We start from the raw sequence: 112,953 nt of genomic DNA on the forward strand, positions 1-112,953 counted from the left end.
AAAGAAGGAACGTTTACAAACACAGAACGCCGGATTCAGCGTTTGTATCAGGTATTTGAACCGCTGGGTGAATCAAAGCCGGATTGGCAGATTATTATGGAGGTTGCCAATAAGCTTGGCGCCGACTGGCACTATAAGCATCCTGCAGACATTATGGAGGAAGCAGCCAAGCTGTCGCCGATTTATGCCGGTGTCACCTATGAACGTCTTGAGGGCTATAATTCCCTGCAATGGCCTGTAAACGCTGATGGAAAGGATTCGCCTTTACTCTTTACAGAGCGCTTCCCTTTCCCGGACGGCAAGGCCATTCTCTACCCTGTCCAGTGGACAGAGCCTAAGGAATTCGGTGAGGAATATGATATCCATGTCAACAATGGGCGGCTCTTGGAGCACTTCCACGAAGGGAACCTGACTTACAAATCAAAAGGGATTTCGGAGAAAACACCGGAAGTGTTCTTAGAAATTTCTCCTGAGCTTGCGGCAGAACGAGGGATTCAGGACGGAACCCTCGTCAGACTCACATCGCCTTTCGGAAATGTCAAAGTGAAGTGCCTGATTACTGATCGAGTCAAAGGGAAGGAAGTATATCTGCCAATGAACGATTCAGGGGAAGCGGCGATCAACCTGTTAACAGGCAGCCATGCCGATAAGGATACCGATACGCCTGCTTACAAAGAAACATCGGCCAAGATGGAAATTTTGAAGCACGACGGAATCAGCCCGCTGCCTAAGATCAACCACCGCAACGGCAATCCGCAGCCGCAAATCGGTGTGCAGGTTCATAAGAAATGGGCGCGGAAGGATTATATTTTCCCTGGTGACGCTGTGAAAAGGGGGATGGGCCATAATGGCTAAAGCGATTAAACGAATCCAAAAAATCGAGGTAACAGAAGAGGATCAGCGAAAGCGTGATTTGCGGGAAATTGAAGATGCTCTAATTGACCACAAAGAAGCGATTCTCGAAACATTGCATATGCTGGGCCATATGAACGAGCGCGGTGTCCTGCCGTTGCTCCGCGGCCTTTTTGGTCAAGGGGATAAAGTTCTTGATATCCTGGTGAAAAAGGCAGATACAGAGGAAACAGCCAATACGCTGAAAAATCTGCTTCTTCTGTTTGGAACACTCGGCATGCTGGACGTGAAGCAGCTGGAGCCTCTCATTTTGAAAGTGAATGCGGGTGTGGCAAGCGCTGTAGAGCAGAAAAACAGTGAAGAAAAGACAGGTTATTTTGATATTATCCGCTCGCTAAAAGACCCGGAAATCAACAAATCAATTACACTGCTCTTTTCCTTTTTAAAAGGAATGGGACAAGATACAAAGGAGCTGGAACGCACGACGCAGCCTCCGGAACACCAAAAACATCATCAGGAACCCCGAGAGAAAAGGGGAATGAATAAGCGAGATTGACCTCCCACCCGAGCGGCTTCAGCCAGCTCGGGTTTTTTGATGAAAAGGTCTAATGGACTAGTAAAAAATATTCAAATACTAGGAAGAAGTAAGATTGTGATGAATGAGATAGAAATAATCGTTACTTTCTTACCTGTTAAGAAAAGGAAAAATCTGATTATAATAGAAATCGATTACTTTAGATGGGGGAACAATCATGAAAAAAGTCTTATTACTATTATTTGTCTTGACGATCGGGTTAGCGCTTTCTGCGTGCAGCCAATCGAGCGATGCGTCAGAGAAGGAAAAACCGAAAGAGAAAAAATCGCAAGAAGAGCTTGAAAAGGAACTTGATAAGGAATTGAAAAAAGGCGGTGAGCCGAAGACCAAAAAAGATGATCAAATACATAAAATAGGAGAAACATTTAAAGCAGGACATACGAATTTTACAGTGAATAAAGTTGATAGAGTGCAAAAAGGTGAATATATGAATGTTGGCGGAGCTGTAAATGAGGAGACAAAAACAATAAAAGATGATGAGGAACGGCTTATTATAGAAGTTACGATGGAAAATATAGGGGAAGATTCAATAAGCTACAATTTTATCGGGTTTGATTTAAGAGATAAGAATGATCAATCAGTGCGGCCTGTTTTTTCTATAGAAGAGAAGGGCAGAATCCTTACGGGAGGAACACTAGTATCGGGGAAAAAGGTTACAGGTGTACTCAGTTATGTCATCCCTAAAGGAGAACAGAAACATTACACACTGGTATATAATCCGTTTTTAGCTGATACAAATAGCAGTAATACAGAAGAGAGAGTAAAGGACGATATTGATTACTTGGTGAAGTTAGATTAGAAGCTAATTTACAGTTGCACGTTTTTCATCTGTGGAAAACGTGCATTTTTTATAGCAAAACTTGACTTGAAAGGATGAGTGATAAAAGTGCAAACCAAATGGCTGGAACGGGTACAGCGGATTCGGGCGATCGCACAGGCGGGGCTTGCTTTTTCCAAGGATGTGTACGACAGGGAGAGGTACGAAGAGCTAATGAAGCTCAGCGCGTTAATGATGGCGGATTACTCGGAGAAGGAGATTGAAGTTATCACTGATTTATGGCAAGGCGAGAAAGGCTATCCGACACCGAAAGCGGATGTGCGCGGCGCAGTATTCCGAGAGAATCAGATTTTGCTTGTCCGGGAGAAGCATGATGAGCTGTGGTCGCTGCCGGGTGGATTTTGCGAGATTGGTTTATCGCCAGCTGAAAACGTCGTCAAGGAAATCAAAGAAGAGTCGGGGTACGATACAGAGCCGTCTCGATTGCTGGCCGTGCTAGACAGCCATAAACACTCTCATCCCCCTCAGCCTTATCACTATTATAAAATCTTCATCGCATGCAGCATGACGGGCGGGCAGGGGGAAACAGGGATTGAGACGAATCATGCCGCTTTTTTTCCGGAAGACAGACTCCCGCCGCTTTCTCCAAAACGAAACACCCCCTCACAGCTTAGCATGCTGTTTGACTTTTTGCGCCATCCGGACAAGAAAACGATATTTGACTAAAAAAGAAAGAGCCAATGGGCTCTTTCTTTTTTATAATGTAATGTGTTTTTCGTTGGCGAGTTTCAGAAGGGTCAAAATAGAATCGGCTTGTTTATGGCCGAGTTTTTGCTTTAATTTGTTTTCTTCAACTAATCGGCTGCCATAAATTTTGACAGAGGCTTTGTCGACGACAGTATGCCAGTTTTCCTGTTTTTTTCCTTCAACAAGCGGTTTTTCATGTCTCTCAGAAAAAGAGAACACAAACAGTACGAATGCAAGTGAAAGTAGGATGCCGACAACTTGTTTTTTGTAATCAGTCTGTGCTGCCACGTTGTTCTCTCCTTCACCTTTTACCTTCTATTTAATCATAGAATCAGCTTATTTTACATAATGGGAAAGTCATTTTTGGAGTTAGTGCATTTGGTTGAAAACAGAGGCGTTTTTTGAGCGGAGCGGTGCAATTGAATCCATATTGGCTTTGCGTGCTTATGCCTAAGGTCACGTTGTGAGCCAAAACAGTTGTGCAGAATAGAAAAAAATTGAAAGATTATGGTAAGATGAACGAAATTCGAGGGGGAATATATGATGCCTGCATCAAACATCGTGATCGCCTGCCTGCTGTTATCAATTTAATTATTTGTGCTAGTCCCTCTCTTTTTCGAAAACGGGAGGTGAAGTGGAACATTAATTGCTGATTCTTTCAAGGGGAGTGACCATACATGAATGTGTTAAACCGCCGGCAAGCCTTGCAGCGAGCGCTGCTCAATGGGAAAAACAAACAGGATGCGTATCATCCGTTTCCATGGTACGAATCGATGAGAAAGGATGCGCCTGTTTCCTTTGATGAAGAAAACCAAGTGTGGAGCGTTTTTCTTTATGATGATGTCAAAAAAGTTGTTGGGGATAAAGAGCTGTTTTCCAGTTACATGCCGCAGCAGACAAGCTCTATTGGAAATTCCATCATTAACATGGACCCGCCGAAGCATACAAAAATCCGTTCAGTCGTGAATAAAGCCTTTACTCCGCGCGTGATGAAGCAATGGGAACCGAGAATTCAAGAAATCACAGATGAACTGATTCAAAAATTTCAGGGGCGCTGTGAGTTTGACCTTGTTCACGATTTTTCATACCCGCTTCCGGTTATTGTGATATCTGAGCTGCTGGGAGTGCCTTCAGCGCATATGGATCAGTTTAAAGCATGGTCTGATCTTCTGGTCAGTACACCGAAGGATAAAAGTGAAGAAGCTGAAAAAGCCTTTTTGGAAGAACGAGATAAGTGTGAGGAAGAACTGGCTGCGTTTTTTGCCGGCATCATAGAAGAAAAGCGAAACAAACCGGCACAGGATATTATTTCCATTTTAGTGGAAGCGGAAGAAACAGGCGAGAAGCTGTCCGGTGAAGAGCTGATTCCGTTTTGCACGCTGTTGCTGGTGGCCGGAAACGAAACCACTACAAACCTGATTTCAAATGCGATGTACAGCATATTAGAAACGCCAGGCGTTTACGAGGAACTGCGCAGCCATCCTGAACTGATGCCTCAGGCAGTCGAGGAAGCCTTACGTTTCAGAGCGCCCGCCCCGGTTTTGAGGCGCATTGCCAAGCGGGATACGGAGATCGGTGGGCATCTGATTAAAGAAGGTGATATGGTTTTGGCGTTTGTGGCATCGGCAAATCGTGATGAAGCGAAGTTTGACAGGCCGCACATGTTTGATATCCGCCGCCATTCCAACCCGCATATTGCGTTTGGCCATGGCATCCATTTTTGCCTTGGGGCTCCGCTTGCCCGTCTTGAAGCAAATATCGCGTTAACGTCTTTGATTTCTGCTTTTCCTCATATGGAGTGCGTCAGTATCACTCCGATTGAAAACAGTGTGATATACGGATTAAAGAGCTTCCGTGTGAAAATGTAATAGATAAGGAGACTGGAGATTCATGAAAAAGTACCATATTTCGATGATCAATATCCCGGCATACGGACATGTCAATCCTACGCTTGCTTTAGTAGAGAAGCTTTGTGAGAAAGGGCACCGTGTCACGTACGCGACGACTGAGGAGTTTGCGCCCGCTGTTCAGCAAGCCGGTGGAGAAGCATTGATCTATCATACATCCTTGAATATTGATCCTAAGCAAATCAGGGAGATGATGGAAAAGAATGACGCGCCCCTCAGTCTTTTGAAAGAATCACTCAGCATTCTGCCGCAGCTTGAGGAGTTATATAAGGATGATCAGCCTGATCTGATCATCTATGACTTTGTTGCGCTGGCTGGTAAATTGTTTGCTGAAAAGCTTAATGTTCCGGTCATTAAGCTCTGTTCGTCATATGCCCAAAATGAATCCTTTCAGTTAGGAAATGAAGACATGCTGAAAAAAATAAGAGAAGCAGAGGCTGAATTTAAAGCCTACTTGGAGCAAGAGAAGTTGCCGGCTGTTTCATTTGAACAGTTAGCTGTGCCGGAAGCATTAAATATTGTCTTTATGCCGAAGTCTTTTCAGATTCAGCATGAGACGTTCGATGACCGTTTCTGTTTTGTCGGCCCCTCTCTCGGAGAACGGAAGGAAAAAGAAAGCCTGTTGATTGACAAGGATGATCGCCCGCTTATGCTGATTTCTTTGGGTACGGCGTTTAACGCATGGCCGGAATTTTACAAGATGTGCATCAAGGCATTTCGGGATTCTTCATGGCAAGTAATCATGTCGGTTGGGAAAACGATTGATCCAGAAAGCTTGGAGGATATTCCTGCTAACTTTACCATTCGCCAAAGTGTGCCGCAGCTTGAGGTGTTAGAGAAAGCTGATTTGTTCATCTCTCATGGCGGGATGAACAGTACGATGGAAGCGATGAACGCAGGTGTGCCGCTTGTCGTCATTCCGCAAATGTATGAGCAGGAGCTCACTGCAAATCGGGTTGATGAATTAGGCCTTGGCGTTTATTTGCCGAAAGAGGAAGTGACTGTTTCCAGCCTGCAGGAAGCGGTTCAGGCTGGAAACAGTGATCAAGAGCTGCTCAGCCGCGTCAAGAATATGCAAAAGGATGTAAAAGAAGCTGGCGGAGCGGAGCGTGCGGCAGCTGAGATTGAAGCGTTTATGAAAAAATCCGCTGTCCCGCAGTAAAAACATAAAAACCGAAATCAATTTGATTTCGGTTTTCTGTTTAAATATTTTTTTTCATCCCGCATCTCCGGCATTCTCTAAGAAATTTTCCGCCTTTTACAGAGCTTTTGAACAGTGTGTAATCACAGTTGTCGCAGCGCCCGCTGCGGGCATCCGGATATTCATTGAATTCGTAAACAATCGATGTATCGTAGCCTTTTGTTTCATATTCTTCTTTTTTGGTTTCCATGTCGATCCTCCGTTACAAGACGTGTCTGCTGTTTATCTTACAGCAAGCTTCCGGCGTATTCAATGGATTTTAGGAGTTTGGGTTTATCTTGATTTCTCCCTTGGTTTGCGCCAAAATAGCTTTAATAAGCTTGTATACATAAAAAGCCTATGCAAAGAGGAGAGGAAACGGGTATGGGAAAAGGGTTACTTGGAAAACGTGTGGCAATCGGTGGCTCACGAAAAACGGAAGAAATCAGTACAATCATTGAAAAACAGGGCGGAATACCTGTCATCCGGCCTCTCCAAGGTACAGTTTACTTAGCAGAGAAGCAGGTGGAGCCGGATTTGCGGACGTTTGTGGAGGGAAAAAAAGCTGACTGGGTCATTTTCACGACAGGCATCGGGTTGGAGACTCTTGTCGATATGGCAGAGAAAATTGGACTGAAAGATGAGTTTCTGCAGGCCATTCGCCAAGCGAAAGCGGCATGCCGGGGATACAAAACGCTGTCTGCGCTGAAAAAGCTTGGAATCACACCGGAAGCTTCGGATGAAGACGGGACAACAAGAGGCTTAATCCGTTCTTTGGAGCCTCACGACTTTTCAGGAAAAACAGTCATGGTGCAGCTTCATGGCGAAAAAGCGCCGGCTCTCATGGCATTTCTTGAAGAAAAAGGCGCGTCTGTCCTGCCGATTCTGCCTTATCAGCACATCCCGCCGGAGGAGGAAACGGTGGAGCGGTTATGCCGAGAGCTGATGAACGATGAGGTCGATGCCGTTTGTTTTACAACGGCCATTCAGGTTCGTTCCCTGTTTGATTTTGCCAAGGGGCGAGGTTATATCAATGAAGTGAAGAAGGTATTCGAAGAACGCGCCATCGCAGCTGCTGTCGGAAAAGTGACTGCTGAAGCACTGCGGGAAGAGGGCATTACGAGACTGCTTGCGCCAGAGATTGAGCGGATGGGTGCGATGATTGTTGAGCTGGCCAAGTATTATGAAGAAAAGGAATAACAAGTACAAAAAGCCGCTTTTCCCTTGGAAAGCGGCTTTTGTCTGTCATTCATTCTGCTTCAGCTGCTGATGAACGGTGAATAATGATGGGTATGTCAGCACGCTTAAGATTACACAAGTCAGCGCGGCTGAGGCCATCGTTGTAAACACGATTAAGAGTTGAAAACGTACTGCCTGAATCGGGTCCGCGCCGGCTAGAATCTGGCCTGTCATCATGCCGGGAAGCTGAACAAGACCCAGTGTTTTCTGGCTTTCGAGCGTCGGGATCATACTCATTTTCATCGCTGAAGTAAGAATGCGCTGTATGGATTGCTTCGGTGTGCCGCCAAGTGACAATATTAATTGAATTTCTTCTTTGCGAACGCCGACTTCTGAGTTAAGCCGGTTTAGAAACAAACTTGAGAGCACCATCGAATTTCCGATGACCATCCCGCTGATCGGAATGACATATCGTGCCGTAAGCGGAATGATATGAAGAGACAGAAGAATTCCCTGCGTCACCATTTCTACGATTGCTAACGCGGCAAACACCCTCCAAAATGAACCGATTGCATTTTTCTTTCGCTTGATGACATTTTGCGCCGCCACCGCGAGCATTAACAGCACCATCAGCAGGATAAAAACAGGGTGGTCTCCGCGAAAAATCAGCGACAAAACATAACCGATGATAAGCAGCTGCACCGCGGCCCGGATGGTGGCGATGATCATGTCTTTTTCTACACCGGCTTTAAAGGATTTTGATAAAAACAAGGCGATCAAAACAAAGATCATCGTTAAAGAGAGAGAAAGGTAATCCATTACCGAGTGCCTCCCTTCAAAAATTCTTTCGCTGCTTCATGCTGCGGAGCGGAGAAAAATGTTTCGGTTTCAGCGATTTCAAGCAGCCGGCCATCTGCCATAAACCAAATGGTATCGGCTACTCGTTTTGCCTGCTCCATATTATGAGTAACCCACATGACTGTCCATTTTTTCTCTTGATGCTGACGTTTGATCAGTTCTTCAATCTCAAGGGCAGAAACCGGGTCCAAGGCCGACGTGATTTCGTCCAACAATAGAATGGAGGAAGGATTTGAGAGCGTTCTGGCCAGTGACAGTCTTTGCCGCTGCCCGCCCGATAAGTCTCTGGCGCTTCTATCTAACAGCTCTGGCGGCAGCCCTGCAAGAGAAGCCAGCTTTTCAGGAGAGTACAGCTGGGATTGATGCAGCCTTTGTACAAGACTTAAATTGTCACGCACTGTCCCGTCGAGCACGGGAGCCGATTGAAACGCGAGGGCTGCCGTTCGCCTCAGCTCATTGACATTCCATTCTCTGACTTCCTTTCCATATATGTTGACTTCGCCGCTGTCAGGCGTTCTCATTAAATTACACATAGAAAGGAGGGTGCTTTTGCCTGAGCCGGAAGGACCTAAAACGGCTACGATTGCACCCTGTTGAATGTCTCCGGTGACATCCTGCAGCACATCATAGGTTTGTCCATCTTGTTTATAGCTTTTTCTGACTGATCTGAAGGAGATGGCTGGTATGTTTTGTGTTTGATCGTTTGCTTCCATTACAATAATCACCTTTCAATATAAGTAGGCTGACATTATATTTAACTATAACGTGAAACAGATTCCTTTTGGTAGCACAAATAAAGGAGAACAGGCTTTCACCCATTCTCCTGCAGATGCTACGCAGTCAGATTTGACTGTGCTTTCTTTTTCGGTTTTCTCGGCTGTGAAGTGAAGGTATGTAACATCATCCCCGCTATTATAATGAATAAACCGGCAAATGATAAAAGAGATGGGAAAACGCCTGACAGCAGAACAATTTCACCAAGCAGCGCGAAAATCACTTCACCGGATTGAGTGGCTTCAACAGCTGCGAGTTTTTGCGGATTGTCTCTTACCATATCAGTGGCCCAGAAAAATAAAACCGTCGCAATGATGCCTGAGCTGACGGCAACGATAAAGGATTGAACGGTTTGACTTGCTGTTGGAAGGCCATCTGACCACCAGCCGTAAGCTGCTAATATAAGCCAGAATGGAAGGCTTGCCAATGTCATTCCAAGCACGCGCTGAAATGTATCAAGCCGGCCTCCGTATTCTTCGAGCATTCTTCGGTTTCCTAACGGATAGGCAAAAGCCGCAATGACAACCGGCAGCACACTGAAAAGCAGCATCCTCCCAGAAAGCGATTCTGCATGCTGAAGCTGAATCAGAGCCGCTCCAATCAGGATGATCACAGAAGTGCCAAGTGAAACCAGGGGAATCTTTTGGCGAACGAGCTGCGGAGCGCCCGGCATATCTTGTTTGACATAAAACAAAGGAGATAAGAGTACCCCGGCTACAATTGTAATTTGCCAGGTTCCGGCTATGAGCCACCCCGGACCGTATGCAGCCGCAAATGTAATCGGCGCGTAAAAAAGCACGAAACCGACGAAGCTCCATTTGATCCAATAAAACGGCTTTTTCCTCATCTCTAGTAAGAGAGGCGTGAATGTCCCTCTCATGATGACAATCAAACATAAAAATGGCACCATAAAAATAAAGCGCAGCGAAGAGCTCCAAAGCCAGCTGCCTCCTGATAACTCCATCGCTCTGTTTAATATAAAGGTAACGGCGAAAAAGAGTGAAGCCAATATTCCGATAACGATAGCTTTCATGATATCCCTCATTCTGGCATTATTTTTTTATACTATACTATTCGGTATCATGCAGATCAATGGAATCATGAGAAAAACATCATGTTTGGCGAACCGCTATGTGTGGAAGACAAAAAAGGGAGGTGAAATTGATGGAAAAAGAGACACAGACATACTTCTTTCCGGATGACGGCAGGATTCCAAATCACCCTGATTTTCCGCTCGTGGTGTATCAAAACGCGCTTAAGGACACCGGACTGGCAGAGCGGATCGTCATCCGGCATGGCTGGTCAAACAGCTGGTCAGGGAGTGTTTTTCCATACCATCATTATCACAGCAATACGCATGAAGTCCTGATTGCCCTTAGGGGAGAGGCTGTGATTCAGTTTGGGGGTGAAAAAGGGGCTGCCATCCCTTTCAAATCAGGCGACGCAGTCGTGATTCCAGCCGGAGTCGGACATAAAAAGCTCAGCTCAAGCCCCGATTTTACTGTCCTTGGCGCCTATCCCGGTGGCGTTCAGTATGATATGAAGACGGGGAAGCCCAATGAGCGAGAGGAAGCGGTCAAACAGATTAAGCAGGCGGCGTTGCCGGCGAATGATCCGATCACAGGAAAAAGAGAGCCTCTATTGGAAATATGGGTAAAGTGAAGGGGAGAAATTGCTGGATTGTCAATAACTAGTGCCGCAGAAACGTTATGACATGAGCTCCATATAAATTAATTTCATAATCGAAGCAATTCACGTTCAAATTTTGTTCAAAAAGTGTTATCATATAGAAGGTAATCGAATTGGAGTTTTTTGTGTTTGCTATTTTCAGAGAGAGTAAAGGATTTTGACTTATTCAATTGTTTATTTTTAGATAAAAATAATACTGAATATGGCAAGATGAAAAACTGGGTAGTAAACATTTATTTTTGTAAATGATTGTGCACGAATTCACAATCCTTATTCTTATGCCTTAAAAGCGTGAGACAGGGAGAGGCACTACCCTTTCCAAAAAAATCAGCAAACTGCTTATAGTAAAGGAGAATTGGATATGCCAGAAACAATCGATCAAACAAATGCGTCTGTCAGCCAAAGCCAGCAAGATCTTATTGATCAGCTATTAAAGCCAGAAGTTCAAGAATCATTGACTGTTTTAGTTGACCAGCTTCCGAAGCTGACTGAGTTAGTGAATATTTTAACGAAGTCTTATGATTTCGCTCAGTCTGTAGCGACTGACGAAGTGTTAAAGAGCGACACAGTCGGTGCGATCACTGAAATTCTCGAGCCTGTAAAAGAAACAGCGAAAGAAGTAGCTGCGACTGCGATTGAAGCAAAAGACCGCGCGGAAGCAAGCAACGAAACAATTGGACTTTTCGGCCTTCTTCGCATGCTGAAAGATCCTCAAGCTCAAAAGCTGTTCCGTTTTGCTAACAGCTACCTTGAAGTCATGAACGAACGCGAAAACCAAAAATAATCTCAGATTCAAATTGATATAAAGGACGGAGGATATACGATGTCAAAACATATTGTCATTTTAGGCGCTGGTTATGGCGGAGTTCTTTCTGCTCTAACAGTTCGCAAACATTACACAAAAGAACAAGCACGCGTGACAGTGGTAAACAAATACCCAACTCACCAAATCATTACGGAATTACACCGCCTTGCTGCAGGCAACGTGTCTGAAAAAGCGGTTGCAATGCCATTAGAAAAACTTTTCAAAGGCAAAGACATTGATCTTAAAATTGCGGAAGTAAGCTCTTTCTCTGTTGATAAAAAAGAAGTTGCGCTTGCTGACGGTTCTACATTAACTTACGATGCGCTTGTTGTAGGTCTTGGTTCTGTAACGGCTTACTTCGGCATCCCAGGTCTTGAAGAAAACAGCATGGTATTGAAATCTGCTGCTGATGCGAACAAAGTCTTCCAGCATGTTGAAGACCGTGTGCGCGAGTACTCTAAAACGAAAAACGAAGCAGATGCAACAATCCTTATCGGCGGAGGCGGCTTAACAGGTGTTGAGCTTGTTGGTGAGCTTGCTGACATCATGCCGAACCTTGCGAAAAAATACGGCGTAGACCATAAAGAAATCAAATTGAAACTTGTTGAAGCAGGTCCGAAGATCCTTCCTGTTCTTCCAGATGATCTTATCGAGCGTGCGACTGCAAGCCTTGAAAAACGCGGCGTTGAGTTCTTAACAGGTCTTCCTGTTACAAATGTAGAAGGAAACGTAATTGATCTGAAAGACGGATCTAAAGTTGTTGCCAACACATTTGTTTGGACTGGCGGCGTACAAGGTAACCCATTAGTCGGTGAATCAGGCCTAGAAGTGAACCGCGGACGCGCGACTGTAAATGACTTCCTGCAATCTACATCTCATGAAGATGTATTCGTTGCTGGAGACAGCGCAGTTTACTTCGGTCCAGACGGCCGTCCATACCCGCCAACTGCACAAATCGCATGGCAAATGGGTGAGCTGATCGGTTACAACCTATTCGCTTACTTGGAAGGCAAAACGCTTGAAACATTCAAGCCAGTAAACTCCGGTACACTTGCAAGCCTTGGACGCAAAGACGCGGTTGCCATCATTGGTGCAAATTCTACACCGCTTAAAGGTCTTCCTGCTTCCTTGATGAAAGAAGCAAGTAACGTACGCTACTTAACACACATTAAAGGACTTTTCAGCCTGGCTTACTAATCCTTTCTATGAATCTGACATTGCCAAAAGCATTCCTTTCCGAGTGCTTTCTGGCAATGTCTTTTTTTTTGTTTATATGCTAACGTTAACATTTCATTTTCAAAAAAGAGATTGATCTCAGAGGAATATAAAGGTAAAATAGATACAAATCAAAATGTTAACGTTAACATTTTGAAATAGAATGAAAGACGGTGAGGACATGGACCCCTTCATGGGCGAAAACTTTTTATTGAAAAATGAAACCGCTGTCAGCCTCTATCACAATTATGCGAAAGACATGCCAATTATTGATTACCACTGCCACTTAAGTCCGAAAGAAATCTATGAAAATAAGACATTTCAAAACATCACGGAAGCCTGGCTGTATGGTGACCATTATAAATGGCGCATTATGAGAGCCAATGGAATTGAGGAGACATACATTACCGGAGATGCGCCTGATGAGGAGAAATTTATCGCTTGGGCGAAAACCGTGCCGATGGCGATCGGCAACCCGCTCTACAACTGGACTCACTTAGAATTGCAGCGTTTTTTTGGCATTTACGAGATTTTAAACGAGAAGTCCGGACCGGCTATATGGAAACGGACAAATGAACTGCTCAAAGGGGAAGGCTTCGGGGCAAGGGATTTAATCGTGAAATCAAATGTAAAGGTTGTGTGCACCACGGATGACCCTGTCGACTCTCTTGAATACCACCTATTATTAAAAGAAGACAAAGACTTTCCTGTCAGCGTGCTGCCTGGATTTCGGCCGGATAAAGGACTTGAGATCAATCGTGAAGGCTTTCCTGAGTGGGTGCAGGCGCTTGAAGATGCCGCCGCCATATCCATTGCAACCTATGATGGGTTTTTAAAGGCTTTGGAAAAACGAGTGCGATTCTTCCACTCAGCCGGCGGCAGAGTTTCTGATCACGCGATAGATTCAATGGTATTTGCCGAAACAACAAAAGAAGAAGCTGGACGGATTTTTTCTGACAGATTACAAGGAACAGAGGTTTCTTATGAAGATGAGAAGAAATTTAAGACATATACGCTTCAGTTTCTTTGCGGTTTGTATGCGGAGCTCGATTGGGCGATGCAGTTTCATATCAACGCTTTAAGAAACACGAATACAAAAATGATGAAAAGGCTCGGACCTGATACAGGGTATGATTCAATGAACGATGAAGAAATTGCTAAGCCTTTATACAAGCTGCTGAACTCAGTTGAGATGAAGAACCAGCTGCCGAAAACGATTTTATATTCACTGAATCCAAATGATAACTATGTCATCGCCAGCATGATCAACAGTTTTCAGGACGGTATTACCCCGGGAAAAATACAATTCGGCACAGCCTGGTGGTTTAACGATACTAAAGACGGAATGCTCGACCAAATGAAAGCGTTATCAAATGTTGGCCTTTTCAGCCGTTTTATCGGCATGCTCACCGATTCCAGAAGCTTTCTTTCGTATACGCGCCACGAATATTTCAGGCGGATCGTCTGCAATTTGATTGGAGAATGGGTGGAAAACGGCGAAGTGCCGCGCGATATGGAGCTTCTGGGAAGCATCGTTCAGGGGATTTGCTATGACAATGCGAAACACTACTTTCAATTTCAAGAAGAGAAAGCAAACGTGTAACAAAGTGTCCGCTCAGTATCGCTGAGCGGATCACTATCCGAAAATTCTTAAGACACAGAGGTGGAACATGCGAACTGAACTGGCAAATAAGGTTGTGTCGGTCGAAACGGAAAAAAGGCTTTCATTGAAAGAGAAAATGTCCTATGGCTTTGGTGATTTTGGCAACGGTTTTATGTTTGATCTCGGCCAGATTTATTTATTGAAGTATTTCACTGATGTAGCGGGAATCCCCGCTGCGATGGCCGGCGGCATTTTTTTAGTCAGTAAGCTGTTTGCAGCGATAACAGATCCAATTGTCGGCTCATCAATCGATTATCGCAAAAACATCGGCAAACGGGGGAAATTCAGGCCTTATCTATTAATCGGCAGCATCGTGCTTGCGGTGCTTACTGTTCTTATTTTTCTGTCTCCCAATGTATCAACGACCGGAAAACTGATATATGCATATGCATCCTATATGATTTGGGGCATCGGCTATTCGTTTGTGAATATTCCGTACGGCTCATTAGGGGCAGCGATGACTCAAAATTCTGAGGACCGGACCTCCATTTCGACGTTCCGCCAAATCGGATCACTTGGCGCCTTGTTTATCACAAGTGTTGCCGTGATGCCGCTGCTCATCAAGTTTGATAATCCGAAGGTCGGCTACCCGGTGGTCATGGGCTTGTTCGCCGCACTCGGTGTGCTTTGGTTTTATATTTGCTACCGCAACTGCAAAGAGCGCATTATCATATCGGAAGCACCCAAAGAAAAATTAACACTCTCATCTGTCGTCAAAACATTTATTACAAATAAACCGCTGTTAACCCTTGTCCTGATGACGATTTTTTCAATTTCCGCATACAACATTAAATCCGCCATGCTCGTCTATTTCGCACAATATAACTTGGGCAATGTTGAATTAATGGCTTATATGAACTTCATCATTATTGGTTCTTCCTTTTTGGGCGTCGTATTCCTACCAAAGCTCGTCAAGATGTTTGGAAAGAAACGAACGGCAATGATCGGCTTCGGCATCAGTGTGGCCGCGGATCTGATCAACTTTATGCTTCCATCTAACGTTTATGTGTTTACAATTCTCGCCAGTATCGCCTTTATCGGAATCAGTATCCCAAATGGCATCACGTGGGCTCTTGTCTCCGATATTATCGACTATGGCGAATGGAAATCCGGTGAACGGAAGGAAGCAACGACATATTCACTTTTCAATTTCTCAAGAAAGCTTGCTCAATCTTTGTCTGGCTTTCTCTCGGGGATCGGTTTGGGGATTATCGGCTATGTGCCGAATGCAGTCCAGACAGCACAGGCGCTGATTGGCATCAAAGCGCTGCTTCTTCTGTATCCGGCAATTGCTTTGGCATTAGCGATGATCATTATCGGCTTTCTTTATAAACTCACAGACAAGCAGCATGCTCAGATCGTTCAGGATCTTCATCAAAAGAGCTGACAATATAATATAGAGAATATTTAAAATAATTTGTAAATAAAATGTGTTTGTAGGGGTTTCGCTAGGAGAGTGCCCAAAAAACTGAAAAGGAAGGAGGCACTTACTTGAAAACGATAACAATTGCAGCTGAAGAAGCAAAGGGACTCGTTCGGCAAAAGCTGGCCGGTGCCGGTTTGAATGAACGAGATGCTGAAAAAGTAGCAGATGTTCTCGTGCACGCTGATTTGCGCAATGTACATTCGCATGGCGTGCTGCGCACAGAACACTATGTGAACAGGCTTTTAGCGGGAGGGATCAATCCTGGGGCACAGCCTGTTTTTAAAGAAACGGGGCCTGTGACCGGGGTGCTTGACGGAGACGATGGTTTCGGTCATGTGAATTGCGACATGGCGATGGACCATGCAATTGACATGGCGAAGAAAAAAGGAGTCGGCATGGTCACGGCCGTAAACAGCAGCCATTGCGGAGCGCTAAGCTATTTTGTGCAAAAAGCGGCTGACGAAAAGCTGCTCGGAATGGCAATGACGCATACAGACAGTATCGTTGTCCCGTTTGGGGGGAGGACTCCTTTTTTAGGGACAAATCCGATTGCTTACGGTGTTCCGGCTAAGCATAAAAAACCGTTTATCTTAGATATGGCGACATCCAAAGTGGCTTTTGGGAAGATTCTGCAGGCCCGTGAAGAGGGCAAAGAAATTCCTGAAGGATGGGGAGTCGATGAAAACGGAGAAGCAGTAACTGATCCTGACAAGGTCGTCTCACTTTCAACATTCGGCGGCCCGAAAGGCTATGGACTATCGATTGTAGTGGATGTGTTTTCCGGATTGCTGGCGGGCGCGGCTTTTGGCCCTCATATTGCCAAAATGTACAGCGGCCTTGATCAAAAAAGAAAGCTGGGGCATTACGTTTGCGCGATCAATCCAGCCTTTTTTACTGACTGGGATACGTTTTTAGAGCAGATGGATGCCATGATCGATGAACTGCAGCAATCACCGCCGGCTGTTGGATTCGAAAGAGTGTATGTGCCCGGCGAGATCGAGCAGCTGCATGAAGAAAGAAATAAGAAAAACGGAATTTCTATCGTCCGGAGCGTGTATGAATTCTTAAAAAGCAGGTGAGTAAAATGAAAGCGGTTCAAGTGCGAAAAGCGTATGATCTGGTGACAGCGGAGGTGAAGAAGCCAGTTCTTTCAAAGGATGATGAAGTGCTCGTGAAAGTCAAGCGAGTCGGCATTTGCGGTTCAGACATGCACATTTATCATGGAACGAATCCGCTTGCTACCCTCCCGAGAGTCATCGGACACGAGGTAACGGGACAAGTGGAGGAAGTTGGTGCGAAAGTACAGAGCCTAAAACCCGGTGATCATGTGGTAATTGAGCCGATTTCTTATTGCGGATCGTGCTATGCCTGCCGCAAAGGGCGGCCGAATGTTTGCGCCAAGCTTTCTGTATTTGGCGTACATGAGGACGGAGGCATGCGGGAATATATTGTGCTTCCGGAAAGGCAGCTTCACGCGGTCTCAAAGGACTTGCCTTGGGAGGAAGCAGTCATGGCCGAGCCTTATACGATAGGCGCCCAGGCAGTGTGGAGAGGCCAGGTGGAAAAAGGTGATACCGTCCTGATCCAGGGAGCGGGGCCCATCGGGATCTGTGTGTTGAAAATGGCAAAGCTGGCGGGCGCTGCTGTCATGATGACTGACTTGAACAACGAGCGGCTGGCATTTGCGAAAGAGAACGGCGCCGATGCTGTTGTAAATGTCCAAGCAGAACATGTTGCCGAGCGGGTCCATGAATGGACTGGGAATGAAGGAGCAAACGTGGTCATTGATGCTGTTTGCCTGCCGGAGACATTTGCACTTTCAATTGAGGCCGTGTCACCGGCGGGACATGTGGTTGTGCTTGGATTCGATGAAAGAGCGGCTCAGGTTTCTCAGCTGCCGATTACAAAAAAAGAAGTCACGATAACCGGATCGCGATTGCAGACCAATCAGTTTCCAAAAGTGGTAGAGCTTTTGAATAGAGGCCGGTTAGTGCATAACGGACTGGTGACCCATACATTTTCAGTTGATGACGTTCATCATGCATTTCAGTTTATTAAGGAGCATCCAGATCAGGTGCGGAAAGCCGTCATCACGTTTGATTAAATGACTGAATCCGGAGGTGCGAGCATGAATATGACATTCCGATGGTATGGACGAGGCAACGATACAGTCACACTTGAACACGTGAAGCAAATTCCCGGTGTCAAAGGCATCGTTTGGGCTCTCCATCAAAAGCCCGTCGGCGACGTGTGGGAAAAAGAAGAAATCAGAGCCGAGACTGAATATATTCAATCCTATGGTTTTCATGCTGAAGTTGTAGAAAGCGTGAATGTTCACGAAGCGATTAAACTTGGGAACGAAGAACGCGGCCGGTATATTGAAAACTACAAGCAAACGATCCGCAACCTTGCCGGATTTGGCGTGAAAGTGATCTGCTATAATTTTATGCCGGTTTTTGATTGGACACGCACGGACATGTCCGGCCGCTAGAAGATGGATCGACCGCTCTGTTTTTTGAAAAGGCCAAGGTGGAAAGCCTTGATCCTCAAGAGCTGATTCGGACGGTGGAGGAAGCATCCGACATGACACTGCCGGGGTGGGAGCCCGAAAAATTGGCTCGGATCAAAGAGCTTTTTGCTGCCTACAGAACGGTCGATGAAGAAAAGCTATGGGACAATTTATCATTCTTTTTGCAGGAAATTCTTCCTGTTGCTGAGGCCTATGGTGTTCAAATGGCCATTCATCCGGATGACCCGCCGTGGCCGATTTTCGGACTGCCGCGCATTATCACAGGAGAGGCAAGCTATAAGAAACTGCGGGCGATATCAGATTCACCGTCTAATTGTATCACCCTTTGTACAGGTTCAATGGGAGCCAATCCCGCTAACGACATGGTGGAGATCGCTAAAACGTATGCCGGCATCGCTCCATTTTCACATATTCGCAATGTGAAAATTTATGAGAATGGCGATTTTATTGAAACATCTCATTTAACAAAGGATGGTTCGATCAACATTCAAGGCGTGATGGAAGAACTGCATAAGCAGGATTACGAAGGATATGTCAGACCGGATCATGGGCGCCATCTTTGGGGCGAGCAATGCCGCCCGGGATATGGCTTATACGATCGGGCACTTGGCATCATGTATTTGAACGGGCTGTGGGACGCTTATGAAGCAATGGCAAAAAAAGAGGTGGGCATATGATCCCGCTGCATGAGAACCTGGCTGGTAAAACGGCTGTCATCACTGGCGGCAGCGGCGTGCTTTGCTCTGCGATGGCCCGGGAGCTAGCCCGTCATGGCATGAAGGTGGCGATTTTGAATCGGACGGCTGAAAAAGGCCAAGCGGTCGTGAAGGAGATAACGGCGGCTGGCGGCACAGCGTGCGCTGTTGCTGCGGATGTGCTGGACAGGATGTCACTGGAGCGGGCAAAGGAAGACATCCTTGGCCAATTTGGCGCTGTTGATCTGTTAATTAACGGGGCTGGCGGCAATCATCCTGACGCGATAACCGATGTGGAGACATATGAAGAAGCGGGAGAAGGCCAATCCTTTTTTGATATGGATGAGAGGGGCTTTCTAACTGTATTCTCCACCAATTTCACCGGTGCGTTTCTGGCCTCGCAAGTGTTTGGAAAAGAGCTGCTGAAAGCCGATTCACCGGCGATTATCAATCTTTCTTCGATGAGTGCTTATTCACCTATGACGAAGGTTCCGGCATACAGTGCCGCCAAAGCATCCATCAATAATTTTACGATGTGGATGGCTGTTCATTTTGCCGAAACCGGGCTGCGGGTCAATGCGATTGCCCCAGGCTTCTTTCTGACAAAACAAAATCATGATCTGCTGATCAACCAAGACGGAACGTTCACCAGCCGATCTCACAAAATTATTGCGGGAACACCGATGAAGCGCTTCGGAAAACCCGAGGATTTGCTAGGTACGCTTCTTTGGCTGGCGGATGAATCCTATTCGGGTTTTGTCACTGGGATCACCGTTCCTGTCGATGGAGGATTTATGGCTTATTCAGGTGTGTAACGAAAGCGATGCAACAGAAACTGAACCAACATAGGGGTGAGGTTGAGATGTTTTCAAAAGATAAGCTTCCCGTTATCCTTTTTTTGTTCCTGGCAGGGGTGATTAATTACCTGGATCGCTCGGCGCTTTCCATTGCAGCTCCTTTTATTCAGGATGATCTCACATTGTCTGCCACGCAAATGGGCTTGATTTTCAGCAGTTTTTCGATAGGTTATGCCATTTTTAATTTTCTTGGGGGCGTGGCATCCGACCGCTATGGGGCAAAGCTGACCTTGTTTGTCGCGATGGTTGTTTGGTCGCTGTTTAGCGGAGCAGTCGCCCTCGCTTTTGGCTTTGTCAGCCTGCTGATTATACGCATTCTCTTCGGAATGGGAGAAGGCCCGCTTTCGGCGACCATCAACAAGATGGTGAACAACTGGTTCCCGCCGACCCAGCGGGCGTCCGTTATCGGTGTAACCAACAGCGGCACGCCCCTCGGGGGAGCCATTTCCGGCCCGATAGTCGGCATGATCGCAGTGGCGTTCAGCTGGAAGGTATCCTTCGTTCTCATTATGATTATTGGATTGATATGGGCAGTGCTCTGGTTCAAGTTTGTCAAAGAAAAGCCGCAAGAGACGATCAAGGAAGCACCGGCAATAAAAGCAGAAACGTCTCCCGGAGAAAAAATTCCGCTCACCTTTTACCTGAAGCAAAAAACGGTCCTGTTCACGGCGTTCGCTTTTTTCGCTTACAACTACATCCTCTTCTTCTTTTTGACATGGTTTCCGAGCTATCTTGTCGACGAGCGGGGATTAAGTGTTGAATCGATGAGTGTCATCACGGTCATACCGTGGATTTTAGGATTTATCGGGCTGGCTGCGGGGGGATTTGTTTCTGACTATGTGTACAAAAAAACGGCACGAAAAGGTGTGCTGTTCTCGCGCAAGGTTGTGCTTGTCACGTGTTTGTTTTCATCAGCTGTCCTGATTGGTTTTGCCGGGCTGGTGGCAACGACTGCGGGCGCTGTCACACTGGTCGCTTTGTCAGTATTTTTTCTATATTTAACAGGTGCTATCTATTGGGCAGTCATTCAAGATGTGGTTGATCAAAACAATGTCGGTTCTGTTGGCGGCTTCATGCATTTCCTCGCCAACACGGCAGGAATTATCGGCCCGGCTTTAACCGGATTTATTGTTGACCAAACAGGCACGTTTTCTGGAGCATTTTTGCTTGCCGGAGGGCTGGCTGTCTTCGCTTCACTTGCTGTGATTCGTTTTGTCCGTCCAATCATTGGCAAGCCAGCGGGAACAGAAGCTGAGAATCCTGTGTCTTATTAATCTGGAAATATAGTGGGAGAGGCGGTATGTTTGATGATACAATATACAGTAAATAATCGCAGCCGGTATGATAAGGAAGGGAATTAGATGGTAACCATAAAAGATATCGCAAAACTCGCAAACGTATCCCACACTACTGTTTCCAGAGCACTCAACAACAGCCCTTACATCAAAGAACATACGAAGAAAAAAATATTAGAGCTAGCAGAGCAGCTCAACTATACACCAAATGTAAATGCGAAAAGTCTGGCGATGCAAAAGTCGCATACGATCGGGCTGTTCTTTACAAGCATTACAAACGGAACCTCGCACAGCTTCTTTGCAGACACAATTAAAGGCGTCAATCAAGCCATAAGTGAGGATTACAATCTGTATGTGCGCGGCATTGATGATCTGAAAAACTATGACTCCGTTACACCGATGAGATATGACGGCATCATTTTAATGAGCCAAAGTGACATTGATAATTCTTTTATTTACCATATTCGCGAAAAAAACATTCCGCTTGTCGTGCTGAATCGTGATATTGATGATCGCACCATCACGAATATTTTGTCCAATGACAAGGAAGGCTCTCAAGAAGCTGTAGAATACTTCATTCAGTCCGGACATCAAGACATCGCCATCATCGAGGGGATCGAAGGCTTTAAATCCTCCCAGCAGCGAAAGGAAGGCTACCTATCTGCACTGATTCAACATCATATTCCGATCAAGCATGAATACAGTGTCAAAGGACAGTACGATATGGAAAGCGGCTTTCAAGCGATGGAGCGGCTGCTGGCACTGCCGAATCCTCCAACCGCTGTTTTTTGTTCGAATGATGACATGGCAATCGGAGCGATGAATGCGATATTCGCAAAGGGCCTGCGCGTTCCTGATGATATTTCGGTGATCGGGTTTGATGATATTGGGTTTTCACAGTACATCACGCCAAGACTTACAACAGTAAAGCGCCCAGTGGAGAAAATCAGCGTGCTTGGCGCGCAAAAACTCTTGTCTCTGATCAGCAAGCCCGAAACAAAAGCAGAAAAAATCTTGGAAAACACAGAATTTATGGTGCGTGATTCAGTCAGACGATTGACGACGTGATGTCCCGTTTTTCAGCGGGCATTCTTTATACAGAAAAATGTTAACGTGTGCATAAAAAGAGGGAGGCAATAAGGGTGCAGAAGCTGAATAAAAATGTGTACGATCACTATACTCAGTATCCAGAAAAAATTCTCCAATTCGGAGAAGGAAACTTTCTTCGGGGATTTATCGATTGGCAGATTGATCAATTGAATCAACACACTGATTTTAATGGGAGTGTGGTGGTTGTTCAGCCAAGGGGCTCAGAAAAAATCAAACGATTAAATGAGCAAGATGGATTATATACGCTTTTTTTACAAGGAATGAAAGATGGAGAAGCGGTAAACGAGCATATGATTATCAACTCAATCAGCCGGGGAATTGACCTGTTTTCTGATTATGAAGCATACAAAGAATTGGCATCAAGCGAAAGGCTTCGGTTTATCATCTCCAACACCACTGAGGCTGGGATCGTATGTGATGAAAAAGATCGTTTAGAGGATAGGCCGCAAAAAACATTCCCTGGGAAATTAACTGCATTTCTCTACTTCCGCTATCAGGCTTTTAAAGGAGATCAGACAAAAGGGTGTGTCCTAATCCCATGTGAGCTGATCGAGAAGAACGGTGAAAAGCTGAAGGAAACGGTTCTTCATTATGCACATCTGTGGAAGCTGGGGGAAGGATTTACACAGTGGCTTCATGAGGCCAATACATTTTGTAATAGTTTAGTAGACCGGATTGTTCCGGGTTTTCCCGTCGACAGCATTGATGAGATCACGGCGGATCTTGGCTATCAGGATGATTTGATAGTTGTGGGAGAGCAATATTATTTATGGGTTATCGAGGGGCCTGATTGGATTGGAAGAGAACTTCCCTTTGCGGCTGCAGGGCTCCATACAAAGATCGTCAGCGACCTCACCCCATACCGGACTAAAAAAGTAAGGATTTTAAATGGCGCTCATACAGCAATGACGCCAGTGGCTTTATTATACGGCTTAAAAACTGTTAGGGATGCTGTCGAGCATCCGGAAGTTGGGCGATTTATAAGAGAGCTGATTGACGACGAAATTCTTCCTGTTTTAAAAATGGAAGGTCTTTCTCAGTATGCTGACGATGTGCTGAACCGTTTTAAAAACCCGTATATTAAGCATTACCTGGAAAGCATTGCATTGAACTCCGTTTCCAAATTCAAAACGAGAAACCTGCCGACTCTTAAGGAATATGCTGAACAAAAGGGACAGCTTCCTGAACGCTTGGTGTTTTCTTTCAGCGCTCTTCTGTATTTTTATCATGATAACGAGACATTGCAGGATGATCCGGCAGTTCTTCAATTTTTCAAAGAGGTTTGGTGTCAGGAGGATGGCGACATGCTTCGGATTGCATCAAGAGTGTTAGGCGAACAGCGGCTGTGGGGGGCAGATCTCAATGAGATACCGAAGCTGACTGATAGAGTCGCTGTTTACTTGAATCTTATTCATGAGCTGGGCATGCAGCGGGCTCTTGAACAATACTGCATACAAGGGGGAGAGGTACGTTGAAGTCGTTTATAAAGATTCATAAGCAAGATAATGTCCTTCTTGCTCTGCGGGATATCCAAAAGGGAGAGAGGCTGCATGCGGACGGTGTGTCGGTTGAAGTAAAGGATGATATAAAAAGAGGCCACAAGATTGCATTGCAGCCTATTAAAGAAAATGACAGCATCATCAAGTACGGGTTTCCAATCGGTCATGCATCACAAGATATCTCGATCGGAGAGCATATTCATGTCCATAATACGAAAACAAACCTGTCTGATATCCAATCATACAGCTATACACCGAGATTTGATGAAAATCCGTATTCTAATGAGAACCGGACGTTTAAAGGTTTTAGAAGAGAAAACGGAGATGCGGGTGTACGGAATGAATTGTGGATTGTCCCAACTGTCGGCTGTGTCAATGGAATAGCAGAAAAAATACTGCAGCGTTTTGTCAGAGAAACAGGGGATATCGCTCCATTTGATAACGTACTGGTGTTAAAGCATCAATACGGATGCTCGCAGCTTGGCGACGATCATGAAAATACGAAGCAAATCCTGCTGAATGCCATTCGCCATCCAAATGCCGGCGGCGTCTTGGTGTTAGGGCTTGGCTGTGAAAACAATGAGCTGGCAAGAATGAAGGAAGCACTGCAAGATGTGAACTTGAAGCGGGTGAAGTTTCTGGAATCCCAGTCGGTGACCGACGAAATGGAGGCAGGTGTTGCTTTGCTGAAGGAAATTCATGAAGCGGCCAAAGGAGATAAGAGAGAAGACATTCCGCTGTCTGAACTGAAGATCGGGCTGAAATGCGGAGGTTCGGACGGTTTTTCCGGCATAACCGCAAACCCGCTGCTTGGACGTTTTTCAGATTATCTCATTGCACAGGGAGGGAGTACTGTGCTGACGGAAGTACCGGAAATGTTCGGCGCAGAAACCATCCTGATGCAGCGGGCTGCCAATGAAGAAGTGTTTCATAAGATAGTCGATTTAATCAATGATTTCAAACAATACTTTATTAAACATGATCAGCCGGTGTACGAAAATCCCTCACCGGGCAACAAAGCGGGCGGCATTTCTACACTTGAGGATAAATCGCTGGGCTGTACGCAAAAAGCGGGGATTTCTCCTGTCACGGATGTCTTGAAATACGGGGAAGTGCACAAGACAAAAGGGCTGACGCTTTTGAGCGCGCCGGGCAATGATTTGATCGCCTCCTCCGCATTGGCGGCTGCCGGCTGCCAAATTGTCCTCTTTACAACGGGAAGAGGCACACCGTTTGGCACCTTTGTCCCGACGGTGAAAGTAGCGACAAACACCGAGCTGTATGAGGCGAAGCCGCATTGGATTGATTTTAACGCAGGCCTTTTAGCAGAGGATGATGTTTATGAGGAATATGTGCTGCGTGAGTTTATCCACTATATGATTGAGGTGGCAAGCGGCCAGCTTGTGAACCATGAAAAAAATGATTTCAGAGAACTTGCCATTTTTAAATCGGGTGTGACGCTATAATAAGAAAAGGCTATCCTTCAAGCGGATAGCCTTCTTCATTAAATCAATTTTAAACCGCTGACTAAAATAATGGACGCCATAATAAATTGCAGCGGACGCGGGGAGAATCGAGGCGAAAGATGGCTCCCGATCAGTACGCCGGGAATTGAACCGAGGAGCAGATTAGCTGCCAGCATGTAATCCACGCTTCCGAAGCTTGCGTTCAAAATGCCTGCTGCCGTAACAAGAAGAAAAGCATGCGCGATATCGGTTCCGACAATCTGTGACGCTTTCATGTTAAATAAGTAAATCATGGCAATTGCAAATAATGAGCCAGAACCGATTGATGTTAATCCGACGATAAACCCAAACACAACACCAATAAGAATTGTCAGCGCCCTCTTATTTTCAAGCGGCATCAGCTGCCAGCGGTTGGGACGAAGTTTTCTATCCAAAAACAAACGAACGATGATTGAAATGGCAACCAGCGTTAACACATATCCTAGAGCGTGCTTAATAATTTCTTCCTGATGCTGGTGAAAGGCGGGGAACAAATGCAATATGCCAATGGCTAGCGAAGCACTCGGAATACTGCCGATGGCTAAGTATTTTACCAATTTAAAGTTAATCGTTTTCTGCCGCCAATGGGAGGCAACGCCAAACAGCTTTGTGATCGAGTTATATACAAGATCTGTACCGACCGCGATGGAAGGATTAATTCCAAGCACAATTAAAAGGGGAGTTAATAAGGCCGCTCCACCCACTCCCGTCAATCCGACTAAGGCTCCGACAAACAAACCCATCAATATGATGCTTACACTCATGATAAAGGCCTCCTGAAAACCCGACTATTTTTATCAGATTATATATGATTAGGACGCGTTAATCAATTAAATTTTTTGAATTTTTGCACGTTAGCTGCTTGAAATTTTGGTATGCTCAATATCTCTATTCATTTGCCCTATAATGAGTGTCTGGACGAAATCGAGAAGTACTAAAGGCACAAAAAAAAGATACCTCTTAACAGGTATCTTTTTTCTTGTTTACGCTACATGCGCTGCTGATAGAAAGGAAGCTCAGTGTGGCCCATTTCCCGCACATACACGAACAGGTTGCCTTTATGGTGAATTTCATGCTCCATTGCAAGCTGAAGCAGCGCGCGGCCTGTGACTTTTCTGCCGAAAGCGGATGTCAGATCAATTTCTCTGTCCAGCTGCTCTTCAGTCAGCTGTTCAAGGATAGCGACCGTTTTTTCTGTATATGTTTTTGCCAGAACATTGAGATCTGTTTCTGTTTCCTCCTGCTTGTTTTGAAATGGTGAGGCATTGCCTTCCTTAATGACATTTGCGAACAAGTGGAAAGACGTAAGAATGTGTTTGACCAGTTCTTCTGCTGACATTGATGTTTCTGCCGGTTTGTAGCTGTAGTGGTCTTTGCTGATTTTTTCGGCAAGCTCATTGGTCACGTTTCGATGGGATAAAAAATGGCTGACAATTTGATTGGATTGGCTCATTATGATCTCCTCCATATGTAAAAATAAATGGTGCAATGAAATCCTATATCAACGGTTATGAATTCACAAGTAATATGCTGTGGGATGAAACAAAATGCTATGTCAATCGTATATATAACGTTCACAAAACATGAAATGGAGTATAAACATGACTAACATACCTTTCATTTATCAGTACGAAGAAAAAGAGAATGAAAGAGCTGCGGCGGGCTACGGCACTTTCGGTTACCTTATCACACGGATTGAAGAAACGCTTTATGATCAATACGGTGTATTCTATGAGCTCTATGCCAGTGATGATCCAAATACGGAATACTGGGAGCTTCTTGTAGAAGATGTCCGCAGCGGTTCATTGGAACCTGAGCATGTGGCATATATATTTGAAAAGCTTGAAAAGAAAACCTTTGCTTACGATGAAGATGAGAAAGAACCGGATTATACCGTCCATAAGTCTATAAGAAACAGTGTATACGCGTATCCCAAAAAGGGAGTTGCTTTTGCCAGAATTCCATATTTTCAAGATGGGAGCATTATGAGTTTTGATTGTCTGTTTGCGGTTAACGATGAAAAGATGCGTGCATTTCTGGAGGGAGTCAGACCGCGTCTTTGGGAAAAAAGCAAGCGGAAAGTGACCGTGTTTACGGATGGAGATGGAGGGACTTCAAGAGAGCAGGAAGCCATTGTCAGAGAGGTTCAGCGGAGTCAAGTCATCATGAATCCGCTATTGAAAAAAGAGATATACAGATCAATTGATCAGTTTTTTCATAGTGATAAATCGTTTTATCAAACATATGACATCCCTTACAAGCGCGGCATTCTGTTATATGGACCTCCTGGAAACGGAAAGACGACGTTAGTGAAGTCGATCGCAGGCAGTATCGATGCACCTGTTGCTTATTGGCAAATTACTGAATTTACGTCGAGCGAGACAATAGAAGAAGTCTTTCAGGCAGCGAGACGCCTCGCTCCTGCAGTTCTGGTCATCGAGGATATAGATTCGATGCCGGAAGATGTGCGGTCCTTTTTTCTCAATACGCTGGACGGCGCGACATCAAAAGAGGGGCTATTTCTCATCGGTACGACAAACTATCCCGAAGAGATCGATCCAGGTTTGATGAATCGTGCAGGACGATTTGACCGTGCCTATGAAATCGGGCTTCCGGATGAAGAGCTGCGGCTGGAATATATGAAAATGAGAGGCTTTGGCATCTTTTTGAGTGAAGGAGAAATAAAAAACGCCGCAAAACTTACAGAAGGCTTTTCCTTTGCACAGCTGGGAGAATTATATGTATCTTCAGCCCTTCAATGGCACCAAGAAGGGAATCACCATATTGAAACCATGGTGAAAGACATGACAGGAGAGCAAAGAAAAAGCCAGCGGGGAAGCTGGATGGAAAGAAACAAAGTCGGTTTTCACTAAAAGAAAGCACGGGTGTTTGAAAAACCCGTGCTTTTTTGTTGCGGTTAGCCGAAATTCGACAATTGCGGTTATTTTGCGTTCTTCTTTTTCTTGTAAATATGATAAAATATGACATATCTCGGGTAATTCAAAAGGGGGGATTAATTGAGGATGAAGCAGACGATTCCGTCCTCTTATGTCGGGCTTAAAATTAATGAATGGTATACTCATATCCGGCAGTTCCACGTCGCTGAAGCCGAACGGGTCAAGCTCGAAGTAGAAAGAGAAATTGAGGATATGGAAGAAGACCAAGATTTGCTGCTGTATTATTCTTTAATGGAGTTCAGGCACCGTGTCATGCTGGATTACATTAAGCCTTTTGGAGAGGACACGTCGCAGCTAGAGTTTTCAGAATTGTTAGAAGACATCGAAGGGAATCAGTACAAGCTGACAGGGCTTCTCGAATATTACTTTAACTTTTTTCGAGGAATGTATGAATTTAAGCAGAAGATGTTTGTCAGTGCCATGATGTATTATAAACGGGCAGAAAAGAATCTTGCCCTCGTCTCGGATGATATTGAGAAAGCAGAGTTTGCTTTTAAAATGGCTGAGATTTTTTACAATTTAAAACAAACCTATGTTTCGATGAGCTACGCCGTTCAGGCATTAGAAACATACCAAATGTATGAAACGTACACCGTCCGCAGAATCCAATGTGAATTCGTTATTGCAGGTAATTATGATGATATGCAGTATCCAGAAAGAGCATTGCCCCACTTAGAACTGGCTTTAGATCTTGCAAAGAAAGAAGGCAATCCCCGCTTGATCAGTTCTGCCCTATATAATCTCGGAAACTGCTATGAGAAAATGGGTGAACTGCAAAAGGCAGCCGAATACTTTGAGAAATCTGTTTCTATTTGCAAGTCGGAAAAGTTCGATAATCTTCCGCATTCTATCTACTCTTTAACACAAGTTCTGTATAAACAAAAAAATGACGCCGAAGCGCAAAAAAAGTATCGTGAAGGATTGGAAATCGCCCGTCAATACAGTGATGAATTATTTGTGGAGCTTTTTCAATTTTTACATGCGTTATACGGAAAAAACATTGACACAGAATCGGTCTCACACACCTTTCAATTTCTTGAAGAACATATGCTGTATCCTTATATTGAAGAGCTGGCGCATGATGCTGCCCAATTCTATATAGAAAACGGACAGCCCGAAAAAGCACTTTCATTTTATGAGAAAATGGTGCACGCACAAAAACAAATCCAGAGAGGAGATTGTTTATATGAAATCTAAATGGATGTCAGGTTTGTTGCTCGTTGCGGTCGGGTTCAGCTTTACTCAGGTGATGGTTCATGCAGGTGAAACAGCAAACACAGAAGGGAAAACATTTCATATTGCGGCACGCAATCAAACATGATGCATAAAAAAAGACCCTTAGGGGTCTTTTTTATTTCTTCAGCTTCCATTCTTTTATCGTCAGCTCAGAAGATCCACTTGCCACCAGCGGATCCGCATGGCCGATTTCCGCTGCCTCTTCCAGTGAATCTGCTTCGATGACATACGCTCCGCCTGTGGCGTCGCTGAATGGCCCAAACATTTTTAAACGTTTTTCTGCCTGTAAACGATCCAGAAATTCATAGTGCCCAGCCACATGCTCCTGATTAAATTTCTCCGTTCTCATTGTCAGCATTAAATATGTATACATATTCAGACCCTCCGTGAACTTCAGTTTAACACATTTATCCATATTACGGTGATAGATGATATGAGCTTTTCGTCCTACGAATGCCACCTATTTATGAAAAAAGAAAAGGAGAGATGATAGGTGAGCATTCCAGTAAAGAAAAATTTGGTTTCTGAGGCGAAATACGCGTTGAAGTGTCCTAATGCAATGTCCGCTGAATACATTACCATTCACAACACAGCAAACGATGCATCAGCGGCCAATGAAATCAGCTATATGATCGGGAACACAAGCTCGACAAGCTTTCATTTTGCGGTCGATGATCAAGAGGTGATTCAAGGTCTGCCGCTTAACCGAAACGCCTGGCACACAGGTGACGGCACAAACGGTCCGGGAAACCGCAAATCAATCGGTGTTGAGATTTGCTACAGCAAATCGGGAGGCCCGAAGTATGAGGCAGCTGAAGCCTTGGCGATTTCATTTGTAGCACAGCTTTTGAAGGAGCGCGGCTGGGGCATCGATCGGGTGAGAAAGCACCAGGACTGGAACGGAAAGTATTGCCCGCACCGCATTTTATCAGAGGGGCGCTGGGATCAAGTGAAGGCGGCAATTGAAAAGGAATTAAACGGGGGCGTATCAGCTAAAAAAGCTGCAGTCTCTTCTTCAGCGTCTGAATATCATGTGAAAAAAGGCGACACATTGTCAGGGATTGCCGCATCACACGGAGTCAGTGTGAAAACGCTGCAAAGCATCAATCATATCACTGACCCGAATTACATTAAAGTCGGACAAGTGATCAAACTGCCTCAGACGGCATCTGCTTCTAAAAGCCATGCCGCATCCTCATATCCGCTCCCATCCGGCGTGATCAAAGTGACAAGCCCGCTGACGAAAGGGACAAAAGTAAAGCAGGTGCAGACCGCTTTAGCCGCTCTTTATTTTTATCCTGATAAAGGAGCGAAAAATCACGGCGTTGACGGCGTTTATGGCCCGAAAACAGCAAATGCAGTGAAACGTTTTCAGTCTGTCAGCGGTTTAACGGCTGATGGGATTTACGGTCCGAAAACGAAAGCGAAGCTGGAGGAAAAGCTGTAAATGAAAAGACGGAAGCTGTGAAGCTTCCGTCTTTTTGCCTTACATACAAACTGCGGCAAGCACCTTTTGAATATCATAAATGCTCTCATCTTTTTTAAACTGCTTTGAGACGGCAGGGAGCTCTGCGCCGGAAATCCAAATTTTCAGCTCTGAATCGAGGTCAAAGCGGCCGGCCGTTTCCACGCTGAATCTGGAAATGCTTTTGTACGGAATCGATTGAAACTCCGTTTTCTTGCCTGTGATCCCCTGCTTGTCCACAAGAATAAGCCGCTTGTCAGTGAAGACAATCAAATCGCGAACCAGCTTAAACGCGGCTTCAACCTTCTCACCCTCAAGTAAAATATGAGCAAGCTCTTCTTTTACAGCAGCCGTTGACAGTGTTGACGCATTGCCGAGTAATCCATCAATAAACCCCATCATATACCTCCTCTGCGTATTCTATCAAATCATACTATAAAAAAGGTTTTCATTCATAGATGAGTAGAGTAAACTGGTGCTGACTGGTAAAGGGGGGCGTTCAAGATGGAAGATATGTATGACAGCTTTGCGGCCCTTTCTGCTTCTGAGTCGGAGTACCGGATTATTTATGAGGAGAAAAACGGAAGTGAGCTTATCGTCCTCGGTCCTCACGGCGGCAGAATTGAGCCTGGCGTCAGTGAACTGGTGCGGGCATTTTCGGATCGATGTTCCATCTATTTGTTTGAGGGTCTAAAGCAGCGAAACAACCGTTCCTTGCATCTCACTAGCATTCGTTTTGATGAGCCGCTGGCTTTAGAAAAAGTGAATGACCACCATTACGCATTAGCGTTTCACGGGTATTATGATCCGAAAATCCCGCATACATTGGTCGGCGGGGCGGATCGTAAAAAAGCCAAGCTCATTTGTGAGCGTCTGAATGAAGCGGGTTTTAGCGCCGAGCTCACTAATGAGAAAGACCGCCTGGCAGGTGTACACCCAAACAATATTGTCAATCGGACGAAAAGAGAAATGGGACTGCAATTGGAGGTAAGCACGGCACAGCGAAATGCGCTATTCCGCAATTTTGGGTGCCGTGATAAAAGCTACATACAAAACGATTTGTTTGATCGATATGTGGAAGCCGTCAAGCTTGGCTTTTATACATAAAACTAGACGGGACCTGCACGGTTGGCCTATTCCTTCATACGCTGGGGTTGTGCGAAAGTGTGGGGAGGAATGATTCATGTTTTATCATATAAAAGAGCTTCAATATCAAGCAAAGCCAGCTCATCCCGATCCGGTTTATGCGAAAAAACTTCAAGAGGTGCTCGGCGGCCAATTCGGTGAAATTAGCGTCATGATGCAGTATTTGTTTCAAGGGTTTAACTGCAGGGCGGATGCTAAGTATAAAGATTTGTTATATGATGTGGGGACCGAAGAGATTGGGCACGTAGAAATGCTGGCAACGATGATTTCCAGGCTTCTGGACAATGCACCCGCGGATGTACAGGAGGATGCTTATAAAAGCAATCCCGCTATTGCAGCAGTCATGTCAGGGATGAACCCTCAGCACGCGATTGTGTCCGGATTGGGGGCGATGGCATCAGATAGTGAGGGCTATCCGTGGAATGCAAAATACATTATCTCAAGCGGAAACCTGCTGGCCGATTTTCGCGCTAACTTAAATGCGGAGGCCCAAGGACGCCTTCAGGTGACACGGCTTTATGCCATGACCGATGATCCAGGGGTAAGAGATATGCTGTCATTTTTGATTGCAAGGGATACCTATCATCAAAATATGTGGTACGCGGCCATTAAAGAGCTGGAGGAGAGAGAACGGGATATTGTCGTCCCGACGACGTTTCCGCGTGAGCTCGAAAAGCAGGAAGTCTCCTATGACCTGTTTAACTTTTCCAGGGGGGATGAAAGCTCACAAGGAAGATGGGCACATGGGGAAGCCTTTGACGGCCGGGGTGAATTCAGGTATATCCCGGCTCCGATTGCGTTCGCATCTGCGCCTCATCTTAAACCGGCGCCCATGTGGCTGCATAATACAGTTCCCCCAATGTCGAAATGTTAGGTTCTCTTCTGGGCTGAGGAATATATCCTCAGCCCGTATTTGATCAGATGTTTTTGCCAATATGATATAACGCTTTTTCCTCAGCGACCTGCAAGTGCTGATGATCGCCTTCCTCGTACGCATGTGGCCGCTTGTGAGATAATAAATAAGCGAGCCGCTTCTGAAATTGAATACCTGCTTTACGCCGTTCAAACATGTCAAGCCTTTTATCAGCAAATTCCTTTGTTACCCGGAATACCGCCGCAATTGTGGCGAGTGCCTGGCTTCTCCATTGCGGCAGTTCCATCTGCAACAGCATAAAGGTTGGCACACAGAAGTGGTACATAAATTGATTTGCCTGAAATTCCTGAAGCTCTCTGAAGAGCTTGTTCATCTGAAAATGATTGCCTGCATGCTTTAACACGTGGCACAGCTCATGGCCAAAATCCTCCCATTGCTCTTCCCGTGACTTTTTTTGGTTTAATACGATACTGTACATGCCGTCGTATTTCACCATCATGCTCCCCATATCCTCAAAGTGCACCCAAATATCCAGATCCTTTGCGATTTTCAGCATGTCAATGTGATGAGGGGATGTGATGCCCAGCCGGCCGTATAAATTTTTAACGTATTCCTCCAGATGTGATAAGTAATCGCCCAATTGAATACTCCCTTTCGAACATTTGTTCTGTTTTTAGCGAGAAAGAAAAGCCCGTATAGGACTGGGAAGTAGTGTAGAAATCTTTCCCTTTTCTTTAAAAAATAAACACTTTTTTCTTTATATCGGTCTACTTTTTATATGTTTTAGAGAACAGAGAACGATTTATTTATTTTTCGGTTTGCGGTTTTTCTCTTTTTCTTTTAAATAGTTGATAAATTCGATGGCCTGCTGTTTGCTTTCTGGGGAAAAATCCTGCATATCGCGGTATGCAAGCTGCAGGTCCGGATCTGAGAACATATCGTCATCGGATTTTTTGTCTTTCCCCGTTAATAAGTAATCAGTCGTTACTTGAAAGTAATCAGCCAGCTTTTGGAGTGTGTCGTAATCAGGTTCGCTTCGCCCATTTTCATAGTGGGAATATCGTGCCCGTGACACACCGATGTGTGATGCGATTTCTTCCTGTGTCCTTTTCCCTCTGAGACTCTTCAATCTGCCGCCTATCATACTATGACCTCTCTTTTTTAAACTCCCTAAGTTACTTATGATTATAGATACAATATGTATCAAAATAAAGTTATGATAAAAAAAGTATCAAAAATAACTTGATGATACAGAACGTATCGTTTATACTTGGTAACAGCTGATACAAAATGTATCAAAAAAAGATCAGGAGAGTGATCACATGTATCCGATCCAAATCGTTTTTAGTGAAAATCCCATAGATCAGCGCCATCTCGGACAATCCGGCGGCACCATTTCGTTTACCGCATGCGGCCTTCCGGTGTTTCACTTTGAAACGCAGGAACAGTTTCAAGCATACATGATGTTAAAAGGAGAAGCGGCGTCCAATGAAAAACGATAAAAGCTATCCTTTTCCGACGTATTCAGGGTTATTGAATTCAGAACATTATGACAAAATTGGCCCGGCGCTATGGCTGTTTCTCTGGTTTATCAGCTCAACAACAAAAGAAATCGAAAAAGACGGCGTAAGCTGGGGCATCGTACTCGGCCATAAGCCGTTAAAAGCGAGAGAAATGGCGGCAGTCTTCGGCGTAAGTGAAAAAACCGTCAGAAGATGGCTGGAGCTTCTCGAAAACCATGATTACATAAAGGCCGTCCGTGCGCCATACGGACTGATGATTTCGGTCAAGCATTCCAAAAAATTCAGCTTCAGATCGGACAATACTGTACACGGGAGTCTAAAAGAACGGCCATTTTCGCCGCAGACACCGGACACAAACGACCGTACAGATATAGATAAAACAAACAAATATACTGCTGCTGATGATGCAGTGGATCACATTGCGAAGCGGTTTACACAATTACGGTCGGCTCAAGAAGGACGCACCGTGTATCCTTCCTCAAGAGATTATCAAGCCATCGCCCGCATTGTTGCCATCGGCGTTCCTGTCACGCAAACAATCAAATGGCTTGAAGAATGCTTTCAGGCTTTTGAAAACCGGCGGACCGCCGCTTCAGAAACAATCAAGGCCTTTCGCTACTGCTCGAAATTCATTGAAGACCGATTTTTCGCGCAGCAAGCCAAAAAGAATGCCGCAATTCAGCATGAGAGGATGAAAAAACATGACAAAACGAACAATCGAACAGATTTTGGACGAGCTGAGAAGAGGGAGACGTCCATTACTGGCGGACAAACCGGCCGAATCAGACGCAAGCAGGTATGATTGCCTGCGCTGCAAGGATCAGGGAGGTTATCTCGTCAGGCAGAATGGCCTGGAAGTCTGGACGATGTGCAGCTGCATGGCAGAACGAAAAGTGAAGCGGCTGCTGGGTGCAAGTGAGATTACCCACGCTTTCAGACAGCTCGGCTTCAAGGAATTCCGCACGGAGGGAAAGCCGCAGGCTATAAAAGACGCATTTGAGTGTACAAAAGAGTATGTTGCCGATTATGAACAAATCAAGGATTGCCGAAAAAACAGCATTGCCCTTTTAGGACAGCCTGGATCAGGGAAAACACACCTTTTGACTGCCGCTGCCAACGAATTAATGAGAACATGCTATGTGCCTGTCATTTATTTTCCGTTCGTGGAAGGCTTTACTGATCTGAAAAATGATTTTGCCCTATTAGAAGCGAAGCTGAACCGGATGAAGCAGGCGGATGTGCTGTTCATTGATGATCTGTTTAAACCGGTTAACGGCAAACCCCGCGCTACAGATTGGCAATTAGAGCAAATGTATTCGGTACTCAATTATCGCTACTTAAATCATAAACCGATTTTGCTTTCGAGCGAGCTGACAATTGAAGCACTTGTACGGGTTGATGAAGCGCTCGGCACGAGAATCTATGAGATGTGCAGTGACTATCTAGTGATTATCAAAGGAGCAGCCTACGAGCTTAACCATAGATTGGAGGGCGTCAGATAATGTGCAAGCTTTGTCAAACAAAGAAAGTCATTGTGGAACATACCGGTATTGGAGTCGTTTTTCATCCATGTCCGAACTGCCGGTCCGGCACTGACTTAACGCCTGTCATTCAAAAGCTGGAGCAAATGCTGACAGCGGGAAAAGCGAGGCTGAATATCTATGATTAAACAGCTGACTGCACTAATCGCTTTGCTGTTTCGGGCAAAGCGAACAGAAAAAAACATTGAACAATGGTATAAGGACGACGGGAAGTGAAAGTGTTGGCAAAAACAAAACAGGCAGAGAAAAGCCCTGCGCCGTGGCGTGCTGTCCCGTGCGGGGATACGAAACCGATCTATATTTATTCAGCTTACAGTGAAGAAGAAAAAGAAAGATTCCCATATTCAAATGGACGGCTGATTGCAGCTGTATTTGACCTCAGCTCGTATTCGCAAAAAAGCAATGCCGCTTTGATGGCAGCAGCGCCTGAATTGCTGGAAGCGTCTAAAGCAGCACTTGATTTTCTGAAAGGGAATTCTATTCATTCAAAGGAGCGCATCATTCAGCTATTAGAAAAAGCTGAAGCAAGCGCTGCACCGAAAAGGGGAGGAAATAAAACATGATTCATCCTAAAAAACTGCTGCATATTGATTCCATCACGCTGGAGAGCCAGCTGGAGAACGGGAAAATCCGTGTCATTATTGTGGACGGCATCAAGCAAGAAGCATGGATCACAGAAGCGCCCGAGCATGGAAAAACGCTTGTCGAAACAAGAAAGGGCGATCTTGCCCGTGTGGAATTTGAAATCGGCTACAAATTAAATTAAAGCGAAAACAGAATACGTCCAAGACGGAAAGCCTGCGGACACTGATCAATTGCACAGCATTTGTGCGTTGATTGGTGTCCGTTTTTTATTTGCCAAAAATGAGGAGGATCATAGAATGCAAGACTTACTATTTGAATATAAACGCACGCTCAAACAAACAAGAATACAATATAAACCGCTCGCTGAGGCAGATGAATCCGTGCTCTCAGCTGAAGAGCTGAAGGATAAAAAAATCATCAGAAATATGATTACTGATCTTGAATATGTAACAGAATGGCTTGAAAAAGGAAGGCAGCCCGGCATCAGACGGGCGATTGACCGGCGTGATGCTTACCAGCGGCTGATGATCAAGGACCCGAGAATCATCGAATCATTTTCCAGCGCTATGATGTTTGAGCCGGACGGACAGGTATCAGAAGAAGACAGAGATAGAATTCGAGAAGCATTAGCCCTGTTAACGGACAGAGAAAAGGAAATGTTTTTGCTGCATAAGGTAGAATGTTTTTCTTATGAACGGATCGCCGATCTTCTCGGCGTAAAAAAATCGACAGTGCAAACGACGATTAAACGGGCGAGTTTAAAGATGCAAAGACAGCAGGAAGACATGAATCGATCACTTGCCTGAAAGCTTGTCATACGTTTGCCACCTATAAGTGAATAGAGCATGACACATAAGCGGCTGGTTGATCAGCCGCTTTTATGAATAAACAACCATGCTGGAGGTGGCGGTGATGCCGTAGCATGAAAACACAACAGCGCGAACAAGCATTAGCAATCTATCAACAACATCAAGGAAAGATCACAAATCGGGCGATTGCGGACACAATCGGTGTTTCCCCGAAAACAATCGGCATCTGGAAAAAACAAGACAAATGGAAAGAGGCGCTGTTTTCTGCGTCCAAAAACGAACAAAAACAGCGCCCTATAAACAACGATGAATTAAATGAACGCCAGCGGCTGTTTTGCCTGTATTACGTCAAAAGCTTCAATGCCACACAGTCAGCAATCAAAGCGGGCTATTCTCCGGACAGCGCTCATGTGACGGGCAGCCGGCTCTTAAAAAACGAAAAGGTCGCTGCTGAAATTAGACGCATTAAAAAAGAAATGGTCAATGAGATGTTTATTGAAGCGATGGATGTGCTGCAGGTTTATATCAAGATCGCGTTTGCGGATATTACGGACTATGTGACCTTCGGAAAAAAAGAGGTCCAGGCTGTCGGGAAATCGGGTCCGCTGTTTGATGAAGATGATAATCCGATTATGAAGGAAATCAGCTTTGTCGATGTCAAAGACTCCGGGCTCGTTGATGGCACCATTGTAACGGAAGCAAAGCTTGGGAAAGAAGGCATTGCCATCAAGCTTGCAGATAAAATGAAGGCGCTTGAGAAGCTATCCTTATATTTTGATTTGTTTCCAGATCAATTTAAACAAAAAATTGAAAATGAGAAGTTGAAGCTTGCCAAACAAAAAGCGGAGAAAACAGATGACAGCCAAGAGCCGATTGAAATTATGATCAAACGAAAAGAGGGCAAGTCATGATTGTAAAAGAAATCAACCCTCATTTCGAAGATTACGTGTTCAATTGGGAGCAGACGTACCAATTTCTCGTCGGCGGCTACGGCTCATCCAAAAGCTATCATACCGCATTGAAAATCGTGCTAAAGCTGCTGAAGGAAAAACGGACGGCCCTTGTGATCCGGGAGGTGTTCGATACCCATCGGGATTCGACCTTCGCCTTGTTTCAAGAGGTGATCGAAGAGCTCGGTCTCACAAAGGCTGTGGCATCTCTTTCTTCCCCGCTGCAGCTGCGATTTCACAATGGCAGCCGGATCATGTTCAAAGGAATGGACAATCCGGCAAAATTAAAATCGGTTCATAATATTTCATTAATATGGATTGAAGAGTGCTCAGAGGTGAAGTATGAGGGGTTCAAGGAATTAATCGGACGTCTTCGCCATCCTGAGCTGAAGCTTCATATGATCTGTACCACCAATCCCGTCGGCACCTCCAATTGGACGTACAGGCATTTTTTTCGGGACGAACGCAATAAACGGTTTGTGCTGGATGACAGCGAACTTTACGAAAAGCGGACAATTGTGAAGGGAGATACGTATTACCATCATTCCACCGCTAACGACAATCTTTTTCTCCCAGAAAGCTATGTGAAACAGCTTGACGGGCTCAAAGAATATGATCCCGACCTGTACCGGATTGCCCGCAAAGGACGATTCGGCGTCAACGGGATCAGGGTGCTGCCGCAGTTCGAGGTACTCCCGCATGATCAAGTAAAAAAATGTATCGCAGCCATCAGCAAGCCAATCTTTCGTACAGGTATGGATTTTGGATTCGAGGAATCCTATAATGCCGTCGTCCGGCTTGCTGTAGATCCTGAAAAAAAATACCTCTACATTTATTGGGAGTATTATCAAAATAAAATGACAGATGATAGGACGGCTGAGGAGCTGCGTGAGTTTATTGAGACACAGGAATTGATCAAAGCCGACTCGGCTGAGCCGAAAAGCATCCAATATTTCCGCCAGCAGGGCTTTCGGATGGTTGGAGCCAGTAAGTTTCCCGGCTCCAGGCTTCAATATACCAAAAAGGTAAAACGGTTCAAAAAAATCTTCTGTTCGGACCGCTGTGAAAATGTCATCTATGAGCTCAAGACACTTACGTATGCCAAAGATAAAAACGGAGCTCTGATTGAGGATGAATTCACGATTGACCCGCATACGCTTTCTGCCATTTGGTATGCGCTTGATGATTATGAGGTTGCTGATATGAAAGAGACAGCACACAAACGAATCCGGCCGAACCGAGAAAGGAGGAGGTCATAAATCATGCACAATCAAACAGTCAGAGCAACTGTATTTAAAGCCAATGCCGCGGCTCCTCAGACAAAGCAAATCTATGAAGATGACTTTTCTGAGCTGTACGGAGAGGACATTATCGCTCCGCCCTACAATATCATCGAGCTCAAAACCATTGCCGAATACTCGACTATTCTTCAGCAATGCATTGATGCGTACAGAGTGAATATTACAGGCTTTGGATTCGATGTTGAGTACACATTTGATGTCAACGCAAGTGATGTCGATCAGGCAAAAAAGAAAAGAGCGGAAAAAGACTGGGCCAGACTCGAAGCCTTTTATAAATGTCTTCACTTTGATGAATCAGCTGAAATGATTTTAGGCTATGCCATCGAAGACAGAGAAAAAACAGGCAACGGATTTATGGAAGTGCTTCGCGACGGGGCGGGAAAACCTGCCGGCATCGAATATTTAGATGTGAAATATATGCGTGTATGCGGAGCAGGCGAGCCTGTAGAGGTTTCATTTGTATATGAAGAAAACGGGAAAATGAAAAGGATCAAAAGGCAAAAACGCTTCCGAAAATATGTGCAGATGATCAATGGAAAGAAAGTATTTTTTAAAGAATACGGCGATCCGCGAAAAATGGATATGCGCACAGGTGAATATGTAAACACATTGGCAGAGAAGTATCAAGCAAATGAAGCCATTCACCTCAAAATCGGAAGCGGCGTATACGGTGTACCCCGCTGGATCGGCAATATTGTCAATTTATACGGGGCCCGAAAAGCAGAAGAGCTCAATTTTATGTATTTTAAGCAGGGGCGTCACGTCCCCGCTGCGATTACAGTGGAAAACGGGATGCTGTCTGAAGCTTCTTACCGGGAGCTGCAGGAATACATGAATGATCTTGAAGGCGTGGAAAACGCCCATAAATTTCTCCTGATCGAAGCGGAAGGAATCGCAAAAGAAAAGGATCTCCACGGAGGCGAGGATATTACGCCGGTTTCCGTGGAAATCAAATCCTTGGCGGAAATTCTCCAAAACGACGCCTTGTTTCTTGAATACGATGAAAAAAGCAGAAATAAGCTGCGTTCCGCGTTCCGTCTCCCGCCGCTGTATACAGGCGAGGCCCAGGAATACAACCGGGCGACAGCTGATACTGCTAGAAAAATTACGGAGGAGCAGGTTTTTCAGCCGGAGCGAAAAACGCTCGTGAATAAACTGAACACGCTGCTTTTGCCGGAGCTGAATATCCATGACGTCAGGCTGACATTAAAAGGACCGGACTTTCGTGATCCGCTTGAGATTGCGAAGGTGCTCGGTCCTTTTATTACAGCAGGAGCGGTCTCGCCGAATGATTTACGCGACCTTGCCGGACGGGTGCTTGGCAAAACACTTGAGGAGTGGCCTGAGGACATTTATAAACGGCCTGCAGGACAGGATGCGGAAAAGACAAACCTGACTGCGCTCATGCAGGAGTTGAAAGAAAGCATCGAAGATATCAAAACGTCCTGAAGGGAGGTGAATCAAGCAGGTGGCGCGAGAATTAAGAAATGCCAAAATCAGCTTTGTCAGTTATGTGGACAAGGCGGCTAACCAGACAGAATTTTTCTTTACGAAGTCAGCCAAACCTCCGTCATTTGAAAAAAAGGTTCGGCTGTTTACAAAAAGTGAGCAGGATGAACAAAAGCTCGTGTACGGAATCGTGTATGAGCCTGATGTTCCTGATGCACACGGCGATTTTATGACCGCCGAGGAAATTGAAAAAGCGGCGCACGGTTTTCTCGCGGAGGCACGGGAGATTGATATCAATCACAGCTTTGAGGGCGGAACCGGCGTCGTGGTCGAGTCCTATGTGGCGCCCGATGATTTTATGATCGGGTCAAAGCGGATTACAAAGGGCTCATGGGTGCTCGTGACAAGAGCGTCTGACGAGGTGTGGGAACAGATCAAGGCTGGAATCATCACCGGCTACAGCATGGCGGGCACTGCAGATGTGTATGAAGAAGAACCGGTCGAAAAAGCAGGGTTCTTTAGTGTATTCAAGCAAATGCTTGCTGACAAAACAGTGAAGGAGACTGAAGAAATGAGAAAAGAAGACATGAGAGAATCATTCGAGCATGCGCTTTACCCTCTGCTCAAACGGCTTGAGCGGATTGAAAAAAACACAGACACGGAGGAAAAGCCGGAGCAGACGGGTGATGACGAGCGTCTGAAAAAGCTCGTTGAAGACATGCTTGCCCCGCTGATCGAACGCATCGAGGCTTTGGAAAAAGCGCGGGGCGCGTCTAAGCAGACAGCGGACGATACGGGCGGCAATACAGAGCAAGTCAAAAAATCAATCTGGAGCGGACTGCTGTAAAACCAGTCAAGGAGGAGGAAATCAATTGAGAAATCAAGAGATCATTCGGAAAGCGGAAATGTCGCTTTCTGCTTTAAAAAGCGGCGGGCTTATGAACCCTGCGCAAGCATCGGCTTTTATCCGCATGGTGCAAAACACGCCGACCATTTTCAGTGAATCCCGCGTGATTCAAATGGAAAATGACTCGCAAAAATTTGAGAAAATCGGCTTCGGCCAGCGTATTCTGCGGGCTGCGCAAGAAGGAAAAGCACTGTCAAACGACGAGCTGACAGTTCCAACGACAAGCACTGTCCAGCTGAACACGAAGGAAGTCATTGCGGAAATCAACATTACGTATGACACACTTGAAAACAATATTGAAAAAGACGGCCTGCAGCAGACAATCATGCAAATTTTAGCAGAGCGCGCAGCAGTTGATATTGAAGAGCTGATCGTTAACGGTGATACAGCATCAGCTGATCCGTATCTGGCACAGCTGGACGGCATCCGTAAACAGGCGGTTTCCCATATCGTTGACATGAACGGTGAAGAATTGTCCAGAGCGACATTCAAGAAAGGCTTAAAGGCAGTTCCGCCGAAATATTTGCGCATCCCTCAGGAATTCAGATTCTATACGTCTCACGGCTTAGAAGTTGAATGGAAGGACCGCGTGGCAGACCGCCAGACAAACCTTGGGGACCAGGCTGTTCAGGGCGGCTTGTCAACAGCATTCGGCGTACCGGTCAAAGGAGTATCCAATATTCAGCCGTACACAGTCGGTGAGGGAGACGCGCAATATGACGCTTCTGATATCATTCTCACACATCCGAAAAATATCATTCTCGGCTTCTCCCGCAATATCCGAATTGAAGTCGACAAAGACATCCGCTCCCGTAAATTTATTATTGTCTTAACGGCCAAGCTGGACAGCAAGTTCGAGGAAGAGGATGCCTGCGCAAAATTAATTAACGTAAAAGAATAATAGAAACGAGGTGGTCAGCTCATGCTCATTGAACCGACTGACGTAGCCTCCTATTCGGTCTATGATCGGGTGAAAAACAGGCCGGAAGAGCTGCTGGCGCAGGATATCATCGAGGCGGAAGCAGAAGCGGCTCTCATCACGGGCCACCGCTTTGAAGACAGCTTGTATGATCCGCTGCCCGGCAAGGTGAAGTTGGCTTTAGTAAAGCTTGCCCAGTATTTTGCGCTTGTCAACAGCGATGAATCTGCCTCATCAAGCTATCAGTCTGAGAAAATGGGGGATTATTCCTACACGGTTTCCGGAGAACGCGGCATTCAGCGGCCAGAGGTATATCATTTGCTCGAGGAGTTTATCACGCCGGGCTACGCCCCTGAATCCTCCAGACTGAAGGTGAGGTCTTTATGAGCTACAGGCAGATGCTCATTCATCGCTGCGACATTTATCATGAAGCAGCGCAAGCGCCGTCTGCAGGCCGATTTGGGATTCCGGCAGACAGGCTGCAGCCGGTGATTTCATATCCGGATACACCCGATGAACAAGATGTCCCTTGTTATTTTACCGAAAAAACGCAGCAGCTGATTCAGGAGGAGCCGGATCAAACTGTATATCATAGCTTTCTCGTCCATTTTCCGTTGTCAGCGGACATCCGCGTGAACGATAAAATCATTTGGGAGAATCATAAATATATACTAAAGCTGCCGAAAAGGATCAGACATCATCATTGGGAGGTCGTCGCAGTCAGGGATGAAAGCCTATGAAAATAGCGGGATTGAAACAGCTGAACACGGCATTAAAAGAAGCGGCTTCAGGCGGTTTTTCCAGACAGGCGTCCCGGTGGCTTGAGGAGTGCGGGCAAGATTTTCTGGAGATCGTCAAATCTGAACTCATCAGCACACAAACGATTGATACAGAAAAACTGCTCAGTTCCTTTGAGAAAGGCGCAGAGGACAATCTCTGGATTGTGCAAAGCGGCGGGCTTTCGCTTGAGGTGGGGACACAGCTTGATTACGCCTCATGTCTTAATGACGGCCATTGGACGTCAAAACAAGATGTGAGATGGGTGCCGGGGCGTTTTCAAGGCTCACGGTTTATTTATGATCCAGCGGCTTCAACGGGAATGGCGCTCAAGAAAAAATGGATACCGGGCACGGGCTACTGGGATCATGCACTGCTTTTATATGAACAGCTGTTTGAAAAATCGCTGGAAAGCAAACTGCGCCAGTGGCTGAAGAAGCTGTAAAGGAGGAGCAGGATGAACAGTGAAACAGGATCGATCATGGCGTTTTTGTACAGCCGGTGGTCTGTTCCCATTTATGAACGCGAGCTTCCTGATCACTTTCAGGTGCCGTCGTTATATGTCCCATCGCCATCTGTTTTCGAAGAAACAGATACGGTCTCCACATTTAAAAAAAACTACAGTCTCAATGTAAAACTGTTTCATCTGGACTCCATTCAGGCGCTGGATGAAGCGGACAGGCTCGCGGATGCCATCAGAGAAGCGAGAAATATGATTCCGCTGCTGAGTGAATCCGGCGAGAAGACGGGGGATATGGTTCGCATCTCCCAAATCGAGACAAGGGTAGGGGACAGGGGCGAGGCGGCCATGGTGATCAGGTGGAGCAGCCGATATTATTATCACAAAACAGAACAGCCTGTCTTACAGGATATCGACATGAACAGCGGGGTGAAATAAACGGTGTCAAAGGACAAACAACAGAAGAAGGCTGTACATACAAAGAGCCGGGAAGCTCTATTTGATACAGCGGATTTGATTAAGCACGCGAAGGAACTGTTCGGCGTTAAGCCGGATATTCTTCAGGGGGCTTTATTTGGCGTGGATCAACCACGTATGACGAAATCAGAAGCCAACCAATTGATTCAAACATTTCTAACCAAGGAGGTTATGTCATCATGAATGGCGGAACATTTACAACAGGCAAAGAAAAAGAACGTGCAGGCATTTATTTTAACTTTAAAACGACGGCACAGGAGCGGGTATCACTCAGTGAACGGGGAACAGTCGCACTTCCGGTCGCATCAAGCTGGGGCGAAGCGAAAACGTTCGTCTCCATTTCCAGCGTTGAAGACCTAAACAAAAAAGTGGGCCTCAGCATTGATGACCCGTCTTTATTGCTGCTGCGTGAAGCGAAGAAAAATGCGAAAACGGTATTGATGTACCGTCTAACCGAAGGTGTCCGAGCGTCTGCTGATATTGCTGAAGGCGTCAAAGCAACTGCAGTATATGGCGGAACAAAAGGTAATGACATTATCATCCGCATCAATCAAAATGTGCTGGATGCTAATTCTTTCGATGTGACAACATATATGGACGAATCAGAGGTTGATAAACAGACTGTCAAAAAGGCTGAAGAATTAACAGCTAACGGCTATGTCACTTTTACCGGGACAGGCGATCTTTCTTCAACGATTCCTCTCACTGGATCAGAAGGAGACACTGCAGCTGAGACGCTGAATGCATCCGCGGGAATCCGTTTATCTGGCGGTACGGATAAAGCCCCTGTCAACTCCGACTATACAGATTTCTTAGCCGCGGCTGAAACGGAGAGCTTTGATGTGATTGCGCTGCCTGTTGCAGAAGGTGACCAGTTGAAGGCGACGTTTGCTGCTTTCATTAAACGCCTGCGCGACGGCCAAGGACAAAAAGTGCAAGGCGTCACAGCCAATTATGCCGGTGATTATGAAGGCATCATCAACGTAACTGAGGGTGTGCTGCTTGAAGATGGCACGGAAGTTACACCGGACAAAGCAACAGCTTGGGTAGCTGGAGCGAGTGCAGGAGCAACCTTTAACCAATCACTCACATTTGTAGAGTACGAAGGCGCAGTTGATGTGTTACACCGACTTGACCACGATACGATTGTTGAACGTCTGGGCAAAGGTGAATTTTTATTCACATTCGACGCCCGTGATAAATCCGTCAGCGTAGAAAAGGACATTAACTCACTCGTGACGTTCACAGCTGAGAAAAACAAGAAATTTGCGAAGAACAAAATCGTTCGTGTCCTGGATGCTGTGAATAATGATTTAACACGCGAGCTGAAAGCCTTAATTAAATCAAGAAAAGGCAGCGGAAGCGATATCCCGGCATCTGAAGACGGACTGCAGTATGTAAAAACGATGATCACGCAATACATGACAACACTTCAGGATGCAGGCGGCATCACTGGCTTTGATTCCGATGAAGATATCACAATTTCAATGAATGAAGATCGTGACGGCTTCTTGATTGACCTGGCTGTACAGCCTGTCGACGCAGCAGAAAAATTCTACTTTAATGTGGAGGTAAACTAATATGGCATTAAAAGCACAAAACACAATCTCAGGAAAAGAAGGCCGTTTATTCCTCGATGGCGAGGAAATGGCGCACATCAAAACATTTGAAGCAAACGTTGAGAAAAACAAATCCGAAGTCAACATTATGGGCCGCCGCATGACAGGCCATAAAACAACAGGGGCAAATGGAACAGGGACCGCAACGTTCTACAAAGTCACATCAAAATTCGTGCTATTGATGATGGACTATGTCAAAAAAGGCAGCGACCCTTATTTCACACTTCAAGCTGTGCTGGATGATCAATCCTCAGGCCGGGGCACAGAGCGAGTCACGCTGTACGACGTCAACTTTGACTCTGCCAAAATCGCAAGCCTTGATGTCGATTCAGAAGCGTTAGAGGAAGAAGTTCCATTTACATTCGAAGACTTCGACGTCCCTGAAAAGCTATCTGACACGTTTTAATAAAAGCTGAATCAGCCCATACACAGACCTTTCTCAGAAAGGTCTGTTTTTTTACAAGATGAAACCAAACAATAGACAAGGGAGTTTTTTACATGAGCGAGAAGAACGAAAACGTATATGATCTTTCCTTTTTTATGCCGGGAAAAACAATTGAAGCTGAGGAAATCAAAGTGCCGATCTCAAAGCGTTTTGTTGATAAAAAAGGGAACATCGTGCCATTTATTTTTAAAGCGATCACGACGGAGCGCATTGATGAATTGGAGAAAGAAACAACAACGTATAAAAATGTCAAAGGCAGAGGCCGTGTAAAAGATTTAGACAGCCAGCGCTTTTATGCCCGAATCGCAGTTGAATCAACCGTTTATCCGGACTTCCGTTCAAAAGAGCTTCGAGAAGCTTACAAAACGGCTGACCCGGTAGAAGTTGCGAAACGCGTGCTCTCAGTTGGAGGCGAGTATGCGAACTGGTTAAACAAAGCGATTGAGATTAATGGATTTGAAGATGAATTAGAGGATCTGGAAGAAGAAGCAAAAAACTAATCAAGGATGGGCATAAAGAAGCCGTGTATCTCTACTATGCGATGCACGAGCTTCATTATTCTCCATCAGATTTATTAGAACTGTATGAAGCGCCTCGAAACTTCAAGGCGCTGTTGTATGGACTGATTGGATATAAGCTCGATCTCCTTGAAAAACAAGCAAAGAAAGGAGGGGCATCGTAATTGGCAAAGCTGACAGCAAGGTTTGAAATGGAAGACCGTGTAAGTAAAAAGTTAAGAAAGATTCAGAATGGGTTTAGAGCACTTGAAAAATATAGAAAAATAGTGCAGCGAAAAAGCGCTATTGATGTACGAAAAGAAAGCAAAACTGTATTAAGGACAATTGATCGCATACAAAAATCATTAAAGAAAAAGCTTGGCGCCCAAATGATCTCCATTTCAACTGAGGATAAAGCCAGCAGTGTCATTCAGCAGGTTAATGTTCAATTGCAGGGATTGCCGTCATCTGTATCTATTAAAATAGATGCTAGTGACCAAGCAACCGAAAAGTTTGAACGATTAAGAGAGCTCGTGGCAGGTTTTAAAGGCTTTACGATTATGCTGAGTGCAGAAGATCAAGTGTTGCCGGCTGTGCAAAAAATACAGCGCTATATGGAAACTGCACTTAAAAATGGTTACTCTGTTACGATACGCGTGATTGATCACGTCATGAAAACAGTCGGTCGTATTTCTGCTGGTATTAATGCCTTAACAGGAAAAGACAACAAACTTGAGCTCGCTATTAATGACAAGATGTCAAATAAGCTGGATTCATTGCAGAAAAGAATTGACAGCATGGGAAGCTCAGGTCCCTCCGAAAAAGGAGCGCCTTCAGCAGGAGGTACAGGAGATATTGCGAGCATGTTTGATCCAGAAACGATTTTGACAGCACTGGACAAATTTGCTGCTTCATTCATGGAAAAGGTGGATGAAATCGCTACAAAGTTCAGCCCGGAAACAATCTTAACAGAGCTGGATAAATTTACGACATCGTTCATGAATAAGGTGGATGAAGTCGCCACAAAGTTTAGTCCAGAGACAATTTTGTCGCAGCTGGATAAATTCACAACATCGTTCATGAATAAAGTGGACGCAATTGCAACGAAATTCAGTCCAGAAACGATTTTGTCGCAGCTGGATAAATTCACAACATCGTTCATGAATAAAGTGGACGCAATTGCAACGAAGTTCAGTCCAGAAACGATTCTGGCACAGCTGGATAAGTTTACAACATCGTTCATGAGTAAAGTGGACGCAATTGCGACGGAATTCAGTCCAGAAACGATTCTGGCACAGCTGGATAAGTTTACAACATCGTTCATGAGTAAAGTGGACGCAATTGCGACGAAATTCAGTCCAGAAACGATTTTGTCGCAGCTGGATAAATTCACAACATCGTTCATGAGTAAAGTGGATGCAATCGCAAGTAAATTCAGTCCAGAAACGATTTTGTCCCAGTTGGATAAATTCACAACATCGTTCATGAGTAAAGTGGATGCAATTGCGACGAAATTCAGTCCAGAAACGATTTTGTCCCAGTTGGATAAATTCACAACATCGTTCATGAGTAAAGTGGATGCAATTGCGACAAAGTTCAGTCCAGAGACAATTTTGTCGCAGCTGGATAAATTCACAACATCGTTCATGAGTAAAGTGGATGCAATTGCGACGAAATTCAGTCCAGAAACGATTTTGTCCCAGTTGGATAAATTCACAACATCGTTCATGAGTAAAGTGGATGCAATTGCGACAAAGTTCAGTCCAGAGACAATTTTGTCGCAGCTGGATAAATTCACAACATCGTTTATGAGTAAAGTGGATGCAATTGCAAGTAAATTCAGTCCAGAAGCGATTTTTAAGCAGCTTGACAAGTTTACAGATTCCTTTATGAAAAAAGTGGATGATATCGCAAGCAAATTCAGTCCAGAAGCGATTTTTAAGCAGCTTGACAAGTTTACAGATTCCTTCATGAAAAAAGTGGATGATATCGTAAGTAAATTCAGCCCGGAAACAATCTTTAACGAGCTTGACAAGTTTACAGATTCCTTCATGAAAAAAGTGGACGATGTCGTAAGTAAATTCAGCCCGGAAACCATTTTTAACGAGCTTGACAAGTTTACAGATTCCTTTATGAAAAAAGTAGATGATGTCGCCAGCAAATTCAGTCCAGACGCCATTATTACTAAAGCGGAAGACTTTGTAACAAATATTGTTGACAAAATTTCAGAGAAATTTAATTTCCTGAACCCGGATAAAATCGCTAATAAAGCAGAAAAGTTTGTTGATAACATTGTTTCAAAAATCGCCAAGAAATTCGAGAAATTCAGCCCTGATAAAATTATTGAAAAAGTGGGAGAGTTTTTTGAAAAAATTATAAAAGGCATTGCTGAGAAGCTGGGGAATCTGGATATTGGCGGGTTGCTTGGCGGCAAATCCAGCGGAAGCAAAAGCAAACAAAAAGCTTCAAAAGCCAATACAAAGAACTCAACTTCTAACAATTCAAACCGCACTAAAAAACCTTCTATGAACCAAAAATCTTCAGGTTCAAAATCGAAAAAGTCAGGCGGCAAATGGGGCGGGGCTTGTGGTTGCTGCTGTGCCGGAATCAGTACAGGCAAAAGCAAAAAAGTGAAAAATAGAAACGGTTCATCAACAAAAGGGAATAAAACAAATCCTGTGAATACACCTAAATCTGCTAAAGGAGCATCAGGCAAAGGTTTTTCAGGCCTTCTGAAAACATTGGGTGAATCAAAAGGCTTAAAAGGCGGACTGAAGGGCTTAAAAGGAGCGGCAAAAGGAATACCGGGATTAGGCGAAATACTGTCCCTTACTGACTTAGCCGGTATCAATAAGGATAATGCTGGTGAAAAAGTAGGTTCAGCCGGCGGAGGTTTAGCAGGAGCCGCTGCAGGAGCGGCTATTGGAAGCGTTGTGCCGGGAGTCGGGACGGCTATTGGCGGTGTTCTAGGAGGAATTGCCGGTACTTTCGGCGGTGAAAGTTTAGGGAAGGCAATTGATGCCGGCGCTCTAGAGGATACATGGAACAGCATCACAGAGGGTGCGCAAAATGCCTGGTCAGCCATTCAGGATACTTGGGGAACTGTATCAACATGGTTTATGGATAATGTCTGGACGCCAGTGTCAACCGCAGTTGTGGGTGTAGCAACAAGCATATGGTCCAACATCGTAAATGCATGGACAACGATTCAAACGATATTCAGCACGGTGGCAACATGGTTTATGGACAATGTCTGGACGCCGGTTTCATCAGCAGTTGTGGGTGTAGCAACAGCAATATGGTCTAAAATCGTAAATGCATGGACGACAATTAAAAATGTGTTCAGTACAGTTGCTTCATGGTTTATGAGTAATGTGTGGGGGCCAGTCAAATCTGCTGTAATAGGAGCGGCAACTACAATCTGGGATAAAATGACCGGTGCTTGGAATAAGATTAAGAGTGTTTTCAGTACAGTATCGGGATGGTTCATGGATACAGTTTGGAACCCGGTTAAAAATACAGTCTCAGATGTAGGTAAGGGAATCTCAGATGCTTTCAAAAAAGCGATAGACACCGTTAAGAACATTTGGAAAGGCCTGAGCGGCTGGTTTAAAAAGAATATTCAAGAACCTCTTACAAAGGTGGGAGAAGCAATTTCAGATGCTTTTTCTAAAGCGTTCGGCTGGGTGAAGCAAATCTGGGATAAAGCTGGCGGCGTAGCTAGTAAAGTAATTAATTTTGTAACCGGCGGTGGTGATCCGAATAAAGGTAAGGATCCGGATAAAAATGCCACAGGCGGCTACATCACCAAACCAACCATCTCGTGGATCGGTGAAGCCGGCAAGGAATTCGTTATCCCGGTTGATAACAACCGAGGCCGGGGGAAGATGCTTCTTTCACAAGCGGCGTCTAAGCTGGGTATGCAAGTTGTAGACGACATGGGCGCAGCTTCGTCTTCTGGCGGAAGTCCAGCATCTGTTTCAGGAGGAGCAGCTGTCAGTCCTCTATCAGGCTCAGCCTCCCCAGCAATGAACACTGCAAATCTTACAGGCCAAGCGTCCACACTCGGACAGCAATTTTCAGAAGGCTTTGGTAAAGGCATCAGCGATCAGCCGGTCAAAATGGAAGACTGGAAAAAGAAAAACATCAATACGCCATTTACACAAATGATTTCTGCTTCACCAAATTACGGTAAACAAATGGTAAGCGGGTATGCCAAGGGCCAAAGCGGCACTGCAACTGGAACAGACGGCTTTTTGCAATCAAAAGTTAAAACGCCGTACCAAGCCACTGTGAACAAATCGTCTTCATGGGGCACAGGAACGGTCAAAGGCTTTGCGCAAGGACAAAACTCAACCCAAACAGGGACTGCACAGTATGTGAGTACACATGTTGACAAACCGTTCCTGCGTTCAAAAGACACATCGAACAGCTGGGGCTCCGGTTTGATCGGAAACTTTGTGACAGGCATGAATTCTAAATCCAGTGAAGTAAAACAAGCAGCAAAGGATATGGCCAAGAGAGTGGAGCAGGCTTTCCGTGAGGAGCTAGATATTCATTCACCTTCCCGTGTCATGATGAGCTTGGGACGTTTTGCTTCAATTGGTGTTGTCAAAGGCCTTGGCTCAGTAGATGTAAAGAAATATGCTGAAAAACAAGCCGGATCACTGGCGGCTGCCTATTCCGGAATGGGAGCCATGGGCGGGAACGTAAAACAATGGATTATGGCTGCTCTCATGGCCACCAAGACACCGATGAGCTGGCTACCGGGACTCATGACGATTGCGCAGTATGAATCCGGAGGCAATCCGAATGCAATTAACTTGTGGGACAGCAACGCAAAAGCGGGGCATCCGTCACAAGGGCTGATGCAGACGATCCCAAGCACCTTTAATGACCATAAAGCACCGGGTATGGGTAACATTAAAAACCCGATTCACAACGCAGCTGCTGCGATCGGCTATATTAAAAGCAGATATGGATCAATCAACAATGTGCCGGGTATTAAAAGCCTGAATCATGGCGGACCGTATGTCGGTTACGCAAACGGCGGGCTGATTACAAAAGAACAAATTGCACGTGTCGGAGAAGGAAACAAGCGGGAATGGATCATTCCGGAGGAGCGAGGCATCCGCGGCCGCTACCTCCTTCAGAGAGCTGCGCAAGCTCTTGGTATGGAAGTGACAGATCCGTCTCAATCCCAGCAGTCTGAGCTTTCTTCAGGACAAGTTTCAGCAGTTACATCCGGTACACGGCAAACGATACAAACAGCCGGAACGAAAGAAATAAAGATTGAGTTTAACGGCGATCAGCATTTCCATAATGGACAGGATGCTGATGGCCTGGTTGCGAAAATCAAGCAGGCATTACTTGATGAATTACAAAATGACATTAACACCGGAACAAAGGGGGTCGTGGCTTTTGACTAAGTCTATCTATGAATTTTGGATATCACAGGGGAAAGAAAAGCTGCGATTCCCTGTTCTTCCTGAAGCGATTGATATAGCGAATAGTGTACAAAATGACTCAGTAAAGATAACGGGATTGGGTGAACTAACGTTTATTGAAGAACCCGGAGCAAAAGAAATTTCATTTTCTTCTTTTTTTCCAAAAAAGTATACGCCGATAGCTGAATATCAAAATCTCCCGTCTCCGGAAAATGCCATTGCGAAAATTGAAAAATGGATGAAGGCAAAAAAGCCTGTTCAATTTTTAATTACGAGAACAAAAATCAATATGACATGCAGTATTGAAAGCCTTAAATATAGTGAGGGAGACAATGAAATAGGAGATCGGGATTTTGATATTGTATTAAAAGAATACAAAACCGCTTCCCCGCGGAAAATCAAGCAGAAGAAAAAAACAAAGGCAAAACGTCCGTCGAAGGCTGCGCCGAAGACGTACACAGTGAAAAAGGGAGACACGCTATGGGACATTGCAGGCAGATTTTACGGGAACAGCACTCAATGGCGCAAAATTTGGAACGCCAATAAAACAGCAATGATCAAACGAAGCAAACGGAACATCAGGCAGCCGGGCCACTGGATTTTTCCCGGCCAAAAATTAAAGATACCGCAATGAAACAGGTGATGTATGATGATAGAACTGTTCGTCATTAAAGACACAGAGTGGCTTGAGCTGGTTGCAGAAAGCGTATCGCTTGAGGGCCATCGTTATCAGGCGCCGCGCTCCATTGAAGCGACCATCGTCACCAAACAGGGCGACCAGACGTATTACAGTGTCTCAGAAGGAGATACGGTCTTGTTTAAATGGAAGGGAAAAGAGCTGTTTCGGGGCATTGTTTTTGCAAGAACCCCGGACGAGCATACGCTTGCCTTCAGCGCTTATGACATGCTTCAGTACCTGGTCAAAAACCAGGATATGTACGTGTTTTCCAATCAGCGGGCTGACCAGATCATCAGAAGGATTGCTAGTGACTTCCAGATACCGACAACCTCGATCGCAAACACAGGCCATACGATCAAAAGTCTTGTCATTAAAAATGATACGACATTGTATGACATCATATTAAAAGCGCTGAAACAGACGAAAAGCCAGACAGGACGACATTACCAGCTGTATTCGGAAAAAGGAAAGCTCGGTCTGCGCGCTTGGCCAGATCCGTCAGAGGTATGGGTGCTTGAAACGGGCGTCAATATCACGGGCTACCAATACAGCACTTCTATAAACGACACTGCTACTCGGGTGGTGCTTCGCCGGCAGAAGGACAATAAGACATATAAAGCCTCTGCCAAGGACAGTTCAGGCTTAAATAAATACGGTGTGCTTCAATATACGGAAACGGTCACAGATGACATCAACCAGGCACAGCTTCAGCAGCGGGCAGATGTACGTCTTGCTGAAAAAAAGGGCGTGAAAAAAGAACTGAAAAATATTCAGGCAGTGGGCATCCCGGAAGTGCAGAGCGGCTTGCCTGTCTATATTTCGATTCCGGAGGCCGGCATCAAGAAAACCTATTGGGTAGATACGGACCGGCATGAATTTAAAGGAACGAAACATACGATGACGATCGATGTTGTCGAAAAGAATACGATGCCGGAAGGAGTTTCCTGATGAGATTAAGTGAGGCTATAAAACATTTGGCAGTCGGCGCAGTTGACGCTGAGTCTCCGGTAGAACTGCTCCCGGCTGAAGTCGTTTCGGTTTCTCCTGTGGAAATCAAATTAAAAGAAAACAGCAAACTGATCATACCGGAAGACGCCATCATTATCCCAAAACGAATGCAGTCCGGAGGAGACGATGCACTCGAACCGGGGGATCGCCTCATGACCGCGGCTCTGACTGGCGGGCAATCGTTTTTTATTTTAGATAAGGTATAGACAAAACCGCTTCAGTACGAAGGGGTTTTTATTTAGCATGTAAAAGGAGTGGGCATCATGGCCCTGACACCAGAAGTGGAGTTTGAAGATATTGAAGATGAGAGCGAAGTCATTGAAACCTCGCAAACGTACAAAATAGATTTTGAAAACGGAAGAATTACGAATGAGCTGATTACCGGGCTTGAAGCGATCAGGCAGTTCGTGTATATCGCCTTACAGACAGAACGCTATGCATATTCCATATACAGCCATAATGTCGGAAACGAGCTTCAGGACGTGCTGACAGATCATGAGACGACTGATGCGTATAAAAAGATGGAGATTCCGAGACTGATAGAAGAGGCGCTGGTTTATGATGACCGGATATCGGCTGTAACAGATTTTGAGATTGAAAAACAAGGCGACGCGTTTCATGTGTCCTTCGTGGTGGAGACGGATGAAGGAACGCTTGAGATTGAGGAGGTGATTGGCGAACATGTTTGAAGATCAGACTTTTGAAGCGATTATGGAGCGTATGCTGAACAGCATTTCCGCAGATATTGACACAAGAGAAGGCAGCGTCATTTATAATGCGTTAGCCCCGGCGGCGGCCGAGCTTGCGAAGTCTTATATATGGCTGGATACTGTGCTTGAGCTCGTTTTTTCTGATACCGCACAAGGCGAATTTTTAGACAGGCGTGCAGCGGAAGCGGGAATTGAACGGACAGCCGCGACAAAGGCGGTCAGAGCGGGAGAGTTTACATCTGGAGTTACTATTCCTGTCGGCTCCCGCTTTTACGTGGATAATCTTTATTTTCAATATACGGCAGACGGGACACTCATCTGTGAAACACCTGGTGAAGCAGGAAACGCCAATCTGACCGGACGCAATTTACTGTCATTGGATACCATTCCCGGTTTAGAAACGGCCATAGTCAAAGAAATCCTGATTCCGGGACGCGAGGAAGAGGGAGATGACAGCTTGCGAGAACGGTATTTTACAAGGGTTCGGCGTGAGGCCGTCAGTGCCAATAAAATGCATTATAAAGAGTGGGCTGAGGAAGTGGACGGTGTGGGAAAGGCAAAGATCTTCCCGCTTTGGAACGGTGAAGGCACGGTCAAAATTGTCGTCACGAATGCGAATCTTGAGCCCGCTTCTCAAATTTTAATTCAAAAAGTGAAAGATTATATCGACCCTGAACCAGGACAGGGAGAGGGACAGGCGCCAATCGGAGCCGTTGTCACAGTGGAAAGCGCGGTCTGGAAAGAAGTTGAGATTTCTGCCGAAGTGCTGCCTGAGATCAATCACTCAATTGATGAAGTGAAGTCAGAAATTGAGGAAGGCGTTTTAAATCTCTTTAAGAAAATGGCGTTTGAAGATAACGTCATCCGTCTTTCTCAAATTAACAATATCGTCTATAATTCACCGTCAGTCAGTGACTACTCCAATATTCAAATCAACGGCACGTCCGAAAATCTGGTGCTGAGCGACGTGGAAATTCCTAAGCTTGGGCAGGTGAAGATTATTGAGCAAACAAGATGACATGCGAGCTTATCTGCCGCCGTTTCTCACCAGCCTTAAAGAAATGGCTGAGCTGCTGAAAGCGGAAGCGCCTGAGTTTGATAAACAGAATAACAGCATATTTGATCTGACGGATCAGTTATTCGTACCGACGGCGACATGGGGGCTCAGCCGCTGGGAAAAGATTTTAAACGTACCGCGGGAATCAGGTGACACTGATGAGATCAGACGATTGAGGCTCATTTCCAAAATGTCGAACATCCCGCCAATCACATACAGGGCCATTGAGCAGGCGGTAAACCGTTTCTTGAAAAACCCGTCTGCACAGGTCCGCCTGCTTCCCGGCGAATACCGATTTAACGTCGATATCAATGTTGATGACCTCCAGCACATGAATGAGCTGATCGAAGCGATAGAAAACATGAAACCCGCTCATTTGGCGTATACGCTCAGAGGCGGATTGAATGAGACGCTACAAATCAAAGATACAGTCATCCTGAATCACCGCAGATACCGAACAGCCAGTGAGCTCAAGGTCGGTTATTCTGTCACTCTTAACAACAATGAGGTGGTTTTAACTTGATTTCAACCATATACAGAGAACGCACAGCGGCTGATCTAAAAAGCAGAATCGATCACGTGCTGCTCAACGGCCAAAAAACAGAAATAGTAGAGCTTGCCATTGACGGTGCGACCGTCACCGTTCTGACAAAACGTGAGGAAGACATCAAGCATATCGAAACGGTACAAATTTTTGACGAGCTGGGCAACGTCATTACAGAGAGAAAGACTGACCTGGACGTCAGCGAAAACAGAACACTCGATTTCAGATTTACTTTTGAGGTGGTGTAAACATGGCATACGAAGAAAAAACAGACTGGCTTCCGGACGACCCAATCAACGAAGATGACGTCAACCGCTGGGAAAAAGGCATAAAAGACGCCCACACCGACCTGGCCGCCCACAAAAACGACATGAACAACCCCCACAACACAACAAAGGCGCAAATCGGGCTGGGGAACGTGGATAATGTGCAGCAGGCGGCGAAGAAGGATTTTGACAAGCATGAGCAAGATCAGGTGCGGCATGTTACTGAGGAAGAACGAGAGAAATGGAACAAAGGTCAATTATCTAAGATTACAAAAGATGATGGACAGCCTATGTTCAATATAACGAGTGATTTCCATACGGAACTGTTGAACTATCCTACATTGACTTATTTTTCTTATACTGGCACGCCTCTAAATTCACCAGGCGGCTCAGGAAGAGGATTTTGGACTTGCAACGACAGCAAATTAAATGGTCATGTAATTGTGGTGACAAATGATAATAAAACTTTTCGTAAAACTCTCTTAAACGGTATCTGGTCAAATTGGGTTGAATTGGAGACGACAGAGGGCGCTCAGACAAAAGTGAACGCTCATGCAGACATTTCAGACATACATGTCACACAAGCAGAAAAAGACAAGTGGAATAACAGCCAGCTTTTTAAAATTACTGCAGACAACGGTCAAGGAAAACTATACTTAAGCGAAACAGATGATTTTCATAAAATTGTTCCACAGAACACTGGAATGGTTCATTTTGCCTCTGCGCCAAATACCGTGAATGGTCCAGGCACTTCAGTCAGGGGTTTATGGACAATTAATACAGCTGGGAATTACGGGCAAATTATCGCTTTTGACAATACAAATAAAACGTATCGAAAGACGATCTCAGGAGGAGCCTGGTCAGATTGGGTTGAATTAGAGACAACAGCTGGGGCAGAGGAAAAGGTATCTAATCATGCTAAGGACTCAGCAATACACATTACATCTGTTGAGAGAAGTAAATGGAATGGAGCTCAGCTTACTAAAATAACAAGTGATATAGGAGGGGTGTCCATTGCAGCAAACGAAGGAGAGGACATTCTTCAAAAAATAATTGATCAAGGTAGAGGTATGGGCACATTTTATGCACATGGAAAAGCTGTAAACGCTCCATCCCCATTTTCAATAAGAGGAGTATTTCATTTGACTAGCCAATCAACTGAGGGGAAAGGTATGTTTGGTTGGGTCTTAGCTACCGATTACAGAAACAACGTTTTTACGAATTATTATGATGGAAGTACTGTTGCATGGCAAGGATGGAACAAGGTTGAAACTGAAACCAGCGCTCAGGCTAAAGCAGATAAAGCCTTAGCTGATGCTAAAAACTATGTTGACTCTAATTATACGAATAATAAATTAACAGTTCTTACAGGATCCAATGCAATTCAAGACGCTAGAACAAGCGGCAATGAGTATCCAGCTGGGCTGACTTTTATGGATATAGGAGCAAATAATACAACAGGATACCCTCTTACCTATGGTATTGTAAAAAATGAAAAACACAGTAATTATAGATTTACTCAGTATTTTTATGGAACTGGAAATGAATCTAGCTCCTACTTTGCCAACACAGGTTCTTGGATTCGCCATTGGTGGGCAGATTCAGGCTGGACAGCCTGGCATAAAATTTCTGGATTTGCACATGCCAATATTCGGGCCAACAGCATACAATATTTAAATAAAGCTAACCATACAAAAATTCAGTTTAAACGCAAAATAAAAGATAGTCATAATGCTTTTGACACAAATAATAGTAGATTCGTTGCTCCTAATGATGGAATGTTTTTAGTGGGAGTTGGGCTGTATATGATAAATACACCGGCTTACATCAATTTTCATCTGAAACTCTATCTCAATGGATCATTGTATAAACCAATTGACCATAAGAGAGGGGACTTTGTTGATAAGCAAAATGAAATGTACCTTGGATTAAATGGTAATGTAACCGTTCCTATGAACAAAGGTGACTATATAGAGATCTATTGTTATTGCAATTATAGCGGTGATGATAGAAGAGGTGTATCCGATTTTAACGAGCTATACAACTATATAGACATCCAAGAACTTGGAGGACTTAACTATCCTACAGTATAAGATAGGAGGCAAAATGATGATCGCAGAAGCAATCATGTTTAAATACCCCAGTGCAGACCCAACAAGAGATTTTATCGTTCAAAATGACGGGGAAGGGTCTTATATAGCCGAGTGGAACCTGCGCGCTCCAATCCCAACACAAAAAGAACTCGAAACCTGGTGGGAGGAGCTGCAAAAAAATCCGCCGTATGAGCCGCCTGATCAGGTGGAGCTTCTCGCTCAAGAATTGTCACAAGAAAAGCTGGCACGCAAGCAGCTTGAAGAATTGAACAAAACATTAGGTAACGAGTTGTCAGATATAAAGCTATCATTACTTTCCTTGAAAGGAGATCTTGCCGAATGAATTATTGGGTGCTTGCCCTCTATTATGAGTGGGCGACAGCAGATATGGTGAAGCAGGCCTTAGCATATCAAGACTGTTCAATTGAGGATCTGGCAGAGGGTGTGAACAAAAAGCTGATCACAGCTGACCAGTATAAAGAAATTACCGGTAAAGCCATGTAGTAAGGCTTTTTTATTTTGCCTGTTTTTAGATCAAAGGAGGATGAAGATGGTGAAGTATCAATATGAATTTCCTCTCGATAAGGCTGGAAAAGCCGGCGCTGTAAAGCCCTATCGAGGAGGAAAAAATGATTTTGTGACACCTGTTTCGAATTTGTCAGGCGTAGCGGAGATTTTGACAAATGCTGCTTTAAAGGCTACTGAGGCATACAGTCAGCTCGGGCAGGACAGGCTTGGCGCAGTTCTGATTTCGAAAGTGAAGGGCTGGGCGTATGCAGATCGTGAAGGTACGCTCTTTATAGAAGAAAGTGACAATAACAATGTTTGGACAACGACAGCAGCAGTTAATGTCGCAGCAGGTGTCCTGACAGCGACGGACTGGGTATATCTTTCTAAACGCTATTACCGTTTCCGCTATGTGAACGGGAATCTTCAGCAATCTGAGTTTGTATTATACCAATCAGTCGGTGCGGGTGAGATGGATGTGCGTGTCAATGGAAAAACGCCTTTACAGATTGACTTTGCGGAGAATCAAACACACGATGGACGGCTGAAAGTCGAGGCTCGCAAAACATTTGACTTTGTCTTTCATGAAAATGCAGAGTCCGCCGGTGAGGGGGCTGCTTTACCTGTTGACGGTGCCGCGCATTTACTCGTTGAAGTCTACGGCACAGCAGAAATGAGCGAAGTCAAATTTTGGGGCAAATCGGTGTCAGGGCAGAAACTGCCGATCAGAGGCGTGAAAACTGCTGATGCCATCTCTGCTTTGAGTACATTAGGAAAAGCTGAGGCATGGGCCTTCGATATTAAAGGGTTTAAGGAGATCATCATGGAGATCGTCAGTATCACCGGCGGTACTCTCTCGGTAAAAGGGACCGCTGTTTCATAACAGTTTTGGCTCTCGGAAGGGAGGTGATCTGCATGTGAAGGAGGAGTGAATAATGCAGCAAGAGGCAGATGTGAATGTGTTTCAGCAGGACTTAGCAGACATAAAAGGCGAGCACAAAGCACTTGAGCAGAGGGTTTCCGCATTAGAACGCGTGTCTGACCGTCAAGACCAGCAAATCATGACGCTGAACGAAAAATTAAACAAAATTGAAGAAAACACCACGTGGATTAAACGCACCATCACAGGTGCCATCATTACAGCAGTGTCTACAGGCATCATTGGCGGAGCCATCGCCATTATGTACAGCCTGCTGCAGCATTAAAGGGGGATTTTCATGAACACGTTTGACAAGGGCACGGTCATCAGGACGGTGCTTCTTTTAATTGCTTTAATCAACCAGACCATGCTGATGCTCGGCAAATCACCATTGGACATTCAGGAGGAGCAGGTCAATCAGCTCGCTGACGCTCTTTATTCAGCCGGTTCCATCGCATTTACAATTGGAACGACACTTGCCGCTTGGTTTAAAAACAACTATGTAACAGAAAAAGGAAAAAAACAGCGCGACTTGTTAAGGGACAATAATCTGACGAAATAAGGAGAGATGAAAATGGTTAACATTATTCAAGACTTTATTCCGGTTGGCGCAAATAACCGTCCAGGCTACGCAATGACGCCGCTTTACATTACGGTGCACAACACAGCGAATACCGCAGTAGGAGCAGATGCTGCAGCGCATGCCCGCTATTTGAAAAATCCTGATACGACGACAAGCTGGCATTTTACAGTTGATGATACAGAAATTTATCAGCATCTGCCTTTAAATGAAAACGGCTGGCATGCGGGAGACGGAAATGGCAGCGGCAACCGGGCTTCTATTGGAATTGAAATTTGCGAAAATGCCGATGGCGATTTTGCAAAAGCAACAGCAAATGCCCAGTGGCTCATCAAAACATTAATGGCTGAACATAATATCAGTCTCGCCAATGTCGTCCCTCATAAGTATTGGTCAGGGAAGGAATGTCCGCGAAAATTGTTAGATACGTGGGATTCGTTCAAAGCAGGAATTGGGGGAGGCGGCAGCCAAACTTACGTCGTGAAACAGGGCGACACACTTACATCTATAGCGAGAGCATTTGGTGTTACGGTTGCTCAGCTGCAAGAGTGGAACAATATCGAAGACCCGAATCTTATTCGCGTTGGTCAAGTATTAATTGTAAGTGCTCCATCGTCCGCTGAAGAACCCGAGCTCTATCCGCTGCCTGATGGTATCATTCAATTGACAACACCATATACCTCAGGAGAACACGTCTTTCAGGTGCAACGAGCACTTGCGGCTCTGTATTTTTACCCTGATAAAGGCGCTGTTAACAACGGAATTGACGGCGTTTACGGACCGAAAACAGCTGACGCAGTTGCCCGTTTTCAGTCTGTTAACGGTCTAACTGCTGACGGTATCTACGGGCCTGCGACGAAAGCGAAGATCGCAGCGCAATTAAGCTGATCAAAGACCATAAAAATCCCGGAGCTGCTCCGGGATTTATTTTTTCTTCTTCAACTTTTTAATAATTCCAGCACTGCGCTCCCTCACCCGAAGCGAGTACCCGGAAAGCCCAAACCTTCCGTAATCAACAAACTTCACACGCCTCACCAATTTTTTCACTGTATCACCTGACATTATCCTCTGTTTGTATTTATTATATGTCACCCTTTAAGAAAAGGAATAAGGACAAGAGCTGTTTTCCCTTGTCCTTTTAGTGTGATCATGCTTTTTTTCGTTTATACTCGTCAATCAGCCGTTCGTTTTCTTTGAAGATTCTTGCTGTATGCGGACTGACTTGATAGCTTGCGACACTGGTGGTTGAACGTTTTTTCAGGATTTTAAACGGCTTCGCCGCTCTGGGCTCGCATCTGTTTTGAAACGCACGTTCCATTATCCTTCACCTTCCTCCTCAATTGGCAGCACCAAATCATATATGCTCGTTAATGACGTAAATAGCAAATAATCAAATTCCGTGACAATGCTGTCAGACGTCAGCTTGATGACATAGTTCTGTGTCTCGATGGTAAAAGGGATGAGAACCACTTTTCCGTATTGGTCGTAATAAACATCCTTTCGATCGAGCCGTGTTTGTACATCTGCCGGATCATCCATATGCTCGGTTAACCGGTCTTTATCAGCCTGTGTCGAATAGTGGCAAAGAGAAGCCGTTAAGTTCATTTTATCAGCATAGGTTTTCAGCAGCTTATCAATACCTTCAGCATAAGCATCTATACTTCCATAATAAACATGGATCGGCTCGTTTTTCAATAGGTATTGGTATGTTTTCAGCCGATTGAGATACATGTGGAGCATTTTGTTGTTTTCTTCAAGAATTTCTCTTGTGTCTGTTTCAAGCTCGCTGCCGGCCAGTTTTTTGACGTATGCACTTAAGAAGATAAAAGCATCAATCAAAGCAAAACTGACTGCGACAATGAGATACCGTTCCCAGTGGGTAAATAGGGAAGTGGGCTCATATGTCCAGTATACCATAGCGCCTAGAACAAACAGCAAATACCAAGTTTTCCGGATGGCGGACATTTTTTCTTTGACCTTCGCTTCGAAACGCCACGTGGCATATACGTATAACCCCAGTCCGGCCACGATGCACCAGACCATGATCTGAAAGAATAAAACCATATTCGAATCCCTCACATCTGAAATAGGTTCTGCTTATTGTATTCGAGAGATCCGGATGGTTTTCCTGTTCCATCAAAAAAACCGCTCCTTTGACAGAAGCGGTGTGACATTAAAATATCATATTTAAAATAAAGTAGGCGATGGCACCAAGTGTCGCTGAAATCGGAAGCGTGATGACCCATGTAATGAGCATTCGCTTGGCCGTACCCCAGTTTACGCCTTTTACGCGGTGGGACGCACCGACGCCAAGAATTGATGAAGAAATGACGTGGGTTGTACTGACCGGCAAATGAATAAACGTGGCGCCGAAAATAATGGCTGCTCCGGTTAAGTCAGCGGAAACACCATTTACCGGGCGGATTTTCATGATCTTTCCGCCAACGGTTTTGATGATTTTCCAGCCGCCGATTGATGTTCCGAGACCCATGGCTGTCGCGCAGGCGAATTGCACCCAGGTAGGAATATCATTAGCAGAAGTATGTAAATTCGCTGTGATGAGAGCCATTGTGATAATTCCCATTGCTTTTTGCGCATCGTTTGTTCCGTGTGTATACGATTGCAGGGCAGCTGTTACAATCTGCACTCTGCGGAATTGCTTATTCGTTTTCGCCAAGTTGCTGTCTTTGAAAATCAGCTTAACGATGCTATAAAGAATAAAACCAAGGACAAAGGCAATAATTGGTGATAGGATCAGTGCTTCAATGATTTTAATGAAGCCCTTATAGTTTAACGCTGCAAATCCGGCTGCCGCAATGGCTGCACCGGCAATAGCGCCGATGATGGCATGGGATGAGCTGCTTGGGATACCGTAGTACCATGTGATAAGGTTCCAGGCAATTGCAGCGAGTAGCGCAGCCAAAATGACAACAGAGCCATTTTCCAGCGTATAAGGATCTACGATGTCTTTCGTAATGGTTTTGGCAACACCTGTAAACGTCATTGCTCCGACAAAGTTCATCACAGCCGCCAATATAATGGCATGGCGCGGTTTCAACGCTTTTGTTGATACTGAAGTCGCAATTGCGTTTGCCGTATCATGAAACCCGTTGATGAAATCAAACGCCAGAGCACAAATGACTATTAGTATCGTTAATATTAATAGAATATCCATTTTTACCCCTCGTTACGCGTTTTTCATAATGATGGTTTCAAGATTATTGGCAACACTTTGACAAGAGTCGGCGATTTCTTCAAGCGTTTCGTAAATTTCACGATATTGAATGACTTTGATTGGGTCTGTTTCATTTCCGAAAAGATTCTTTAATGATTTTCTGTGCAAGTTGTCACAGCTGTGCTCATACTCTTTAATTTTGATTGCGTGAGGCTGAATATCCTTTAAGCGATTTTCTGCCAGCAGCTCGATCGTAATCAAAATCTCTTTCGCACATTCTCTGATGTATCCGCTGAATTTATCGATATGCTCGTCTGATGAAGTAATTGAGAAAATCTCCATCATGGCAGAGAAATGTTCGATTCCGTCAAGCACATCATCCAAGCTGTTTGTCAGCTGAAGGATATCTTCGCGCTCAATAGGAGTGATGAACGCTTTGTTAAGCTCTTTAATCATGACATGAACATGATTGTCACCTTTTGTTTCATATTCCTTTAACGTATCTGCAAATTCTTTAAGAGTCGTTTGGTTAGTGACCTTAAAATTCACAAAATATTCTGCAGTTTCGTCTATGTTCTTTGCAATTTCTGTTAAAAGGAGTGAGAACTTATCTTTTTTTCTTCTTATCATTAAAAACCCTCCATAGTTTGAATGAACAATGCACACATCAAATTATTATATAGCCTTTTGTCGAAAAAAAACAGGTAAAGTCGAAAAAAACGTATCTTGACTTTTTTGATAAATCGTGTCTCCTTATTTTGACCTACTTCGCTTTAAAAAAACGACCCAAGTTTGCAAAAACTTTCTGCTTAACGTAAAAAGTATATCAAAAGTTGTGTTTTTCCTGTCAACTTTTATCTTCTGTTTCACCAAAAAACGGTTCCCTAAACAAGGGAACCGTTTTATCAGCTTGCTTTTCGTTTTTTCATCCCGTAATAGACAGGCAGTCCGGCAAGGCCAATGAGGATGGATAATCCGCAGCTCATTGTATCTGTAATGAGTGTGCTGCCTAACACAAAGAAGGAGCCCGCGATTGCCAGAATTGGCATAAATGGATAAAGCGGAACACTGTAGGCGCGCTTTTTTCCCTTTGCTCGCTTGCGGAGAATAAACACTGCAAAAAAGGCCATCACATAAAAAATGTAGATCATGAAAATGGAGATTTCTGAGAGCTTATCAGGGTTGCTGATCAGCATCATAATCAAAGCTAAAGCAATTTGAAAAGAAATCGCAATCCATGGTGTGCGGAACGACGGGTGCACATGTGACAGTTTTTCAGCAAATGGAAGCTGTTTGCGTTCCGCCATTGCAAATGAAACACGCGGGAAAGAAAGCACCTTTCCATTTAAGCACCCAAAGATGCTGACGATAATCCCTACACTGATCAGCTTTCCGCCAATTGACCCGAACAGCATGGTTGCAGCGGTGCTTGTCGCATTTTCACCAAGCGTGACAATTTCGTTCGCTGACAGGATGTGAAGCAATGCAAAATTAATGAAAATATAGATCGCCGTTACAATTAATAATCCGCCCGTCATAGCGCGTGGAAGCAGCTTTTCGGGATTTTTCATTTCTCCGCCGAGAGCGGCAAGGAGAATCCATCCGTCATAAGCAAACAACGTAGCTAAAATAGCCGCCCCGAAGTTCATATCGGAAATGCTTTCGTTTACTGCTGTGAAGATGTGCTGATCCCCTTTCCAAAGGCCAAAGATGATGATGCAGGCAATCGGAATCAGTTTTCCGATCGTTGTCAGTGTTTGGACAAAACCGCCATATTTTGTACCAATAATATTAATGACGCATAAAAAGAGAACTGCTATGATTCCAATGACTTTTGATAGTCCAGATCCCCAGCCGAAAAGATTCGCCATTAAAGATCCAAAATATAAACCCAGCGCGCCAATAATCGCCGGGCCGTAAATGATAATCTGCACCCAGCCGCACAAAAATCCCCAAAACTCGCCGTACACTTCTTCAAGGTACGTATAAAGCCCGCCGGTTTTTGGAATCTGCGTTCCGATTTCCGCGATTGTCAAACCGCCCGCCAGTGTTAAAATACCGCCTAACAGCCAGGCGAAAAGCGCCATTTTTGAATCACCTGAATAAGCAAGCACAGCGCCGGGCTTCATAAAAACACCAGAACCGATAATGGTTCCGATGACAAGAGTAAGGGCAAACAAGAGGCCTATCTCTTTTTTTAAACCGTTGTCTTCAGTATGCATGTCCTTAACCTCCTATGATGTTGAAGCTTCATGTTGAAGAATCTATTTTTTCATATTGTAAACCCTATTCTAGAAAAGTGAAATAAAATAAATTTTCTGATTTTCGAAATTTGCTTTGTGTACAGCAGATAAAACTGTGGAAACACCTGTTTTAACAATCTATAAACGAATAAACTTCATGATTTTTATTTGTAAAGTTCGTGTTTTCTGTATTAGGATTTTAGCCGGTACAGAGGGGAGATGAGAATTCAGAAAATGAACGAACCTTCGGTGAAGCTGATATGTTGACTTTCTCATGCGAATAAAATACTTTGTTATTAGAACAATAAATATACAATTATGATATGATATCTCGAAATCGAGATAAAATAACCTGGAGGGACAGCATATGAAAGTTAACGGCATTCACCACGTATCGGCATTAACGGCCGACGCACAAAAAAACTTGGATTTCTATAAGAAAGTATTAGGATTAAAGCTCGTCAAAAAATCCGTCAATCAGGATGAACCGACAATGTACCATCTGTTCTACGGAGATGAAGTGGCAAACCCGGGAACTGAGCTGACGTTTTTCGAGATTCCCCGCATTGCACCGTTTCATGCGGGAACAAACAGTATTTCTTCTATTGGTTTGCGCGTCCCAAGCACAGAAGCCCTGCATTACTGGAAAGAACGTTTTGAAGAGCAGCAAGTAACGCACAGCGGCATCTCCAAAAGAGCCGGACGTGACATATTGGCATTTCAAGATCATGAAGGGCAGCGACTTGTGCTGACTGCTGATGAGGAAGGAAAAGGATATGGCCTGCCTGTTGAGCAGAGCGGCATTCCGGAAGAATTTTCGTTTCGCGGGTTAGGGCCGGTTGAACTGACTGTGCCATATGCTGAACCAACTTTACACGTATTGACGAATATTCTTGGATTTACAGAAATCAGCCGTGAACCAGTCGAAGGGCAAGGAACCGCCGTTATTCTGGAATCAGGAGAAGGCGGTGCTGCAACGGAAATCCATTTAATAGAAAGAAACGATCTTCCGCGCGAGCGTCAAGGCAAAGGGAGTGTTCACCACGTCGCATTTCGGGTAAGAGATGAAGAAGAACTTGCCGGGTGGCACCGGATCATCAGCCGCGAAGGCTTTAGCAATTCCGGCATTGTGGAGCGCTACTATTTCAAGGCGCTGTATTTCAGAGAACCGAACGGCATTTTGTTCGAGTTATCAACGGACGGACCGGGCTTTATGGTAGATGAAAATCTTGATGAGCTTGGCCAAACGATCGCTCTTCCGCCATATCTTGAGCATCGAAGAGCAGAAATTGAAGCGAAATTGAAACCGATCCAATAAATTGTGATTCATTTGCCTTCCGGCGCGCCGGAGGGCTTTTTTATTTTGGGAAAACGCATCGCCGATTACGATTTGGAGAAAGGGCTAGAAACCAGCTGTATATAGGATGATTGGCATGAAATGGCCTCGGCAAAAATATTGTCTTTGTTTATTAATAGTTTATTCATATTTGCTTGTTACACTATTTCCAAGTTAGCCAAAAGGAGTGAAAAACACGTGGAAAAGAAAAAACGCGAGCTGGATATTTTCCTCATCCTCATTTTGCTCGCATCTGCATTCTTAAATATCTATAACATCTGGAATGATGATACGGTGAATCCTTATTACACCGCTGCAGTCACAAGTATGATGCAAAGCTTTCATAATTTTTTCTATGCCTCATTCGACGCGGCGGGGTTTATAACGGTTGATAAACCGCCTATTACGTTTCAGATACAAACCATCAGCGCACTTATATTCGGTATGCACGGCTGGAGCGTCATCCTGCCTCAGGCACTTGCTGGTGTAGGTTCTGTCCTTTTAATGTATCTGTTAATAAAACCGACATTCGGTAAGACAGCAGCAAGAATTGCCTCTTTCATCATGGCATGTACACCGATTGCTGTAGCTGTAGCACGTACAAACAATGTTGATGCATTACTGGTATTTTTCTTATTGCTTGCTACATGGCTTCTCTTTAAAGCGATCAGAAAAGGAAAGCTGATCTGGCTGTTAGCAGCATTTTTCGTTGTTGGAGTAGGATTTAATACAAAAATGCTGCAGGCTTACATGATTTTACCGGCTTTCTTATTGTTCTATCTGATTGCGGCAAACGCCACAATCAAGAAAAAAATCGTTTCATTGGTAAGTGCGTTAGCCGTATTAGCAGCCGTTTCGTTATCGTGGCCGCTCATTGTCGACAATATCCCTGCAAGCAAGCGGCCTTATATCGGAAGCAGCCAAACCAACTCTGTTTTGGAATTGGCTTTCGGCTATAACGGAATCCAGCGGCTGACAGGCCAAAATTCAGGCGGCGGCCAGGGTGCGCCAAACAAAGACGCTTCAAAAGAAATGTCTTCTTCTGATAACACTCAAGCACCGCCTAATCAGTCATCAAGCAACAGCTCATCAAGCGATGGTAAATCCTCAAATGGCAATATGGCGGCGCCTCCATCCAATGGCCAAATGCCAAGCGGCGGTCAAGGAGGCCCTCCAAGCGGCGGAGATGGCGGCCAAGGCGGACCCGGCGGAGACGGAGGGAAAGGCGGTACAGGAACCGGTTCGAAAATGCAATCAGGTTCAGGGATGTTTGGAACGGGAACACCTGGTCCACTGCGGCTTTTCCAACAAGAGTTATCTGATCAAATCAGCTGGCTTCTGCCATTTGCGATTTTTGGAATCGCAGGCTTACTGATCGCTGGCGCGAGAGAAAGAAGAAGATTATCTATAGAGCAGAAGGAAACGGTGTTCTGGGTTGCGTGGCTTGTACCGATTGCCGGATTCTTCAGTGTCGCAGAATTTTTCCATCATTATTATCTCATCATGCTGGCACCGCCGATTGCGGCTCTTGTCGGTGCGGGATGGGTTGCTCTTGTTCATCTGTACCGCAATCAGACAGGCTGGAAAGCATGGCTTTTGCCGGGAGCAATTATTGCGACAACTGGATTTGAATTGTTTATTCTCAGAAACTACAACGATCAAATCGGTGCAGGCTGGAGCATCGGTGTAGGTGTTATCGGCGCGTTGTCAGCGATTGCTTTGCTGCTGTTTAAACAGCGCCAAAAACCGTTCAGTTATTATGTTTCACTTGCAGCTCTCCTCGCATTGCTGGTGATGCCGATTTATTGGGCAAGTACGCCACTTCTGTACGGAGGCAACAGCTCACTGCCTGAAACAGGCCCTCAGCTCGCATCAATGAGCGGAAAAGGCATGGGAATGTCTGATGCGACTGTAAATGAAAAACTGATCAAATATCTAGAGGAGAATAACTCCGGAGCTGAATACCTATTTGCCACAACCGATTCGAACACAGCGGCACCATATATCATTAAAACGAAAAAAGCAGTCATGGCTATTGGTGGATACAGCGGTTCTGACCCGGCAATCACACTGACTCAATTCAAAAAACTTGTAAAAGAAGGAAAAGTGAAATACTTCTTGGCTTCTGGAATGGGAAGAGGCGGAAACAATGACATTGTTGAATGGGTTGAGAAAAATGGAAAAGAAGTAGCATCAGAAAAATGGCAATCAAGTTCTGATCAAAAAACAGAAAATACTGATTCGGCTGATACATCAAGCAGCAAGGCTTCAGGTGAAAACGGCAAAATGGGCGGACCTGGCGGAATGAATCAGTCAGCAACATTATACGAACTACATGCTGATGAATAGGAGGCAAAAACATGAGCAGACATATTCAATATTCAATTGTTGTACCTGTGTATAATGAAGAGCTTGTCATTCATGAAACCTATCAGCGCTTAAAAGAGGTCATGGATCAAACGAAGGAAAACTACGAGCTGCTTTTTGTCAACGATGGCAGCAAAGACCGCAGTATTGAGATTTTAAGAGAGCACAGCCTGATCGATCCGAGAGTGAAAATTATTGATTTTTCAAGGAATTTTGGACACCAGATCGCCATTACAGCGGGTATGGATTATGCACAGGGGAATGCAATCGTCGTCATTGACGCCGATTTGCAGGACCCTCCTGAACTGATTTTAGATATGATTGAAAAGTGGAAGGAAGGCTATGAGGTCGTGTACGCCGTGCGGACTAAACGAAAAGGGGAAACCTTTTTCAAAAAACAAACCGCGGCTATGTTTTACCGGCTTCTCAGCGGTATGACAGATATTGATATCCCGATTGATACGGGGGATTTTCGTCTCATGGACAGAAAAGTCTGTGATGAAATGAAGAGATTAAAAGAAAAAAATCCATTTGTCAGAGGGCTAGTCAGCTGGGTGGGCTTTAAACAGACAGCGGTCGAGTATGTACGTGATGAAAGGCTTGCCGGAGAAACAAAGTACCCGCTCAAGAAAATGCTGAAGCTGTCAATGGACGGTATCACGACATTTTCACATAAACCGCTGAAGCTGGCAAGCTATGCGGGGATTTTAATGTCAGGTGCTGGATTTCTGTATATGTTTATCGTGCTGTATCTGAAGCTATTCACAGACAGCACGATTACCGGCTGGTCATCACTTATTGTGATCCAGCTCCTGTTCAGCGGCATTGTCCTTCTGATTTTGGGCGTGATCGGCGAATATATCGGCAGAATCTACGATGAAGCCAAAGACAGGCCGCTTTACATCGTCCAAAAATCGTATGGAATTGAAAATAAAAGACTCTATAGAGACCAGCATATGTCATAACCTTAAACCCCCTGTCCGTAATGGACAGGGGGTTTTTATGCTCTGAGCCCGATCTAAAGCAAAAGATGCTGATAGATATATGGAAATTGGGTAAAGAAGAGATTGTGAGCTTGTACTGCGGTTCAGTCATGCCGAAATAAAAACAGCAAAACTTAAAGATTTCGTCATCGGCTTTGCTGCATGTCAGCTGTTATATTGGGGGGCTTTTAAGAAACGCATGATTAGAGCCGTACCAGTTATGTTTAATAGAATACTGGTACCCAATACAATTCCCCACGTCAACGTCGATTCAGAGAGAAGAAAGCTCAGTAAAAGAAAAGCCAATCCTGCGCAGATCATACTCAGTCCCACGGTTTTCATGTTCATGCCTCCTAGCAAACGATGTTTCTAGCATCTGATGTGAATGATGTCAATCTGTATGATATACGGATATCTCGTCAGAAAGTTTCATAGAGCAATTAGGTCTTTTATCTAATAAAAAGCCTCAGACCGCTTTTACGGCCTGAGGCATTATGTCTTACGAAGTTTTCTCTTCTTTTTGATCCAGTTTAATTTTTTTCGTCATTTCTTTGCCGTTTCGGAGAATTTTCACTTCAACGGTATCACCGATCTTTGCGTCTTTATATAAGATATTGCGCAATTCACTGCCTGTATCAATTTCTTTACCTTTTAGGCCGATGATAATATCCTCCGCTTTTAATCCGGCCTTTTCAGCAGGAGAGCCTGAAGCGACCTCACGGATGTAAACACCTTTATTCAGCTGGCTGCCGAACAGGCCGAGTGTGCCTTCTTGGTAGTTTTGCGGCACTTGTTCCAGATCAAGCATGCTGACACCGATATATGGACGTTCAATTTGTCCTTTAGACAGCAATTCCTCAGCAATCGGTTTTACGTCATTGCTTGGAATGGCGAATCCGATACCCTCAACATCATCCTCACTGATTTTCATACTGTTAATGCCGACAATTTTGCCGTCTGTATTTAACAAAGGACCGCCGCTGTTACCTGGATTAATTGCTGCGTCTGTCTGAATGACGTTAATGCTCGTTTCGCCGGCTGATGTAGACATTGAAACCGTTCTGTCCACGCCGCTTACAATTCCTTGTGTTACTGTGCGGGACAGATCTTTTCCAAGCGGATCCCCAATCGCAATAACGGTCTCGCCTGTTCTAAGATCAGATGAATCACCGAAGTTTGCCACTTTTGTGACGTGGTCATCACTGATTTGGAGGACGGCTAAATCAGTTAACGAGTCACTGCCTACCAGCTTTGCAGTAACCTCAGTGCCGTCATATAAAGATACCTTCAGTGATGATGCCCCTTCTACGACGTGGTTATTTGTAATGATATAAGCCTTGCCATTCTCTTTTTTGAAAATGACACCTGACCCTGAACCGCTTTCTGTATCTTCGCTGGAATCAGAAGAACTAGAGCCGAACAAAGAGCTGTTTGATTGTGCCTGAAGATTTGTAATACCGACAATCGCTGGTGAAAGGTCTTCTACCATATCTGAGATTTTAGAAGAGTCCTCGCTCTTGAATGCAGATGAGCTGCTTGAGCTTGATGAGCTTTTTTTAGATTCAGAGGAGGTGCTTGTTGCTGTAACAGATTGCGTTTGCTGCTGGCTGGATGATTGTTTTGCAGTGTCCTGAGAATCATGGTCGCCAAGCGGTGTAAACGTGTAAATGCCAAGGGCAAGACTGCCGCCGATCACTCCGCCAAGCAACGGTCTGAACCATCCGAAGCCTCGTTTTTTCTTCTCCTGATCATGAATGACATTGCGGGCCGAGTAGGAGGTGCTCTGATCGTTCTCTTTCGTTAAAAAGACCTCATTCTCATTACCTTTCGTTCTGTTTTCATCACGATAGTTATCCATCATGTTCACTCCGTTTCTCTATTTTCACATGTCTATTTATATTGATAGGTTTATGACTTGAGTTTATCATAAACAAAAACTGTGGGATAAAAATGAAAAGATTATGGGAAATTGTGAAAAAGTGCGGAAAACGGTACACTTCATATTGTATATGAAAGGACTGAGTCGATGGAACAGATTGGATTGATTGGATATGGCAGCATGGCGGATATGATCGCTAGACAGCTGTTGAAACATGAACAAATAAAAGAGAATGAGCTATTTATTGAGACGAGAACGAAGGGGGAGCGGCTGCGGGCACTCATGTCAGATTATCCAAACGTATCGGTTGATCCGTTGGAGAATTGGGCAAATACGTGCCAATTGATTTTGATATGCGTCCCGCCACTCCATGTCATCGAAACAATGCGCCGTCTGCACCCGTATGTGAACAGAAATACTCACATCGTATCCATAGCTGCCGGTGTGCCGCTGCGTCTTTTGGAGGCAGAAACAGAGGCGGGTATCTCACGTGTTATTCCTGCCATTACGTCCGAAGCAGAAGCTGGCATCTCACTTGTCGTTCACAGTGAAGCACTGGCTGCAGAGAAAAAAGAACGTCTGAATGAATTGTTATCGGTTTTCAGCCGTGTACGAGAAATCAAAGAATCGAATTTAGATGCGGCCAGCAATTTAACGAGCTCGGCACCGGGATTCATAGCCGCAATCTTTGAAGAACTGGCACTGTCTGCCGTCAGAAACAGCAGCCTGTCCAAAGAAGAAGCCTTTGATTTTCTGATTCATTCGCTATACGGAACTGGCAAGATGCTGATCGAAAAAAATATGTCTTTCGAGGAGACGCTGGAACGTGTCGCAACCAAAGGCGGAATAACGGGAGAGGGAGCTGAGGTGATACGCGCCTCTGTGCCAGACGTTTTTGATGAGGTGTTTGAAAGAACCCTGAAAAAATATGAACTGCTTACAGAACAGGTTGGTAAACAGACATGAATCCTTGAAAGAGGATTCTTTTTTTATTACTGAATGGTTGAGATTTTCCCCAGTTATATTGCATTTTCCCTCTTTTTTTAATATAATCTGTTAGAATATTCATAATTTAGTAAAAAAGGAGGAGCGTTATGAAATTGTACATGTCAGTAGATATGGAAGGTATTTCGGGTCTTCCGGACGATACCTTTGTGGATTCCGGCAAGCGGAATTATGAACGCGGACGGCTTATCATGACTGAAGAAGCAAACTACTGTATTGCTGAAGCGTTTAACAGCGGGTGTACCGAGGTGCTGGTCAATGACAGTCATTCGAAGATGAATAATCTGATGGTTGAAAAGCTTCACCCTGAAGCAGACTTGATTTCTGGTGACGTCAAACCATTTTCAATGGTGGAGGGACTGGATGATACGTTTACAGGCGCTTTGTTTCTCGGTTATCATGCGAGAGCCTCGACTCCCGGTGTCATGTCACACAGCATGATTTTCGGCGTCCGTCATTTTTACATAAACGATCGGCCTGTCGGTGAGCTTGGATTAAATGCATACGTTGCCGGTTATTATGATGTCCCGGTATTAATGGTAGCCGGGGATGACCGGGCGGCGAAGGAAGCGGAAGAGCTTATCCCGAACGTGACGACAGCCGCAGTCAAACAAACCATTTCAAGATCCGCAGTGAAGTGCTTGTCCCCTGCGAAAGCCGGACGGCTGTTGACAGAAAAAACTGCGTTTGCCCTGCAAAACAAGGACAAAGTCAAGCCGCTCACACCGCCTGACAGGCCAGTTCTGAGCATTGAATTCGCCAATTATGGCCAAGCAGAATGGGCGAATCTGATGCCGGGAACGGAAATCAAGACGGGAACTACAACCGTTCAATTTCAGGCGAAGGACATGCTTGAAGCCTATCAGGCGATGCTTGTCATGACTGAGCTTGCGATGCGGACATCATTCTGCTAAAGGGGTGTTTTAGGCTTTGGCGCGATACATGATAAAGCGTTTTTGGGCAATGGCAGCTACGATTTTGGTGATTACCACCCTGACTTTTGTTCTCATGAAGGTCATTCCCGGATCTCCTTTTAACGAGGAGAGAGGCACAAATGAAGCCGTTCAAAAAAATCTCGAAGCCTACTATCACTTAGACGATCCTCTCATTTTCCAATACATTTTCTACTTAAAATCCATCATTACATTCGATTTCGGACCTTCAATTAAAAAACCGTCGGACAGCGTAAATGATATGCTGGAACGCGGATTTCCCGTTTCCTTTGAGCTTGGGATGACAGCGATTGTCATTGCTGTGATTTCTGGGCTGGTGCTGGGCGTAATCGCTGCACTCCGCCGCAATGGCTTTTTGGACTACGCCGCGATGAGTCTTGCAGTACTCGGCATCTCCATCCCGAATTTTATTCTGGCAACATTGCTCATTCAGCAATTTGCTGTCAATCTCAAACTATTTCCTGCTGCGACATGGACGAGCCCGATTCATATGGTGCTTCCGACCGCAGCGCTTGCTGTAGGGCCAATGGCGATCATTGCCAGGCTGACACGGTCGAGTATGGTCGAAGTTCTGACACAGGATTATATCCGCACAGCAAAAGCAAAAGGGCTTTCTCCATTCAAAATTATCGTAAAACACGCACTCAGAAATGCACTCATGCCCGTCATTACCGTCCTGGGCACACTCGTCGCCAGCATCTTAACAGGAAGCTTTGTCATTGAAAAAATCTTTGCCATTCCGGGAATGGGAAAATATTTTGTTGAAAGCATTAATCAGCGTGACTATCCCGTGATTATGGGAACGACCGTTTTTTACAGCGTCATTCTGATTATCATGCTGTTTTTGGTCGATTTGGCCTACGGTCTCTTAGACCCGCGCATTAAACTGCATAAGAAAGGGTGAAGCGTGTGAATCTCCCTGTACAAACGGATGAACGCCAGCCAGAACAGCACAATCAGGTGCCTGATGAGTGGTTTGTCTCGAATCAGGAAAAAAATCGGGAAGCCGATTCGGTCAAGCGGCCGAGTTTGTCATACACGCAGGATGCCTGGAGGAGGCTGAAAAAAAATAAATTAGCGATGGCCGGACTCTTTATTCTTTTATTTCTTTTTGTCATGGCAGTTATCGGGCCCTTTTTATCGCCCCATAGTGTCGTACGCCAATCGCTGACAGAACAAAATCTTCCGCCCTCAGCCGATCATTGGTTCGGCACCGATGAACTCGGCCGGGATGTGTTTACCCGGACATGGTATGGCGCGAGAATCTCGTTGTTTGTCGGCGTGATGGCAGCACTGATTGATTTTTTGATCGGTGTCATTTACGGAGGCGTTGCCGGCTATAAAGGCGGCAGGGTTGACAGCATTATGATGCGGATTATCGAAGTGCTGTACGGACTGCCGTACCTGCTTGTTGTCATTTTGCTGATGGTGCTCATGGGGCCGGGACTGGGCACGATTATTGTGGCGCTGACTGTGACCGGGTGGGTCGGCATGGCGAGAATTGTAAGAGGCCAGGTGCTTCAGATTAAAAATTATGAATATGTACTCGCCTCGAAAACCTTTGGCGCGAAAACCTTTCGCATCATCCGGAAGAATTTGCTGCCGAATACTATGGGAGCGATCATCGTACAAATGACATTAACCGTACCTGCCGCCATATTCGCAGAATCATTTTTAAGCTTTCTCGGCCTCGGCATACAGGCTCCGTTTGCAAGTTGGGGCGTGATGGCGAATGACGGCCTGCCCACGATTTTATCTGGGCATTGGTGGCGCCTGTTTTTTCCGGCCTTTTTCATATCTCTGACGATGTACGCGTTTAATGTGCTGGGGGACGGATTGCAGGATGCGCTTGACCCTAAGCTGAGGAGGTAGCTGTATGGAAAAAGTTCTGTCAGTCCAAAATCTGCACGTGTCTTTTACGACTTACGGCGGGACGGTTCAGGCGGTCAGAGGGGTGAGCTTTGATTTGTATAAAGGAGAAACCTTTGCGATCGTCGGCGAATCCGGCTGCGGCAAAAGCGTTACCTCCCAAAGCATCATGGGCCTGCTTCCGCCTTATTCGGCGAAGGTGACAGACGGCAGCATTCTATTTAAAAACAAAGACCTTTGCCGTCTCTCTGACAAAGAAATGAGAGGTATAAGGGGAGCCGACATTTCTATGATTTTTCAAGACCCGATGACGGCGTTAAACCCTACGCTGACTGTCGGCGACCAGCTGGGGGAAGCGCTATTGCGCCACAAAAAAATGAGCAAAAAAGCGGCACGGAAAGAGGTGCTTTCCATGCTGTCATTGGTTGGTATTCCAGATCCCGAAGAGCGCCTAAAGCAATATCCCCACCAATTCAGCGGCGGTATGAGACAGCGGATTGTCATTGCGATGGCGCTGATTTGCGAGCCTGATATCTTAATTGCGGATGAACCGACCACCGCCCTGGATGTAACCATTCAGGCACAGATTTTAGAGCTGTTTAAAGAGATTCAGAGAAAAACGAATGTGTCTGTCATCCTGATTACACATGATTTAGGGGTCGTTGCCCAGGTAGCTGACAGAGTCGCAGTCATGTATGCCGGGAAAATGGCGGAAATCGGCACGAGAAAAGATATTTTTTATCAGCCGCAGCACCCTTATACAAAAGGACTGCTGGGTTCTGTCCCGCGGCTGGATTTAGATGGCGCTGAGCTGATCCCAATCGACGGAACGCCGCCGGATTTATTTTCGCCTCCGCCGGGCTGCCCGTTTGCCGCCCGCTGTCCGAACAGGATGGTTGTGTGTGACAGGGTGTACCCGGGCCAGACGATCAGATCTGACTCGCACACCGTCAACTGCTGGCTGCAGGATCAACGAGCAGAGCATGCAGTGCTGTCAGGAGATGCGAAGGATTGAACATGAAAAGGGGGAAGAGGATGAAACGAGTGAAAAAGCTATGGGGCATGGGTCTTGCATTAGGACTTTCGTTTGCGCTGATGGGGTGCACAGCAAATGAACAGGCCGGAAAAGAAGGCAGTCATGATAAGGCAAAAACCAGCGGAGAAAAGGTGCTGTATGTAAATAATGAAAATGAACCGACTTCATTCGATCCGCCGATCGGCTTTAATAATGTGTCATGGCAGCCGTTAAATAACATCATGGAGGGGCTGACGCGTCTTGGCAAAGATCATGAGCCTGAGCCGGCAATGGCGGAGAAGTGGTCTGTTTCGAAAGATAATAAAACTTACACATTTACAATTCGGGAAAATGCGAAATGGACAAACGGAGATCCTGTAACAGCCGGAGACTTCGAATACGCGTGGAAGCGGATGCTTGATCCGAAAAAAGGCGCTTCATCGGCATTCCTAGGTTATTTTATTGAAGGCGGCGAAGCATATAACAGCGGGAAAGGGAAAAAAGACGATGTGAAGGTGACGGCAAAGGATGATCGAACCCTTGAAGTTACACTGGAAGCACCGCAAAAATATTTTCTGAGCGTTGTGTCCAATCCTGCGTATTTTCCGGTAAATGAAAAGGTCGATAAAGACAATCCAAAGTGGTTTGCTGAGGCGGATACATTTGTCGGAAACGGCCCGTTTAAGCTGACGGAATGGAAGCATGATGACAGCATCACTATGGAGAAAAGCGACACGTATTGGGATAAAGATACCGTGAAGCTTGATAAGGTGAAATGGGCGATGGTCAGTGACAGAAATACAGATTATCAGATGTTTCAATCAGGGGAACTTGATACCGCTTATGTCCCTGCAGAGTTAAGCGACCAGCTGATGGATCAGGATAACGTCAATATTGTTGACCAGGCGGGTCTCTATTTCTATCGATTTAATGTCAACATGGAGCCGTTTCAAAATGAAAACATCAGAAAAGCCTTTGCGGTGGCTGTGGATCAAGAGGAAATTGTAAAGTACGTCACGAAAAATAATGAAAAACCGGCGCGCGCCTTTGTATCGGCTGGATTTACGCAGCCTGACGGCAAAGATTTCCGTGAAGCAGGCGGAGACCTGATCAAGCCTAACGAAAGCAAAGCGAAGCAGCTGATCGAAAAGGGCATGAAGGAAGAAAACTATAATAAGCTTCCTGCGATCACGCTTACTTACAGCACAAAGCCGGAGCATAAAAAGATTGCCGAAGCTATTCAGCAAAAATTGAAAAATAGCCTTGGAGTCGATGTGAAGCTGGCCAATATGGAATGGAACGTATTTTTAGAGGATCAAAAAGCGCTGAAATTCCAATTCTCTCAAAGCTCATTTTTGCCTGATTACGCGGACCCTATCAGTTTTCTGGAAGCCTTTCAAACGGGAAATTCGATGAACCGCACAGGCTGGGCCAATAAAGAATACGATCAGCTGATCAAACAGGCGAAAAATGAAGCCGATGAAAAAACACGGTTCTCTCTTATGCATCAAGCTGAAGAGCTGCTCATCAATGAAGCGCCGATCATCCCGGTTTATTTTTATAATCAGGTTCACCTGCAAAATGAACAAGTAAAGGGAATTGTCCGTCACCCTGTCGGCTATATCGACTTAAAATGGGCAGATAAAAACTGATGGCGGTGATTGAGGAAATACTGCTTCTTTATGCGAAGGAGCGGTATTTTTTCTCTTTCTTGCACGTATACGTAGGGTGCAGAGCAAATGAAAGGAGTGTTTTCGTTGAATTACAAGCCGAAAGCGTTGAACAAGGGTGATACAGTCGGAGTGATCGCGCCCGCAAGTCCGCCGGATCCAAAAAAGCTTGACACCGCGCTTTTATTTTTAGAAGAGCTCGGTCTTCAGGTGAAGTTGGGCAAGGCGCTGAAAAACCAGCACGGCTATTTAGCGGGACAGGATGATGAGCGGCTGGCGGATCTCCATGAGATGTTCAGAGACGATGAGGTAAAAGCAGTGTTGTGCGCATGCGGGGGTTTTGGGACAGGACGTATCGCCGCGGGCATTGATTTCAGCTTGATCCGCAAACACCCTAAAATCTTTTGGGGATACAGCGATATTACGTTTTTACATACTGCCATTCATCAAAACACAGGTCTTGTCACTTTCCATGGCCCGATGCTCAGCACGGATATTGGCCTTGACGACGTTCACCCGTTGACAAAAGCGTCATATAAGCAGCTCTTCCAGGAGACGGAATTCACCTATACAGAAGAGCTTTCTCCGCTGACCGCGCTTGTTCCTGGAAAAGCGGAAGGCGAGCTTGTCGGGGGAAATCTGTCTTTGCTGACGTCTACACTGGGCACGCCATTTGAAATTGATACGAGAGGAAAGCTTCTGTTTATTGAAGATATTGACGAGGAGCCTTATCAAATCGACCGGATGCTGAATCAGCTGAAAATGGCGGGGAAGCTGACGGACGCGGCGGGAATTCTAGTTTGTGATTTTCACAATTGTGTCCCGGTGAAGCGAGAGAAGTCTCTCTCGCTTGAGCAGGTGCTGGAAGACTATATTATATCTGCGGGCAGGCCCGCTCTGAGAGGATTTAAAATCGGCCACTGCTCGCCAAGTATTGCGGTTCCGATCGGTGCGAAAGCTGCTATGAATACAGCAGAAAAAACAGTCGTAATAGAGGCAGGCGTTTCAGAAGGGGCGCTGAAGACATGAAAATCATTCGAATCGAAACAAGCCGAATCGCTGTCCCGCTGACAAAGCCGTTTAAAACCGCGCTTCGCACTGTGTATACGGCTGAATCAGTCATAGTAAGGATTACTTATGACAGCGGTGCAGTCGGATGGGGAGAAGCACCCCCGACGTTAGTGATTACAGGAGACAGCATGGATAGCATTGAAAGTGCCATTCACCATGTGTTGAAACCGGCATTGCTTGGAAAAAGCCTGTCCGGCTGTGAGGCCATACTGCACGACATCCAGCATCTTCTTACAGGAAATATGAGCGCGAAGGCTGCTGTAGAGATGGCGCTATACGACGGCTGGGCGCAGATGTGCGGGCTGCCGCTTTATCAAATGCTTGGCGGATACCGAGATACGCTGGAAACAGACTATACCGTCAGTGTCAACTCACCTGAAGAGATGGCAGCTGATGCCGAGAATTATCTCAAACAAGGCTTCCAAACGCTGAAAATAAAGGTCGGAAAAGATGATATTGCAACAGATATCGCCCGTATCCAGGAAATCAGAAAACGTGTCGGATCAGCTGTGAAACTGCGTTTAGACGCTAATCAGGGATGGAGGCCGAAGGAAGCGGTAACTGCCATTCGGAAAATGGAGGATGCGGGCCTAGGCATTGAGCTTGTCGAGCAGCCTGTCCATAAAGATGATCTCGCTGGGCTTAAAAAGGTGACAGATGCAACAGATACGCCGATTATGGCTGATGAAAGTGTTTTTACACCGCGCCAGGCGTTCGAAGTTCTGCAAACCCGGAGCGCAGACTTGATCAATATTAAATTGATGAAAGCGGGCGGCATCAGCGGAGCAGAGAAAATTAATGCCATGGCGGAGGCCTGCGGGGTGGAGTGTATGGTCGGCAGCATGATCGAAACGAAGTTGGGCATTACGGCCGCGGCGCATTTTGCGGCAAGCAAGAGAAACATCACACGCTTTGATTTTGACGCGCCGCTGATGCTGAAAACAGATGTATTCAAAGGCGGCATAACATATCGCGGCAGCACGATTTCGATGCCTGGCAAACCGGGCCTCGGAATCACCGGGGCTGCGCTTTTGAAAGGGGAAAAAGAGCAATGATGCACACTGTCATATCAGCAGTGGCCAACATCTGGACAGCGCCTGATTCACCGCGTCCGTCTGATCAATTCATGCTTCAACCGACTGTAATGATCAGAGACTGGCTGGAGCGCATGACGTATGATGAACGGCTTGGATTATGTACAGACAATGTAATCCAAACTCAGGTTCTCTTTGGCGAAAAGGTACTTGTGACGGCGGAACAGGGGGAATGGGTTTCTGTGATCGTGCCTAGCCAGCCATCCCGAAAGGATCCGCGCGGATACCCAGGCTGGATGAAAAAGAACCAGCTGGAAAAAACAAAGCCCATCCATACACAACACGATGTGATGATCAGCAAACCTGCTGCCTTTTTGTACAGAAGCAATGGAGAAAAGGAGATCGAATTGAGCTTTTTGACAGTTCTCCCCCTTATTGCAGAAGAAAAAGGATATTTTAAGGTTTCGACCGTTTTGGGAGAAAGGTTTGTGAAGCAAAGTGATGCAGTGCCTGTCAGCCAACAGAAAGGGACTGCTGAAGACATCATTCAAACGGGTGCGTTTTTCCTTGGCCTTCCCTACCTGTGGGGAGGGATCAGCGGGTTTGGGTTTGATTGCTCCGGATTTATGTACAGTATATTTAAGGCGAATGGATACAGCATCCCCCGCGATGCGGGAGATCAGGCTAAGGCGGGGGAGTATGTCCTGCTTGATGATATGAAGGCTGGTGACCTGCTGTTTTTTGCTTATGAGGAAGGAAAAGGAGCGATTCATCACGTCGGTCTGTATGTAGGCGGCGGGAAAATGCTTCATTCTCCAAAGACAGGAAAATCAATCGAAATCCTTACATTAAAAGACACAAGCTATGAAAAAGAACTTTGTGCGGTGCGCCGCTGTTTTTCAGAATAAGGAGGGAGACAAATGACGCCACTGCCTTTGTTAGAGGTCAGCCAGCTAAAAATGCATTTTGACGCAGGGAAAAAGCGGACAGTCAAAGCTGTCGACGGGGTCACCTTTCAGATTCGTGAAGGAGAAACGTTCGGGCTAGTCGGGGAATCAGGGTGCGGGAAATCAACCTTGGGGAGAGTGCTGATGCGCCTTTATCAGCCGACAGAAGGAAGCGTGACATACCGCGGCACAAATCTTCATGCACTAAGTGAAAAAGAGCAGTTTGCCTTCAACCGCAAACTGCAGATGATTTTTCAGGACCCTTATGCTTCACTTAACCCGCGCATGACCGTTCGAGAAATTATTTTGGAGCCAATGGAGATTCATAACCTCTACAATACCCATAAAGCACGGCTTCTCGTCGTGAACGAGCTGCTTGAGGCAGTTGGGCTTCATCCCGATTTTGGCAGCCGTTATCCGCATGAATTCAGCGGCGGGCAAAGGCAGAGGATCGGGATTGCGAGAGCACTGTCGCTGAATCCTGAATTTATCGTGGCGGACGAACCGATTTCTGCACTTGATGTCTCTGTTCAAGCGCAGGTGGTCAACCTGCTGAAGCGGCTTCAAAAAGAGAAAGGGCTTACGTTTTTATTCATTGCCCATGATCTTTCGATGGTGAAGCATATCAGTGACAGGATCGGTGTTATGTACTTAGGGCACATGATGGAAATTACAGAGAGCGGCACCTTGTATCGTGAACCGCTCCATCCCTATACAAAGGCGCTTTTGTCCTCGATTCCGATTCCAGATCCTGAATTGGAGGACAAGCGTGAGCGTATTCTCTTAAAAGGAGAGCTGCCGAGCCCGGTCAATCCGCCAAGCGGCTGCGTGTTTCGTACCCGCTGTCCGGAGGCGATGCCTGAATGTGGAGAATCTCGTCCCCAGCTTCAAGAAATCGAACCCGGCCGTTTTGTCGCTTGCCATTTGTATCGAAATGCTGAAACGAAGGAAAAAGTAAGATAAATAAAAAGAGTGGCTCCTTTTTACTAGAGCCACTCCATTTGTTTATACTTGATGTAAAAACTTTACACAAACCGGGTAAGGGACAGAAACCGTTGATGGGAGGAGTGTCAATCGGCCGGTTTCTTTGTCTCTTTCAAACAAGACAAGGTTGCCTGTTTCTTCATTTGAAGCAACGAGGAACCCTTCCGTTGGGTCAAATACAAAGTCACGAGGCCAGTTTCCTTCTGTCGACACTCTTTCTACGAAAGCCAGCTCTCCTGAATATTGATTCACTTCAAATACGGCGATACTGTCATGGCCGCGGTTTGCGACATAAACAAAACGTCCGTCCTGCGTGACATGTATTGCGCTTCCCTGGCTGTTATCTGTAAAATCATCAGGGATGGCAGAAACGACTTGGATATCTCTAAATTCGCCGGCTGTCGGGTTGTATTCAAGCGCAATCACTTCATTGCTTAATTCTGTCATGACATAAGCGTATTTTTCTTTCGGATGAAAAGCGATATGGCGAGGTCCTGCACCGGGAGCGAAGGAATGGCTTCCGGATTCAGTCAACACACCGTCTTTAAGCTTATAGGTGTAGAGCTTATCTATACCTAAATCAACCGCTACCACATAATTGTGTTCAGGTGTGAACCCCGCGTAGTGTGTATGCGGTTTTTCTTGTCTTTCGTGCGGCCCTTTTCCTGTGTGAGCGGCCTCTGAAACAGGTGATTGCAAGCTGCCGTCTTCCTGAACCGGAAAAACGTGTACCTTCCCGCTGTGATAATTGGCAGTCAGTACGAATTGATTTTGATCATCAACGCTTACGTGGCATGGCGAAGGGCCATCAATTAACTGATGATTCAGAAATGTCAATTCGCCGCTGTTTTTATCGATTTGATAGGCAGCAACTCCGCCTTGGCCGTCTGCTTTTTCGATGGAATAAAGGATGGCGTTGTTTTTATTCGGCGCCACATATGTCGGGTTGCCCAGCTTAGCGGCCAGCTTTGGCTCGCTGAGTGCTTTTTTCTCAGTATCAAGTTCAAATGAATAAATTCCTTCGCTTCCGCCTTTTGTATACGTCCCGACATATCCTATGTATTTTGTCATGCGATTTCCCCCTTAAAAATGATGTCACCTCTATATTAACGTATCTTGATAAAATAAGCTGTTCAAAACATGAAAAAGGGGAAGATTCTTCATTCGCCTCGAATCAGCGGCATTGTGCAGCACCTGAAGGAGCCGCCTGATTTAATAATTTCTGACAGATCAATTTCGATAATGTGATAGCCTCTTTTCGATAGCTGTTGATTGACATGGCGGTTGCCAGGGAGACTGATGATCGTTTTTTTTCCGATTGAAAGGACGTTGGTGCCAAGCGTAAATTGTTCGTCCTCGGGCACCTCAATAAGATCATAACGTTTTGCCAGCATATCGGCTGCATCTGGCTCAATGGCCTGTGGATAAATTAACGCTTCGCTTTCAGATATAATGTTAAATACGCAGTCCAAATGCAAAAATTTTTCATGAAGCTTCACTGGAACGATCGTATATTCAGGAAGTGCCTCTTCCAGCTGGCCGATAGCTGAAATGTCGGTGCGCTGGCTGATTCCGACATAGACAATGTCATCATCGATAATGACGTCTCCGCCTTCAATACTCGTATCAAGCATGCGGGTGTAAGAGATACCTTGGCTGTGAAAAAAATCTTTTATAACGGCTTCTTCTCCTTGGCGAATCGGTTCAGTCATGCTTGACAGAAAGGCTTTTTCTCCGATGACAAATCCTATGTCCCTAGTAAAAACCTGTTCTGGGAGTCCGTCGCGAACGGGCAAAAGGACGACCTCAACGTTGTGTGACCTAAGTGCCTCCACTAAGCGACTGTGCTGGTCGTTAGCGGTTTTTACATGAATATTGTCATCTTCAAAATGTTTTTGTGTTTCGTTTATAACATCTTTTATGGTCATGTGCTCAGGTTTGCATAAGATCACTTTCTGAAGTGTGCCGTATTCCGTTCGGCATACCGTTTTGTGCTGAGATTTCGGGATAGATACGTCCATTTGTTTTTCCTCCTAAAGTGTGAAGAATACATTTATTATTCCCTCATCATGAAAATCATTAAACCATTTTAAATTTTAGACAAATGGAAGAGAATATTGTTTAATAGGAGAATATAAGTGCATTTAGCTAAAAGATCAGACATCAAAGGGGAGAAAGGTATGGAAACACCGGAAACAAGATTTTGTAAAGAGTCAAAGGTTGTGAAAACCAGCAGGGTGTTCCCGCTTGACACGAACAACCATAATACGCTGTTTGGCGGAAAATTAATGAGCTACATAGACGACATTGCCTCTATTTCAGCGGCGCGCCATTGCAGACGTGAAACGGTAACAGCTTCAATGGATTCTGTAGATTTTTTAAAGCCGATCGGGCAAAAGGATTCTGTCTGCCTAGAGTCATATGTGACATGGGTCGGCACATCTTCCATGGAAGTATTTGTGAAAGTTATTAAGGAGCATTTGATGACTGGCGAACGGGAACTCGCTGCCACATCCTTTTTGACATTTGTCGCATTAGATTCAAATGGCAAGCCGGTGCCTGTACCGAGGGTTGTACCGGAAACAGAAGAAGAAATCATGCTGCATAATACAGCTGTACAGCGTGCTAATGAACGTAAGAACCGCAAGAAACACAGCCAGGCGCTTGCAAATGCGCTCGGAACTGATAAGCCTTGGTGAACGTTAAACCCAAAACATAAGTTGTTTTGGGTTTTTTTGTACTTTTCAATGGTGATTATTACAATGGTTAGTCCGTTTTTGCTAGGGGATTCTATAAAAAAGCAACAAATGTCATGTTAAATTGATAATTTTGTGACAACTTTATTAAAGATTCATTTTAGATATATCTTTTATTCGTAAGATCATGTATTTTAAAGATATATTTTAAATACATCTTTTCGAAAGGATTGTTTATAAAATGTTAGATAACAAAACAATCGAAATTATTAAAAGCACTGTACCCGTATTGCAACAGCATGGAGAAACAATCACTGGCCGTTTTTACGATCGGATGTTTCAAGACCATCCAGAGCTTTTGAACATTTTTAATCAAACAAACCAAAAGAAAAAAACACAGCGAACTGCACTGGCAAATGCCGTTATTGCAGCTGCGGCAAACATTGACCAATTAGGAAACATCATTCCGGTTGTCAAACAAATCGGCCACAAGCACCGCAGTATCGGAATTAAGCCTGAGCACTACCCAATCGTCGGTAAATATTTGCTGATTGCGATTAAAGATGTATTGGGAGACGCTGCAACTCCTGACATTATGCAGGCATGGGAAAAAGCGTACGGAGTCATTGCTGACGCGTTCATCGGAATTGAAAAAGACATGTATGAACAGGCTGAAGAGCAAGCCGGCGGCTGGAAGGAGTATAAGCCATTCGTTATCGCAAAAAAAGAGCGGGAAAGCAAAGAAATTACATCCTTCTATTTGAAACCGGAAGACGGCAAGCCGTTACCTGAATTCCAAGCAGGGCAATATATCAGCATCAAAGTGCGGATTCCTGATTCTGAATATACGCATATCCGCCAGTACAGCCTGTCTGATATGCCGGGAAAAGACTATTATCGAATTTCAGTGAAGAAAGATGGTGTCGTGTCTTCCTACTTACACGATGGGCTGCAGGAGGGAGATTCAATAGAGATCAGCGCACCGGCAGGGGACTTTGTTTTAGATCATGCATCACAAAAAGATCTCGTTTTGATCAGTGCCGGAGTTGGCATTACACCAATGATCAGCATGCTGAAAACATCTGTTTCCAAACAGCCTGAACGGCAAATTCTGTTCATTCATGCGGCGAAAAACAGTGAATATCATGCATTGCGCCATGAAGTAGAAGAAGCAGCAAAACATTCTGCTGTTAAAACAGCATTTGTGTATCGCGAGCCGACAGAGGAAGACCGTGCAGGTGATCTGCATTTTCATGAAGGACAGATTGATCAGCAATTCCTCAAAGAACTGATTGCCAACACAGATGCGGATTACTATATTTGCGGTTCACCGTCGTTTATTACGGCAATGCATAAGCTTGTATCAGAGCTCGGAACAGCGCCGGAGTCTATCCATTACGAGCTATTCGGCCCGCAATTAAGTTTGGCGCAGTCCGTTTGAACACATACATGAAACTCTTCTCCTTTCAGAGAAGAGTTTTTTATTGAGATATAAGAAGGCAGACAAGCGCCGGTTTCTACATCCGGACAATCACAGACCCGCCGCCATTTGTGCATACACGGTTTTGCTGTTCTTGCATTGTTCTCAGCAATTCATTGTTTACCTCAATTGCTCTAATTAGTTGCTCCATCCTTAGCTCCAAACCGGCCAGCCTGTCGATTGTTTGCTGCTGGTAGCCCTCGGGTTGGGGAGCCAATGGCAGATCAAAGGGCCAAAGGGTATTCGACTTCTGATTTTTCATATTGCGTATTGCGCCTCCAATCGGTGTCACTTTCTATTGTGTTATGTTCAGGCGATGTGCACGTTCGCCTAGACACTGATGCATAGAGGGCCTGCCACGGGGCACAATAGGCTCAATATGACCAGCGGATGGAGGTAAAGATCGGTGTTATGGATGGTATGGGTATTTTTACTGAAGCCAGTTATCGTATTTTCGATTGCATATATTTTGTTTCGGCTTGCCGGTAAAAAAGCTGTGTCACAAATGAACAATTTTGACCTGCTTTTGACCTTCGCAATCGGAACCATTATCAGTGAGCCGATCCTTACATCCAAGCTGCCGATGTCAATTTATTATGCGGGTGCTTTTTTGGTGCTTTATCTTATCATGAGCAAGCTCTCTTTATCTAATAAATGGCGATGGCTCCTAGTCGTGAGCCCGACTGTCCTAATCCGAAACGGGGATATTGATGAACGCGGCCTTCGTAAAGAAAGGCTGACTGTTAATGAGCTGCTCGGAAAGCTGAGGGAAAAGGGCTATGCCGACCCGGCTGACATTGATCTTGCTATCATTGAAGAAACGGGAGAAGTAAGCGTCATCCCGAAAGAGGAAGCGAGAGCGGTGCAGGTGCGGGATTTGAATATGGAAGCTGAACGGAATTTTATCCCGATTCCGCTCATACTGGATGGCGAAATCCTTGATCATAATTTGAAATATCTCCAAAAAAACCGATCCTGGCTGTTTGAGAAGCTTGAGGAAAAAGGGTACAGCCCCAAACTGCTGTCTTCGATTACCCTTGGCACGATGAATGCACGCGGTGATATATCTCTTGATTTAAATACCGCTAATGAACAGCAGCATGATCCTTACTTATATAAACCGGGAAATAACAATTAAGATGGCTCTCTCTTGTAATGAGAGCTTTTTTCTTTTTTAAAGGGAATTTTTGTTTGGTGTCAAATGTACCTAGTTAGGAGGGGAACTGAACATGAAGGACTTATCCATAAGAAACGACATGGCGCCAACGGTCAGTTTGCTGTATTCCGCAGTGGAAGAAAACAGTCTCCGTCTGGCTTCCATCGTAAGCCATATGACACACAGTGAACTTTACTATAAGGGGCGCTGCCAAACAAAAAACAGCACGGCTCAGCTTTTGCACCATATCACAAATGTTGATATCAGATGGGTCTGGCGTATCAAGGAAAATCGGATACCGGACCATATTGAACAGGCATACGGCCCGATGACAGATGAAAGCGGACGGCTGCCTGAACCGGTGAATCAGCCAGACTTAGATGAACTCCTGAAAAGACATCAGCATGTAGTAGAGAAGCTGAAATCGGTATGCTTCACTTTAACTGAAAATGCTTTGAACCAGCCGCTTTCCTTCGAAGGTGACACCGCGACGATACGATGGGGAATTTGGCATATGGCAGATCATAACCGCTATCATCAGGCACATATTGAAGCTCTCAAAAAAGAATGGAAGCAGGATGTGGCGAAGTATGAACGCTAAAACGAAGCTTGTGACTGATCGAATTCGTTTGCGCTGTATGGAAGATCGGGATCAAGCCACTTTGTTTGGGCTGCTTTTTAATGATCCTGATGTCATGACATATTATTCCGGTTTAAAAGATAAGAGGCAAACCCGCGAGTGGGTCAATTGGAACCAGCGAAATGAAAAAGGGTACGGCGTTAGTCTGTGGATCGCCGAAGATAAGCGGACAGGGGAGTTTTTGGGGCAATGCGGCATCGTTCCCCAGCAGATCGAAAATCAAACCGTAATGGAAATTGGCTATATGTTTGCCCGCCGCCACTGGGGGAACGGCTATGCGCAAGAAGCGGCTCGGGCCTGTCTGGACTATGGCTTTAACGAGCGGCAGTTCGGCAAAATGACGGCTTTGATTGATCCGGGTAACAAAGCGTCCATACGGGTAGCGGAGAAAATCGGCATGCATTACAGCAAAACGATCAGAAAATGGAATAAACCGATCGCGGTATATGAAAGAAAATCTTACAATTGAAAGATAGAGCTGAGTTTAGTATCATGATATCATGTAAAGTTTTCTAGGGTTCCGCATGTCAATTGACATGGACTGGTCCGAGAGAAAACACATACGCGTAAATAGAAGCGCGTATGCACACGGAGGGAAAAAAGCCCGGGAGAGTCAATCTCATGTGAGACGACTGTCCGGGGTTTTTTTGTTTTCGGAGAATCTTAATAGATAGAAAGGAATGACTCAAAATGAAATGGGGATTGGTCGTGCTTGCCGCTGTTTTCGAGGTTGTTTGGGTGATAGGCTTAAAGCACGCTGACTCAGCCTTAACATGGAGCGGCACTGCCATCGGCATCATATTCAGCTTTTACCTTCTAATGAAGGCGACTCACAGTCTGCCTGTTGGTACCGTGTATGCCGTCTTTACCGGGCTCGGCACAGCGGGAACAGTACTTAGTGAAATCGTTCTTTTTCATGAACCGGTTGGATGGCCGAAGCTATTGTTAATTGGTGTGCTCTTAATCGGTGTAATCGGGTTGAAGCTTGTGACACAGGATGAGACAGAGGAAAAAGGAGGCGAGGCATAATGCTGCACTGGATCAGTTTATTGTGCGCGGGCTGTTTAGAAATGGCCGGCGTGGCCCTTATGAATCAATATGCGAAAGAAAAAAGCGTGAAATGGGTGCTGTTGATCATTGTTGGTTTTGCCGCTTCATTTTCCTTGCTGTCGTACGCAATGGAAACCATTCCGATGGGAACGGCTTACGCGGTCTGGACAGGAATTGGCACCGCCGGCGGGGCGCTTATCGGCATCCTCTTTTACAAGGAGCAGAAAGACGCCAAACGGATCTTCTTTATCGCGTTGATTTTATGCTCAGCAGTTGGTTTAAAAATTCTGTCATAAATTGATTTTTATCAAATCTTCAGTATAATGGATAAATAGTTTAGACTTACAAAGATAAGAGGGATTATTCATGAAATCATATATGACTCAGCGGTTGGACGAATACCGTGACGGAAATGAGGATAAAGGGCGGCTCTTGGTCAGCTGCCCCGATCAGCCGGGTATCGTCTCTGCAGTTTCCGCGTTTTTATTTGAACACGGTGCCAATATTATAGAATCAAATCAATATACGACAGACCCTGAAGGCGGCCGGTTCTTCCTGAGAATCGAATTCGACTGCGCAGGCATTCGTGAAAAAAAATCATCACTTCAGGCAGCGTTTGCCTCTGTTGCGGAAAAATTCGACATGACATGGAGCTTAACTTTGGCGAGCGAACTGAAGCGTGTCGCCATTTTCGTTTCAAAGGAGCTCCACTGCCTGCATGAGCTGATTTGGGAATGGCAAACCGGCAACCTGATGGCGGAGATCGCTGTTGTCATCAGTAACCATGAGGAAGCGAGAGAGCTGGTTGAGCGCCTGAACATTCCATTCCACTATATGAAAGCGAACAAAGACATCAGAGCGGAAGTCGAAAAGAAGCAGCTTGAACTGCTGGAGCAGTACGATGTTGATGTCATCGTTCTCGCACGCTATATGCAGATTCTAACTCCTGATTTTGTTTCGGCTCATCCGAATCGCATCATCAATATCCACCATTCATTCCTGCCAGCTTTTATCGGTGCGAATCCGTACAAACGGGCCTACGAGCGCGGCGTGAAACTGATCGGTGCGACATCTCATTATGTGACAAACGATCTTGATGAAGGGCCGATCATTGAACAGGATATTGAGCGTGTGGACCACCGCGATAATGCGGAAGCGCTGAAAAACATCGGAAGAACAATTGAGCGCAGCGTGCTTGCCCGTGCTGTGAAATGGCATTTGGAAGACCGTGTCATCGTTCATGAAAATAAAACAATCGTCTTTAACTAGACTGCAAGAGGCCCGCGCAATGCGGGCTATTTTTGATGACAAAAAACCTTGACAAGTGTCTTTTTTCTTTGCATAATATAAAAAAATCATTGAGCGTTGAAGAGGATTAGTAAGCAGACCTTTCTGTGACAGAGAGCAAAATGAATCGCTGAAACATTTTGCCGCATGAAACCTGCCGAACCTGCCTTGGAGTCCTAGGGGGAAAACCTAGGCGCATAACCTGGCGTTACAGGAGAGCGGAGCGTGCACAAGCGCGTTCAATCAAGGTGGTACCACGGAAACCCATTTCGTCCTTATGAATCAGGATGAAATGGGTTTTTTTATTGTAGAAGAGCCGCGGAGGAGAATAAATGAAAAAACAAAGAATAGTAGTGAAAATAGGAAGCAGTTCGCTCACGAATAGCAAAGGAAGCATTGATGAGGCAAAAATCAGAGAGCATGTTCAGGCGATTTCCGTGTTAAAAAAAGCGGGGCATGAAATGATTCTGATTACCTCGGGTGCCGTAGCGGCGGGGTTTTCCAGCCTCGGTTATCCGTCCCGTCCCGTTACCATCAAAGGAAAACAGGCGGCGGCCGCGGTCGGACAAACACTGTTAATGCAGCAATATATGAATCAATTTAAACAATACTCATTAACTCCGGGACAAATCCTTTTAACGAGAAATGATTTTTCGAAAAGAGAACGGTACCGAAACGCGTATGCTACGATAATGGAATTATTGGAACGCGGCGTCATTCCGATTATCAACGAGAACGATTCTACATCTGTTGAAGAATTGACATTCGGAGATAATGATATGCTTTCTGCGTTAGTCAGCGGATTGATTCACGCGGACCAGCTCATGATTCTCACCGACATTAACGGACTGTATGATGCCAATCCAAATGAAAATCCTGAGGCGAAACGATTTGATTATTTGCCGGAGATCACGCCTGAATTGCTTGGATATGCAGGTTCAGCTGGATCAAAGGTCGGCACCGGCGGAATGAAATCAAAGCTGTTAGCCGCACAAACCGCGCTGTCTCTGGGAGTGAAAGTATTCATTGGAACAGGCAGCGGAGAGCAAAAACTTGCGGACATTTTGGACGGCAGGGGAGACGGCACTTATATCGGAGACAAAGAACTATCTTCGGTTAACAACACAAGGCAGTGGATTCAGTTCCACTCGCCGATATCGGGAGAAATTATCATTGATGCGGGTGCCGAGGAGGCGATGATCCATAATGGAAGCAGCCTTTTGCCCGCTGGCGTTGTGGGTGTGAACGGAAGCTTTCCGAAAGGGGCGGTTGTGGAAGTCAGGGGACCGGGCGGCGTGATCGGCAAAGGCCAAACTCATTACTCCTCCGAGGAGATTATGGAGGCTAAAGGCAAACGCAGTGACGAACTTGATTTTGAGAAAACGTTTGAGGTTATTCATAGGAATGACTGGGTCAATGTAAAAGACTAGGAGGCGGAAAAATGAGTGAAGTTTCTGTAAAAGCGAAGCTGGCGAAAGAAGCAGCAGCCGAAATGATCATGAAAACAACAGCCGAGAAGGATGAGGCGCTCAGCCTCATTGCAAACGGACTCCGCAAAGAACTGGATTTTCTCTTGGCGGAGAATGCAAAAGACATTGTGAACGGAAAAGAGAATGGTTTAACACCGGACATCATTGACCGTCTCACATTGGATGAGAAACGTATACGCGATATCGCGGACGCGGTGGAGCTCTTAATCGACTTAGCGGACCCAATCGGCGACTCTCTTGAAACGATTGAAAAAGAAAACGGCCTGTTTATTGAAAAAATCCGTGTGCCGCTCGGTGTCGTAGGAATGATTTATGAGGCGAGGCCAAACGTCACAGTTGATGCGGCTACCCTTTGCCTGAAGACAGGGAACGCGGTTGTGCTGCGGGGAAGCTCCTCAGCCATCCACAGCAACAAAGCGCTCGTCAGTGTCATTCACAGAGCACTTGAGCAATCAGCGCTTCCGATTCACGCTGTGCAGCTGATTGAGGATACAAGCAGAGAGACAGCAAAAGAGCTCTTTACGTTAAATGATGGCTTAGACGTATTGATTCCGCGCGGAGGCAAGAAACTGATTGATCTCGTTGTGAGAGAATCAACAGTTCCTGTATTAGAAACGGGAGCAGGAAACTGCCACATATTCATTGACGAAACAGCCAAACCGCAAATGGCAGAAAAGGTTGTCGTAAATGCCAAAACGCAACGCCCTTCCGTATGCAACGCGATTGAATCATTGCTGATTCACAAGGCTTGGGCAAGACAGCACGGGAAAGAATTGCTGGACCAGCTGGAAAACGCGGGAGTTGAAATTCGCGGTGATGAATTGGTGTGTGAACTTCATCCTTCAAGCAAACAAGCATCAAAAGAAGATTGGGAAACCGAATTTTTAGCGCCTGTCCTCAGTGTAAAGACGGTTGAAAACGTCCAAGAAGCTGTGAAGCATATCCAACAATACGGCACCAATCATTCAGAAGCGATTTTAACTGAAAATGACAAAAACGCGGCATATTTTCAAACGGCTGTCGATGCTGCCGCGGTCTATCATAACGCGTCAACCCGCTTTACCGACGGCTTTGAATTCGGCTACGGAGCCGAAATCGGTATCAGCACGCAAAAGCTTCATGCAAGAGGACCGATGGGGCTTCCTGCACTGACTTCTACAAAATACATCATTAAAGGAACTGGGCAAATCCGTGAATAGCGGGGTAATGTTCAATGAAAAAGCTTATCTCATTACGAGATAAGCTTTTTTATACGCGAAAAATTGACATTTCAAATTTAATTGTTTACAATTAAATTGCATAAAATATATTGGGGGAATGAAAAATGAGTCAGCCATTATTTACAGCAACTGTTTCAGCGGTAGGAGGAAGAGAAGGAAAGGTCATTTCATCAGACCGCGTTCTTGAGCTTGATGTCGCAATGCCGGGGACACCGAGAGCCAAGAAATTAGAAAAAGCGACAAATCCAGAGCAGCTGTTTGCAGCAGGTTATGCAGCTTGCTTTGACAGCGCCCTGCAGCTTGTCGCAAGAACAGAACGGGTAAAAGTAGAGACAGAGGTTACAGCGAATGTAAGCCTGTTAAAGGATGAAGCGGACCAGGGCTACAAGCTTGGTGTGACGCTGCAAGTAAAAGGAGAAGGAGTCAGTGCATCAGAATTGGAGGCGCTTGTGAAAAAAGCGCACGGCGTCTGCCCGTACTCAAAAGCAACCTCCGGAAATATTGATGTGACACTTGAAGTTGCTGAATAAATAAAAAGAGGATGCCTGTACAAGGCATCCTCAATTTTTTTGATGAAGTGTTTCCAGCAATGTATATAGAGCGGATTTTAACTGTTTGAGATCCTCCCCAGACTGCTTTGAGAGCCCCAGAATTGTCTCTGGAATGTCAACCGCTTTTTCTTTTAATAACGCTCCGGCCTCTGTCAGGCTGATCAACACGGACCGCTCATCCTCTTCAGATCTTTTTCTCGTAATCAAACCCTGTTGTTCCATTCGTTTAAGCATCGGAGTGAGCGTCCCTGAATCTAAATACAGCTGTTCGCCCATTTTTTTGACAGTAAGCGTTTCATGTTCCCATAACAATAGCAAAGCCAAATATTGAGGGTATGTTATATTCAGCTTATCAAGCAGCGGCTTGTATTGCTTTGTCATTTCCCGCGAACTCGCATATAGCAAAAAACAAAGCTGATTCTCCAATTTCATATGATCAAATTTATTTTCCATTTTGTTCACCAACTCTTTTTTGTCATTCGATTCTATTGTATCTGAAAAACCTCACTTTTCCTATTCTCGGCAAACATAGCATGTTTAAAAAGATCAGAAAGGGAAATATAACAACTAGATACAAATAAGGAGGTTGGGAAATATGGCACTATTTACAGCAAAAGTAACCGCGCGAGGCGGACGAGCAGGACATATTACATCAGATGACGGTGTTCTTGATTTTGATATTGTCATGCCAAATGCCAAAAAAGAAGGACAAACCGGCACAAATCCGGAACAGCTCTTTGCGGCAGGGTATGCTGCATGCTTCGGCGGCGCGCTCGAACACGTAGCCAAAGAGCAGAATATCGAAATTGATTCGGAGATTGAAGGGCAGGTCAGCCTCATGAAGGATGAGAGCGACGGCGGGTTTAAAATCGGTGTCACACTTGTTGTGAACACGAAAGATTTAGATCGGGAAAAGGCACAAGAGCTTGTCAACGCCGCTCATGAATTCTGTCCTTACTCAAAGGCAACCAGAGGAAATGTTGATGTAAAACTAGAATTAAAATAATGACCGGCATCCTGAGGATTCTCAGGATGTTTTTTGGTGTCGGACATGCGGGGCGGGCACAGATTTATGATAAAACGTCAGAGAAGCGTTTGAAGCATGCCTTTAAACCAAAAGTTACAGATGAAGCGGGTGGCTGGCACGGTGTCTGCCGTGCTGAATTGCGCGTATATGCTGTTTTGTATTTGCACAGGGCATAGCGGCTACTTGGAGAAATAACAAGGACCAGGCCGCGCATGCCTGATCCTTTTAATATTCTTTCTTATTGGCGAAGTTCCGCCATGCTTGAAACGGGGATAAATGCTCTGTTAGTGTCACTTGATAAAAGGGGATCGTTCTTTCTTCAGCAGGTTTATCAATTTCTTTATAAATGAATGAATCATCAAACCCGGCTTCGGCAGCGTCTGTGTGCTCAGCTGCATAGAAAACGGCTTTAGGCCGGGCCCAGTAGATGGCGCCCAAGCACATTGGGCATGGTTCACAGCTCGTATACAAAATGCAGTCATCAAGCTGGTAGGCTCCTAGCACCTTACAGGCTTTCCGAATAGCTGTGACTTCCGCGTGGGCAGTCGGATCATTGCTTGTTGTGACGTTGTTCTGTCCCTCTGCGATAATGGCTCCGTCTTTCACGATAACGGCTCCAAAAGGCCCGCCGATTCCTGCATTCACTCCTTCACATGCGAGAGTGACAGCCCGTTTTAAGAACGTTTCATGATTCATCCCAATCCCTCCTGTCAATAGAGTGTTATTAGTATAGCCGAAAAGAATGCAAAGAACATTCTTAAAAAAGTGCAAAATAAACAAAGTATTTGGGGGATTTGCTAAATAAGAAACCGATTGTGGCTGTATTATAGAAAAAAACCATCTGCCAAATGCAGATGGTTTTTTCAAATTATACTAGCTGTGTCTGCTGTGCTCTTGCCTGTTTTGCAGCTTCAACCATGTTTTTCAATGCTGCAACCGTTTCTTCCTGCTGTCTTGTTTTCAATCCGCAGTCCGGATTTACCCAGAAGCGGTCAGTCGGACAGACGGCAAGCGCATCAACGATAATATTGTACATTTCTTCAGTTGACGGCACACGAGGGCTGTGAATGTCATATACACCAAGGCCAAGCCCTTTCAAATACGGGTGGTTTTTTAAGTAATCTAAAAATCCTCCGTGGCTTCTGCTATGTTCGATTGTAATCACATCGGCATCAAGATCATTGATTGTATCAACGATATCTTCGAAGTTGCTGTAGCACATATGTGTATGAATTTGTGTCTCGTTTTTCACGGAAGAAGTGGTTAATCTGAAAGCTTCTGCCGCCCAAGTCAAATACTCATCCCAATCGCGGGTTTTCAATGGAAGGCCTTCACGCAGCGCTGGTTCATCGACTTGAATGATTTGAATGCCTGCGTCTTCAAGCGCTTTAACTTCTTTGCGAAGGGCAAGCCCGATTTGGAAGGCGATTTCTTTCCTCGAGATGTCGTTTCGAGGGAAAGACCAGTTTAAGATTGTAACCGGGCCCGTCAGCATTCCTTTCACATGCTTGGAAGTCAATGACTGTGCGTAGACTGTGTCTTTCACTGTCATCGGTTCAATAAATTCAACATCTCCGTAAATGACTGGCGGGCGGACACAGCGTGAGCCGTATGATTGAACCCAGGCATATTTAGTGAAGGCGAAACCGGCCAGCTTTTCACCGAAGTATTCGACCATGTCTGTCCGTTCAAATTCGCCGTGAACAAGGACATCAAGCTCCAATTCTTCCTGAATATCAATCCATCTTTTTGTTTCCGCATTGATAAAGTTTTGATACTGTTCATCGGACCACTCAGCTTTCCGCCATTTTTGGCGTGCGCTCCGCACTTCAGCAGACTGCGGGAAGCTTCCGATCGTTGTCGTCGGCAAAAGCGGAAGGCCGAGAGATTCATTTTGCAGGGCTAAACGTTCTTCAAACGGAATCGGGCGCTTGAAGTCTTTATCGGTTAATTGCTCAAGCTCTTTCTTTTGTTCGGAATTGGCGCCTGTTGCAAACTGTTTAAGCGCCTGGATATCAGCCTTAGCCTGCTGAATCTCTTCGCTGATCGCCGCTTTTCCTGATACTAAGCCTTCTTTCAAAGCTGTCAGCTCGGCCAGCTTTTCTTTTGCGTAGGATAATCCGTTCAATAGGTCTTTTTCCAAATGCTCATCAGGGTGTTTCGCTACTGGAACATGTAGCAGGCTGCTGGAAGGCTGAATCCACAGTTCATCAACTTTTGCAATGCTGAGAATATCAAGAACGGCATCGAGACGCTCTTCAAGGTCCGCTTTCCAAATGTTGCGTCCGTCGATAACGCCGGCTGCCAGCACTTTGTCTGTCGGAAAGCCATGTGTTTTAAGCTGTTCCAGGTTTCTGCCTTTGTCGTGAACGAAATCAAGGCCAATTCCCTGAACCGGGTAAGAGATCAGCTCTTCATAAGCATCAACAGAATCAAAATACGTCTGCAAAAGCACATTCAAGGATGAAAGCTCACTTGTAATGCTTTCAAATAATTCTTTTGCACCGCGGACATCTTCACTAGAGGCGGTAACGAGCGCCGGCTCATCGATTTGAACCCATTTTACGCCTTCTTCTTCAAGCTCTTTCAAAAGCTGTACATATAATGGCACAAGGCGTTTTTGGATCGCTTTTGCTTCAGACGGTTCATAGCCTTTAGCAAGCGTAACGAACGTATAAGGGCCGACAATCACAGGCTTTGTTTCCACACCGTATTCCTGTTTGATCCGGCGATAATCTTCGAGTTGCTTGTTTCTTGTCAGACGGAACTCAATGCTCTCGTCATATTCCGGAACGATGTAATGGTAATTTGTATTAAACCATTTTGTCATTTCACTAGATACGGCGTCTTTGATTCCGCGGGCGATAGCGAAGTATGTATCGGTAGCGTCAGTCAAATGTCTAAAACGTTTCGGAATCCAGTTGAAGCTGACTGCTGTGTCGAGTACATGGTCATACTGTGTGAAATCAGAAACAGGCACAACATCAATCTGCTGGTCAATTTGTGTTTTTACTGCGGATAAAAATAGTTCGTCGATTTGCTTCAAAAACGTATCTTTATCAGTACTGCCTTTCCAATACGCTTCAAGTGCTTTTTTCCATTCCCGGTTCAGTCCGATTCTCGGAAATCCTAAATTCGATGTTTTGATGGTTGTCATTGTTTCTCCTCCTTTATATGTAAAACACTCTCTTTAACCCGCGGATACAGGCTGCTAAGAGGTTTTCTCACAACAAAAAGCCTCTTTCCCATGAGAGAAAGAGGCTTTTCTACGTAAAACACTGCCTCTCTCATCTCTCAGACACAATCTGATGGAATTAGCACCGTGCCTTATGAGACATCAGTCTCGGCGCGAAAAGCAGTGCGCCCCATTTCACAATGGTATTACGGTCGGTTGCTGTTGGGGTCAAAAGGCCAATCCCTCGCCCAACTCTCGATAAGAGAAAATGTTATTAATTTTTTGAAAAGTTGAATCATTTGTTGGTAATCTTAACAGTAATTCAAATTCATTGTCAACATAGAATTTGAAATTTTTATTTACATGATGTGGTGTATATTATATAAGAAAAATAATCTTATAGGGTCAACAAATGTGATTGCTCTGCTTTTTCTGCGAGCTCATCAGGAGCTGTTAAATACAGGAATCCATTGCCTGCCAGCGTTTTTGCAATATCAAGAGGAAGTGTCCTGCGGATTAGCTGTGCGAAAACCTCAGATTCAGAAAGCTTTCTTTGAAATGATTCTTCTTCATAGCTTTTGATTAAAGCAAGCGCACCGCTGACATGAGGGGCAGCCATTGAAGTGCCGGTCAGCTTACCGTACTTCTTGTTGGGAAGGGTGGATAAGATGTTTTCTCCTGGTGCCACAAGGTCAATCTCTTTATTCGCGTTAGAAAATTCTGATAATTCTCGCGCTACTGAAACAGATCCAACTGCAATGACTTCGTTATAAGCTGCGGGGTAGGAAAGCTCTTCTGTGCGTTCGTCGCCGTCACCTTCATTTCCCGCTGCACAAACGACAAGCACTCCGTTTTTCACTGCGTTTTTCACTGCTTCTTCCAGCTCTGGCACATCGCTTGGCCCTCCAAGGGACATTGAGATGATGTCGACTTTCTGTTCCACCGCGTAGTTGATGCCGTTAATTATCCATTCGTATTGTCCGCTGCCATTCTCGCCGCCAAGAACCTTCACAATCAATAGGCTTGCCTCAGGCGCGACTCCGGCAATGCCTCCGTTTGAATCATTAGCTGCAATTGTTCCGGCGACGTGTGTGCCGTGTCCGTTGTAGTCGGAAATCGCATCTTCCTTGCCGCCGTCGTCATCCGTGAAGTTCTTTCCGCCGATGATTTGATTTTTTAAATCAGGGTGGCTTGTGTCGCAGCCCGTGTCTAATACAGCAACTTTAATATTTTTGCCTTTTACCCCTTTTGCCCACATTTCTGGCGCCTTAATCACTTTAATGCCCTCAGGAAGCTCGTTTACATCCATGATCTGCTCATTCGTCACATACGGGATCAAGCGGATTTCACCATTCATAAAAAAGCCCTCCTTTTTTATGCTTGCAAGTGGATTCAAGGGTGTTGTCTCATATTATATGAAAAAAACAAGCGCTCGGACAGAGCCATTTGAAGCATTTTGAAAAAATAGGATACACACCAAAGAATTAGTAATTTTCAAAATATTGGGTGGCTTCGGCGTGTATGACTGGGATTCAACTGTAAGTCAAGTTATAATAGTGTTGGGGAAAGGAGCAGTGTCATGAAACTGAATGAAAAATTATATGCATTTTTTTCAGAGCATGTGGAACAAATGGCCGAGGAATGGATTGAAACGATGGAGGAAAGTGATCCGAATTCGCTTTACGCCCTACATAATGCAACAGTAACGGAAGAATTGAAAGAGCAGGACAGAGAATTTTACCGGCATCTGAATTACATGTATGTTTTACCGGAAAAACAATTTCTCGAAGAGTTTCAAGAGTGGGTCATTGAGCTGACCAACGATCAAAAACATCTCGACACACCGGTTCAGTATGTCATTCGGGAGTTTATGAGAAACAGGAGATTATATACGAAGTATTTTGAGAAGTTCGCAGAAGAAAATGAGTCAGCGTTTGAACCGGGAGAGAAGCAAAAATGGGCAGATTTGATTGTAAAAGTATTTGATTTCACCATTTATACATTCGTTGATCACGCTGAAATGAATGCCAAGCAGCAATTAAACGCCCAAAGAGAAATGATATTGGAATTAAGCTCACCTGTCATTACCCTGAGCAAATCAACAGCTCTGCTGCCACTTGTCGGTGACATTGATACCGAACGGGCGAAGTTTATTCTGGAAAACACGCTTCAAGCTTGTGCGAAAAGACGTGTGGAGCATCTGTTAATCGATCTGTCAGGTGTTGTTGTGGTGGATACGATGGTGGCGCACCAGATCTTTAAATTGATTGAGGCGCTTAATCTGATCGGTGTCCGGTCAACCCTGTCAGGAATCAGGCCTGAAATTGCGCAAACTGCTGTACAGCTGGGGATTGACTTTTCGAATATTACCATTAAAACCAACCTTGCCCAAGCATTAAACTATCATCAATAAAAAAATCCGCTATCTGTGATAGCGGATTTTTTATGATGCGAAACATAAAGATACGAGAAAGGATCCCGCGAATAATAAGAGGACGAGGCAAAAGAACACCCAGTCGTGCCGGTTCACGCTCAATGTCCTGTAGTATGTCCGGTTTCTGCTTCCTGTAAATCCTTTCGATTCCATTGCAAGCGCTGTCCGTTCCGCTTTTCTGATGGCGCTTGCCAATAGGGGTATGGTATATCGTTTTAACGCACTGATTTTATTAATGATGCCGCTCTCCGCCGCTCCTCCTCTGATTTTATGAGCCTGCTGAATCAGCTGGACCTCATCCTTTAACAGCGGAAGAAAGCGAAAGCCTGCAATGACACCGTACGCGAGCTTTGGTGAGAGCCTGCACTGCTGGACAAGGCTCAGCATAAATAAAATCGGATCGGTTGTAAAAACAAACATCATCGATAAGGCGGAAAAGCATAAAATACGAAACCCAAGGGAGATGCCGACAGACACATTATCGCTGTTAATTGAGATAGGGCCTGCTTGAAACAAAAAATTATCCGGTGTTGTCGGCACCTTTCCAAAAACTGCGGCTGTCCACACGCACCCGAATGCTAAAATCAAAAACGGAATCGTAAACAACAACCATTTTTTCAATGGGATTCCGGCCGCCAGTAGAACGCCCGCAACGATGATGATATAAAAACATGCCGGAGTGTAAGGGTTGTAAATAAACGACAGCATGACGACACAACAAAAAACCGCCGCCGCTTTCACAGTCGGATTAATGAGATGTAACGGCTGCTTCATCACGCACCTCCTCTTGATATGCCATCCATTCATATAGAAGGGGAAGGGTGAGCTTTGCTTTTTGGACAAGCCCTGTTTCTTGAGAAAACAACTGCGCTGGAGATCCGTCAAAGGCCAGGCCCGTATCGTGAAGCACAAGCACGCTGTCAGCATACGAAGAGACTAGCTCCATATCGTGTGTAATCATAAGGACAGCGGTTCCCTCTGCCTTGATACGCTGAATCATTTCCATGCATTCAGCCGCCGTGCGGGCATCCTGGCCAAAGGTTGGTTCGTCTAATAATAAAACCTTTACGTCATGCATGAGCATAGTAGCTACGCTCAGTCGCCGTTTTTGCCCTTGGCTGATCGCAAACGGATGATGATCAGCCAAATGCTCAAGACCAAAACGCTGCAGCAGGTGTTGCGCTTTTTTCTCAGTTTCAGCATTTGCTTTCTGGCCGAACAGAAGCTCGTCATACACCGTATCGGTGACGAATTGATGCTCAGGGTTTTGAAAAACAAATCCCATCCGTTTACGCAATTCTTTTTCTTTATATTTCTGCAGCGGCTGGTCATAAAGAAGGATTTTGCCGCTTTGCGGTTTCATGAGACGGGCCAGAACTGATAAGAGCGTCGATTTTCCAGTGCCGTTCGGACCGACAAGCGCCGTTAAAGAGCCTCCGCGCAACGAAAAGCTGATGTCTTTGAAAATCGTCTGCTGTCCTCTCGCGAACGAAAGGCTGCTGACTTCAAGCACACTCTCCCCAGAAGGGGCTTTCTTCTTTTTGACACGCCCGGCAGGAATAGGCTCTTTGAACAGCATCTCTTTTGATAAAGTAAACGGCATACTCAGCTTTTCCTGCAGATGACAGACCTTTGGAATGGCGATGCCCAATTTCTTTAGTGTCTCCGCTTCATGCTGAAATAGATTTTTCGTCAGGCCATCCAGCGCCTTTTTGCCTGATTTGTCGAGTACGATCGTTCTCTCAATCCAAGGCGCCCATTCATCAAGCTGGTGCTCAATGACGAGGAGGCTGAAACCTTTTTCCCGCTGAAGATCCTTCATCAGATGAACGAACTCCCGCGCTGAGAAAGGGTCTAAAAGAGAGGTCGGCTCATCTAAAATAATAAGCTCAGGCTCCATCGCCAAAATACAGGCGAGAGCCACTTTCTGCTTTTGTCCTCCTGAAAGGGTTGAGATCGTTTTTTCTTTTAAATGGGTAATGCGTAATTTTTCTAATACGGCGTTGATTTTCTCTGTCATTGCTTCTTTTGGAATTTGCAGATTTTCCAGCCCGAACGCAATTTCGTCCTCCACCGTCAGCATGCAGAACTGCTGATCAGGATCCTGAAAAACGACCCCGGCATGCTGAGCAATCGTTTCGGAGGTTTCAGCATCTGTGACCGGCTTTTGAAATAGAAAGACATGTCCGGACTGAATGCCGTCGCAAGCCTCCGGATATAGACCGTTTAAACAAAGGGCGAGCGAGCTTTTACCGCACCCGCTCGGTCCTAATAATAAAACACATTCTCCTTTTTGAAGCTCAAACGAAATGTCTTGAAAAACCGGTTTCTCGTCTTCTTCATAAGAGAAGCTGAGCTGCTCAACCGTCAGAAGCTCATCAAAGGCTTGCATGTTCTGACGCCCGCTTCCGTTTCTTTTTCAGTTCCTTTCCGAGTGCCATTCCGTTTAACACACCTGTATAAGCGAGAGAGTTGCTGACAGCTTTTCCGAGAAGCCCCGCCAAAAGCGCGCCGGAAATGAGACGGATCACAAGCATAATGAGCAGATAACCTGGTGAATAGGCTGCATAGCCAGAAACAAAGAGATCATAGATAAAGCTGGCTACTGAAGACCCCATACCGGCCAGCATAAGGACAGGGAGAGAGTATGCTTTCCAGCGTGTTGCAAGAAATACAGCCTCAGCCCCGAGCCCTTGAACAATGCCAATGACGATGACCATCGGGCCAGACGGATTTCCCAGCAGGCACTCAACGAGAGCGGCAATGATTTCAGAAACGAGCGCCGCACCCGGTTTTCGAATCATGTACGCGGCGATCACAGAAACGATAAACCAAATGCCGTAAATCGGTTCATAGGCGATTGGCCCAAACATACCTGCAAGCACGTTTCCGAAATGTGTAAATAATAAATAAACAACGGCAAATACGATACTGATAACGGACATGATGACAATTTCTTTTACTTTCCAGCTTTTCATTTTATCCCTGCTTTCTGTTTTTTCTTGATGGACTGTTAGCCGAAAGATTCACAGTCATGGTGATGTGGTTTGTTTGCTGCTCAGCCATGCGGAAAACGGCTTCCAATGTGCTGAATACGTCATGCGCATCCCCGTCAAGCTCGCTCGCGTAATGGACACCCTGTACGAAAGTGCCTTGGGCTTTTGCAATGTCGACAGCCTTCATAATCAATCCCATATAATCCGGCTCGTTCATTGGATAAAGGGCAAATTGGCACGGCGCTTCCGCCTTCAAGCCTCGGACAGCATCTTCATTGACACGCTTATCACCTTTGGAAAGATATGTATCCCCCTGTGTGTCACCCGGGCATCCAATGGAAAACGTGCCGTTCATGACGATGTGTTGTTCGCTGTTTGCTGCATGAAGGTAAATGGCTTTTGCAACATCGAATACATGATCAATCGATCCGCGTAACACCGTGCTGATATGGTCGGTTTTCGTCCATACCTTGGATGTATCTGTTTTTTTCAGCGCAGACTTGATCACACTGATAAAATCATCCGTCATCGGATATAAAGAGAAGCGAAAACCGGCGATTCTGCTTGTACCGCAAATATGCTCCATTTCTCCGACCTCCTGTTTTTTTGGTAAAATAAAAAACTGCATATCCTAAGGGAATATGCAGTCATAGATCGATTAAGCGCACAAAAAATACACCATTCGGTCAACCTGCACTTCCCCACGCTGGTATTATCCAGATCGGGTCATAAGGGATCAAAGCGCGTTTCTTTCGCGCTTTATCTCAGCCAAAACAGCACCCCTAGTGCTTTCCGTATACAATTTTTTATTTTGACATCATAATAGATGATAAGAATCATTTTGTAAACAACGAAATCATTTTTTTCAAATAGGGACGGGAGAGGATGATCAAATTTGGAAAAAGGACACATATTAATTGTGGAAGATGAAGAAAAAATCGCCAGGGTTCTTCAGCTTGAATTGGAATATGAAGGATACAGCGTCACGATCAAACACAATGGCACAGAAGGTCTGGATGCGGCAGCGGAGGGCGGGTATTCCTTGGTGCTTCTTGATGTCATGCTTCCGGGGCTTAGCGGACTGGAAGTGCTGCGCCGCTTGAGAAAAACGGATTCGCAGACACCGGTCATATTATTAACGGCGCGAGACAGTATTCCTGATAAGGTAACAGGTCTGGACATCGGTGCAAATGACTATGTCACCAAGCCGTTTGAAATCGAGGAATTGCTTGCGAGAATCAGGGCGGCGCTGCGACAAAATGGAACAAAAACTGAAGATATCGGCACCTTTCTTACATATGACGATTTGCGGGTGAACGAAAAAACCCGTGAAGTGAGACGCGGAGACAAAGAGGTGGAATTAACGCCGCGGGAATTTGATCTGCTCGTCTATATGCTAAAGCATCCGCAGCAAGTGCTGACACGGGAGCAAATTCTAAGCTCGGTATGGGGATTTGATTATATCGGTGATACCAATGTCGTGGACGTCTACATAAGATACATCAGAAAAAAACTGGACTATCCTTACGAAAAACAGCTGATCCATACGATTCGCGGGGTCGGCTATGCCATTAAGGGGTAAACGATGAAGCTGAAGACCAAGATTCATCTATACACTTCGCTATCACTGTTGATTTTATTAATTTTGGTTCATACCGCAGTATATCTCATTTTTTCGTCTGCGCTGACATCAAAGGATGCGGCCCGGCTTGCTGATGAGACGGATAACATTGCCGAAGCGCTGCGTGCCGCTGAAACAGAAGGAGTGGCTTTGCAGGATATGCTGCAGGCCTATCTTCCGGCAAATGGCATGGTGCGTGTAGTGAATGGTGATCAAAAAGCCGTTATGACGATCACAAAAGAAAAAGCCTATAAAGATTTTCCTCTCTCTTTTCATAGCGGAGAAACGGCAGATGTGAGGAAACATGACGGCAAGCTGTTTGCCGAGGCTGCTGTTCCGGTGATTTGGACCGATGGACAAGTGGTTTCTCTTCAGCTGGTTGAAAGGCTTGAGAACACAGAAGAGAGTCTGTTTCTGTTGAAAATCATCTTAATCGCTGCAAGTGCTGCTGTCTGCATTGCTTCTTTTTTTGCAGGCAGCTTGCTAGCCCGCCGAATCATCAATCCGATCAGACGATTAATGATCACAATGAAAGACATACAGCGAGACAAAGAATTTAAAACGATTTCTTTAGAAGGACAGTCCAACGATGAATTGTATCAAATGGGGCTGACATTTAATGAAATGGCAATGATGCTGAAGGAGCACTATGATAAACAGCAGCAATTTGTTCAAGATGCTTCACACGAATTGAAAACGCCGCTCACCATTATAGAAAGCTACAGCAGCCTGATGAAGCGGTGGGGTGCAAAAAAGCCGGAGGTGCTTGAGGAGTCGATAGAAGCCATTCACTCAGAAGCGGTGCATATGAAAAAACTGACCAATCAGCTTTTGGCGCTGGCCAAAAGTCATCAAGAGCTTGAGCTTGATCTGAAAACAATCGATCTGATTGAAGCGGCGCGGGCGGTTATGCAAACGCTCCAGTCCGTTTATCAGCGTGACATATTGCTTGAAACAGATAAAGAGAGCCTGCTTGTAAAGGCTGATGAAGAACGCATCAAGCAGCTGTTGACCATTTTGCTTGATAATGCAATAAAGTATAGTGAAAAGCCTATTGAGATGTCAGCCGGAACGAGGAATGGACGGCCGTTTCTATCAGTGAGGGATGAAGGCATCGGAATACCTGAGGAGCATATCCCGCATTTGTTCGAACGGTTCTACCGGGCAGATGAGGCACGAAACAGAAAAACAGGAGGAACGGGTTTAGGCCTTTCCATTGCCAAGCAAATCGCCGATGAGCATGGCATTGAGCTGTCTGTCAAAAGCAAGCCGGGACGAGGAACAGCTGTCACCATGCAATTCAGCGAACAGAATGGGGGAGGCCGATGACTAAAACAATAAAAACAGTATCTTTTGCTGCAGTAGCCATTTTAGTTGTCATCATCTGTACGTTTCTCATCATTCGGCAAACCCATGAGAACGTATTGTCAAAGGAGACTGTCGTAAAAAAAGTCGAAGCCTCTTATGAAGGCAAGGTCACGAAAGCAACACAATCAAAGGATAAAAAAACATATGATATAACGCTTGAAAATCAAAAGGGAACTTACTTTGTAAAAGCAGACGCAATATCGGCTGACATTCTTTCAATGAATAGAGTAAAAGCAGTGAATCCATCTGCCATGACAGAAAAAGAAGCCGAGCATCTCGCGCTTGAGCGGGTGCCGGGAACGGTCAAAAAACAAACACGACAAAGTCGAGTTGCCACTTATACCATACAAAAAGAAGATGGAAAAACATACGAAGTGAAGGTAGACATGCAGGCAAAAACAGTCTTGTCTGCCGATCAAATCAGCAGCAAAGATCAACAAAAAACGCCGATTACGAAAAAAGAAGCCAAAACAATTGCAGAGCGAAAAACGGGCGGAACAGCGGATGACGCAGATCTCGAAGAAAGTGAGGGCACTCTCATCTTTGAAGTGGACGTTGATCTTCCTGATAATAAGGAAGCGACAGTGAAAATCAATGCCTACACAGGAAAGGTAGCTAACATTGTGTATGAAGACTGACGGTTTCTCATCAAATTCTCATCTTGCTCTCGTTTTCCTTTCATGTTGAGTGTGTAAACTGTACTCATACAAAACAAAGGAGGACTCACAAATGCTCAAGAAAAAATGGATGGTCGGTCTTTTAGCAGGGTGCCTAGCGGCCGGAGGATTCAGCTACAACGCGTTTGCCAAAGAAAACAATGAAAACAGACAGGCTTCTTCTAAGACGGATGCACTCACTGAACAAGAAGCAGAAGCAATTGCTAAAACAGTTGTTGACGGCACAGTAGAAGACATTGACAGAGACCTTTACAACGGTAAAGAAGTCTATGAAGTGGAGATTGAAAAAGAAGGTGAAGACTACGACGTTTATGTAGATATTCATACAAAACAAGCGCTTAATGACCCGTTAAAGGAGAAAGCAGAACAAGTCGCCATAACCAAAGAAGAAGCTGAAGAAATTGCTTTAAAGCAAACAGGTGGAACCGTAACAGAAAGTAAGCTTGACGAAGATGACGGTGCTTACATCTATGAAATGGAAATCCAAACGAAACAAGGAACTGAGACAGAATTTGAAATTTCCGCAAAAGATGGACGCATTATCAAACAGGAGATAGATGACTAATCAAAACCCCCGCTGCAGCGGGGGTTTTTCATGATAAGAAACCTTCTTTTGGACAATCTAAGTAGAAAAGGAGGCGAAACGCATGGAAAAGAAAGAGGAGCAATACATCAATCAGGCTGAATATGTCCCTCATCCGACGAAGGAAGGAGAGTACGCCTTATTTCTTCATGAAACGTATCATTTGCTTTCTGAAGATGACGAGACACAAACAACAGAATAAGGGCTTAGGCCCTTGTTTTGTTCCGTAATTGTGATGTAAGCGCATTTATTACTTTTTTGAGTTGACACAGCTTGTTTTTTTCTGTAATCTCAGTGTGTCAATTCAATTAGGAACTTCGTTAGGTGAGGCTCCTGTATGGAGATACGCTGCTGCCCAAAAATGTCCAAAGACGCCAATGGGTCAACAGAAATCATCGACATAAGGTGATTTTTAATGCAGCTGGATGCTTGTCCTATGCCATACAGTGCTAAAGCTCTACGATTGAAGGCGCCCGCACGCTTTTTTTGCCGTGCTTCTTTCACCTTCAATCCCGAAGGCTTTTTTTATGCCTTTAAAACGAAACCAATCAAAGGAGGTGCGGAGTATGGATTCTCCCCATTCGAGTCAATCTGAAGAAGTACCCATATACTATGACAGCAAGACAATTGATTACACGATGAGGAGACGAACTGCCGCACCTTCTGGCGAGGCCGGCACGTCTCCGTAGAGGAGGTACGAGTCCCGATGGTTCAAAACATGACCTATGACGAACTCATTTTACGCATCATTATTTTACTGCGAGACGGGAAAATCAGGGATTTTAGAAGTGTTATTGATGAGCTTCAGCCCTATGACATGGCATTTATTTTTAAAGAAATGCCGGAAAAACACCGCGCCCGCTATTTATCTTATTTAACTGTAGACGATATCACTGATATGATCGGGGAGCTGGAACGCGAATTTCAGCTTGTCGTCTTAAATAAAGTCGGAAAAACAAAAGCAACACTGGCGATGAACAAAATGGACAACGATGACCTCGCTCAATTGCTTGAAGAAATGGACGAAGAACTGAAGGAACAGCTTTTGTCCAGCATGGAAGCGTCAGAATCAAAAGCTGTACAGCTCTTGATGAATTACCCGGCTGATTCAGCGGGACGCATGATGACAAACCGGTATGTGTGGATTCCTCAGCATTACACGGTAAAAGACGCGGTCGTCAAACTGAAAAGCTTCGCTGAAATAGCTGAATCGATCAACTACTTATATGTTATTAATGAAAGCAAACAGCTGGTTGGGGTTCTTTCCTACCGCGATTTGATTCTGGGTGAACCTGAAGAAAAGGTGCAGGATTTAATGTTTACCCGCGTCATATCAGCAGATGCTCTTCAGGACCAGGAAGAAGTTGCCCGCCTGATTGAACGTTACGATTTTTTGGCAATACCGGTTGTAGAAGAAAACAACGTGCTTGTCGGCATTGTGACGGTCGATGATATTATCGACGTCGTTATTCGGGAAGCTGATGAGGATTACGAAAAATTTGCCGCTTCCGGTAAAGACATCACCTTTGACACAAAAGCTTACGTGGCGGCATACCGGCGCCTGCCATGGCTGATTTTACTCTTGTTTATCGGACTGATTTCAGGAAGCATTATCAGCTATTTTGAAGACGCGCTGAAGCAGGTTGTCGCGCTTGCGTTTTTCATGCCGATGGTGTCAGGGATGACAGGAAATACGGGAACACAATCTCTCGCGGTTGTTATCAGAGGTTTGTCTAAAGAAGAAATGAACAAAAAAACGATTGTGCGCCTGATCTTCCGGGAGTTCAGAACAAGTATTTTTATCGGAGCGGTTTGTTCTGTGCTGATTGCGATTGTTTCTATCATATGGCAGGGGAATGCGCTTTTGGGATTTGTTGTCGCCTCTTCACTGTTCTTAACCTTAATCATCGGCACGATGTCAGGAACGATTATCCCTATTATTTTGCACAAACTGAAAGTAGACCCGGCGATTGCTTCTGGACCGCTGATTACAACGTTAAACGATATTTTATCTTTATTAATCTACTTTGGCATTGCCACTGCATTCATTCACTCATTATAAACGTAAAAAGTCCGTCTCAACTGCGAGCCGGACTTTTATTATTTAACGGTTTTTGTACCGAAAGTGAGCATTAAGCTGCCCCTCCAGCATTTTTTTCCGCACTTGCGGATCGTTTTTTAACATCTGTTCTTTTTTGCGCATATCCTTTAAAATCTCTGCCGTCTGTACGCCGTCTTCACGCTTATTGGCGATATCCATCAGCCGCTCCACATCGGCAAAGGAGTATTTTCTTGTCCCCCTTGAAGAACGCTGCGGGTAAATGAGCTTTCGTTCCTCATAATACCTGATCTGTCTTACGGACAATCCTGTCAATTCACTCACAATTCCGATTGAAATCACTTTTTTGTCTTTATAAGAATGATCTTCTGTGGTCATTTTTCCACCCCTGGATGTCTTTTGATAATAGTATATAAAAAACAAAGAGAAAAAACCTGACGCTTGTCATATTTTCTAACATCAAATAGAAGATTTTTGAAAAAATACGGAAGAAAAATTAACAAGAATAATGCGTAACACCCAAGCGCGTTTTATCCTTTATGTAACGAATCAAACGAGGAGGAAGGATAATCATGGAGGAAGAAAAAGCGGTCTCACTGGCAAAAGAAATTATAGAGTTGGATATCAGGCGTGATGAAATGCTGGAGACGTTTATGCAGCTTGCCGGAGAACAGGCTTTTCAATTATTAAGATCGGTTCAAAACGGACAATACCGAAAATCTTCGTAAACATAAATTCTTTACATTAGATTCATACCACGTTCATTTAAAAAGAGTATCTTTTGTATAGGATACCTCAAAATGAAGGAGGACGCTATGAGTAATTTATTGAAATCAGCTTTAGAAAAAGAACGAAGCCATTATTCTGAAAAACTCTATCAGATTGGGGTTTATAATAAAGAGGTCATGAACAAAATGACGATTTCTGAGCTTCGGAAAGAATACGCTTATTTCTTTCGAAGCATTACAAATCATAAAAATTATCCTTATACAAGATAATGTATAAGGATTTTTTTGCTTTTAGAAGGAATTTCTCGAATTATAGCGAATACGTATAGTAAGGGACTGAACTCTTATTATATGTAAGGGTTTTCATTATTTTTTTATAAAAATCCTATATACGAGGTAGATATGATGAGATTATCGTTTAACGAAGAAGAAGTTGAGCGTGCGATGAATTTGTACAGAGTTTTTGCAAGGGCTTTCAAAAGTGTGTCCGAACATAGTATCCGTGATAGCAAAGAGCACGGTTTTAATCCCACTGAATTTGCTGTACTGGAGCTCCTGTACACAAGAGGCCCGCAAAAATTACAGCAAATTGGGTCGAGACTTCTGCTTGTAAGCGGAAACGTCACATATGTTATTGACAAACTAGAAAGAAACGGGTTTTTAGTAAGGGAGCAGGACCCGAAAGATAAACGCTCTGTTTACGCACATTTAACTGACAAGGGAAATGAGTATTTGGATAAAATTTATCCGATTCATGCACTGCGTATTGCGAGAGCGTTTTCAGGCCTTTCGCCTGATGAACAGGACCAGCTGATTGTCCTGCTCAAGAAAGCAGGCATACACAGCCAGCATTTGCTGTTTCGTTAACTATTCTACACTCTCTGTTTCAGGAGAGTGTTTTTTTGTTTCATAAGATTCTTTTTAAAACATCTTCAATCTTCCTATCAGACATTTCGCCAAGGTATCCATTGACGTGTTTTTTATACTCCTTCATCTGTTCGTTCGATTGAAAAAATGCCGCGATATACTCTTCTGCTTTCTTCATGTCCCAGTTTCTCATATCTGTGACGAGTTTCCTTTCATGTAGAAGGTTTAAATTCATTTCCTCCTGTCCCGGCAGTGCATGATAAATAAATACCGGAAGCCTCTTCTGTAAGCATTCACTGATGGTCACGCCTCCGGGTTTTGTCATGATGCCTGTCGCCTGTTCGTACAAACGGTTCATCTCTGCTTTGCTGTGAAGGTAAGGAATCGCCTCAATCAAGGGGTGGTGTAAAC

127 protein-coding genes, 4 pseudogenes and 4 riboswitches (2 of these 135 cut by a window edge) are annotated in these 112,953 nt (G+C 45.1%); of the genes and pseudogenes, 100 read left to right on the forward strand and 31 right to left on the reverse strand.

All coding sequences use genetic code 11. From position 1 onward, the window contains the following. From fdhF to MKY10_RS06550, 4 genes are all read left to right on the forward strand, one after another. On the forward strand, nt 1-855 hold the end of the coding sequence (gene fdhF / locus MKY10_RS06535; protein WP_061891203.1) for a formate dehydrogenase subunit alpha. 2,103 nt of this gene lie to the left of the window's left edge; the window shows 855 of its 2,958 coding nt (coding positions 2,104-2,958); its start codon lies off the left edge, out of view; the stop codon is at nt 853-855. Continuing rightward, nucleotides 848-1,408 (forward strand): DUF1641 domain-containing protein, encoded by a 561-nt coding sequence (locus MKY10_RS06540; RefSeq protein WP_003232799.1) that lies wholly within the window; start codon nt 848-850, stop codon nt 1,406-1,408. Before fdhF ends, MKY10_RS06540 begins: the two co-directional genes overlap by 8 nt. A gap of 196 nt (nt 1,409-1,604) precedes the next feature. Further along, entirely contained in the window at nt 1,605-2,246 is a 642-nt protein-coding gene (locus MKY10_RS06545) for a DUF4352 domain-containing protein (protein WP_048655269.1), read from the forward strand. A gap of 78 nt (nt 2,247-2,324) precedes the next feature. Further along, a complete protein-coding gene (locus tag MKY10_RS06550; protein WP_080348128.1) occupies nt 2,325-2,951 on the forward strand; it encodes an NUDIX hydrolase in 627 nt (208 codons plus the stop codon). Between the two features lie 30 nt (nt 2,952-2,981). Here the strand turns inward: MKY10_RS06550 and MKY10_RS06555 are convergent, their stop codons facing one another. Further along, on the reverse strand, nt 2,982-3,260 hold the full coding sequence (locus MKY10_RS06555; protein ID WP_003232791.1) for a hypothetical protein: 279 nt from the start codon (nt 3,258-3,260) through the stop codon (nt 2,982-2,984). A 389-nt stretch (nt 3,261-3,649) separates the two neighbouring features. On the opposite strand from MKY10_RS06555, the gene yjiB reads away from it, so the two are divergent. After that, nucleotides 3,650-4,840, forward strand: a complete 1,191-nt coding sequence (gene yjiB, locus MKY10_RS06560; protein ID WP_048655271.1) for a monooxygenase YjiB — start codon at nt 3,650-3,652, stop codon at nt 4,838-4,840. A gap of 22 nt (nt 4,841-4,862) precedes the next feature. Continuing rightward, nucleotides 4,863-6,041 (forward strand): glycosyltransferase, encoded by a 1,179-nt coding sequence (locus tag MKY10_RS06565; protein WP_339226321.1) that lies wholly within the window; start codon nt 4,863-4,865, stop codon nt 6,039-6,041. A gap of 40 nt (nt 6,042-6,081) precedes the next feature. Here the strand turns inward: MKY10_RS06565 and MKY10_RS06570 are convergent, their stop codons facing one another. Then, nucleotides 6,082-6,270 carry a hypothetical protein gene (locus MKY10_RS06570; RefSeq protein ID WP_003232781.1) on the reverse strand — a complete coding sequence of 63 codons (189 nt, stop codon included), beginning with the start codon at nt 6,268-6,270 and terminating at the stop codon, nt 6,082-6,084. 173 nt (nt 6,271-6,443) lie between these two features. Between MKY10_RS06570 and MKY10_RS06575 the strand changes: the two genes are divergently transcribed. Beyond that, on the forward strand, nt 6,444-7,259 hold the full coding sequence (locus MKY10_RS06575) for a uroporphyrinogen-III synthase (RefSeq protein WP_041333942.1): 816 nt from the start codon (nt 6,444-6,446) through the stop codon (nt 7,257-7,259). 45 nt (nt 7,260-7,304) lie between these two features. On the opposite strand, the gene fetB is transcribed toward MKY10_RS06575, so the two are convergent. The 3 genes from fetB to MKY10_RS06590 all read right to left on the reverse strand — a co-directional run bounded on the left by fetB (nt 7,305) and on the right by MKY10_RS06590 (nt 9,903). Beyond that, nucleotides 7,305-8,057 carry an iron export ABC transporter permease subunit FetB gene (gene fetB / locus MKY10_RS06580; RefSeq protein ID WP_048655272.1) on the reverse strand — a complete coding sequence of 251 codons (753 nt, stop codon included), beginning with the start codon at nt 8,055-8,057 and terminating at the stop codon, nt 7,305-7,307. Then, nucleotides 8,057-8,809, reverse strand: coding sequence for a phosphate ABC transporter ATP-binding protein (locus MKY10_RS06585; protein WP_048655273.1), 753 nt, complete (start codon nt 8,807-8,809; stop codon nt 8,057-8,059). The genes fetB and MKY10_RS06585 overlap by 1 nt, the downstream gene beginning before the upstream one ends. Nucleotides 8,810-8,928: 119 nt before the next feature. Further along, nucleotides 8,929-9,903 (reverse strand): multidrug resistance efflux transporter family protein, encoded by a 975-nt coding sequence (locus MKY10_RS06590; protein ID WP_048655274.1) that lies wholly within the window; start codon nt 9,901-9,903, stop codon nt 8,929-8,931. Between the two features lie 131 nt (nt 9,904-10,034). Here MKY10_RS06590 and MKY10_RS06595 point away from each other — a divergent pair, with 131 nt between their 5' ends. From MKY10_RS06595 to MKY10_RS06655, 13 genes and pseudogenes are all read left to right on the forward strand, one after another. Next, a complete protein-coding gene (locus tag MKY10_RS06595) occupies nt 10,035-10,532 on the forward strand; it encodes a cupin domain-containing protein (RefSeq protein WP_029317652.1) in 498 nt (165 codons plus the stop codon). Between the two features lie 388 nt (nt 10,533-10,920). After that, nucleotides 10,921-11,343 (forward strand): DUF1641 domain-containing protein, encoded by a 423-nt coding sequence (locus MKY10_RS06600; RefSeq protein WP_003220510.1) that lies wholly within the window; start codon nt 10,921-10,923, stop codon nt 11,341-11,343. Nucleotides 11,344-11,382: 39 nt separating this feature from the next. After that, the gene (locus tag MKY10_RS06605; protein WP_003232765.1) at nt 11,383-12,561 is read left to right on the forward strand and encodes an FAD-dependent oxidoreductase; all 1,179 of its coding nucleotides are present in this window, start codon (nt 11,383-11,385) and stop codon (nt 12,559-12,561) included. 199 nt (nt 12,562-12,760) lie between these two features. Beyond that, the gene (gene uxaC / locus MKY10_RS06610) at nt 12,761-14,182 is read left to right on the forward strand and encodes a glucuronate isomerase (RefSeq protein ID WP_048655275.1); all 1,422 of its coding nucleotides are present in this window, start codon (nt 12,761-12,763) and stop codon (nt 14,180-14,182) included. A gap of 67 nt (nt 14,183-14,249) precedes the next feature. Next, the gene (locus MKY10_RS06615) at nt 14,250-15,629 is read left to right on the forward strand and encodes an MFS transporter (protein WP_015252301.1); all 1,380 of its coding nucleotides are present in this window, start codon (nt 14,250-14,252) and stop codon (nt 15,627-15,629) included. A gap of 104 nt (nt 15,630-15,733) precedes the next feature. Continuing rightward, a complete protein-coding gene (gene allD, locus MKY10_RS06620) occupies nt 15,734-16,747 on the forward strand; it encodes an ureidoglycolate dehydrogenase (RefSeq protein ID WP_015252300.1) in 1,014 nt (337 codons plus the stop codon). Between the two features lie 5 nt (nt 16,748-16,752). After that, nucleotides 16,753-17,772 carry a zinc-binding alcohol dehydrogenase family protein gene (locus MKY10_RS06625; RefSeq protein WP_044052549.1) on the forward strand — a complete coding sequence of 340 codons (1,020 nt, stop codon included), beginning with the start codon at nt 16,753-16,755 and terminating at the stop codon, nt 17,770-17,772. 24 nt (nt 17,773-17,796) lie between these two features. Next, nucleotides 17,797-18,875 (forward strand): annotated as a pseudogene (gene uxuA, locus MKY10_RS06630) (mannonate dehydratase). Further along, nucleotides 18,872-19,708 (forward strand): SDR family oxidoreductase, encoded by an 837-nt coding sequence (locus tag MKY10_RS06635; protein ID WP_003245605.1) that lies wholly within the window; start codon nt 18,872-18,874, stop codon nt 19,706-19,708. The pseudogene uxuA and the gene MKY10_RS06635 overlap by 4 nt, the downstream one beginning before the upstream one ends. Before the next feature lie 47 nt (nt 19,709-19,755). Further along, nucleotides 19,756-21,024, forward strand: coding sequence for an MFS transporter (locus MKY10_RS06640; protein WP_003245531.1), 1,269 nt, complete (start codon nt 19,756-19,758; stop codon nt 21,022-21,024). An 87-nt stretch (nt 21,025-21,111) separates the two neighbouring features. Then, on the forward strand, nt 21,112-22,113 hold the full coding sequence (locus tag MKY10_RS06645; RefSeq protein WP_029726237.1) for a LacI family DNA-binding transcriptional regulator: 1,002 nt from the start codon (nt 21,112-21,114) through the stop codon (nt 22,111-22,113). A 74-nt stretch (nt 22,114-22,187) separates the two neighbouring features. Beyond that, complete coding sequence (locus MKY10_RS06650; protein ID WP_048655276.1) at nt 22,188-23,630, forward strand: tagaturonate reductase; 1,443 nt, start codon at nt 22,188-22,190, stop codon at nt 23,628-23,630. Further along, the gene (locus MKY10_RS06655) at nt 23,627-25,120 is read left to right on the forward strand and encodes an altronate dehydratase family protein (protein WP_015252294.1); all 1,494 of its coding nucleotides are present in this window, start codon (nt 23,627-23,629) and stop codon (nt 25,118-25,120) included. The genes MKY10_RS06650 and MKY10_RS06655 overlap by 4 nt, the downstream gene beginning before the upstream one ends. Before the next feature lie 38 nt (nt 25,121-25,158). Here the strand turns inward: MKY10_RS06655 and MKY10_RS06660 are convergent, their stop codons facing one another. Continuing rightward, on the reverse strand, nt 25,159-25,923 hold the full coding sequence (locus tag MKY10_RS06660) for a sulfite exporter TauE/SafE family protein (protein ID WP_003245643.1): 765 nt from the start codon (nt 25,921-25,923) through the stop codon (nt 25,159-25,161). Nucleotides 25,924-26,147: 224 nt separating this feature from the next. Beyond that, complete coding sequence (locus tag MKY10_RS06665) at nt 26,148-26,612, reverse strand: DinB family protein (protein WP_015715724.1); 465 nt, start codon at nt 26,610-26,612, stop codon at nt 26,148-26,150. Between the two features lie 148 nt (nt 26,613-26,760). On the opposite strand from MKY10_RS06665, the gene yjoB reads away from it, so the two are divergent. From yjoB to phrA, 3 genes are all read left to right on the forward strand, one after another. After that, nucleotides 26,761-28,032 (forward strand): ATPase YjoB, encoded by a 1,272-nt coding sequence (yjoB, locus tag MKY10_RS06670; protein WP_015252292.1) that lies wholly within the window; start codon nt 26,761-26,763, stop codon nt 28,030-28,032. A gap of 144 nt (nt 28,033-28,176) precedes the next feature. Continuing rightward, entirely contained in the window at nt 28,177-29,313 is a 1,137-nt protein-coding gene (gene rapA, locus MKY10_RS06675) for a response regulator aspartate phosphatase RapA (protein WP_015252291.1), read from the forward strand. Next, a complete protein-coding gene (gene phrA, locus MKY10_RS06680) occupies nt 29,303-29,437 on the forward strand; it encodes a phosphatase RapA inhibitor PhrA (protein WP_003245487.1) in 135 nt (44 codons plus the stop codon). Before rapA ends, phrA begins: the two co-directional genes overlap by 11 nt. Before the next feature lie 30 nt (nt 29,438-29,467). Here phrA and MKY10_RS06685 read toward each other — a convergent pair whose 3' ends face one another. After that, complete coding sequence (locus MKY10_RS06685; RefSeq protein ID WP_003232731.1) at nt 29,468-29,725, reverse strand: YciI family protein; 258 nt, start codon at nt 29,723-29,725, stop codon at nt 29,468-29,470. Nucleotides 29,726-29,845: 120 nt separating this feature from the next. Between MKY10_RS06685 and MKY10_RS06690 the strand changes: the two genes are divergently transcribed. After that, entirely contained in the window at nt 29,846-30,799 is a 954-nt protein-coding gene (locus tag MKY10_RS06690; RefSeq protein ID WP_015252290.1) for an N-acetylmuramoyl-L-alanine amidase, read from the forward strand. 39 nt (nt 30,800-30,838) lie between these two features. On the opposite strand, the gene MKY10_RS06695 is transcribed toward MKY10_RS06690, so the two are convergent. Next, the gene (locus tag MKY10_RS06695; RefSeq protein ID WP_014479546.1) at nt 30,839-31,216 is read right to left on the reverse strand and encodes a PH domain-containing protein; all 378 of its coding nucleotides are present in this window, start codon (nt 31,214-31,216) and stop codon (nt 30,839-30,841) included. A gap of 105 nt (nt 31,217-31,321) precedes the next feature. Here MKY10_RS06695 and MKY10_RS06700 point away from each other — a divergent pair, with 105 nt between their 5' ends. After that, nucleotides 31,322-31,924: a poly-gamma-glutamate hydrolase family protein gene (locus tag MKY10_RS06700; RefSeq protein WP_003244789.1), complete on the forward strand. Its 603-nt coding sequence runs from the start codon at nt 31,322-31,324 to the stop codon at nt 31,922-31,924. 76 nt (nt 31,925-32,000) lie between these two features. After that, the gene (locus MKY10_RS06705; protein WP_003245071.1) at nt 32,001-32,837 is read left to right on the forward strand and encodes a manganese catalase family protein; all 837 of its coding nucleotides are present in this window, start codon (nt 32,001-32,003) and stop codon (nt 32,835-32,837) included. Nucleotides 32,838-32,880: 43 nt separating this feature from the next. Here the strand turns inward: MKY10_RS06705 and MKY10_RS06710 are convergent, their stop codons facing one another. Then, nucleotides 32,881-33,477 carry an ImmA/IrrE family metallo-endopeptidase gene (locus MKY10_RS06710; RefSeq protein ID WP_015252288.1) on the reverse strand — a complete coding sequence of 199 codons (597 nt, stop codon included), beginning with the start codon at nt 33,475-33,477 and terminating at the stop codon, nt 32,881-32,883. 162 nt (nt 33,478-33,639) lie between these two features. Beyond that, on the reverse strand, nt 33,640-33,981 hold the full coding sequence (xre, locus tag MKY10_RS06715) for an HTH-type transcriptional regulator Xre (RefSeq protein WP_003232719.1): 342 nt from the start codon (nt 33,979-33,981) through the stop codon (nt 33,640-33,642). Between the two features lie 178 nt (nt 33,982-34,159). Between xre and MKY10_RS06720 the strand changes: the two genes are divergently transcribed. From MKY10_RS06720 to MKY10_RS06895, 36 genes and pseudogenes are all read left to right on the forward strand, one after another. Further along, entirely contained in the window at nt 34,160-34,339 is a 180-nt protein-coding gene (locus MKY10_RS06720) for a hypothetical protein (protein ID WP_015715728.1), read from the forward strand. After that, nucleotides 34,326-35,162, forward strand: a complete 837-nt coding sequence (locus MKY10_RS06725; RefSeq protein WP_003245799.1) for a phage-like element PBSX protein XkdB — start codon at nt 34,326-34,328, stop codon at nt 35,160-35,162. Before MKY10_RS06720 ends, MKY10_RS06725 begins: the two co-directional genes overlap by 14 nt. Further along, nucleotides 35,062-35,862: an ATP-binding protein gene (locus tag MKY10_RS06730; RefSeq protein ID WP_015252287.1), complete on the forward strand. Its 801-nt coding sequence runs from the start codon at nt 35,062-35,064 to the stop codon at nt 35,860-35,862. Before MKY10_RS06725 ends, MKY10_RS06730 begins: the two co-directional genes overlap by 101 nt. Continuing rightward, nucleotides 35,862-36,029 carry a hypothetical protein gene (locus tag MKY10_RS06735; protein WP_003245588.1) on the forward strand — a complete coding sequence of 56 codons (168 nt, stop codon included), beginning with the start codon at nt 35,862-35,864 and terminating at the stop codon, nt 36,027-36,029. The genes MKY10_RS06730 and MKY10_RS06735 overlap by 1 nt, the downstream gene beginning before the upstream one ends. Before the next feature lie 84 nt (nt 36,030-36,113). After that, nucleotides 36,114-36,464 (forward strand): phage-like element PBSX protein XkdD, encoded by a 351-nt coding sequence (gene xkdD / locus MKY10_RS06740; RefSeq protein ID WP_015252286.1) that lies wholly within the window; start codon nt 36,114-36,116, stop codon nt 36,462-36,464. Further along, nucleotides 36,461-36,667: a phage-like element PBSX protein XtrA gene (gene xtrA / locus MKY10_RS06745; protein WP_015252285.1), complete on the forward strand. Its 207-nt coding sequence runs from the start codon at nt 36,461-36,463 to the stop codon at nt 36,665-36,667. Before xkdD ends, xtrA begins: the two co-directional genes overlap by 4 nt. Before the next feature lie 115 nt (nt 36,668-36,782). Beyond that, nucleotides 36,783-37,292 (forward strand): sigma-70 family RNA polymerase sigma factor, encoded by a 510-nt coding sequence (locus tag MKY10_RS06750; protein ID WP_015715732.1) that lies wholly within the window; start codon nt 36,783-36,785, stop codon nt 37,290-37,292. A gap of 116 nt (nt 37,293-37,408) precedes the next feature. Continuing rightward, complete coding sequence (gene xtmA, locus MKY10_RS06755; RefSeq protein ID WP_015252283.1) at nt 37,409-38,206, forward strand: phage terminase small subunit; 798 nt, start codon at nt 37,409-37,411, stop codon at nt 38,204-38,206. Next, nucleotides 38,203-39,504, forward strand: a complete 1,302-nt coding sequence (locus MKY10_RS06760; protein WP_015252282.1) for a PBSX family phage terminase large subunit — start codon at nt 38,203-38,205, stop codon at nt 39,502-39,504. Before xtmA ends, MKY10_RS06760 begins: the two co-directional genes overlap by 4 nt. Nucleotides 39,505-39,507: 3 nt before the next feature. Next, the gene (locus MKY10_RS06765) at nt 39,508-40,995 is read left to right on the forward strand and encodes a phage portal protein (protein ID WP_003232695.1); all 1,488 of its coding nucleotides are present in this window, start codon (nt 39,508-39,510) and stop codon (nt 40,993-40,995) included. A 19-nt stretch (nt 40,996-41,014) separates the two neighbouring features. After that, a complete protein-coding gene (locus tag MKY10_RS06770) occupies nt 41,015-41,842 on the forward strand; it encodes an XkdF-like putative serine protease domain-containing protein (RefSeq protein WP_015252281.1) in 828 nt (275 codons plus the stop codon). A gap of 25 nt (nt 41,843-41,867) precedes the next feature. Further along, a complete protein-coding gene (locus tag MKY10_RS06775) occupies nt 41,868-42,803 on the forward strand; it encodes a phage major capsid protein (protein ID WP_003232690.1) in 936 nt (311 codons plus the stop codon). A gap of 21 nt (nt 42,804-42,824) precedes the next feature. Continuing rightward, nucleotides 42,825-43,208: a DUF3199 family protein gene (locus MKY10_RS06780; protein WP_015252280.1), complete on the forward strand. Its 384-nt coding sequence runs from the start codon at nt 42,825-42,827 to the stop codon at nt 43,206-43,208. After that, nucleotides 43,205-43,561, forward strand: a complete 357-nt coding sequence (locus MKY10_RS06785; RefSeq protein ID WP_009967053.1) for a YqbH/XkdH family protein — start codon at nt 43,205-43,207, stop codon at nt 43,559-43,561. The genes MKY10_RS06780 and MKY10_RS06785 overlap by 4 nt, the downstream gene beginning before the upstream one ends. Continuing rightward, nucleotides 43,558-44,043, forward strand: coding sequence for an HK97 gp10 family phage protein (locus tag MKY10_RS06790; RefSeq protein WP_015252279.1), 486 nt, complete (start codon nt 43,558-43,560; stop codon nt 44,041-44,043). Before MKY10_RS06785 ends, MKY10_RS06790 begins: the two co-directional genes overlap by 4 nt. Before the next feature lie 12 nt (nt 44,044-44,055). Then, nucleotides 44,056-44,496 carry a hypothetical protein gene (locus tag MKY10_RS06795; RefSeq protein ID WP_015252278.1) on the forward strand — a complete coding sequence of 147 codons (441 nt, stop codon included), beginning with the start codon at nt 44,056-44,058 and terminating at the stop codon, nt 44,494-44,496. Nucleotides 44,497-44,499: 3 nt separating this feature from the next. Beyond that, nucleotides 44,500-44,718: a hypothetical protein gene (locus MKY10_RS06800; RefSeq protein WP_003232679.1), complete on the forward strand. Its 219-nt coding sequence runs from the start codon at nt 44,500-44,502 to the stop codon at nt 44,716-44,718. Beyond that, the gene (locus MKY10_RS06805) at nt 44,715-46,115 is read left to right on the forward strand and encodes a phage tail sheath family protein (protein ID WP_003245369.1); all 1,401 of its coding nucleotides are present in this window, start codon (nt 44,715-44,717) and stop codon (nt 46,113-46,115) included. The genes MKY10_RS06800 and MKY10_RS06805 overlap by 4 nt, the downstream gene beginning before the upstream one ends. A 1-nt stretch (nt 46,116) precedes the next feature. Beyond that, the gene (locus tag MKY10_RS06810; protein ID WP_003232677.1) at nt 46,117-46,560 is read left to right on the forward strand and encodes a phage tail tube protein; all 444 of its coding nucleotides are present in this window, start codon (nt 46,117-46,119) and stop codon (nt 46,558-46,560) included. Nucleotides 46,561-46,652: 92 nt separating this feature from the next. Then, complete coding sequence (locus tag MKY10_RS06815; RefSeq protein ID WP_015715734.1) at nt 46,653-47,099, forward strand: phage portal protein; 447 nt, start codon at nt 46,653-46,655, stop codon at nt 47,097-47,099. A 41-nt stretch (nt 47,100-47,140) separates the two neighbouring features. Continuing rightward, nucleotides 47,141-47,281: a hypothetical protein gene (locus MKY10_RS06820; RefSeq protein ID WP_072692631.1), complete on the forward strand. Its 141-nt coding sequence runs from the start codon at nt 47,141-47,143 to the stop codon at nt 47,279-47,281. Continuing rightward, on the forward strand, nt 47,282-52,525 hold the full coding sequence (locus MKY10_RS06825) for a transglycosylase SLT domain-containing protein (RefSeq protein WP_339226333.1): 5,244 nt from the start codon (nt 47,282-47,284) through the stop codon (nt 52,523-52,525). After that, nucleotides 52,518-53,177: a LysM peptidoglycan-binding domain-containing protein gene (locus tag MKY10_RS06830; RefSeq protein WP_048655232.1), complete on the forward strand. Its 660-nt coding sequence runs from the start codon at nt 52,518-52,520 to the stop codon at nt 53,175-53,177. The genes MKY10_RS06825 and MKY10_RS06830 overlap by 8 nt, the downstream gene beginning before the upstream one ends. A 15-nt stretch (nt 53,178-53,192) precedes the next feature. Then, nucleotides 53,193-54,170 carry a phage-like element PBSX protein XkdQ gene (locus MKY10_RS06835; RefSeq protein WP_003245730.1) on the forward strand — a complete coding sequence of 326 codons (978 nt, stop codon included), beginning with the start codon at nt 53,193-53,195 and terminating at the stop codon, nt 54,168-54,170. Beyond that, a complete protein-coding gene (locus MKY10_RS06840; protein WP_003244812.1) occupies nt 54,170-54,436 on the forward strand; it encodes a DUF2577 family protein in 267 nt (88 codons plus the stop codon). Before MKY10_RS06835 ends, MKY10_RS06840 begins: the two co-directional genes overlap by 1 nt. Nucleotides 54,437-54,493: 57 nt before the next feature. Further along, nucleotides 54,494-54,919, forward strand: a complete 426-nt coding sequence (locus MKY10_RS06845) for a DUF2634 domain-containing protein (RefSeq protein ID WP_014479560.1) — start codon at nt 54,494-54,496, stop codon at nt 54,917-54,919. Beyond that, nucleotides 54,912-55,958 carry a baseplate J/gp47 family protein gene (locus tag MKY10_RS06850; RefSeq protein WP_015252271.1) on the forward strand — a complete coding sequence of 349 codons (1,047 nt, stop codon included), beginning with the start codon at nt 54,912-54,914 and terminating at the stop codon, nt 55,956-55,958. The genes MKY10_RS06845 and MKY10_RS06850 overlap by 8 nt, the downstream gene beginning before the upstream one ends. Beyond that, the gene (locus MKY10_RS06855; RefSeq protein WP_015252270.1) at nt 55,942-56,520 is read left to right on the forward strand and encodes a YmfQ family protein; all 579 of its coding nucleotides are present in this window, start codon (nt 55,942-55,944) and stop codon (nt 56,518-56,520) included. Before MKY10_RS06850 ends, MKY10_RS06855 begins: the two co-directional genes overlap by 17 nt. Further along, nucleotides 56,517-56,789, forward strand: coding sequence for a hypothetical protein (locus MKY10_RS06860; protein WP_003232665.1), 273 nt, complete (start codon nt 56,517-56,519; stop codon nt 56,787-56,789). Before MKY10_RS06855 ends, MKY10_RS06860 begins: the two co-directional genes overlap by 4 nt. 2 nt (nt 56,790-56,791) lie before the next feature. Next, a pseudogene (locus tag MKY10_RS06865) lies at nt 56,792-57,055 on the forward strand (terminase); the annotation flags it as partial. Between the two features lie 1,858 nt (nt 57,056-58,913). Further along, a complete protein-coding gene (locus MKY10_RS06870; protein ID WP_015252268.1) occupies nt 58,914-59,243 on the forward strand; it encodes an XkdW family protein in 330 nt (109 codons plus the stop codon). After that, nucleotides 59,240-59,404 carry an XkdX family protein gene (locus tag MKY10_RS06875; RefSeq protein ID WP_015252267.1) on the forward strand — a complete coding sequence of 55 codons (165 nt, stop codon included), beginning with the start codon at nt 59,240-59,242 and terminating at the stop codon, nt 59,402-59,404. Before MKY10_RS06870 ends, MKY10_RS06875 begins: the two co-directional genes overlap by 4 nt. A 46-nt stretch (nt 59,405-59,450) precedes the next feature. Continuing rightward, complete coding sequence (gene xepA / locus MKY10_RS06880) at nt 59,451-60,290, forward strand: phage-like element PBSX protein XepA (protein WP_015252266.1); 840 nt, start codon at nt 59,451-59,453, stop codon at nt 60,288-60,290. Nucleotides 60,291-60,342: 52 nt separating this feature from the next. Further along, on the forward strand, nt 60,343-60,612 hold the full coding sequence (locus MKY10_RS06885) for a hemolysin XhlA family protein (RefSeq protein WP_015252265.1): 270 nt from the start codon (nt 60,343-60,345) through the stop codon (nt 60,610-60,612). 12 nt (nt 60,613-60,624) lie between these two features. Continuing rightward, nucleotides 60,625-60,888 carry a phage holin gene (locus tag MKY10_RS06890; RefSeq protein WP_003232653.1) on the forward strand — a complete coding sequence of 88 codons (264 nt, stop codon included), beginning with the start codon at nt 60,625-60,627 and terminating at the stop codon, nt 60,886-60,888. Nucleotides 60,889-60,900: 12 nt separating this feature from the next. Beyond that, nucleotides 60,901-61,794 carry an N-acetylmuramoyl-L-alanine amidase gene (locus tag MKY10_RS06895; RefSeq protein WP_014479567.1) on the forward strand — a complete coding sequence of 298 codons (894 nt, stop codon included), beginning with the start codon at nt 60,901-60,903 and terminating at the stop codon, nt 61,792-61,794. Between the two features lie 36 nt (nt 61,795-61,830). Here MKY10_RS06895 and spoIISC read toward each other — a convergent pair whose 3' ends face one another. From spoIISC to steT, 6 genes are all read right to left on the reverse strand, one after another. Beyond that, nucleotides 61,831-61,968, reverse strand: a complete 138-nt coding sequence (gene spoIISC, locus MKY10_RS06900) for a three component toxin-antitoxin-antitoxin system antitoxin SpoIISC (RefSeq protein ID WP_003232648.1) — start codon at nt 61,966-61,968, stop codon at nt 61,831-61,833. 85 nt (nt 61,969-62,053) lie between these two features. After that, nucleotides 62,054-62,224, reverse strand: coding sequence for a three component toxin-antitoxin-antitoxin system antitoxin SpoIISB (spoIISB, locus tag MKY10_RS06905; RefSeq protein ID WP_003232646.1), 171 nt, complete (start codon nt 62,222-62,224; stop codon nt 62,054-62,056). Beyond that, nucleotides 62,224-62,970 carry a toxin-antitoxin-antitoxin system toxin SpoIISA gene (gene spoIISA / locus MKY10_RS06910; protein ID WP_015252263.1) on the reverse strand — a complete coding sequence of 249 codons (747 nt, stop codon included), beginning with the start codon at nt 62,968-62,970 and terminating at the stop codon, nt 62,224-62,226. The genes spoIISB and spoIISA overlap by 1 nt, the downstream gene beginning before the upstream one ends. A gap of 109 nt (nt 62,971-63,079) precedes the next feature. Next, a complete protein-coding gene (locus MKY10_RS06915; protein WP_003232642.1) occupies nt 63,080-64,081 on the reverse strand; it encodes an inorganic phosphate transporter in 1,002 nt (333 codons plus the stop codon). Between the two features lie 12 nt (nt 64,082-64,093). Then, nucleotides 64,094-64,711, reverse strand: a complete 618-nt coding sequence (locus MKY10_RS06920) for a DUF47 domain-containing protein (protein WP_003218470.1) — start codon at nt 64,709-64,711, stop codon at nt 64,094-64,096. A gap of 275 nt (nt 64,712-64,986) precedes the next feature. Continuing rightward, the gene (gene steT, locus MKY10_RS06925) at nt 64,987-66,303 is read right to left on the reverse strand and encodes a serine/threonine exchanger (protein ID WP_029317680.1); all 1,317 of its coding nucleotides are present in this window, start codon (nt 66,301-66,303) and stop codon (nt 64,987-64,989) included. Nucleotides 66,304-66,691: 388 nt separating this feature from the next. Between steT and MKY10_RS06930 the strand changes: the two genes are divergently transcribed. The 4 genes and pseudogenes from MKY10_RS06930 to MKY10_RS06945 all read left to right on the forward strand — a co-directional run bounded on the left by MKY10_RS06930 (nt 66,692) and on the right by MKY10_RS06945 (nt 70,992). After that, nucleotides 66,692-67,642: a ring-cleaving dioxygenase gene (locus tag MKY10_RS06930; RefSeq protein WP_014476561.1), complete on the forward strand. Its 951-nt coding sequence runs from the start codon at nt 66,692-66,694 to the stop codon at nt 67,640-67,642. Nucleotides 67,643-67,750: 108 nt separating this feature from the next. Next, nucleotides 67,751-67,846: pseudogene (locus MKY10_RS06935) on the forward strand (hypothetical protein); the annotation flags it as partial. Nucleotides 67,847-67,858: 12 nt separating this feature from the next. After that, nucleotides 67,859-70,009, forward strand: coding sequence for a glycosyltransferase family 39 protein (locus tag MKY10_RS06940; RefSeq protein ID WP_015715746.1), 2,151 nt, complete (start codon nt 67,859-67,861; stop codon nt 70,007-70,009). An 11-nt stretch (nt 70,010-70,020) separates the two neighbouring features. Further along, complete coding sequence (locus MKY10_RS06945; protein ID WP_015715747.1) at nt 70,021-70,992, forward strand: glycosyltransferase family 2 protein; 972 nt, start codon at nt 70,021-70,023, stop codon at nt 70,990-70,992. A gap of 517 nt (nt 70,993-71,509) precedes the next feature. On the opposite strand, the gene htrA is transcribed toward MKY10_RS06945, so the two are convergent. Next, nucleotides 71,510-72,868 (reverse strand): serine protease HtrA, encoded by a 1,359-nt coding sequence (htrA, locus tag MKY10_RS06950; protein WP_015252257.1) that lies wholly within the window; start codon nt 72,866-72,868, stop codon nt 71,510-71,512. Nucleotides 72,869-73,036: 168 nt separating this feature from the next. Here htrA and proG point away from each other — a divergent pair, with 168 nt between their 5' ends. From proG to MKY10_RS07000, 10 genes are all read left to right on the forward strand, one after another. Continuing rightward, nucleotides 73,037-73,855, forward strand: a complete 819-nt coding sequence (gene proG / locus MKY10_RS06955) for a pyrroline-5-carboxylate reductase ProG (protein WP_015252256.1) — start codon at nt 73,037-73,039, stop codon at nt 73,853-73,855. 128 nt (nt 73,856-73,983) lie between these two features. Further along, nucleotides 73,984-74,808, forward strand: coding sequence for a D-aminopeptidase DppA (gene dppA / locus MKY10_RS06960; protein ID WP_014479576.1), 825 nt, complete (start codon nt 73,984-73,986; stop codon nt 74,806-74,808). Between the two features lie 16 nt (nt 74,809-74,824). Beyond that, a complete protein-coding gene (gene dppB, locus MKY10_RS06965) occupies nt 74,825-75,751 on the forward strand; it encodes a dipeptide ABC transporter permease DppB (RefSeq protein ID WP_003245446.1) in 927 nt (308 codons plus the stop codon). Between the two features lie 5 nt (nt 75,752-75,756). Then, a complete protein-coding gene (gene dppC / locus MKY10_RS06970) occupies nt 75,757-76,719 on the forward strand; it encodes a dipeptide ABC transporter permease DppC (protein ID WP_015252255.1) in 963 nt (320 codons plus the stop codon). Between the two features lie 4 nt (nt 76,720-76,723). Then, the gene (dppD, locus tag MKY10_RS06975; RefSeq protein WP_015252254.1) at nt 76,724-77,731 is read left to right on the forward strand and encodes a dipeptide ABC transporter ATP-binding subunit DppD; all 1,008 of its coding nucleotides are present in this window, start codon (nt 76,724-76,726) and stop codon (nt 77,729-77,731) included. 2 nt (nt 77,732-77,733) lie between these two features. Further along, a complete protein-coding gene (gene dppE / locus MKY10_RS06980; RefSeq protein WP_080348123.1) occupies nt 77,734-79,383 on the forward strand; it encodes a dipeptide ABC transporter substrate-binding protein DppE in 1,650 nt (549 codons plus the stop codon). 87 nt (nt 79,384-79,470) lie between these two features. After that, a complete protein-coding gene (locus MKY10_RS06985) occupies nt 79,471-80,430 on the forward strand; it encodes an LD-carboxypeptidase (protein WP_043857354.1) in 960 nt (319 codons plus the stop codon). Then, a complete protein-coding gene (gene ykfB / locus MKY10_RS06990) occupies nt 80,427-81,527 on the forward strand; it encodes an L-Ala-D/L-Glu epimerase (protein ID WP_015252251.1) in 1,101 nt (366 codons plus the stop codon). The genes MKY10_RS06985 and ykfB overlap by 4 nt, the downstream gene beginning before the upstream one ends. After that, the gene (gene eepC / locus MKY10_RS06995) at nt 81,524-82,414 is read left to right on the forward strand and encodes a gamma-D-glutamyl-L-lysine dipeptidyl-peptidase (protein WP_048655230.1); all 891 of its coding nucleotides are present in this window, start codon (nt 81,524-81,526) and stop codon (nt 82,412-82,414) included. The genes ykfB and eepC overlap by 4 nt, the downstream gene beginning before the upstream one ends. A gap of 12 nt (nt 82,415-82,426) precedes the next feature. Further along, entirely contained in the window at nt 82,427-83,416 is a 990-nt protein-coding gene (locus tag MKY10_RS07000) for an oligopeptide/dipeptide ABC transporter ATP-binding protein (RefSeq protein WP_015252249.1), read from the forward strand. Nucleotides 83,417-83,458: 42 nt separating this feature from the next. On the opposite strand, the gene pgl is transcribed toward MKY10_RS07000, so the two are convergent. Together pgl and MKY10_RS07010 are read right to left on the reverse strand one after the other, a co-directional pair. Then, nucleotides 83,459-84,508, reverse strand: a complete 1,050-nt coding sequence (pgl, locus tag MKY10_RS07005) for a 6-phosphogluconolactonase (protein WP_015252248.1) — start codon at nt 84,506-84,508, stop codon at nt 83,459-83,461. An 89-nt stretch (nt 84,509-84,597) separates the two neighbouring features. After that, nucleotides 84,598-85,458, reverse strand: coding sequence for a dimethylarginine dimethylaminohydrolase family protein (locus MKY10_RS07010; protein WP_038428842.1), 861 nt, complete (start codon nt 85,456-85,458; stop codon nt 84,598-84,600). Between the two features lie 159 nt (nt 85,459-85,617). Here MKY10_RS07010 and MKY10_RS07015 point away from each other — a divergent pair, with 159 nt between their 5' ends. After that, nucleotides 85,618-86,136 carry an acyl-CoA thioesterase gene (locus MKY10_RS07015; protein WP_003232595.1) on the forward strand — a complete coding sequence of 173 codons (519 nt, stop codon included), beginning with the start codon at nt 85,618-85,620 and terminating at the stop codon, nt 86,134-86,136. Between the two features lie 238 nt (nt 86,137-86,374). Further along, nucleotides 86,375-87,574, forward strand: coding sequence for an NO-inducible flavohemoprotein (gene hmpA, locus MKY10_RS07020; protein ID WP_015252246.1), 1,200 nt, complete (start codon nt 86,375-86,377; stop codon nt 87,572-87,574). Between the two features lie 76 nt (nt 87,575-87,650). Here hmpA and MKY10_RS07025 read toward each other — a convergent pair whose 3' ends face one another. Continuing rightward, the gene (locus MKY10_RS07025) at nt 87,651-87,875 is read right to left on the reverse strand and encodes a hypothetical protein (RefSeq protein WP_015252245.1); all 225 of its coding nucleotides are present in this window, start codon (nt 87,873-87,875) and stop codon (nt 87,651-87,653) included. Between the two features lie 144 nt (nt 87,876-88,019). Here MKY10_RS07025 and MKY10_RS07030 point away from each other — a divergent pair, with 144 nt between their 5' ends. The 9 genes from MKY10_RS07030 to MKY10_RS07070 all read left to right on the forward strand — a co-directional run bounded on the left by MKY10_RS07030 (nt 88,020) and on the right by MKY10_RS07070 (nt 94,986). Beyond that, entirely contained in the window at nt 88,020-88,751 is a 732-nt protein-coding gene (locus tag MKY10_RS07030; RefSeq protein WP_015252244.1) for a DUF421 domain-containing protein, read from the forward strand. A 91-nt stretch (nt 88,752-88,842) separates the two neighbouring features. After that, nucleotides 88,843-89,370, forward strand: a complete 528-nt coding sequence (locus tag MKY10_RS07035; protein WP_003245783.1) for a DinB family protein — start codon at nt 88,843-88,845, stop codon at nt 89,368-89,370. Beyond that, nucleotides 89,360-89,878 (forward strand): GNAT family N-acetyltransferase, encoded by a 519-nt coding sequence (locus MKY10_RS07040; RefSeq protein ID WP_015252243.1) that lies wholly within the window; start codon nt 89,360-89,362, stop codon nt 89,876-89,878. The genes MKY10_RS07035 and MKY10_RS07040 overlap by 11 nt, the downstream gene beginning before the upstream one ends. Before the next feature lie 32 nt (nt 89,879-89,910). Further along, nucleotides 89,911-90,022: riboswitch (guanidine-I (ykkC/yxkD leader) on the forward strand. 77 nt (nt 90,023-90,099) lie between these two features. Further along, a complete protein-coding gene (ykkC, locus tag MKY10_RS07045) occupies nt 90,100-90,438 on the forward strand; it encodes a multidrug efflux SMR transporter subunit YkkC (protein ID WP_003232583.1) in 339 nt (112 codons plus the stop codon). After that, nucleotides 90,438-90,755, forward strand: a complete 318-nt coding sequence (gene ykkD, locus MKY10_RS07050) for a multidrug efflux SMR transporter subunit YkkD (protein ID WP_015252242.1) — start codon at nt 90,438-90,440, stop codon at nt 90,753-90,755. The genes ykkC and ykkD overlap by 1 nt, the downstream gene beginning before the upstream one ends. Before the next feature lie 70 nt (nt 90,756-90,825). Continuing rightward, the gene (gene purU, locus MKY10_RS07055) at nt 90,826-91,728 is read left to right on the forward strand and encodes a formyltetrahydrofolate deformylase (RefSeq protein ID WP_003245802.1); all 903 of its coding nucleotides are present in this window, start codon (nt 90,826-90,828) and stop codon (nt 91,726-91,728) included. A gap of 350 nt (nt 91,729-92,078) precedes the next feature. Then, on the forward strand, nt 92,079-93,176 hold the full coding sequence (gene proB / locus MKY10_RS07060) for a glutamate 5-kinase (protein WP_014479591.1): 1,098 nt from the start codon (nt 92,079-92,081) through the stop codon (nt 93,174-93,176). Between the two features lie 11 nt (nt 93,177-93,187). After that, nucleotides 93,188-94,435: a glutamate-5-semialdehyde dehydrogenase gene (gene proA, locus MKY10_RS07065; protein WP_014479592.1), complete on the forward strand. Its 1,248-nt coding sequence runs from the start codon at nt 93,188-93,190 to the stop codon at nt 94,433-94,435. A gap of 125 nt (nt 94,436-94,560) precedes the next feature. Further along, on the forward strand, nt 94,561-94,986 hold the full coding sequence (locus MKY10_RS07070) for an organic hydroperoxide resistance protein (protein WP_003232574.1): 426 nt from the start codon (nt 94,561-94,563) through the stop codon (nt 94,984-94,986). A 30-nt stretch (nt 94,987-95,016) separates the two neighbouring features. Here the strand turns inward: MKY10_RS07070 and ohrR are convergent, their stop codons facing one another. Further along, nucleotides 95,017-95,460: an organic hydroperoxide resistance transcriptional regulator OhrR gene (ohrR, locus tag MKY10_RS07075; RefSeq protein ID WP_019712470.1), complete on the reverse strand. Its 444-nt coding sequence runs from the start codon at nt 95,458-95,460 to the stop codon at nt 95,017-95,019. 142 nt (nt 95,461-95,602) lie between these two features. Between ohrR and MKY10_RS07080 the strand changes: the two genes are divergently transcribed. Further along, nucleotides 95,603-96,013 (forward strand): organic hydroperoxide resistance protein, encoded by a 411-nt coding sequence (locus tag MKY10_RS07080; RefSeq protein WP_003232570.1) that lies wholly within the window; start codon nt 95,603-95,605, stop codon nt 96,011-96,013. A 26-nt stretch (nt 96,014-96,039) separates the two neighbouring features. After that, nucleotides 96,040-96,210 carry a hypothetical protein gene (locus tag MKY10_RS07085; RefSeq protein WP_003232568.1) on the forward strand — a complete coding sequence of 57 codons (171 nt, stop codon included), beginning with the start codon at nt 96,040-96,042 and terminating at the stop codon, nt 96,208-96,210. A 49-nt stretch (nt 96,211-96,259) separates the two neighbouring features. Here MKY10_RS07085 and guaD read toward each other — a convergent pair whose 3' ends face one another. The 3 genes from guaD to isp all read right to left on the reverse strand — a co-directional run bounded on the left by guaD (nt 96,260) and on the right by isp (nt 100,566). After that, nucleotides 96,260-96,730: a guanine deaminase gene (gene guaD, locus MKY10_RS07090; RefSeq protein ID WP_003245084.1), complete on the reverse strand. Its 471-nt coding sequence runs from the start codon at nt 96,728-96,730 to the stop codon at nt 96,260-96,262. Between the two features lie 172 nt (nt 96,731-96,902). After that, nucleotides 96,903-99,191 carry a 5-methyltetrahydropteroyltriglutamate--homocysteine S-methyltransferase gene (gene metE / locus MKY10_RS07095; RefSeq protein WP_003232565.1) on the reverse strand — a complete coding sequence of 763 codons (2,289 nt, stop codon included), beginning with the start codon at nt 99,189-99,191 and terminating at the stop codon, nt 96,903-96,905. A 127-nt stretch (nt 99,192-99,318) separates the two neighbouring features. Beyond that, a riboswitch (SAM riboswitch) is annotated at nt 99,319-99,474 on the reverse strand. Nucleotides 99,475-99,606: 132 nt separating this feature from the next. Beyond that, on the reverse strand, nt 99,607-100,566 hold the full coding sequence (gene isp / locus MKY10_RS07100; RefSeq protein WP_014479598.1) for a serine protease Isp: 960 nt from the start codon (nt 100,564-100,566) through the stop codon (nt 99,607-99,609). Between the two features lie 222 nt (nt 100,567-100,788). Between isp and rsbRB the strand changes: the two genes are divergently transcribed. Then, nucleotides 100,789-101,622, forward strand: coding sequence for an RsbT co-antagonist RsbRB (rsbRB, locus tag MKY10_RS07105; protein WP_003232560.1), 834 nt, complete (start codon nt 100,789-100,791; stop codon nt 101,620-101,622). Nucleotides 101,623-101,652: 30 nt separating this feature from the next. Here the strand turns inward: rsbRB and thiX are convergent, their stop codons facing one another. From thiX to thiU, 4 genes are read right to left on the reverse strand one after another with little or no spacing between them, the layout of a single operon-like run. Further along, nucleotides 101,653-102,417 (reverse strand): HMP/thiamine ABC transporter permease ThiX, encoded by a 765-nt coding sequence (gene thiX / locus MKY10_RS07110; protein WP_015252240.1) that lies wholly within the window; start codon nt 102,415-102,417, stop codon nt 101,653-101,655. Continuing rightward, nucleotides 102,392-104,035, reverse strand: a complete 1,644-nt coding sequence (locus tag MKY10_RS07115) for an ABC transporter ATP-binding protein (RefSeq protein WP_015252239.1) — start codon at nt 104,033-104,035, stop codon at nt 102,392-102,394. The genes thiX and MKY10_RS07115 overlap by 26 nt, the downstream gene beginning before the upstream one ends. Further along, complete coding sequence (locus MKY10_RS07120; RefSeq protein ID WP_015252238.1) at nt 104,022-104,621, reverse strand: ECF transporter S component; 600 nt, start codon at nt 104,619-104,621, stop codon at nt 104,022-104,024. The genes MKY10_RS07115 and MKY10_RS07120 overlap by 14 nt, the downstream gene beginning before the upstream one ends. 1 nt (nt 104,622) lies before the next feature. Beyond that, a complete protein-coding gene (thiU, locus tag MKY10_RS07125) occupies nt 104,623-105,225 on the reverse strand; it encodes an HMP/thiamine ABC transporter substrate-binding protein ThiU (RefSeq protein ID WP_114523663.1) in 603 nt (200 codons plus the stop codon). Nucleotides 105,226-105,320: 95 nt separating this feature from the next. Beyond that, nucleotides 105,321-105,433, reverse strand: a riboswitch (TPP riboswitch). 101 nt (nt 105,434-105,534) lie between these two features. Here thiU and ykoG point away from each other — a divergent pair. The 7 genes from ykoG to mgtE all read left to right on the forward strand — a co-directional run bounded on the left by ykoG (nt 105,535) and on the right by mgtE (nt 110,950). Beyond that, nucleotides 105,535-106,221: a two-component system response regulator YkoG gene (gene ykoG, locus MKY10_RS07130; protein WP_003232551.1), complete on the forward strand. Its 687-nt coding sequence runs from the start codon at nt 105,535-105,537 to the stop codon at nt 106,219-106,221. A gap of 3 nt (nt 106,222-106,224) precedes the next feature. Continuing rightward, a complete protein-coding gene (ykoH, locus tag MKY10_RS07135; RefSeq protein ID WP_015252236.1) occupies nt 106,225-107,589 on the forward strand; it encodes a two-component system sensor histidine kinase YkoH in 1,365 nt (454 codons plus the stop codon). Next, complete coding sequence (locus MKY10_RS07140; protein WP_015252235.1) at nt 107,586-108,266, forward strand: PepSY domain-containing protein; 681 nt, start codon at nt 107,586-107,588, stop codon at nt 108,264-108,266. The genes ykoH and MKY10_RS07140 overlap by 4 nt, the downstream gene beginning before the upstream one ends. 91 nt (nt 108,267-108,357) lie before the next feature. Then, on the forward strand, nt 108,358-108,870 hold the full coding sequence (locus MKY10_RS07145) for a PepSY domain-containing protein (protein WP_014479606.1): 513 nt from the start codon (nt 108,358-108,360) through the stop codon (nt 108,868-108,870). Between the two features lie 82 nt (nt 108,871-108,952). Beyond that, nucleotides 108,953-109,090 (forward strand): transcriptional regulator SplA domain-containing protein, encoded by a 138-nt coding sequence (locus tag MKY10_RS07150; protein ID WP_003218541.1) that lies wholly within the window; start codon nt 108,953-108,955, stop codon nt 109,088-109,090. 107 nt (nt 109,091-109,197) lie between these two features. Then, nucleotides 109,198-109,363: riboswitch (M-box (ykoK) riboswitch) on the forward strand. Between the two features lie 91 nt (nt 109,364-109,454). After that, nucleotides 109,455-109,577 carry a hypothetical protein gene (locus tag MKY10_RS07155; protein ID WP_009967087.1) on the forward strand — a complete coding sequence of 41 codons (123 nt, stop codon included), beginning with the start codon at nt 109,455-109,457 and terminating at the stop codon, nt 109,575-109,577. A 17-nt stretch (nt 109,578-109,594) separates the two neighbouring features. Beyond that, nucleotides 109,595-110,950, forward strand: coding sequence for a magnesium transporter (gene mgtE / locus MKY10_RS07160; RefSeq protein ID WP_003232543.1), 1,356 nt, complete (start codon nt 109,595-109,597; stop codon nt 110,948-110,950). 42 nt (nt 110,951-110,992) lie between these two features. Here the strand turns inward: mgtE and tnrA are convergent, their stop codons facing one another. After that, nucleotides 110,993-111,325, reverse strand: coding sequence for a MerR family transcriptional regulator TnrA (tnrA, locus tag MKY10_RS07165; protein WP_003232541.1), 333 nt, complete (start codon nt 111,323-111,325; stop codon nt 110,993-110,995). A gap of 194 nt (nt 111,326-111,519) precedes the next feature. Between tnrA and MKY10_RS07170 the strand changes: the two genes are divergently transcribed. The 3 genes from MKY10_RS07170 to MKY10_RS07180 all read left to right on the forward strand — a co-directional run bounded on the left by MKY10_RS07170 (nt 111,520) and on the right by MKY10_RS07180 (nt 112,542). Beyond that, the gene (locus MKY10_RS07170) at nt 111,520-111,675 is read left to right on the forward strand and encodes a hypothetical protein (RefSeq protein WP_015252234.1); all 156 of its coding nucleotides are present in this window, start codon (nt 111,520-111,522) and stop codon (nt 111,673-111,675) included. Nucleotides 111,676-111,762: 87 nt separating this feature from the next. Beyond that, nucleotides 111,763-111,945, forward strand: a complete 183-nt coding sequence (ykoL, locus tag MKY10_RS07175; protein WP_015252233.1) for a stress response protein YkoL — start codon at nt 111,763-111,765, stop codon at nt 111,943-111,945. Nucleotides 111,946-112,077: 132 nt separating this feature from the next. Then, complete coding sequence (locus MKY10_RS07180) at nt 112,078-112,542, forward strand: MarR family transcriptional regulator (protein WP_003232536.1); 465 nt, start codon at nt 112,078-112,080, stop codon at nt 112,540-112,542. Between the two features lie 5 nt (nt 112,543-112,547). Here the strand turns inward: MKY10_RS07180 and MKY10_RS07185 are convergent. Then, nucleotides 112,548-112,953 (reverse strand): annotated as a pseudogene (locus MKY10_RS07185) (glycosyltransferase) (it continues 724 nt past the right edge of the window).

It is taken from the genome of Bacillus sp. FSL P4-0290 (assembly GCF_037975435.1).
GTDB lineage: Bacteria > Bacillota > Bacilli > Bacillales > Bacillaceae > Bacillus > Bacillus subtilis.

Excerpts from the sequence above, each read along its gene's own strand:
- xtmA (WP_015252283.1), top strand. The coding sequence starts at position 37,409 with ATGAAAACACAACAGCGCGAACAAGCATTAGCAATCTATCAACAACAT.
- ohrR (WP_019712470.1), bottom strand. The coding sequence starts at position 95,460 with ATGGAAAATAAATTTGATCATATGAAATTGGAGAATCAGCTTTGTTTT.
- MKY10_RS06840 (WP_003244812.1), top strand. The coding sequence starts at position 54,170 with ATGAGATTAAGTGAGGCTATAAAACATTTGGCAGTCGGCGCAGTTGAC.
- pgl (WP_015252248.1), bottom strand. The coding sequence starts at position 84,508 with ATGACAAAATACATAGGATATGTCGGGACGTATACAAAAGGCGGAAGC.
- MKY10_RS06725 (WP_003245799.1), top strand. The coding sequence starts at position 34,326 with ATGAAAAACGATAAAAGCTATCCTTTTCCGACGTATTCAGGGTTATTG.
- fetB (WP_048655272.1), bottom strand. The coding sequence starts at position 8,057 with ATGGATTACCTTTCTCTCTCTTTAACGATGATCTTTGTTTTGATCGCC.
- MKY10_RS06930 (WP_014476561.1), top strand. The coding sequence starts at position 66,692 with ATGAAAGTTAACGGCATTCACCACGTATCGGCATTAACGGCCGACGCA.
- MKY10_RS06600 (WP_003220510.1), top strand. The coding sequence starts at position 10,921 with ATGCCAGAAACAATCGATCAAACAAATGCGTCTGTCAGCCAAAGCCAG.
- MKY10_RS06640 (WP_003245531.1), top strand. The coding sequence starts at position 19,756 with ATGTTTTCAAAAGATAAGCTTCCCGTTATCCTTTTTTTGTTCCTGGCA.
- steT (WP_029317680.1), bottom strand. The coding sequence starts at position 66,303 with ATGCATACTGAAGACAACGGTTTAAAAAAAGAGATAGGCCTCTTGTTT.
- MKY10_RS06920 (WP_003218470.1), bottom strand. The coding sequence starts at position 64,711 with ATGATAAGAAGAAAAAAAGATAAGTTCTCACTCCTTTTAACAGAAATT.
- MKY10_RS07025 (WP_015252245.1), bottom strand. The coding sequence starts at position 87,875 with ATGAAAAATCAGAAGTCGAATACCCTTTGGCCCTTTGATCTGCCATTG.
- MKY10_RS06845 (WP_014479560.1), top strand. The coding sequence starts at position 54,494 with ATGGCCCTGACACCAGAAGTGGAGTTTGAAGATATTGAAGATGAGAGC.
- rsbRB (WP_003232560.1), top strand. The coding sequence starts at position 100,789 with ATGAAACTGAATGAAAAATTATATGCATTTTTTTCAGAGCATGTGGAA.
- MKY10_RS06765 (WP_003232695.1), top strand. The coding sequence starts at position 39,508 with ATGCACAATCAAACAGTCAGAGCAACTGTATTTAAAGCCAATGCCGCG.
- MKY10_RS06750 (WP_015715732.1), top strand. The coding sequence starts at position 36,783 with ATGCAAGACTTACTATTTGAATATAAACGCACGCTCAAACAAACAAGA.
- thiX (WP_015252240.1), bottom strand. The coding sequence starts at position 102,417 with ATGAAGCAGCCGTTACATCTCATTAATCCGACTGTGAAAGCGGCGGCG.
- hmpA (WP_015252246.1), top strand. The coding sequence starts at position 86,375 with ATGTTAGATAACAAAACAATCGAAATTATTAAAAGCACTGTACCCGTA.
- MKY10_RS06540 (WP_003232799.1), top strand. The coding sequence starts at position 848 with ATGGCTAAAGCGATTAAACGAATCCAAAAAATCGAGGTAACAGAAGAG.
- eepC (WP_048655230.1), top strand. The coding sequence starts at position 81,524 with ATGATGCACACTGTCATATCAGCAGTGGCCAACATCTGGACAGCGCCT.
- isp (WP_014479598.1), bottom strand. The coding sequence starts at position 100,566 with ATGAATGGTGAAATCCGCTTGATCCCGTATGTGACGAATGAGCAGATC.
- MKY10_RS06820 (WP_072692631.1), top strand. The coding sequence starts at position 47,141 with ATGCACGAGCTTCATTATTCTCCATCAGATTTATTAGAACTGTATGAA.
- MKY10_RS06945 (WP_015715747.1), top strand. The coding sequence starts at position 70,021 with ATGAGCAGACATATTCAATATTCAATTGTTGTACCTGTGTATAATGAA.
- dppD (WP_015252254.1), top strand. The coding sequence starts at position 76,724 with ATGGAAAAAGTTCTGTCAGTCCAAAATCTGCACGTGTCTTTTACGACT.
- dppE (WP_080348123.1), top strand. The coding sequence starts at position 77,734 with ATGAAAAGGGGGAAGAGGATGAAACGAGTGAAAAAGCTATGGGGCATG.
- MKY10_RS06700 (WP_003244789.1), top strand. The coding sequence starts at position 31,322 with ATGGAAGATATGTATGACAGCTTTGCGGCCCTTTCTGCTTCTGAGTCG.
- phrA (WP_003245487.1), top strand. The coding sequence starts at position 29,303 with ATGAAATCTAAATGGATGTCAGGTTTGTTGCTCGTTGCGGTCGGGTTC.
- MKY10_RS06570 (WP_003232781.1), bottom strand. The coding sequence starts at position 6,270 with ATGGAAACCAAAAAAGAAGAATATGAAACAAAAGGCTACGATACATCG.
- htrA (WP_015252257.1), bottom strand. The coding sequence starts at position 72,868 with ATGGATAACTATCGTGATGAAAACAGAACGAAAGGTAATGAGAATGAG.
- MKY10_RS07145 (WP_014479606.1), top strand. The coding sequence starts at position 108,358 with ATGCTCAAGAAAAAATGGATGGTCGGTCTTTTAGCAGGGTGCCTAGCG.
- MKY10_RS06760 (WP_015252282.1), top strand. The coding sequence starts at position 38,203 with ATGATTGTAAAAGAAATCAACCCTCATTTCGAAGATTACGTGTTCAAT.
- ykoH (WP_015252236.1), top strand. The coding sequence starts at position 106,225 with ATGAAGCTGAAGACCAAGATTCATCTATACACTTCGCTATCACTGTTG.
- MKY10_RS07140 (WP_015252235.1), top strand. The coding sequence starts at position 107,586 with ATGACTAAAACAATAAAAACAGTATCTTTTGCTGCAGTAGCCATTTTA.
- MKY10_RS06590 (WP_048655274.1), bottom strand. The coding sequence starts at position 9,903 with ATGAAAGCTATCGTTATCGGAATATTGGCTTCACTCTTTTTCGCCGTT.
- MKY10_RS06565 (WP_339226321.1), top strand. The coding sequence starts at position 4,863 with ATGAAAAAGTACCATATTTCGATGATCAATATCCCGGCATACGGACAT.
- purU (WP_003245802.1), top strand. The coding sequence starts at position 90,826 with ATGAAATCATATATGACTCAGCGGTTGGACGAATACCGTGACGGAAAT.
- proB (WP_014479591.1), top strand. The coding sequence starts at position 92,079 with ATGAAAAAACAAAGAATAGTAGTGAAAATAGGAAGCAGTTCGCTCACG.
- MKY10_RS06660 (WP_003245643.1), bottom strand. The coding sequence starts at position 25,923 with ATGAGTGTAAGCATCATATTGATGGGTTTGTTTGTCGGAGCCTTAGTC.
- MKY10_RS06890 (WP_003232653.1), top strand. The coding sequence starts at position 60,625 with ATGAACACGTTTGACAAGGGCACGGTCATCAGGACGGTGCTTCTTTTA.
- MKY10_RS07120 (WP_015252238.1), bottom strand. The coding sequence starts at position 104,621 with ATGAAAAGCTGGAAAGTAAAAGAAATTGTCATCATGTCCGTTATCAGT.
- MKY10_RS06595 (WP_029317652.1), top strand. The coding sequence starts at position 10,035 with ATGGAAAAAGAGACACAGACATACTTCTTTCCGGATGACGGCAGGATT.
- proA (WP_014479592.1), top strand. The coding sequence starts at position 93,188 with ATGAGTGAAGTTTCTGTAAAAGCGAAGCTGGCGAAAGAAGCAGCAGCC.
- MKY10_RS06815 (WP_015715734.1), top strand. The coding sequence starts at position 46,653 with ATGAGCGAGAAGAACGAAAACGTATATGATCTTTCCTTTTTTATGCCG.
- MKY10_RS07035 (WP_003245783.1), top strand. The coding sequence starts at position 88,843 with ATGAAGGACTTATCCATAAGAAACGACATGGCGCCAACGGTCAGTTTG.
- MKY10_RS07010 (WP_038428842.1), bottom strand. The coding sequence starts at position 85,458 with ATGGACGTATCTATCCCGAAATCTCAGCACAAAACGGTATGCCGAACG.
- ykkD (WP_015252242.1), top strand. The coding sequence starts at position 90,438 with ATGCTGCACTGGATCAGTTTATTGTGCGCGGGCTGTTTAGAAATGGCC.
- MKY10_RS06835 (WP_003245730.1), top strand. The coding sequence starts at position 53,193 with ATGATAGAACTGTTCGTCATTAAAGACACAGAGTGGCTTGAGCTGGTT.
- MKY10_RS07115 (WP_015252239.1), bottom strand. The coding sequence starts at position 104,035 with ATGCAAGCCTTTGATGAGCTTCTGACGGTTGAGCAGCTCAGCTTCTCT.
- MKY10_RS06805 (WP_003245369.1), top strand. The coding sequence starts at position 44,715 with ATGAATGGCGGAACATTTACAACAGGCAAAGAAAAAGAACGTGCAGGC.
- MKY10_RS06605 (WP_003232765.1), top strand. The coding sequence starts at position 11,383 with ATGTCAAAACATATTGTCATTTTAGGCGCTGGTTATGGCGGAGTTCTT.
- thiU (WP_114523663.1), bottom strand. The coding sequence starts at position 105,225 with ATGGAGCATATTTGCGGTACAAGCAGAATCGCCGGTTTTCGCTTCTCT.
- ykoL (WP_015252233.1), top strand. The coding sequence starts at position 111,763 with ATGAGTAATTTATTGAAATCAGCTTTAGAAAAAGAACGAAGCCATTAT.
- spoIISB (WP_003232646.1), bottom strand. The coding sequence starts at position 62,224 with ATGGAACGTGCGTTTCAAAACAGATGCGAGCCCAGAGCGGCGAAGCCG.
- MKY10_RS06695 (WP_014479546.1), bottom strand. The coding sequence starts at position 31,216 with ATGGGGTTTATTGATGGATTACTCGGCAATGCGTCAACACTGTCAACG.
- proG (WP_015252256.1), top strand. The coding sequence starts at position 73,037 with ATGGAACAGATTGGATTGATTGGATATGGCAGCATGGCGGATATGATC.
- MKY10_RS07040 (WP_015252243.1), top strand. The coding sequence starts at position 89,360 with ATGAACGCTAAAACGAAGCTTGTGACTGATCGAATTCGTTTGCGCTGT.
- MKY10_RS06875 (WP_015252267.1), top strand. The coding sequence starts at position 59,240 with ATGAATTATTGGGTGCTTGCCCTCTATTATGAGTGGGCGACAGCAGAT.
- MKY10_RS06635 (WP_003245605.1), top strand. The coding sequence starts at position 18,872 with ATGATCCCGCTGCATGAGAACCTGGCTGGTAAAACGGCTGTCATCACT.
- MKY10_RS06685 (WP_003232731.1), bottom strand. The coding sequence starts at position 29,725 with ATGTATACATATTTAATGCTGACAATGAGAACGGAGAAATTTAATCAG.
- metE (WP_003232565.1), bottom strand. The coding sequence starts at position 99,191 with ATGACAACCATCAAAACATCGAATTTAGGATTTCCGAGAATCGGACTG.
- MKY10_RS07150 (WP_003218541.1), top strand. The coding sequence starts at position 108,953 with ATGGAAAAGAAAGAGGAGCAATACATCAATCAGGCTGAATATGTCCCT.
- MKY10_RS06625 (WP_044052549.1), top strand. The coding sequence starts at position 16,753 with ATGAAAGCGGTTCAAGTGCGAAAAGCGTATGATCTGGTGACAGCGGAG.
- tnrA (WP_003232541.1), bottom strand. The coding sequence starts at position 111,325 with ATGACCACAGAAGATCATTCTTATAAAGACAAAAAAGTGATTTCAATC.
- MKY10_RS06730 (WP_015252287.1), top strand. The coding sequence starts at position 35,062 with ATGACAAAACGAACAATCGAACAGATTTTGGACGAGCTGAGAAGAGGG.
- MKY10_RS07085 (WP_003232568.1), top strand. The coding sequence starts at position 96,040 with ATGTTTTTTGGTGTCGGACATGCGGGGCGGGCACAGATTTATGATAAA.
- MKY10_RS06915 (WP_003232642.1), bottom strand. The coding sequence starts at position 64,081 with ATGGATATTCTATTAATATTAACGATACTAATAGTCATTTGTGCTCTG.
- MKY10_RS06720 (WP_015715728.1), top strand. The coding sequence starts at position 34,160 with ATGTATCCGATCCAAATCGTTTTTAGTGAAAATCCCATAGATCAGCGC.
- MKY10_RS06645 (WP_029726237.1), top strand. The coding sequence starts at position 21,112 with ATGGTAACCATAAAAGATATCGCAAAACTCGCAAACGTATCCCACACT.
- MKY10_RS06585 (WP_048655273.1), bottom strand. The coding sequence starts at position 8,809 with ATGGAAGCAAACGATCAAACACAAAACATACCAGCCATCTCCTTCAGA.
- MKY10_RS06850 (WP_015252271.1), top strand. The coding sequence starts at position 54,912 with ATGTTTGAAGATCAGACTTTTGAAGCGATTATGGAGCGTATGCTGAAC.
- MKY10_RS07155 (WP_009967087.1), top strand. The coding sequence starts at position 109,455 with ATGGATTCTCCCCATTCGAGTCAATCTGAAGAAGTACCCATATACTAT.
- dppA (WP_014479576.1), top strand. The coding sequence starts at position 73,984 with ATGAAATTGTACATGTCAGTAGATATGGAAGGTATTTCGGGTCTTCCG.
- ykfB (WP_015252251.1), top strand. The coding sequence starts at position 80,427 with ATGAAAATCATTCGAATCGAAACAAGCCGAATCGCTGTCCCGCTGACA.
- uxaC (WP_048655275.1), top strand. The coding sequence starts at position 12,761 with ATGGACCCCTTCATGGGCGAAAACTTTTTATTGAAAAATGAAACCGCT.
- MKY10_RS06735 (WP_003245588.1), top strand. The coding sequence starts at position 35,862 with ATGTGCAAGCTTTGTCAAACAAAGAAAGTCATTGTGGAACATACCGGT.
- MKY10_RS06985 (WP_043857354.1), top strand. The coding sequence starts at position 79,471 with ATGAAAGGAGTGTTTTCGTTGAATTACAAGCCGAAAGCGTTGAACAAG.
- MKY10_RS06615 (WP_015252301.1), top strand. The coding sequence starts at position 14,250 with ATGCGAACTGAACTGGCAAATAAGGTTGTGTCGGTCGAAACGGAAAAA.
- MKY10_RS07070 (WP_003232574.1), top strand. The coding sequence starts at position 94,561 with ATGAGTCAGCCATTATTTACAGCAACTGTTTCAGCGGTAGGAGGAAGA.
- MKY10_RS06545 (WP_048655269.1), top strand. The coding sequence starts at position 1,605 with ATGAAAAAAGTCTTATTACTATTATTTGTCTTGACGATCGGGTTAGCG.
- MKY10_RS07000 (WP_015252249.1), top strand. The coding sequence starts at position 82,427 with ATGACGCCACTGCCTTTGTTAGAGGTCAGCCAGCTAAAAATGCATTTT.
- spoIISC (WP_003232648.1), bottom strand. The coding sequence starts at position 61,968 with ATGTCAGGTGATACAGTGAAAAAATTGGTGAGGCGTGTGAAGTTTGTT.
- MKY10_RS06780 (WP_015252280.1), top strand. The coding sequence starts at position 42,825 with ATGCTCATTGAACCGACTGACGTAGCCTCCTATTCGGTCTATGATCGG.
- xepA (WP_015252266.1), top strand. The coding sequence starts at position 59,451 with ATGGTGAAGTATCAATATGAATTTCCTCTCGATAAGGCTGGAAAAGCC.
- MKY10_RS06795 (WP_015252278.1), top strand. The coding sequence starts at position 44,056 with ATGAACAGTGAAACAGGATCGATCATGGCGTTTTTGTACAGCCGGTGG.
- MKY10_RS07080 (WP_003232570.1), top strand. The coding sequence starts at position 95,603 with ATGGCACTATTTACAGCAAAAGTAACCGCGCGAGGCGGACGAGCAGGA.
- MKY10_RS07015 (WP_003232595.1), top strand. The coding sequence starts at position 85,618 with ATGGAAACACCGGAAACAAGATTTTGTAAAGAGTCAAAGGTTGTGAAA.
- yjoB (WP_015252292.1), top strand. The coding sequence starts at position 26,761 with ATGACTAACATACCTTTCATTTATCAGTACGAAGAAAAAGAGAATGAA.
- ykkC (WP_003232583.1), top strand. The coding sequence starts at position 90,100 with ATGAAATGGGGATTGGTCGTGCTTGCCGCTGTTTTCGAGGTTGTTTGG.
- MKY10_RS07170 (WP_015252234.1), top strand. The coding sequence starts at position 111,520 with ATGGAGGAAGAAAAAGCGGTCTCACTGGCAAAAGAAATTATAGAGTTG.
- xtrA (WP_015252285.1), top strand. The coding sequence starts at position 36,461 with ATGATTCATCCTAAAAAACTGCTGCATATTGATTCCATCACGCTGGAG.
- spoIISA (WP_015252263.1), bottom strand. The coding sequence starts at position 62,970 with ATGGTTTTATTCTTTCAGATCATGGTCTGGTGCATCGTGGCCGGACTG.
- MKY10_RS06895 (WP_014479567.1), top strand. The coding sequence starts at position 60,901 with ATGGTTAACATTATTCAAGACTTTATTCCGGTTGGCGCAAATAACCGT.
- guaD (WP_003245084.1), bottom strand. The coding sequence starts at position 96,730 with ATGAATCATGAAACGTTCTTAAAACGGGCTGTCACTCTCGCATGTGAA.
- MKY10_RS07180 (WP_003232536.1), top strand. The coding sequence starts at position 112,078 with ATGATGAGATTATCGTTTAACGAAGAAGAAGTTGAGCGTGCGATGAAT.
- mgtE (WP_003232543.1), top strand. The coding sequence starts at position 109,595 with ATGGTTCAAAACATGACCTATGACGAACTCATTTTACGCATCATTATT.
- MKY10_RS06885 (WP_015252265.1), top strand. The coding sequence starts at position 60,343 with ATGCAGCAAGAGGCAGATGTGAATGTGTTTCAGCAGGACTTAGCAGAC.
- MKY10_RS06810 (WP_003232677.1), top strand. The coding sequence starts at position 46,117 with ATGGCATTAAAAGCACAAAACACAATCTCAGGAAAAGAAGGCCGTTTA.
- MKY10_RS06870 (WP_015252268.1), top strand. The coding sequence starts at position 58,914 with ATGATGATCGCAGAAGCAATCATGTTTAAATACCCCAGTGCAGACCCA.
- yjiB (WP_048655271.1), top strand. The coding sequence starts at position 3,650 with ATGAATGTGTTAAACCGCCGGCAAGCCTTGCAGCGAGCGCTGCTCAAT.
- MKY10_RS06785 (WP_009967053.1), top strand. The coding sequence starts at position 43,205 with ATGAGCTACAGGCAGATGCTCATTCATCGCTGCGACATTTATCATGAA.
- xre (WP_003232719.1), bottom strand. The coding sequence starts at position 33,981 with ATGATAGGCGGCAGATTGAAGAGTCTCAGAGGGAAAAGGACACAGGAA.
- MKY10_RS06575 (WP_041333942.1), top strand. The coding sequence starts at position 6,444 with ATGGGAAAAGGGTTACTTGGAAAACGTGTGGCAATCGGTGGCTCACGA.
- MKY10_RS06790 (WP_015252279.1), top strand. The coding sequence starts at position 43,558 with ATGAAAATAGCGGGATTGAAACAGCTGAACACGGCATTAAAAGAAGCG.
- MKY10_RS06665 (WP_015715724.1), bottom strand. The coding sequence starts at position 26,612 with ATGAGCCAATCCAATCAAATTGTCAGCCATTTTTTATCCCATCGAAAC.
- MKY10_RS06705 (WP_003245071.1), top strand. The coding sequence starts at position 32,001 with ATGTTTTATCATATAAAAGAGCTTCAATATCAAGCAAAGCCAGCTCAT.